Consider the following 109,855-nt stretch of genomic DNA (forward strand, 5'->3'; position numbering starts at 1 on the left):
TCCTCCCCCCCCCCCTTCATCGGGTCCCGTTCCCTTAAAACCCCCCCCCCATTTTCCCAAACCCCCCCCCCCCCCCCCCCCCCTTTTTTTTTCCCCCCCCCCCCGGGGGGGGGGCCCCCCCCCCCCACCGAGACCTGCCTTTGGCCAGCATCCTGGCGCGAAACATAATCGCGAAAACTGATGCATTCGACATCGGCTTTGACGCAGACCTCGCCGGCGAAGCGCTCAAGCGCGTTCCAGTAGGCGCCGTCATTCATCAGCGCGAAGTGGAAGCCAAGCTCAAGCGGAATGCGCTTGCCGGCATACTGCTTGTCGAAGGCGGCGCGAAAGGCAGCATAGGTCCGGTTGGCGAACTCGTCCGCCTGGCTTGGCCGCTCGAAGCCGCCGGAATGCCTGACATAGAGGTTGTAGTCCATGGCGATCACCGGCCGTGACTTCGGTCCTTCCGGAATCTGCGGCAGCGAAAAGTGCACGATGCCGTTGCTGGCCGTCGGTCGGGCAGGGCCTTGCGAGACGCCGCTGGCATCGAATTGATATCCGGCCGCCGGCAGCGCTTCATAGAGCGCCTTGCCGGTCGACAGATACGGCGCGCGAAAGCCGACCACCGCATGCCGCGCGAAATCGCGCCAGCCCTGTGGTTCGGGTGCAATGCCGTTGATCGCATAGGCGTTCTCGAGAATGTGCTCGAACGAACTGAACTCTTTCAGCCAGTCGGCCTTGCTCCAGTCCTTGCCGTCGAAATGGCCACAGCCATGGCTGGCGATGTCGTGGCCTTCATGCGCGGCAAGCCCGATCTGTTCGAGCCGCTCGGTGACTTCCTGCTTCGAGGCGGCAAAGCCGATGTTGGATTTGCCGGCGCCTTTGCCGGGTGCGGTGTATTCCTTGCGTGTCTCCGTCGACAGCAGGAAGACGCAGGAGAGAAAATAGGTGAAGTGCGCGCCGGTGCGCTCAGCCAGTGCCCGGCTGCGTTTCCACTGCGAAATGTCGCGGGCACTGTCGAATGAGATGATGACGACCTGTTTCGGCTTTGCCGGCGCCGGTGGATCGGCCAAAGCCCCACCGGCGGCGGCGAGTGCCGCAAGCGAAAACGCAACAACGCGGAACGGACGAAGCATAGGCAATCTGATCTTCACTCGGGGAATGTCTGCAAGCCGGCTATCGCCTAAATGTGGCGTGGGTGCGATTGGCCTTTTCGGCTGCCTGTCCGGGGCAAACATCCGTTTGCCCCGGACAATAGGCGATTTTCCGGTTGAACCCCTTCCATGCCGGCAAAATTTCGCTAAAACGCGGGCTGACAAAGGCCCGACGGGGCAGGAATGGTTTGATTTGATGTCCGACGACAGTTTTATCCGTGAAGTCAACGACGAGATCCGTCGCGAGCAGGCGCAGGCGCTGTGGGACCGTTTTGGCCCGGCCTTGATTGTCATTGCGGTCCTCGTGGTGCTCGGCACCGCCGCCTTCGTCGGCTACCGCTATTGGGACGAGACGCGCGCCAACCGCTCGGGCGATGCGTTCTCGCAGGCACTGAAGCTTGCCAATGACGGCAAGAACGATGAGGCGCTGACTGCGCTCGATCAGTTGGAGAAGGATGGCTACGGCGCCTATCCGCTGCTCGCCCGCATGCGCGGCGCGACCGTCAAAGCGAACAAGGGCGATGTCCCCGCCGCCGTCAAGGATTTCGACGAAGTCGCCGCGGATACGGCCATTCCCCAGGGAATTCGCGACATGGCGCGGCTGCGGGCAGCACTGCTGCTCGTCGACCATGGTTCCTTTGCCGACGTCTCCAGCCGTGTCGAGGCGCTGACATCCGACACCAACACGCTACGCCACACGGCGCGCGAGGCACTCGGCCTTTCCGCCTGGAAGGAAGGCAAGACGCAGGATGCGCTGAAACTGTTCGACCAGATCGCCGCCGATGACGGCGCGCCGCGCAACACCCGCGAGCGCGCAACATTGATGTCCGAGCTGATCCGCGGGTCGGGCAGTGCGTCGTGACCTTCAAAGTCGCCATCATCGGCAGACCTAACGTCGGGAAATCGACTCTTTTCAATCGGCTGGTGGGAAGGAAGCTGGCGCTCGTCGACGACACGCCGGGCGTCACCCGCGACCGTCGCGTCCATGCCGCCAAGCTTTACGACCTGCATTTCGACGTCATCGACACCGCCGGCTTCGAGGACGCGGGCGCCTCGACCTTGCCCGGCCGCATGCGTGCGCAGACCGAGATCGCCATCCGGGAGGCCGACCTGATCTTCTTCACCATCGACGCCAAGTCCGGCCTGTTGCCCGACGACAGGACCTTCGCCGAGATCGTGCGCAAGTCCGGCAAGCCGGTCGTGCTGGTCGCCAACAAGGCCGAGGCCAAGGGCGCCCAGGGCGGCATGCTGGAAGCCTGGGAACTCGGACTTGGCGAGCCGATCCCGGTTTCGGCCGAGCATGGCCAGGGCATGCCCGATTTGCGCGACGCCGTGATCGGCGCGCTCGGCGAAGCGCGCGCCTTCGGCGAAGAAGAAGATGGCGAAGACGAAGACGTCGCTGCCGGCGAGGTGCTGATCGGCGAGGATATCGCCGATCCGGATGCCGAGCATACCTATGACGACACCAAGCCGATGCGCATTGCCGTCGTCGGCCGTCCCAATGCCGGCAAGTCGACGCTGATCAACGCGCTGATCGGCGAAGAGCGGCTGCTCACCGGACCGGAAGCCGGCATTACCCGTGATTCGATCTCGGTCGACTGGGATTGGCATGGCCGCCGGCTGAAATTGTTCGACACAGCCGGCATGCGCCGCAAGGCCAGGATTCATGAAAAGCTGGAAGTGATGTCGGTGCAGGACGGCCTGCGCGCCATCCGGTTTGCCGAGATCGTCATCATCGTGCTCGACGCCACCATCTCCTTCGAGAAGCAGGATCTGCAGATCGCCGACCTGATCATCAGGGAAGGCCGGGCGCCGGTGATCGCCTTCAACAAATGGGATCTGATCGACCATCCCCAGGAACTTCTGGCCGAACTGCGAGAGAAGACGGAACGGCTTCTTCCCCAGGCGCGCGGCCTCCAGGCCGTACCTGTCTCCGGCGAGACCGGGCGCGGCCTCGACAAGCTGATGGATGCCGTCATCAAGACGCACAAGGTGTGGAACAGCCGCGTCTCGACCGGCAAGCTCAACCGCTGGCTGGAAGGCATCCTGGCACACCACCCGCCGCCTGCCGTGGCCGGACGCCGGCTGAAGGTCAAATACGTCACCCAGGCCAAGACCCGGCCGCCGGGTTTCGTTGTCCAGTGCTCGCGGCCCGATGCGATGCCGCAATCCTATGTCCGCTATCTCTCCAACAGCCTGCGCGAAGCCTTCGACATGCCCGGCGTGCCGATCCGCATCGCGCTGCGCACGTCGGACAATCCGTTCGCCGGCAGGTCGAACAAGCGCAAATAAGCGGTCGGGCTCGAATGAGCCCCTTTGCTCGCGCGAATTCTCCGCAACGTTGGCGGGACAGCACGCGACACTGGATACCTTTCCGGCTGTCTAAGCGACCTCCTTCAACCGCTCGTCCCGTGGCAGTGCCTGCAACGCCGCCTGCAACAATATGTCGGCTAGCCGCGCTGCCACCGGATCCAGTTCAGCATCCTTCTGGTGCAGCACCAACGCCATTTTGGGCAATGCCGGCAGCCCGGCGATCTCCGGCGTTATTGCGCTGACGCTGGCCGGCAGGCCGATGTCGGTGCGGATCGTCAGCCCCAGCCCCGCCGCCACGGCTGCCCAGATGCCGCCAAGGCTCGGGCTGGAAAAGGCCATCCGCCACGACAGCCCGGCGCGGTCGAGCGTTTCGGTTGCCACCGTGCGCAGAAGGCATGGCGCTTCGAGCGCCACCAGCGGCAGCGGCTCACCGTCGCGCAGGCTGGTCTCGATGCGCTTTGCCGGCCCGATCCAGCGCATCGGCACATCGGCGACATGCTGGCTGTAGGGCAGCGTTTCGCCGCAGTGCCAAGCGAGCGCGATGTCGAGGCTGCCTGACATGACCCTTTCGGCAAGGTCGTGGCTGCGTGCGATCCTGGCTTCGATCTTCACCTTGGGGTGCGCCCGGGCAAATCGGCCGAGCACGTCCGGCAGCACCGCCTCGCCGAAATCTTCCTGCAAGCCGAGCCGTACCCAGCCTTCCAGCTCGACATCATGGATGGCGGATGCCGCCTCGTCATTCAATTCGATCAGCCGGCGCGCATAGCCGAGCATGGTCTCGCCGGCCTCGGTCAAAGCGAGGCCGCGTCCTGATTTGCGGAAGATCGGCGTCGCCGCCTGTTCTTCCAGTTTCTTCAATTGCGCGCTGACCGCCGACGTCGACCGGCCAAGCCGGTCAGCGGCCTTGGCAAAGCTGCCCAGCTCCATACCGGTGACGAAACTGCGCAGGACGTCGAGGTCGAAAGTTACGCGTCGCATGTCTGAAGTCCCGATTTTCAGGATTGTTAGTTCAAAACTTCCTGATTTTCAGGATGAAATTATGGCGGTAGGGACAGATCGTCAAGGCCGGACCACTGGCCAGCACGGGAAATGAAATCATGTCCGCCATCGTCAATTGCACCGATCGGCAGTCGCCGAAGCTCCTGGAAGGTACCGGTTCCGCCGGGAGGGTTTTCAAGCCGGGCCATCGCTGGAAGGTTCTGGGCATCGGCGTTGCCGCCAATGCCGCCTTCTCGGCTACGTTCTCCGGCATCCCGGCGACGGCGGTCGTTCTTCGCCAGGGCTATCATTTGGGCAATGCCGAGCTCGGCCTGGCGCTCGGCCTTCTCGGGCTGGGGGTCGCGCTCAGCGAGCTGCCCTGGGGCCTGCTTACCGATCGCTGGGGCGATCGCCGCGTGCTCCTGATCGGGCTCGGCGCGACGGCGGTGTGGCTCCTGGCCATGGCGATGCTGGTTGTGCCGACAAAGGCCGGTATTCCCGGCGTCACGCTGCTCTCCGCGAGCCTGCTCATCACCGGACTGCTCGGCGGCAGCGTCAACGGTTCGAGCGGCCGCGCCATCATGGGCTGGTTTCGGGAAAACGAGCGCGGCTTTGCCATGAGCATCAGGCAGACGGCGGTGCCGCTTGGCGGTGGCCTTGGCGCGCTCGTGCTGCCCTCGCTTGCGCTGGCTTTCGGCTTTGGCGCGGTGTTCGGGGTGCTGGCGGGCGCATCCGCTCTGTCTGCCCTGTTCGCCTGGCGCTGGCTGCACGAGCCGCCGACGGCGGGCGAGGGCCATCTCGCTTCGGCTGCGGTCGGACCGGCGCCGCTGCGCAATCGCGATGTCTGGCGTATCGCGACCGCCATCGGCCTGCTCTGCTTTCCGCAGGTGGCCGTGCTCACCTTCGCCTCCGTGTTCCTGCACGATTTCGTTGGGTTGGGAACGGCGGCAATCAGCGCGAGCCTCGCCGCCGTTCAGATCGGCGCCATGGTCATGCGCATCTGGAGCGGCCGCTTCACCGACCGTCACGGCAACCGCCGCCAATTTCTTCGCTTGTGCAGCGCGTTCAGCGCCCTTGCCTTCGCCATGCTTTGGCTGCTGGTCCTGTTCGGCCCAACCGTTACGGGCGGCCAGCTCATCTGGTTGGCTGTCCTTCCAGTCGTGCTTATTGTCGCAGGCATCTCGGTCTCCGCCTGGCACGGCGTCGCCTACACCGAGCTTGCCACCCTTGCCGGGGCCAGCCATGTCGGGACCGCGCTCAGCCTTGCCAACACCTTTGTTTTCGTAGGCTTCTTCCTGGTGCCGGTGGCCATTCCGGGGCTCTTGCACCTTTGGTCTTGGTCCGGCGTCTGGCTGGCGGCCGCCATCTGCGCGCTGATCGCCCGGCCGATCTTCCTGCGTCCGGCCTGAGTTCGGCCGCAAAACCGCCCGACTTCGGAACCACGACCTGAAGCCGGCTGAGAACAGTCCGATCGAAGCCGTTAACGTCCCATCAAGGTTAATGCATCATTTTGCTCTCCAGTGGGGTCTGTCGCGTTCCTGGAGAGTGTTCCGTGCATCGACGTGTGTTGAAGCGGCTGGTTGCCGCCGCCGGTGAGAGAAGACGTGGCTTTCTGCCCCCGTTCGTCATCGGTCTCGGCATCTGGATCGGCTTTCCGACCATCGTCGCCTATCAGGACATGACGAGCCTTGTCTCCGGCCTCGAAGCGAACACCCGCTGGAATTCCTATGTCGAGAAATCCGTCGCCGGCTCGACCCATGCTGCCGAGATGCCATTTGTCGATTCTGATGTCACCGGCTCCATCTCCGGATCGGGTGTCCACCTGGCCGGTGTCGGCAACGTGTCGTTTCGCGGAAAGGGCGGCAAGGTCAGCGGCACGCCCGATGAGGACCGCGTCGTGCGCGCCGAGAAGAAAGGGCGCATCGTCCAGATGTCTCCCGTCGCACCGCCGAAGAACTTCAACGCCGGCTCGATCTTCGAGCGCACCTCCTCCTTGCTGCGGCCCAGCATGGACAGCGGCCTGAAAATGGCTTTCGCCAAGCCGCAGATCAAAGGCAAGGAAATCCAGATCGCCGCGGCATTCCATGCGCGCGAGGAGAAGAAGCCGGATCCCGGCGTGCCGGCCATGCTGGCAGCGCTGGTCAACAACGACCATCCGGACGTGCTGGCCACCGCCTACGCGCAGTCCGAGCCTGACTATGCCAAGGCATCGCCCTTCGAAGCCCTGCTTCAGGACGAGCAGCCCAATGAGGGCCGCTTCATTCCGCCGATGGCCAAGGGCGATCATTCGTGGATCCAGAACCCGCTGCCCGCCAGTGTCTTCTCCCAGAAGGAGCAGGCATGCCTTGCCAACGGCATCTATTTCGAGGCGAGGAGCGAATCCGTGCGCGGCCAGGCCGCCGTCGCCCAGGTCATCCTCAACCGCGTCCGCAACCCGACCTATCCGAATTCGATCTGCGGCGTCGTTTACCAGAACGACAGCTGGTTCAACCGCTGCCAGTTCTCCTTCGCCTGCGACGGCAGGAAGAAGCGCATCGATAGCCCAGCCGCCTACAAGACCGCCCAGGAGATCGCCATGGCCGTCACTGCCGGCAAGATCTTCATCCCGGAGGTCGGATCGTCGACCCACTACTATGCGCAATATGTCCATCCCGGCTGGGCGCGCACGATGCAGAAGATGACCAAGATCGGCTTGCATATCTTCTATCGGACCTATGGCGGCGGCTGGAGCTGACTGCGGAGCAGCCGCTGATCTTTGACGTGGCGCGCAGCCTATCGAAGAGCCATTGCGCGGGGGATTCGCGCCATGCATCCTTGTCATCATGGCGGGCACGATGTCGCACCTTTGTAATCCATTGATTTTATTGCCTAAAATACATGGCAATGAACTTCCGCCCGTGGCTTGACGGGCGCAAACCCTCTAACTATGTTGCCGGCGACTTTAGAAGCGGACGGACGGTGATGGTCTGACCGGGCAGGGGGGTTGCGATGGCCGACAAGAATGGGCCAGACGGAACCGGAGAAACCGGCCGCGGCAATCAGCATGAACCCGATATCCGCGACGACGATCTTGAGCGGCGCCGCCGTGACCTGGAAGCTTCGCTTGCGACAAGGCGGCCGGGCCGGCTCGAGGGGAAAGACGACGCGAAAGCGGGCAGTGTGGCCGGTTACGGTCAGGCGCTCAAACTCTCCAGCGAGTTTATCGCCGGGGTGGTGGTGGGTGCCGGCATCGGCTGGATCATCGACCGTCTGGCGGGGACATCGCCATGGGGTCTGATCGTGTTTCTGCTGCTTGGTTTTGGCGCCGGAGTGCTCAATGTGATGCGTTCCGCCGGCGTTGTGGCAGAATTTGGACAGGGCGATAAATCGCGCCGTGACCAAGACGACAAGAAATGACCGCGCACCATGTGCGGTAATGGTAACGAGGCCGTACGCGGCATTGACGGGGTTTGAACGTGGCAGCTGACAAGGTCGATCCGATCCACCAGTTCCATATCAACAAGCTGATTCCGATCGACGTCGGCGGCTATGACCTGTCTTTCACCAATTCGTCGCTGTTCATGGTCGCGACCGTGCTTGTCGCGGCTGGATTTCTGTTTCTCACGACGTCGAGCCGCAGCCTGGTTCCCGGGCGGCTTCAGTCGGTCTCCGAGATGGCCTACGAGTTCGTCGGCAACATGTTGCGCGATGCCGCCGGCACGCAAGGCATGAAGTTCTTCCCTCTCGTGTTCTCGCTGTTCATGTTCGTGCTCGTCGCCAATCTGCTTGGCCTGTTCCCGTATTTCTTCACCGTCACCAGCCACATCATCGTCACCTTCGGCCTTGCCGTGCTGGTGATCGCAACCGTGGTCGTCTACGGCTTCATGAAGCATGGTTTTGGCTTCCTGAAACTGTTCGTGCCGCATGGCGTGCCGGTCTTCCTGCTGCCACTGGTGGTGCTGATCGAGGTGATCTCCTTCGTGTCGCGCCCGGTCAGCCTCTCGGTTCGTCTGTTCGCCAACATGCTCGCCGGCCACATCACGCTGAAAGTGTTTTCCGGCTTCGTGGTCAGCCTGAGCGCGCTCGGCGCGGTCGGCGTCGCCGGCTCGATCCTGCCTCTGGCGATGGCGGTGGCGCTGACGGCACTGGAACTGCTGGTCGCCTTCCTGCAGGCCTACGTCTTTGCCGTGTTGACCTGCATGTATCTCAACGACGCCCTGCACCCCGGGCACTAGGTCCAAAAGTTTCCGGCCCAAGAATTTCCAACATTGGCGCCGGATGGAATCGCAACGGAATTTTAGATCCAAAGGAGTTGAACAAATGGACGCAGAAGCAGCAAAGTACATCGGCGCCGGCATCGCTTGCCTGGGCATGGGTGGTGCGGGCATTGGCCTCGGCAACATCTTCGGCAGCTACCTCGCGGGCGCACTGCGCAACCCGTCGGCTGCCGATGGCCAGTTCGGCCGCCTGATCTTCGGTTTCGCCGTGACCGAAGCTCTGGGCATCTTCTCGCTTCTCATCGCGCTTCTGGCCCTGTTCGGCTGAGCACTCGGGAAGATTGGACAGGCCGGCCGCGCGAGCGGCGGGCCTGAATTTCGGGGATAGTCCATGTTCGTGACATCTGCCTTTGCGCAAGAGTCCGCGCCATCAGCCGATACCAGCCACGCTGCTACGGAAGGCGACACGCATTCCAGCACCGGTGTGCCTGCTGAAGCGCATGGCACGTTTCCGCCATTCGATCCGGCGACGTTCCCGTCGCAGCTTCTGTGGCTGGCGATCACCTTCGGGCTGTTCTATCTCTTCCTGAAGCGGGTTGTGATGCCGCGCGTCGGCGGCATCATCGATGTCCGCAACGATCGCATCACGCAGGATCTCGATCAGGCGGCCAAGTTGAAGGGCGAGGCCGACGCTGCCGTTGCTGCCTACGAGCAGGAACTGGCGGAAGCCAAGACCAAGGCCAACGCGATCGGCCAGCAGGCCAACGACGCGGCTAAGGCCGAGGCCGACACCGCTCGCAAGAAGGTCGAGGCCGCGCTCGACGCCAAGCTGGGCGAAGCCGAGGCCCGCATCTCTTCCATCAAGGCCAATGCCATGAAGGAAGTCGGCAGCATCGCCGAGGACACCGCTTCGGCGATTGTCGAAGCCCTGGTTGGCGGCAAGGCCAGCAAGGCAGAGATCGCGGCCGCGGTCAAATCCGTGGCCCGGTGAGGAGCGCATCATGGACGCCACATCTCTCGCGACGCTCTGGGCCACGGTTGCCCTGGTCATCTTCCTGGGCATTGCCGTCTACATCAAGGTGCCTCGCCTGATCGCCAAGGCGCTCGACGCCCGCGCCGAAAGGATCAGCAACGAACTCGACGAAGCGCGCCGGCTGCGCGAGGAAGCCCAGCAACTGCTTGGCCAGTATCAGCGCAAGCGCAAGGAAGCCGAGCAGGAGGCCGCCGACATCGTCGCCGCCGCCAAGCGCGAAGCCGACTTGCTTGCCGCCGAAGCGCACAAGAAGACCGAGGACTATGTTGTCAGGCGCACCGCGCTTGCCGAGCAGAAGATCGGCCAGGCCGAGCGTGACGCCATCAGCGAAGTCCGCGCCAGCGCCGTCGACATCGCCGTAGAGGCAGCGCGCGCGCTGCTTGCCGGCAAGATCGACGCCAAGGCCGGTGCCGATCTGTTCAAGGCATCGCTTGCGGACGTGAAGTCGAAGCTGAATTAGAGGGTCCCTCTAGCCAATCATCGAAAGCCGCCCGGGCAACCTGGCGGCTTTTTTGTTGTGGGCGGGGATAATCTCCCCCCTCGAGGGGGAGATGTCGCCAAAGGCGACAGAGGGGGTCGGCTCGACCGGGCGCGACGTCATTTTGCGGCAAAGATAAGGTCGGCGCTTCACGCGCGGCGACCCCCTCTGGCCTGCCGGCCATCTCCCCCTCGAGGGGGGAGATCAGCTATCCATTCCGACGAAGCTCTCTTCCTCAACCACTTCAGCGCCACCCAGTCTGAACGGCGAAAACGATACGCGATGCAGCCGCGCCACCGGGCCATGCGCCTCGATTGCCGTGCGATGGCGAAGCGTGGCGTAGCCCATATGGACTTCGAAGCCGTAGCGGTCGTGATGGTTGCCGCAGCCGCACATCATGCGATCGCGCATCACCTTGGCGACGATCGAGGCGGCGGCGATCGACTGCGAACGCTGGTCGCCCTTGATCAGCGCGCGCCCTTCACAAGGCAGGCCAGGCGGCACGTCGCGTCCATCGGCAAGGGCGAGCTTCGGTCTGACCGACAGCCCTACCAGGGCGCGGCGCATGGCTTCCAGGCTTGCCTTGAGGATGTTGCTGCCGTCGATACCCTCGGCACTGATGGAGGCCATTGAGACCGCCTGCGCAGAGCCGAGAATTCGCAGGAACAAGGCTTCACGCTGCAGATGGCTGAGGCGTTTGGAATCGTCGAGGCCGTCGGGAATGTTGGCGGGATCGAGCACCACGGCCGCGGCGACTACCGGCCCGGCCAGGGGGCCACGGCCGGCCTCGTCCATCCCGGCAACCGGCCACAGCCCCTCCGCCATCGCCTTCGTCTCGAAGGAGAAGTCGGGCTTCTCGATGATCTCAAAGAGAGGCGGAGAATCAGAACGCGCGCGAGCCATGTTGCGGCGAGGTTCGCATCGGCTCCGATTCTCCGCAAGTCCCTCCGGGTCGGGTGGGGCGCCGGACCGGGAGGGCACCGTCTGCAGGCCGGGGCAGGCCGGACGGGATTCTGGTGCCGCGACGGATCAAACCACCGCGATGAATTGTCTCTCAAAGCAGCGTCAGCTGCACCTGGTCTTTCCCGGCGGCAACGAACTGGTCGGTCCGCAGCGTGCGCCGTTCGGCATTGAGGCCGAGCCGCTTGGCTGTGATCTCGAAGCGCCGGCCGATCTGCCAGGCATAGGGACCGGCGCCCTTCATGCGTTTGCCCCATTCCGAATCGTAGTCCTTGCCGTCACGCATCGACCGGACCAGCGACATCACATGGCGGTAGCGGTCGGGATAATGACGCAGCAGCCAATCCTTGAAGATCGGGCTGACCTCCAATGGCAGGCGCAGGATCACGTAGCCGGCTTCGCGCGCGCCGGCCGCACGTGCCGAATCGAGGATGCGTTCCATTTCCGGGTCGGTCAGGCCCGGAATGATCGGCGCCACCATGACCGAGGCCGGAATGCCGGCATCCGAAAGCTGCCGGATCGCTTCCAGCCGCTTGGTCGGTGTCGACGCGCGCGGCTCCATGGTGCGCGCCAGCATACGGTCGAGCGTCGTCACCGACAGCGCCACCTTGGCGAGCCCGCGTTCGGCCATGCGCGACAGGATATCGATGTCGCGCGTCACCAGAGCGGACTTTGTCACGATGCCGACCGGATGGCCGCGCGCTTCCAGCACTTCGAGGATTTCGCGCATGATCCGGTATTGCTTCTCGATCGGCTGGTAGGGGTCGGTGTTGGTGCCGATGGCGATGGTGCGCGGCTGATAGCTGTCTTTCGAAAGCTCCTTGTCGAGCGAGCGCGCCGCATCAGGCTTGGCGAACAACTTCGATTCGAAATCCAGACCCGGCGACAGGCCCATGAAAGCGTGCGTCGGGCGGGCAAAGCAATAGACGCAGCCATGCTCACAGCCGCGATAGGGGTTGATGGAACGATCGAAGGAAATGTCGGGCGATTCGTTGCGGGTGATGATTGTGCGCGGCTTCTCGACCTGCACTTCGGTCTTGAAGGGTGGCAGTTCCTCCAGCGAATTCCAGCCATCGTCGAACACGTGCCGGCTGACCGGCTCGAACCGGCCGGACGGATTGATGCCCGCTGACCTGCCGCGGTTGCGGTCCGGGCGGACACGCAGGCCGCTCTGCTCGACCATCGCGTTGGCCATCTCGGCTCTTCCTGCTCCGAAAGCCGCAATGTCGGCGCGCACGATCTGTTCCATCTTCGCCCGCTCCCAGGGACTGTCCATGTTGTGTCGAATCGCTCTGCTCATGAAATTATTCCTATTTCGTTGAATAGAACAAAGCAAGAACTTTCTATGGTGCGATGCAAAAACTGGCGCTGTCCGGCGCTTTCCGCTATTCGGCTAAGGATGCTCAGTGTTCTCATCGAAACCCGCAATGACGAGGAGGGCCTAGCCCGCACGCTCGCCTCGCTGATTGGCGGCGCGGTCGAAGGCGTGGTGCGTGAAGTCATCGTTTGCGACACAGGCTCTACCGATCAGACGCATCATGTGGCCGAGCATGCCGGCTGTCAGTACGTGACGGGCGGTGTCGCTGCCGGCATCCGCCAGGCCAAGGGGGATTGGTTGCTGCTCCTGGAGCCGGGCGCGCGGCTGGTGGAGGGCTGGATCGATGAAGTTGTCGCCCACACGGCCAGGCAGACCATGGCGGCACGGTTTTCGCGCACGCGAGCCAGTCGCACGCCATTCCTGGCCCGGGTCTTTTCGGGAAACCGCGCCTTGGCCGACGGCTTGCTGATCAGCAAGCGTCAGGCGGCTGCCGCGGCAAAGAGCGCCGGCAGTGCCGAGGCCATCGCCCGTGGCCTCGCGACGAAGCGGCTCGACGCGGAGATCTGGATGGCGCCGGCCAAGCAGGAGCGCCGCTCGTCGACGTGATTTTTGCAGTTGCTCAGGTCATTGTGCATTGCACAAAATCTGACGCGGGGTTAGCTTCCGTTCGAGCGGGAATTGGGTTTGGACATGCCGAGAGGCGAGCACCGATGCGGCATCGGTGGTGCTCTCATAGCCGAGGACCCAATGAAGCTTTCAACCCCCGACACATCCGGCGCGGCCAGTCTCGAGGCCATTGCGCGCAACGGCAGCCTGCTGCGGCGCATCGCCGTACGTATTCCAACCTATCTGACGGACCTGCGGGAGAACCCTGCCTGGCTGCCGATGTTCGTGTTGGCGCGCACAATGCCCGGACGCCGCATGCATTGGCTGGGCGCAAAACGCGCCCGCCCGGTCGCCAATGCCGGGGATACGATGTTTGCCGGTGTCGAACGGGGAGCGGTCGTCGATGCGTTGCGCTCCGACGGGCTGTTCTCAGGCCTGGTCCTGCCGCCCGATATCCATGAAGAGGTCGCCGACTTCGCCGGGCGCACGCCTTGCTTCGGCAATTTCGACCGCCGTCTCGAATTCATGCCGGGGGAACATGCCGAGGCCGAGAAACGCCTTGGCCGCTCGCTGCTCAGCGGGCATTTTTTCGAGCGCATCCTCGACTGCCCGGCGGCGCTTGCCATCCAGCGCGATCCGCTGCTTCTGGATATTGCCGCGCACTATCTCGGCGGCCAGGCGAAACTGATCACGACACGCGTCTGGTGGAGCTTTCCCACGGGTGCCGCTTCCGATGCCGACAAGAACCTCGCCTCGCTCGGCAAGTATCATTTCGACCTCGATGATTGGCGCATGCTGAAATTCTTCTTCTACCTCAAGCCGGTCGACGCCGACACCGGTCCGCATGTCTATGTCAGGGGCAGCCACAAGCGCCGCAGCCTCAAGCACCAGCTTACCCTTCTGGTCGGTCATCCCGCGCAACAGGTTCTGGATGTCTATGGCCAGCAGAGCCCGGTGACGCTGACCGGCGAGGCCGGTCACGGCTTCGTCGAGGACCCCTTTGGCTTTCATATGGGCACCGTGCCGGCACGCACGCCGCGACTGATGATGGAAGTCGGCTTCGGCGTATCGCCGCCGTCGCGCCGACGGTTTCATGGCGAGCCGGTTATCCGCTGAGAGCTGCCTATCCGAAGCTCATCTCGACAGGTGTCCAGTGTGTGCGGCGTCTGGCTTGGCGCTGCGCCCTGTTTTCCGTATCGAAGTCAACGCGGACCGGCTCCTGGTTGAACCGCTCGCGGTCGTCCAGGGCGTTGATGATGACGATCGCCCTTGCATCGTCATCTCTGGCGATTGCATCGTCATCTCTGGCGATTGCGGCGACGTAGACACCGCACCGCCGGCAGATCAGATAGTCGGCCGTCCTCAGCCCGAACTGATATCTCCGCAATTGCGTCTCGTCCTTGACCGAGATGACCAGTCTGCCATTCGGATCGGCAACGGCGCGCGAACCATGTCTGACACAGAACGAGCATTGGCAAGCGCGAACTTCGGTTTGCGGTGGCTCGAGCTCGGTTGAAAATTCAAGGCGTATATTGCCGCAATGGCACCCACCGGTGTGCACGGTCATCGTAGCTGCCTTGTCGTGAACGGCGATGATCGCCTTCAGACAAGGTACTTTTCCGAGGTCCGGTTTGGAATGGGGTTTCAAAGGCGCCGGTGCTGTTTTGCCTGGCGAACGCGGCGTGGAACCGGCGCTTTGCCTCGGCTTTTACGGAGCCGATTTGCCGCGCCGCAAATGCTCGTCCAGGCGCGGCATGATCTCGACGAAGTTGCATGGCATGTGCCGGTAGTCGAGCTGCGCTTTCAGGATGCCGTCCCACGCGTCCTTGCAGGCGCCTGGCGAACCCGGCAGCACGAAGACGAAGGTGGCGTTGACGAGGCCGCCGGTCGCCCGGCTCTGGATCGTCGAGGTGCCGATCTTGTCGTAGGAAATCCGGTGGAACACTTCCGAAAAGCCATCCATGCGCTTTTCGAAGATCGGCTCCAGCGCGTCCGGCGTCACGTCACGGCCTGTGAAGCCGGTGCCGCCGGTGGTGATGACGACATCGATATTCTTGTCCTGTGACCACGCCAGAACCGTGTCGCGGATTTTCTCGCGGTCGTCGGTGACGATATCGCGGGCCGCCAGCAGATGGCCGGCCTCGGCGATGCGGTCGGCCAACGTCTGGCCGGATTTGTCGTCGGCGAGGCTGCGCGTGTCCGAAACGGTCAGCACCGCGATGCGCACGGGAATGAAGGAGCGGCTCTCGTCAATTCTGGCCATCTGCGCCCTCCGATGCGATGGTGCGCGTCGCCGCGACGAACCAGTCGGGCTGGCGGCCGCGGATCTCGGCAGCGGCACGCTTGGCGACATTGCCGGTCTCGAACAGGCCGAAGCAGGTGGCGCCGGACCCGGACATCCGTGAAAAACCCGATCCGGCCTTGTTCAGCCAGGAAAGCGCCCTGCCGATGGCGGGCTGCATCGCCAGCGCCGCGGGCTCGAGATCGTTGCGAGTAATCTCCAGCCAGTTGCGCAGGCTGTGAAAATCGATGCCGCGCGGCAGCGGCGGCAAGGCCTCATTGTCGCGCCGGGAAAGCGCTGCAAAGACATCCGCCGTCGACACCGGGGTGCCTGGATTGACCAGCACCAGGCCAAGCGCCGAAAAATCCGGCACCATCGACAGTTCATCCCCGATGCCGCGCGCTACCAGCGGCTTTGCCGCCAGGCACATCGGCACATCGGCGCCAAGCGAAAGGCCGATCCGCGCCAGCTCTGCGCCGTCGATGTCCAGCGCCCATGTCTCCACCAGCCCGCGCAGCACGGTCGCCGCGTCGCTCGAACCGCCGCCGACGCCGGAGGCAACCGGCAGGTTCTTCTCCAGCCGGATAGCGACCGGCGGTGTTCTCTCGTGCCCGGCTGTCTGCCGCAGGGCATCGCGCGCCTTGAGCACCAGATTGCTGGCGTCGAGAGGAACGGCCGGAGCGTAACGGCCGGACACGGTAAATTCATCGCTGTCGGCGGGCGCGATTTCGACCCTGTCGCCAAAACGCGTGAACACCGCTAGGCTTTCGATCAGATGATAGCCGTCAGGGCGCCTGCCGGTGACATGCAGCGCAAGATTGATTTTGGCGTGTGCATGCCAGCTACGCGACCCGATGTCGGTGTCCACAATCGTCTGCGGGATGATGCTCAGTCCTTGGCCAGCCGGTATTCGCCGGTCTTCGGATCCTTGATCAAAGTGCCGATAGCGCCGTTGGCCGTCTGCTTTTCTGTGCGCCGCACCTTGGCGGTCACGCGCTCGGCTTCCCTAATGAAGGTGCGGTAGCCGAAATAAGCGGCAACGCCAACGACGGCGAAGAAAATGATCTGCGGCATGCCAAAACTCCTCCCACGCTGGGCCGGCGAAGGCGGCCGGTCGGGTCGGTTGATGCATGCCGACCCGCTTTTGGGAACACGACATGCATGAAACTCAAGCTCTCATGCTAGACGGTTTTGCCGGGTTTTCAAAGCCCGAAGCGAGACCACAATGCGCGCTCTTCCGCCGCATCGATCACGCCGCTGGCGGCAGCCGCGGCAATATCGGGCGCTGAAAAGCCCTTGCTTGAGCCGAACAGACCGAAGCGGCTAAGGAAACCGCGCGGCGTCGTGATCAGCCTGAGCTGCGTTTTCGCCCCGAAACGGGTCTTGAGCACCGTTCGCATGTCGCCGAGCGCATCGACCAGACCGAGTTCGAGGCCCTTGATGCCTGTCCAGAACAGGCCGGTGAACAGGTCCGGGTCGTCCTTCAGTTTCGTGCCGCGCCGCTCCTTGACGAGGTCGATGAAGGTTGCGTGCACCTCGAGCTGCAGCGCCTTCAGCCGCTCGACATCTTCCTTCTTCTCGGGCTTGAACGGATCGAGCACCGCCTTGTTCTGGCCGGCAGTGTGGACACGTCGTTCGATTCCGATCTTCTTCATCAGTTCCGGGAAGCCAAACGAAGCTGAGACGACGCCGATCGACCCGACGATGGAGGACGGATCGGCGAAGATCTCGTCACCGGCGACCGCGATCATGTAGCCGCCCGACGCCGCGACATCCTCGACGAAGACCAGTACCTTTTTGTTCTTTTCCGTGGCCAGGTCACGGATGCGCTTGAAGATCAGCCGAGACTGCACCGGCGAGCCGCCCGGCGAATTGATCGAGATGGCGACCGCCGGCGCGTCGTAGGAGAACGCCTTCTCGATGAGGCCGGCGGTGGAAGCCAGCGACAGGCTCGGCCGAAACTGGCCACCGCCTGCCATGATGGTGCCGTGCAGCCGGATGACCGGAATGGTGACGACGGTGGAGCGCCAGGATTTCGGCAGCAGGCGGTTGATAAGGCGTTTCACGAGGGCGCGGTCTCCGGTCGGTGGGTTGCAGGCATGTAGGGATTTCCCGGCCAACGGCAATGTCGCCGGGCAGAATAGCTCAATCTCCGAACAGCGAGGCGAGGCCGTTGGTGATCATTTCGCTGCGCTCGTCGGGGCCGTTGCCTGACTGCGTGTGGAGCATTAGGGGCGGGCGGATGGCAAGCTTTCCCCGTGCCCCGAGCGCTGCCCGCACGACGATGCGGATCGCCGCCGCATCGGGACGAGGGTGGACGGCGAGCATCTCGGCATCGCCGAAGCGGCCGGCGATCGCATCGAGAATGGCGCCGAGCTGTTCGGGCCGGGCGATTACGGCGAGCCCGCCGCGCGGCCTCACCACCGCCGCCGCACTTCTGATCCAGCTCCCGAACAGCCCGTCCTCCATGACATGGGCTTCCTTTCGCAGGCGATCCGATGTGGCGCGGTCCCGGGAAGCATTGAAAGGCGGGTTCATGATGACGAAGTCGAAGTCGTTGTCGGCGAGGCCGGCGGCCGCCCGCGCCCGGCCCGATACGGTGACATCGGCGACCAGCACGGAGGCGCGATCGCTGAGATGGGCATTGCCGGGATGGGCAAGCGTCGCCGCCGCGAAGGCCGCCATTTCCGGCGCGCGTTCGACAAGCACCGCCTCTGCCGCCGGGCAGCGTGACAGCACCGCCAGTCCGGTAGCTCCGGCTCCGGCGCCGAAATCGGCCAGGCGCCCGCTAAAGGTCGATGGCACGGATGCCGCCAGCATCATCGCATCCATGCCGGCGCGATGGCCGCCCTGCTTGGGCTGGACGAGCCAGAACCGGCCGCGATGGAAGGCGTCGACCGTATGGGCCGGCGTGTCCGGAACAAGGGCGGCGGGCGCGGCGGGCATTATTTTCCGCGGATCTCGTTGGCGATGCCGGCATCCCTGAGGATGCGCCGTGCCGCGTCGGCCTGGTCGGCGTCGACCATGACGCGTTTCTGCAAAAGACCGATCGATCCTTCGAGAATGCTCATATTCTGATCGGCGACAAAGCAGGCGATGCCGGCGTCGCGCATCAGCGATTCCACAAAGGAGATGATCACGGCATCGTTGGTGCGGACAAGTTCTATCATCGTATGAAACTCGCAGTTTGCGCTATTGATGTAAACGGGCAGGGGATTCCGAGGCAGAGCCCCGTTCCCTCTGTGGTCGTTGACATTCCGTCATCGACGCCGCGCCAATTCGCCACTTGCCGTGGCCATGTCCGCCGCCCTAGAGTCCATGCAGGGACTAAGGGTGCCGTCGCACGCTCTATACCAAGACGGGAGTGATTGTCGTGGGTGTCGTTCTCAACATTGAAAACGGGAAGCGGGAGCCCGCCTCCATCAAGGATCTGATCGATCTGACAGCGGCCGATATGGGGCGCGTCAATGAATTGATCCTGTCCAAGGCCGGCTCCGACGTCGAGATGATCCCGGAGGTCGCCAACCATCTGATCTCGTCCGGCGGCAAACGGCTGCGGCCGATGCTGACGCTGGCCGCCGCGCAGATGTTCGGCTATGCCGGCGAAGGCCACGTCAAGCTCGCCACCTCCGTCGAATTCATGCACACGGCGACGCTTCTCCACGACGATGTCGTCGACGAAAGCGGCATGCGGCGCGGCAAGAAGACCGCCCGCATGATCTGGGGCAACCAGGCAAGCGTGCTGGTCGGCGACTTCCTGCTCGGCCAGGCTTTCCGCATGATGGTCGATGTCGGCTCGCTCGAAGCGCTCGATATCCTGTCGAGTGCTGCCTCGATCATCGCCGAGGGCGAGGTCATGCAACTCGCCGCCGCCAAGAACCTCGAAACCACCGAGGACGAGCATTTCGCCGTCATCAAGGCCAAGACCGCCGCACTTTTTTCGGCTGCTGCCGAGGTCGGGCCCGTCATTGCCCAGGCGACGCGCAACGATCGTGCGGCGCTGCGCTCCTACGGCATGAATCTCGGCCTTGCCTTCCAGCTGATCGACGACGCGCTGGACTATGGCGGCACCAGCAAGGATCTCGGCAAGAATGTCGGCGACGATTTCCGCGAAGGCAAGGTGACCTTGCCGGTCATTCTCGCCTATCGGCGGGGCACGAAGGCCGAGCGCACTTTCTGGAAGCGTGCCATCGAGGACAATGTCACCGATGACGCCGGCCTGGAAAAGGCGATCGGCTTGATGACTCGCCATGGCGCCATCGCTGACACGATCGGACGAGCCCGCCATTTCGGCGAGATCGCCCGCGACGCGCTGGCGCCGCTGGAAGCGACGCCGCAGAAATCGGCGCTGATCGACGTCATCGATTTCTGCATCAGCCGGGTGAACTGAGCGGCGTCACCCGGTAGCCGGCTACTTACCCTTTCCCGGCAAAGCGAACGCGGCCAGCAGGCTGACAAAGATGCCCGCCGCCGCCAGCCAGAAGGCGATCTGTATGCCGTAGGCGATCGCGGCCTTCAGTGCATCGCCTGTCAGCCCGCCGACATGGCTGTTGGCGATCGCGATCAATGTTGCCATGCCGATCGCGTTGCCGATGTTGAGCGTCGTGCAGGCCATTCCCGAGGCAACGCCCTGTTCGTCGGGTGCCACGCCCGACGCGGCCGCGATCCACATGGCGGTCCAGACGATGCCCTGTCCGACACCGGAGATGATCAGGCCGGGAACGATGGCGGCATAGCTGCTGTCGGCTGATGCTCCAAGGACCATCAGCGCTGTGCCGGCTGCGCCGACTATCATGCCGCCGACCAGGGTCGAGCGTGTAGAAAAGCGCGTCGCCAAGCGTTCACCGAGCTGCGTGCCGGCGGCGATGGCGATCGACGGCACCAGGAACGCCAGGCCTGTTTGCAGGGCGGTGAAGCCATGTACGGTCTGCAACAGCACGGTCAGGAAATAGGGCAGGGCGCCGAAAGTCGCCATGTAAAGGAAGGTGATGGTCATGCCGGCGACGAGGCTGCGGTTTTGGAACAGTCGCAACGGCATCAGCGGGCCGGTGCTTCTTGCCTCGATCACCGTGAAGACGATCAGGAAGAGCGCCGCCAGCATGGCGCTGATAAGAATCGTTGGCGAACCCCAGCCATAGTCCGGGCCCTGGACCAGCGTGAAGACCAGCAACGTGGCGCCGGCGGTGACAGCCAATGCGCCGGGCAGGTCGAAATTGCGATGCTCGTGTCGCTTGGGATCGCGCGGGATGATGACAAACGCGGCGGCGATGGCGATACCGGCCAGTGCCACGTTGACATAGAACACGGCTGGCCAGCCGAAGGCGCTGGTGAGGAACCCTCCCGCCAGCGAGCCGAGCGTCAGGCCACTTGCCCCGGCACCGCCCCAGACCGCGAGCGCCCGGTTACGCTCCGGCCCCTCGGCGAACAGGCGGTTGATCAGCGACAATGTCGCCGGAAACAGGAACGCGGCGCCGATGCCTTGCACGGCACGCGCTGCGACAATGATTTCGGGCGACCAGGCGAGGCCGCCAAGCAGGGATGAAAGCGCATAGAGCCAAAGTGCGAAGATGAAGACGCGGCGCTGGCCGACGAGGTCGGCGGCTCGGCCGCCGAACAGCAGGAAGCCGCCGGTGAACACGGTGTAGGCGCTCACAACCCATTGTAGTGTCTGGCCGGAAAAGCCGAGGCTGGAGCCGATCTCCGGCAAGGCCACGAAAACGATGTTGAGGTCGAGCGCGATGATGAGCTGGGCAAAGGCGAGCAATGCCAGCGTGGCGCCGCGCTTCGCGCCAACCCCTTTCTGTGTTGCCGTGGCGCCGAGCGGCAGACCTTGATCGAGTGAACTCATGCCCGTCTCCTTTTGATTCTTTATCGATCAACAAAGAATTAGAATTTGCATTCCGGAGTCAAGCGGATTATTTGTCGATCGACAAAAAAATGGAGATGGCGATGGCGGGAAGACCGAGGGAGTTCGATCGCGACAAGGCACTGGAGAAGGCGCGAGACGCCTTCTGGACACGCGGATACGAAGGCACATCGATGGCCGATCTGGTTTCGGCCCTGGGCATCGCCTCGGCGCGCATCTACGCGGCCTTTGGCTCGAAGGAGGATCTGTTTCGGGAAGCGGTCGGGCTCTACGAGGCCAATGAGGGCGGTTTCGCCACTCGTGCCTTCGCTGGCGAGACGACCGCGCGGCGGGCCATCGAGCGGATGCTGCGCGAAGCCGTCGAAACCTATACGCAGCCAGGGCGGCCGCAGGGCTGCATGGTGGTGTCGGCCGCCACCAATTGCGCGATCGAGAATGATCGCGTGCAGGAGTGGCTGGCGGAGCACCGCCGGACACGCACCCTATCGATTGTGGAGCGGCTGAACGAGGCCGTTCGGGACGGGGAACTGAGGCCGGATACGGACGCCGGGGCGCTCGGCGACTACTATGCCACGCTCATGCATGGTCTTTCCGTACAGGCGCGTGACGGCGTGCCGAAGAAGCGCCTGCATGATCTCATCACCGTCGCCATGCAGGCGCTGGACGCAAGGCTGGCGGGCGTCCCCGAATTTCAGCATCATTTCGCCAAGCAGCCGTGAATCCCGATCCCGCCGTCTCGACAAGCTGCCCTGCCGCAAATTATCTATTAAACATGGCAAAGGGCACAGACGACACCATCGCGGTGCGCATCAGCAAGGTTCTGGCGGACCGCATCATCTCGGGCGCGATCGAGCCGGGGGCCAGGCTTCGGCAGGATCATATCGCCGAGGAATTCCAAACCAGCCATGTTCCCGTGCGCGAGGCCTTCCGGCGTCTGGAGGCGCAAGGGCTGGCCATCGGCGAGCCGCGCCGCGGCGTGCGTGTCGCGTCTTTCGATCTGGGCGAGGTCAAGGAGGTCGCCGAAATGCGCGCGGCCCTTGAAGTGCTGGCGCTGCGCCACGCCGCGCCGCACCTGACATCGGCCATTCTCGATCTCGCCGAGGAGGCGACCAAGGCCGGCGACAAGTCCCGCGATGTCAGGTCGTGGGAAGAGGCCAACCGCGCCTTCCACCGCTTGATCTTGGCGCCATGCGGCATGCCGCGCCTGCTCGCCACCATCGACGACCTGCACGCGGCAAGCGCCCGTTTCCTGTTCGCGGCATGGCGGTCGGAGTGGGAGACGCGCACCGATCAGGACCATCGCGCGATCCTCGCCGCCTTGCGGCAGGGAAACACCGAATCGGCGGCCGTCACACTGGGGCGGCACGTCCAATGGATTGGCCGCAAGCCGGTCAGGACGGCTTCCGGAACAACGCGCGAAGCCTTCGCCATCGTAGGTTAGACGGCCTCCGCCAAAGCGAGGGCTTGCAATCCCCAGGGAAGTGTGGATTCGATAATAGATCGGAAAGAGAAATTATCTATAATTTTCATCGATCGAAGGAATCCCAATGACAGACGTCGCGTTCTCCCCCGGCAAGCCGTCGTTCAGTCCGCTCCGGCTCCAGGATCGTTCTCTTGCCTGGCAGGTTGGAGCCGTCGTGCTTGGCACCCTGTTCCTGGCGCTGGCGTCCTATATCGAGGTGCCGATGGTGCCGGTCCCGGTAAACATGCAGACCTTTGCCGTGACCCTGATCGGCGCGCTCTATGGCTGGCGGCTTGGCGCGCTCACCATCGTCGCCTGGCTGGTCGAGGGTGCGGTCGGCTTTCCGGTTCTGTCCGGAGGGGCAGCGGGTGCCGCGCATTTCGTCGGGCCGACGGGTGGCTATCTCTTCGCCTTCCCGCTTGTCGGCGCCTTGGTCGGCTGGCTAGCAGAACGCGGCTGGAACGGCAAAAGGGTGATGCTTGCCTTTGTCGCCATGCTGCTTGGCAACCTTGCCTGCCTTGTGCTGGGCACAGCATGGCTTGCCGTCATGATTGGAGCCGAACAGGCCGTTACCTTCGGTTTCCTGCCGTTCATCGTCGGCGGCTTGCTCAAGTCAGCGCTGGGTGCCGCGACCCTCATGGCCCTTCCCGGCGGCAAGGCCAAGCCGGCCAATCCGTGACGATCAAGCTGCGCGCCCATCATCTCCTTTGCCTGCTCACCTATGTGGGCAAGGGATACAGCCCCGCCTTCACCGCCAATTATGATCGCGTCGCGGAGCGCCTGAGCCGGGGCGAGGACATCCTCCTCGTTTCCGGCCCCGACGATGTCTGCGCTCCCTTGCTCGACGAGCCGGAACCTCACTGCCTCAACGAGAGCGTCGTCGAGCGGGACCGGCTCGCCGGGCTGGATGTAGAGGAATTGCTGGCGCGGCCAATCCGGGTCGGCACCCACCTCGATCTCGACACGGGGACCTTGGCCCGGATGCGGCAGGCGTTTTCGGCTGGCCTTGTACGCAGGGCCTGCGGCGGCTGCGAATGGAACGAACTGTGCAGCACGATAGCGGCCGGTGGATACAGCGACACGCTGGTGCAGCGGTCCGCCGCGCCAGCCGAGGGTTGATATTGGCCCCGAGCCTTAGCGGTCGAAGCCGAGCTCAAGGGTCGAATCTGCGATATCTTCGGCGCCGCGCAGGGCCAACACCGAAATTCAAGACCGGAAAACTGGTGCCTGTCGCCATGATTTGTTAATCGGGTGCCCGGATTGTGAATTCGAGGCGGATTGAAGCGCGACCCCAAAAAGGCCATGCTTTGCCTGGAAAGATCGAGTCTACGCCGATCCCGCTGATGCGGAGATGGCGCCTGGCTGAAAGGGATATGATGCGGCAAGGACGTGCGCGCTGGCTGACAAGGCTGGCAATTGTGACCGGCATGGCGATCTCGGCTTTGCCGGCCTATGCCAAGCAAACCACCGAACCGGTCAAGATCACGTCGTTTTCGGGCGCTTATCTGGCGGCCCGGGTCGCCGAGGGCGACAACGACCTCGACAGCGCCATCGCCTACTACAAGCAAGCATTGGCCTTCGACCCGAGCGACACCGGCCTGCAGCAGAGCCTGATGCTGTCGCTGATCGCGCAAGGGCGCTTCGACGAATCCCTGGTCTATGCCGACAAGCTGAAGGAAGTGCCTGACGTCGAGCGTTTCTCGCGCTTGGCGCTCGCCGTCGATTCCTTCCACAAGAAGGATTTCACCAAGGCGCAGTACTGGCTCAAGCTGTCGCTGGAATCCGATCTCGACCGGTTGATCTCCGGCGTGATGTCCGGCTGGGCGCAGCAAGGCGCCGGAGAGCCTGCCGATGCGATGGCGTCCATCGACAAGCTGCAGGGGCCGGATTGGTTCGGCCTGTTCAAGTCGTTCCACCGCGCCCTGATCGCTGATGCATCCGGCATGCCCGAAAAGGCCGAGGCTATCTATGCCGCGACCATGCAGGATACCGCCGCCGGCGGTGCCGCTCCCGAAACCTGGATGCGCAACGCCCAGGCCTACGCCTCGTTCCTGGTCCGCAAGGGCGACAAGACCAAGGCGCTGTCGGTGCTCGATCAGGCCGAGGCGTTTTCGCCGGGCAAGCTGGAAATCGTCGCCTTGCGCGACCGAATTGCAAAAGGCGACAAGATTGCGCCGCTGGTTGCCGGCCCATCCGATGGCGCCTCCGAAATCCTGCTCGACCTCGCCACCGCGCTCAACCGTGGCGGCGGCGAGCCGTTCGTGCGCCTCTATCTGCAATATGCGCTTGCTTTGAAGCCTGACAGCGACGCTGCCCTTGTGCAACTCGCCGCCGTGTCCGAGCAATTGAAGGACGGCGAAGGTGCCATCGCGCTCTATCGCCGGATTCCCGCCGCTTCGCCGCTGAAGGAGCTTTCGGACCTGCAACTCGGCCTCAATCTTGCCGATCTGGACCGTCACGAAGAGGCGATCACCCATCTGAAAGCCTTGGTCGACGCCCATCCCAATGACATGCGCGCCTATCTGGCGCTCGGCGGCGTCTATTCCTCGAAGGACGATTTCCGTTCGGCCGCCACTCTCTACGATAAGGCCGTCGAGGTGCTGAAGGCGCCGACCGCGGCCAACTGGAACATCTTCTACCAGCGCGGCATCGCTTATGAGCGTCTGAAGGAATGGCCCAAGGCCGAGCCGAACTTCCGCAAGGCGCTGGAACTGTTCCCCGACCAGCCGCAGGTGCTGAACTATCTCGGCTATTCCTGGGTCGACATGAACATGAACCTCAAGGAAGGCCTGGCGATGATTCAAAAGGCCGTCGACCTCAGGCCGAGCGACGGTTACATCGTCGATTCGCTGGGTTGGGCCTATTTCCGCCTCGGCAGGTTCGACGACGCGGTGCGCGAAATGGAACGCGCCGTGTCGCTGAAGCCGGAAGATCCGGTTCTCAACGATCACCTCGGCGATGCCTACTGGCGCGTCGGCCGCAAGCTGGAAGCCACCTTCCAGTGGAACCAGGCTCGCGACCTGAAGCCGGATCCCGATGTGCTGGCCAAATTGCAGCAGAAGCTGATGAAGGGCCTGCCGCCGATCGAGTCCAACACGGCGCAGGAAACTCCGAAGGTCAAGCCAGAGCCGGTGCCCGCCCCGAAGGGGTGACGTCAGCCATTTGAATTCAAGGCGAACGGGGCTCTTTTCGGAGTCCCGTTTTCGTTTGAACCGTATTCGGCGGGCTGCCTCAGAAGAGCTTGCGATAGACGACGAAGCCGGAGTGTTCGGCGACCTTGTCGTAAAGCTTCATCGCCGTGTGATTGGTCTCATGCGTCAGCCAGTATACCCGGCCTGAGCCGGCCGCCTGCGCGCGCTCGTAGACGCCCTCGATCAGCGCCCGTCCGATGCCTTTGCCACGCGAGGCCTGCGTGGTGAAAAGGTCCTGCAGATAGCAATTCGGCGCGATCGCCGTGGTGCTGCGATGGAAGAGATAGTGCACGAGGCCGAGAAGCTGTCCCTCGCCTTCGGCCACCAGCGCGTGGACCGGCTCATAGGCATCGAAGAAACGAGACCATGTCATCTGGGTGATCTCACCCGGCAGGGCCGTTTCGCCCGAGCGGCCATAAAACGCATTGTAGCCGTCCCACAGCGGCAGCCATTGCTCGAAATCCTGTCGCGCGACAGGGCGGATGACGATCGGGCTGGGCATGGCTGAAACCTGTTGTCGTTGCTGCACAGGCGAACAGAGCGCAGGCCCCAGAGATGGGCAATGGGCCAGCCCCTGCAAAGCTTTCAACATTGTCCATAATGTCGGCGCGGCTGCATCGGCGTGCTTTGCTTGACGCTTTGCTGCCGGGTCTCTAGGACGTGCCGGCAAGCTAGCCTGTGCTGTCGAGGCCACCCGTGACAATTGAAATCCCCGCCCATATGCATCCCAGCCGCTCGTTCCAGGGGCTGATCCTGACCTTGCACAACTATTGGGCGGCCTATGGCTGCGTCATCCTGCAACCCTACGACATGGAAGTCGGCGCCGGTACCTTTCATCCGGCAACGACGCTGCGCGCGCTCGGCCCAAAACGCTGGAACGCTGCCTATGTCCAGCCTTCGCGTCGTCCCAAGGACGGGCGTTATGGCGAGAACCCGAACCGGTTGCAGCATTATTACCAGTACCAGGTGATCCTGAAGCCGAACCCGCCCAATTTACAGGAACTCTATCTCGGCTCGCTGGCGGCGATCGGCGTCGATCCGCTGCTGCACGACATCCGCTTCGTCGAGGACGATTGGGAAAGCCCGACGCTGGGCGCCTGGGGTCTCGGCTGGGAATGCTGGTGCGACGGCATGGAAGTCTCGCAGTTCACCTATTTCCAGCAGGTCTGCGGTATCGAATGCGCGCCGGTGGCCGGCGAACTGACCTACGGGCTGGAGCGACTGGCCATGTATGTGCAGGGCGTCGACAATGTCTACGACCTCAATTTCAACGGCCGCGAAGGCGCCGATAAGGTCACCTATGGCGATGTCTTCCTGCAGGCCGAGCAGGAATATTCGCGCCACAACTTCGAACACGCCAACACGGCGATGCTTCTGCGCCACTTCGAGGACGCCGAGGCCGAGTGCAAGGCGCTGCTCGATGCCGGCGCGCCGGCGTCCAACGACAATCTGCCGATGCACCGCATGGTTTTCCCGGCCTACGACCAGTGCATCAAGGCCAGCCATGTCTTCAACCTGCTCGACGCACGCGGCGTGATTTCGGTCACCGAGCGGCAGAGCTATATCCTGCGGGTGCGCAATCTGGCCAAGGCCTGCGGCGAAGCGTTTCTGAAGACGCAGGCGGGTGGCTTGGCGGCCTGAGCTTCAGGCCCGCTTCATCATCTCGAGGGAAACGTTGATCGGCGGTACGGCCTGACCGCTGGCATCGTCGATCGTGCGCAATGCCTGCCGCACACCCGGCATCGAGAAGGCGCCGTGAGCCTGCGCCGTGAAGCAGGCGCCGAGCGCGAGGATCTGCAGAAGTCTGGATGCCGTTTTCATGGTCGTTGAGCCAATAGTTTCCTGCCTGAGCGTGGGTCGCTTCAGCGCTGCGTTCGGTTCATGGAAATCTTTGATCCAAGGACGGGTGGCGCGGTCTTGTCCCGACAGGGCGGCCAAAATTTCTGGAAACGGGCGCAAATCGGCGATCCCCGCGCGGAAAGGGTGACAGCGGCCAGCCGAGTTGCTATGCCCCCGCCCGGACCATTTTGCCGCGTGAGCCCCATCCATGCCTGACCTGCTTCTAGAACTCCGCTCGGAAGAGATTCCTGCCCGCATGCAGCGCAAGGCGGCGGGTGATCTCAGGAAGATGCTGACCGACGGTCTGGTCGAGGCGGGGCTGACCTATGAAGCGGCGCGCGAGTACTGGACGCCACGCCGGCTGACGCTCGATATCAGGGGTCTCACCGCGCGCTCGAAAGATATAAGCGAAGAGATCAAGGGGCCTTCGACATCGGCGCCTGAACAGGCGGTCCAGGGGTTCCTGCGCAAGGCCGGACTTTCCTCGATCGCCGAGGCCCATGTCCATTCCGATCCGAAGAAGGGCGATTTTTATGTCGCCCACATTTCGAGGCCGGGCAGGGCGGCGGAAGAGATCATCGCCGAACTGGTGCCGGGGATCATCCGCAATTTCCCGTGGCCGAAATCGATGCGCTGGGGGCCGGCCTCGGCCAAGCCCGGCTCGCTGCGCTGGGTACGGCCCCTGCAATCGATCCTGTGCACGTTCGGCCCGGAGACCGAGGAGCCTGTCGTGGTCGATTTCGAGATCGACGGTATCCGCTCCGGCAACACCACCTATGGCCACCGTTTTCATGCGCTTGACGCCATCACGGTACGCCGCTTCGACGACTATGTTTCCAAGCTGGAAGCGGCCAAGGTCGTGCTCGATGCTGATCGGCGCAAGGAGATCATCCTTGCCGATGCCCGCAATCTCGCCTTCGCCAACGGGCTTGACCTGGTCGAGGACGACGGGCTGCTGGAGGAGGTGTCCGGGCTGGTCGAATGGCCTGTCGTGCTGATGGGCGAGTTCGAGGAGGCATTCCTGGCCATTCCAGCCGAAGTGATCCGACTGACCATTCGCGCCAACCAGAAGTGCTTTGTGACGCGGCCGCAGGGTGTCGACGACGCGCTTTCCAACCGCTTCATCCTCACCGCCAATATCGAAGCCAGGGATGGCGGCAAGGAGATCGCCCACGGCAACGGCAAGGTGGTGCGCGCCCGCCTGTCCGACGCGCTTTATTTCTGGACGACCGACCAGGGCGATTTGCCTGACCTGGCTGAGCTCGAGGCATCGGCGGAAAAATTCGGGCTTGATCTCAAGAAGCCGCTCGACCAGCGCATGGCCCGCCTCGACCATCTCGGCGTGACTTTCCACGCCAAGCTCGGCACGCAGGGCGAACGGGTGGAGCGGATCAAGCGATTGGCGGAAGAACTGGCGCCGATCGTGGCGCAGTCAATCTCCCCCCTTGAGGGGGAGATGGCCGGCAGGCCAGAGGGGGTCGCCGCGCGTGAAGCGCCGGCGTCCTCTGACCGCGATGGGGCGTCGCATCCGGTCGTGCCGACCCCCTCTGTCGCCTTCGGCGACATCTCCCCCTCGAGGGGGGAGATTATCGCGCTCGCAGGTCGTGCCGCCGTCTTGGCCAAGGCGGATCTCACCACCGAAGTCGTCGGCGAGTTTCCGGAACTGCAGGGCGCAATGGGCCGCAAATATGCGCTGCTTCAGGGCGAGCATGCATCGGTCGCCGCTGCAGCGGAGGAACACTACAAGCCGCAGGGCCCGTCCGATCGCGTACCGAGCGATCCGGTGTCGGTCGCTGTCGCGCTCGCCGACAAGCTGGATACACTGGTCGGCTTCTGGGCGATCGACGAAAAGCCGACAGGGTCGAAGGACCCTTATGCGTTGCGGCGGGCCGCGCTCGGGGTTGTTAGAATATTGGTCGAGAATAATATTCGACTGGCGCTGATATCCATTGTCGGGACGGCTTCCGACCTCCTCTCCTTCTTCCACGACCGCCTGAAGGTCTATCTCCGTGACCAGGGCGCACGGCATGATCTCATCGATGCGGTGTTGGCGGCAGGTTCGCGCCCCATCTCCCCCCTAGAGGGGGAGATGTCGGCGAAGCCGACAGAGGGGGGCGCTGTCCCGCCGACCTCTCAGCGCGAAGCGCCCCCCTCTGCCCTGCCGGGCATCTCCCCCTCAAGGGGGGAGATTGGCCAATCGCAGTCCGACGACCTGCTGCAGATCGTCCGCCGCGTCGAGGCGCTCGGCTCCTTCCTCGACACGGAGGACGGTAAGAATCTGCTCGCCGGCACCAAGCGTGCGGCCAACATTCTGGCCGCCGAGGAGAAGAAGAAAACGGCGGTGGCCGAAACCGTTGAGTCGGCACTTTTGCGCGAGGATGCCGAGAAATCGCTGTTTGCGGCGGTGAATCAGGCTGAGAAGCAAGCCGGCGAAGCGATTCAAAACGATGACTTTTCCGGCGCCCTGCTGGCGCTTAGCGTGTTGCGCGAGCCGGTTGATTCATTCTTTGAGCATGTTCTCGTAAACGATGAGGATCAGGCGGTGCGTGCCAACCGCCTGGCGCTGCTCGCCCGCATCCGCGCGGCCACCGGTCAGGTCGCGGATTTCTCCAGGATCGCAGGTTAAGGCGAAGAAAATATTCTCTGCTACCGGCCGCTCAAGCCGGCTTACAGTCATATGGCGATGATCTCTCCGTGGCAAAAGGAACATGTTCCCCAACCCCACGGAGGCTTCCATGAATTCCGATCACGAAATCGAAGTGACAGAAGAAACCCCGGTTCCCGCCGGGGCGCTTGAATCCGCTTCCGAAACCATCCTCGATCATGCCGCCGCCGCAGCGATCGAAGCCGCTGACCTGTCTGATGACGACGAAGACGGCGACGATGAAGAAGGCGACGAGTCCGCCGAAACTGCCACGCTCTCGGATGACGACGAAGATGAAGACGAAGAAGACGAGGACGAAGACGACGCCGAGGACAGCGTGAAGGCTGAAGGCGACGAGTCCGAAGAAGATGATGATAAGGAAGAAGCGGCCTGATTTTTTTCGGCCGCCGAGTCTATCGATGGCAAGGCGGCGCTGAGGCGCCGCCTTCTCCTATCAGCCGTCCCCCGAAGCCGACGGTCAGCCGCCCCGGCGACGGTCAGTTCTCGAGAATGCTGACGCGCACGCTGTTTTCGTAGACATCGACCTGGATCAGCGGTTCGCCATTGACGATGGCGCGCTTGGTCGAGGAACTCATCGCGCCGCCGCGTTCCAGCATGCGCTGCAGGTCGGCGCGCTGGCCGTTGGTCCTGAACCAGCCATCAGCCTCGTCGTCGCTGTCACGGCGGTGGAATTTGTGCCAGTTGGCGCGGTCCTGCCGCACCATCTGCGCGGCATTGTCCAGCGCATAGCCGTCACTCGCCTGATGGTCGCGATCGGAAATGCGCGCGACATAAGATCCCAGCATGTCGTCGGCATGAGCCGCGACGACGCCAAGCAACGACGCCAGCAGAAGGCCTGCCCCGGCTACGATTCCAGATTTTCTCATGATCACCCCCCTTTACCCCTAGCGATGAAATCCCGTCTGCCAGAAATACCTAGAACGGGGCTTGCCTGGCAATGGTGCGCCGGGCGCCAGACCACCGTCAAGTCACGCCATCGATGTCGGCTGTGTTTGAGCCGGGGCTATTTGGTGTAGCCGTTGGGAGGCATGCGCTGCCCTGCTGCCGGCGCCGAAGCGCTCGGCGGGGTGGGTTGGTTCTCGGCGTTCCCTGAGGGGGCTGCGGAAGCGGTGGCCGTTGCCGGCGCCGTGCCAGCGGCCGGCGCGGCACCGGCCGCTGGTGCAGCGGTTGGCGCCGGTGCAGGGAAATCGGGACCGGTAACGCCGCCACGAATGACCATCGGGCCTGGCTGGAAGCCGTGCCCGGTCGCGGGCTTGTCCGGGATCGCCGCCACTTTTTCATCGGTGACGTCGGGCGGCGTTTCCCCTATTGCCACCACCGATCGCGCATCGCTGGCTTTGACTGCATCGGCGGTTCTAGGCTGGTTGGGAGCGCCGATCCTGACGATCGATGGTGTGGAGGATGGCGCGCCTGGAAAAACCAGGGATGACGCCTGGGCTTCGCCGGCCGCAACAGCAAGAATGATACCCAGCAGGATACGCGCAGACACTGATGTCGCTCCCCTTTGCCCAGAAGCTGTTCGATAGCAGGCCGGAATTGATGCCGGCTTTCGCGGAAACATAGCATTTTAGGGATTGATAAATTGCCAATGCTCCTGCTCGCCAACAATAGGTTACCCAACAGCGGCTTGCCCAACGGCCGCCATCGTACTACGCACCCCGCATCTGTGAGGTGACGAGAGTGGCTGAAATACTTGGCTCGGGCGAGGCGCTGGAGCGGGCGCTGGCGCTGCTCATGGAAGGCGATGTCGTCGCCATCCCGACGGAAACCGTCTACGGGCTGGCCGGCGACGCCACCAACGGCATCGGCGTCGCGCGCATTTTCGAGGCCAAGGGGCGGCCGCGCTTCAACCCGCTGATCGCCCATGTCGCGGATATGGCGATGGCAGAGCGCCTCGCGTTGTTCGATCCGCTGTCCAGGAAACTGGCGCTGGCATTCTGGCCAGGTCCGCTGACGCTGGTGCTGCCGCAACGGCCCGGCAACGGCATCCATCCGCTGGTCACCGCCGGGCTTGATACGATTGCCTTGCGCATGCCGAGGGGTTTTGCAGGCGACCTGATCGCCAGGCTCGGCCGCCCGCTTGCAGCGCCCAGCGCCAATTCATCCGGCAGGATCAGCGCAACGACCGCGCAAGCGGTGGCCGCCGATCTCGGTGCGCGGATAAAGCTGGTGGTCGATGGCGGCGCGACCCCGGTCGGGCTGGAATCGACCATCGTCAAGGCCGAAGGAAACAGATTGCGGCTGCTGAGGCCCGGCGGCATCGCCGCCGAGGAGATCGAGGCGGCTATCGGCATGGAGCTGTTGCGCGGCGGCACCGTCGGTATCGAGGCGCCGGGCATGCTTGCCTCGCACTATGCGCCAGGTGCTGCGATGCGGCTCAATGCCGGCACGGTCGGCGAGGGCGAGGCTTTGCTAGGCTTCGGCAGCCAGAGGGCGCAAGGCTGGCGCCGCGCCGAAGCCTTCCTCAATTTATCCGAAACCGGTGACCTGCGCGAAGCGGCGAGCAATCTGTTCGCCTATATGCAGGAGCTCGACCGCAGCGGCGCGCGGACCATCGCCGTCGAACCTATTCCCTTCGACGGGCTCGGCGAAGCCATCAACGATCGGCTGTCGCGTGCCGCCGCCCCTCGTGACATCACGCTGCCCACACCATAGTTTTCCCCCATGACCGAAATCATAGAGACACTCGATTCCGCTCTCATCGATCGCTTCGCGGCGATCGTTGGCGACAAATATGCGTTCCGCGACGAGCGCGATATCGCGCCTTACCTCATTGAGCGGCGCGGGCTCTGGCACGGCGCGACATCGCTGGTGCTGCGCCCGGGCAGTGTCGACGAAGTCAGCCGGATCATGCGGCTGGCGACGGAGACGGGAACGCCGATCGTGCCGCAAAGCGGTAACACCGGGCTGGTCGGCGCGCAGGTGCCGGACAGGTCCGGGCGCGAAATCGTCCTGTCGCTGTCGCGGCTGAACCGCATCCGCGAGATCGACGTCCTGTCCAACACCGTGACGGTCGAGGCCGGCGTCATCCTGCAGACGCTGCAGGAGGCAGCCGACGCCGCCGACCGGCTGTTCCCACTGTCGCTGGCCGCGCAGGGCTCCTGCCAGATCGGCGGCAATCTTTCCTCCAATGCCGGCGGCACCGGCGTGCTTGCCTATGGCAATGCGCGCGAACTCTGTCTCGGTGTCGAGGTGGTGCTGCCGACCGGCGAGGTGTTCGACGACCTGCGCAAGCTGAAGAAGGACAACACCGGCTACGATCTGAAAAACCTGTTCGTCGGTGCCGAAGGCACGCTCGGCGTCATCACCGCCGCCGTGCTCAAGCTGTTCCCGAAGCCGAAGGGGCGCGAAGTCGCCTTCGCCGGCCTGTCGTCGCCCGAGGCCGCACTTTCGCTGTTCAGCCTGGCCATGGACCGTGCCGGGGCAGCACTCACCGCTTTCGAACTGATCGGCAGGCGGCCATATGATTTCACGCTGGCGCATGCCCAGGGCGTGGTGCGGCCGCTGATCGAGGACTGGCCGTGGTATGTGCTGATGCAGATTTCATCAGGCCGTTCGTCGGAGGATTCGCGAGCGTTGATCGAGGATGTGCTCTCGGCCGGCCTTGAACAGGAATTCGTCGGCGACGCCGTCATTGCGGCGAGCCTCGGGCAGGGGGATGCCTTCTGGAATTTCCGCGAGCTGCTGCCCGAGGCGCAGAAGCCGGAAGGCGCCTCGATCAAGCACGACATTTCGGTGCCTATTGCATCGATCCCGCGCTTCATCGAAGAAGCCGCCGGCGCCGTGGCGTCGGTAAGTGCAGGCGCCCGCGTGGTCTGCTTCGGTCATATGGGCGACGGCAATCTCCACTACAACATTTCGCGGCCAGTCGACGGCGATGATGAGGCGTTCCTCGCTCTCTATCACCCCATGAACAAGGCGGTGCACGGTGTGGTGCGCAGCCTGCACGGTTCGATCTCGGCCGAGCACGGCATCGGCCAGTTGAAACGCGACGAACTGATCGCCACCGCGCCGCCGATGGCGATCGATCTGATGCGAAGGGTGAAGGCCGCTTTCGACCCGGCCGGCATCATGAATCCGGGTAAGGTTATCTGATCCTTTCGACATCTTGCGGCTGGTGGGATTCCGATAACCATCCCTGAGATCAGCAAAATTTAACCGACTTTCTTAAGCGGGGCGGTAAGGAGCCCGCGCTACTGTCTCCATACAAACGAGGCTGGAAAAACCGGCCCGGAGAGAACCGGACACCGGCTCTCAGGAGACAGACAGGAAGGCCACTCTATGAACACCGGACTGAAGCCAGTCTGGGCGGGACGCAACATGCGTCTCGACCCATTTCGCCTGCCGCAAGTGGTGAGCTACGCGACTCGCGACGACTACGGCGATGTAACCTTCACCATCGACCAGCGCGGCGCCGTGATCCGCCGCCTGCTCGAGATGAGCGGCCTGCCCGCAATCATCGTTCTGCCCTCCAATGCGTTCCGCGGCGTTGCCGCCCGCGCCATGGAGGATCCGGACGGCAATGTCACGGTGACCCTGGAACTCCTGCACAACGACCCGATGCTGTCGGTGCCGCTGCTGGTGGCCGACGATCTCGACGATGTCGCAGCCGACTGGCGCGCCTGGGCCGACGCTTACCGTCTGCCGATGCTGCTGATCGAATCGGACGGCGTTGCCCGCACCCTGGAAGAATCGCTCGGCGCCGCCATCAAGACGCTGCCGCCGCAGGACCGGCGCAAGGGGCGGATTTCGAACACGCGCCGCCCGCGTTTCCTCGCTCGCCGCAGGGCCGGCGCCCTCGGTCTCAGGCTGGTCATCGACGGCCAGGAGATTATTTCGAGGGATTAGCCTTCTTCTCCCCGTCACTATACGGGGAGAAGTGCCCGGCAGGGCGATGAGGGGCAGCGCCGACCTAAGTGTTCGGCCACCTTAAGACTCAATTCATGTTCGCCCGGTTCGCCGCTGAACCTCTCGCCTCGCCTTTAAGGTCGGCGCTGCCCCTCATCCGGCTGCCGCCACCTTCTCCCCGTATAGTGACGGGGAGAAGGAAGACTAAACCAGCGGCTTCAGCGCCACCCACACAGCGCCGCCGATCAGACCAAGGAAGATCAGCCAGCCGACCTGGTTGTTCGACCTGAACAGCCGCAGGCATTGGTCCGGATTGTCGATGTCCAACACGGCGATCTGCCGGGCCATATGGGCGCCTGCGGCGATCAGTCCGGCCAGCGCCACCACCGGCGCCTGCGCCGACGCGAAGGCGATCGCAAAGCAGATCAGCGCGCCGCCATAAAGCCCGGCCAGCCACGATTTGGTGTTATCGCCAAACAGGCGTGCCGTCGAGCGCACGCCGACAATGGCGTCATCTTCCTTGTCCTGATGTGCGTAGATCGTGTCGTAGCCGATCACCCACAGGATCGAGCCGATATAAAGCATGATGGCAGGCCCATCGAGATCGCCGAACTCGACCGCCCATCCCATCAGCGCGCCCCAGGAAAAGGCAAGGCCAAGCACCAGTTGCGGCCAGTTGGTTATCCGCTTCATGAATGGATAGATGGCGATGACCGCCAGTGAGCAGATGCCGAGCAGGACGGCGAAGCTGTTGAACTGGATGAGCACGACGAGGCCGACCAGGGCCTGCAGGACGAGAAACAGCCATGCCCGCCGGCGCGTCGCCTTGCCCGACGGCAACGGTCGCGAGCGCGTGCGCTCCACCTGGCTGTCGATGTCCTCGTCGACGAGGTCGTTGTAGGTGCAGCCGGCGCCGCGCATGGCGATGGCCCCGACCAGGAAAAGCACGAGATACACTGGTGCCGGCAGCAGTGAGAGCAGCGGGTCGCCCGGACGCGGATAGGCGCTTGCCGCCAAGGCTGCCGACCACCAGCACGGCCACAGCAGCAACTGCCAGCCGATCGGCCTGTCCCATCGAGCAAGCTGCGCATAGGGCCATATCGAGCGCGGCAGCACGCGGTAGACCCAATGGCCGTTCGGCGCATCGGCGACACGGCCCTGGGCCGCTTTCGACTGGATATTTTCCATGTCCATGGAGTGGCAGCAGCGGCAGAAACCGTCAAGCGGCAAGCGGAGACGCGGCGCCTGTCAGCCTTTCACGAGGCAAAGATGTCGCGGGTGGCGAACCAGTCCTTGGCCACCTCGACGAAGGCCAGCGCTGCATTCGACACACGCTGATGCGTGTCATAGGTCAGCAGGATCCGCTGCATGGGCAGCGGATCGGACAGCGGCTTGCAGATAAGCGGCAGGCCGTCATAGCTGCGGTCGCCGTGCGGGCGGGTATAGCTGACCGCGACGCCGAAGCCGTTGGCGACCATGCTACGCTGCAGTTCGAACGAGCTTGTCGTCGTATCGGCCACCGGCGAGAGGCCGCGGCTGCGGAACAGGTCGAGCATGTGCTGCCAACTGTGCGGCTGATCCGTCGTGATCAGCGGATAGGCGGCCAGATCGGCAAGGCTGACCGTTGGGCGGTCCGCCAGGGCATGGCCTGCCGGCAACAGCGCGTGTGGACGAAGTTCGCGCAGCAGGATGCGGGCGAAATGCGTCGGCAGGCTGAGATCATAAGTCAGGCCGAGATCGATGGCCGCATCCCCCAGCCGTCGTCCTAGCGTCTCGAACGTCTCGTCGCGAACGACGATTTTGACGGCCGGATAGCGTTCGGAGAAGGCGCGGATCAAAGCCGGCGCGAAGAAAGGCGCCAAATCCTCGAAGCATCCCAGCACCAACTCACCGCTGACAGCCGATTTGCTTGAACCCAGGCCGACGAGTTCTTCCGTTTCGGTGAGAACCTGCCTTGCCTTGGCCACGACGGCGCGGCCGAACGATGTCGGCGACACGCCGCTTCCGCGCTGGCGGACGAACAGCTTCTGGCCGAAATTCTTTTCGACCGCGTCAATGGCCACCGAGATCGACGGCTGCGAAACGTTCAGCATCTTTGCCGCGCCGGTGACGCTGCCGTGACGCGCCACGGCAACCAGGTAGCGCAGCTGCGTGAGGGTCACGCTCATAGAGGCGCTCTATATGTCAGATCGAAAGTTATTATTTTACCGAATGAAGAGGTGTTGCGATAGTGGCTTCATTCCAGAGGAGAACGCCATGGCTTCCCAGACTGCCACCATCGACGCCACCATGATCGGCGCGTCCACGATTGCCGACTATCAGCGTGACGGCGCTGTCTGCATTCGCGGCGCCTTCAAGGGCTGGGTCGACACGATTGCCGCCGGCATCGAACGCAACATGCAGAACCGCAGCGTCACCGCATCCGACATCGCCAACGGCCGCGGCAGTTTCTTCGATGACTACTGCAACTGGGAGCGCATCCCCGAATTCGTCAGCCTGGTGCGGGGTTCGCCAGCCGCCGAACTGGCGGCGGCGGTGATGCAGTCGCGGACCGCGCAGTTCTTCCACGATCACGTGCTGGTCAAGGAACCCGGCACGCAGAAGCCGACGCCCTGGCATCAGGACATCCCCTACTATTTCGTCGATGGCCAACAGACGGTGAGCTTCTGGATCCCCATCGACCCGGTGAAGGAAGCGACGCTGCGCCTGATCGCCGGTTCGCACAAATGGGACAAGATGATCCTGCCGGTGCGCTGGCTCGACGACAGCAATTTCTATGCCGGCGAGGGCGACTATCTGCCGGTGCCAGATCCCGACAAGGATCCGTCGATGAAGGTGCTCGAATGGGAAATGGAGCCGGGCGACGCCATCCTGTTCGACTTCAGGACCGCGCATGGCGCGCGCGGCAACCTGACCGCGGCGCGGCGCCGGGCGCTGTCGCTGCGCTGGGTGGGTGACGATGCGCGCTATGTCGAGCGGCCGGGCCGCACCTCGCCGCCATATCATGGCCACGGCATGCAGCCGGGCGAGAGGCTGCGCGAGGACTGGTTTCCGGTGGTCTACCAGGGCTGAAGCGAGGCCAGAAAATCGACGCCGATGTGCGCCGCCGATTTTCGGCTGGGGTAACGTTCCCGTGCGCAATTCCCATCAATGCGCCCGGATGCCTTGACCCGTCGCCCAGAGAGCAATAGCGGGTGCTCTAACGGATAGTCGGCATCAAGAGGTGGCCATGAACGTTCTTCTTCTCGGCTCCGGCGGCCGCGAACATGCGCTCGCCTGGAAGATCGCCGCATCACCGCTGCTGACAAAGCTCTATGCGGCTCCCGGCAATCCGGGCATCGGCAGCGAGGCTGAGCTGGTGAAGCTGGATTTAGCCGACCATGCCGCCGTGGCCGCGTTCTGCCGGGAGAAAAAAATCGACCTCGTCGTGGTCGGCCCGGAGGGGCCGCTGGTCGTCGGCATTGCCGACGATCTGCGCGCGCAAGGCATTCGCGTCTTCGGACCCTCCAAGGCTGCCGCACAGCTGGAAGGATCGAAAGGTTTCACCAAGGATCTCTGCGCCCGCTACAACATCCCGACCGCCGCCTATGGCCGTTTCAGTGACCTGGCCTCGGCCAAGGCCTATGTCGAAAAGACCGGAGCACCGATCGTCATCAAGGCCGACGGGCTCGCTGCCGGCAAGGGCGTCACCGTCGCCATGACGCCCAGTGAAGCACAGGCAGCACTCGATGCCTGCTTCGACGGTTCCTTCGGCGCCGCCGGCGCGGAAGTTGTGGTCGAGGAGTTCATGACCGGCGAGGAGGCGAGTTTCTTCTGCCTTTGCGACGGCACTACCGCACTGCCCTTCGGTACCGCGCAGGACCACAAGCGCGTCGGCGACGGCGACACCGGTCCCAACACCGGTGGCATGGGCGCCTATTCGCCGGCACCGGTGATGACGCCGGAACTGGTCGAGTGCACCATGCGCGAGATCATCGAGCCGACCATGCGCGGCATGGCCGAACTGGGGGCGCCGTTCTCCGGCGTGCTGTTTGCCGGGCTGATGATCACCGACAAGGGACCGAAGCTGATCGAATACAACACCCGTTTCGGCGATCCGGAATGCCAGGTGCTGATGATGCGGCTGAAGGATGATCTGCTGGTCCTGCTCAATGCGGCGACCGACGGCCAGCTTGCGCATACTTCGGTGCGCTGGCGCGACGAGGCCGCGCTCACCGTAGTAATGGCGGCGAGAGGCTATCCCGGCACGCCGGAAAAAGGCTCGGTCATCCGCGGCGTCGAAGACGCGGCGAGCGACGGCGTCCAGATCTTCCACGCCGGTACCGCCATCAATGGCGGCGCGCTGGTTGCCAATGGCGGCCGCGTCCTCAACGTGACGGCATCAGGCGCCACGGTCGGCGAGGCACAGAAACGAGCCTATGCCGCGCTTGACCGCATCGATTGGCCGGACGGGTTCTGCCGCCGCGATATCGGCTGGCAGGCCGTAGCGCGCGAACAGGGAACCTGAAGTTCCGCATTGGCTCACCGCTGGCCGCGATCGAGTTCGGTGGAAGCGGTGCTGAGTGGATCGGACACGGCAAAGGCAGCGTCGAGTTGTGCGGGTGAACGCCGTTCGGTCCGCTTCCAGGCGACATATTGGACAATGCCGAAGCTTGGCCGTCGCGGCACCGTCTTCACGACTGGCATGCGGAAGCCGTCGCGGAAACGGGACCAGCGTGTGCCCAACGCTGTAACCATGTCCTCGAGAGTCGGCGGCGCGGCCACAGACGCATAGGTGATGGTGACATTGCCGGCGAGGCCGGCCTCGCGTGAAACCGGTAGCGGTATCGAGGCGAGATAGTCCGGCGGCACGTCGATAAGCCCACCGAACGGCCATTGCGCGCGCAGCGTGGCGGCGTCTGTCGGCGCGACATTCACGTCTATGTCGTTAGGCGTGCCGGCAACCCTGTAAGGGCAGCGGAAACGGCCGCAATTGGCTTGCGCCGAAAACTGCCACAGTGCGTAGCCTTGCCAGTTGCCCATCGGAAAATGCACGTCGATGTCCTTGGTGTAGCGCGCATACCAGAGCGGCAGCCGCGACAGGAGCCGGTATCGGTAGCTGTTGTCGGCAATGTAGCGGGCGGTCTTGCCGTTGGTGTACAGCACCGGGAAACGGCCGATGCGCCGATGCACCTGGCGTACGAACTCCTCGGCATCGTCGAGCGACATCCATTGCGAGGGGTCATTGCCCTCGATGTCGAGAGCCATGAGATCGTCCGGGGCAGGCTCGGCGAAATCGAGGAAATTGTTCGCCTGCTCGACCGGATTGCCGGGACGGGCAAGGTGATAGGCGCCCCATTTCAGGCCGAGTGCCTTGGCCACCACCCGGCGCGTCTGGAACAGTTCGCGCGTCACCGCATGACGTTTCCACAGCGCCTTGCAAAGCTTTACCTCAATGTCGTTGCCCAGGCAGAAATAGGCCGGCGGCATGCCGTCGGAGGCCTTGTTGATGAAGCCGACGACCCGCTTGTCGGTGGCGAGCCGGGCCCAGTCGATGGTATTATATTCGTAGGCATCGACGACCAGAGCGCGGTCGGCGTTCTTCCACGGCTCGGAAAAATCCGAGGCCGTTGCCGCCGTCGAAAGCGCCATCGTCGCCGCAAGAGCGAGGATCGCCAGCGCATGCCGGCCAAAAGTATGCAGCGGTTTTGGGGCAACGACATGCGCAGGAAACAGAGGCTTGAAGGGTGTCGGTACGACACTCTTCAAGCGGCGAAGGAGGTGCGCCGTCCTTTTCAAAACAGGGAATCCCCGTTGATCAAAAACAAATCCTGAACGGCTATGGTTAAGGAAGTGCTTTCGGGGGCTGGCTCCCAGAAGAGCTGGCGACGCATCAGCCGCTAGAATTCAAACGGGTCAGGCGCCGGCTCTTGCCGCAGCGTGCCTTCGGCGGCGCGTTTGCGGTGGTGGGCGAGCGAGCATTGCGGCGAGCACAAAATGCCGCGATCCGACCAGTAGGCGGCACCATGGTCCAGTCTGCCCCCATGGTAGCAGAACCCCTCCGCTCGATAGGGCAGGCCGCATTCGATGCAGCGGTAGGCGTCGGGTCTGGCAAGCATGGGCGGTTCCGGTTGGCTGGTTCTGATTGCATCGCCGGTCGACTTGATCCGGCATGGGTTGAACTTAATACGCGCCGCCGCGATTGCAAAATCCGCGTGACAAAATTTGACGTTTACGTAAAAAGAAGATGGGAGACCGCTGATACGGCGGGTGGTTTTGCAGCGGCACCGGTTCTAGGGTTGGGCAGGCCGATGCAATCAGGAGGAGTGGGCGGCATGTATAGGGCACCGGTCGAGGATATCGCCTTCACGCTCAAGCACGTGGCCGGCATGAAGTCGGCGCTCGATGCCGGCACCTTCGGCGATCTCGGCGAGGACCTGGTCGATGCCGTTCTGGGTGAGGCCGGCCGTTTCGCCACCGAAGAGGTCGCACCGCTCTACACGATCGGCGATCGGCAGGGTGCGGTGCTGAAAGGCGGCGCCGTCACCACGCCGCCCGGCTGGAAGGAACTCTATCGCCGCTGGATCGATGGCGGCTGGAATGCGCTCTCGGGGCCTGAGGAATATGGCGGCCAGGCGCTGCCGACCATGCTCGGCGTGGCCGCGCTCGAAATGTGGAACTCCGCCGCCATGGCCTTCGGCATCGGCCCGACGCTGACCATGGGCGCGGTCGAGGCGCTCGACAAACACGCCTCCGAAGACCTCAAGGCCAAATATCTCGAAAAGCTCGTCTCCGGCGAGTGGATGGGCACGATGAACCTGACCGAGCCGCAAGCCGGCTCGGATCTCGCCGCCTTGCGCGCCCGCGCCGAGCCGGCGGGTGACGGCAGCTATCGCATCTTCGGCCAAAAAATCTTCATCACCTATGGCGAGCACGATTTCACCGACAACATCATCCATCTCGTGCTGGCAAGGCTGCCCGATGCGCCGGCCGGCACGCGCGGCATATCGTTGTTCCTGGTGCCGAAATTCCTGGTTGGCGACGATGGCGCGCTCGGTGCCCGCAACGACGTCTTCTGTTCCGGACTTGAGCATAAACTCGGAATCCATGCCTCGCCGACCTGCACCATGATCTATGGCGACGGCTTCGAAGGGGCCGAACCCGGCGCCGTCGGCTGGCTGATCGGCGAGGAGAACAAGGGGCTCGCCTGCATGTTCACCATGATGAACAATGCGCGGCTTTGTGTCGGCATGCAGGGGGTGGCGGTCGCGGAAGCCGCAACGCAGAAGGCGATCGCCTATGCCAATGAGCGCCGGCAGGGCAAGGCCGCGAGCTACACTGGCACGGGTATGGCGCCTATCGTCCATCACCCCGATGTCCAGCGTAACCTGTTGACCATGAAGGCGCTGACCCAGACCGCACGCGCCATCAGCTATTCCTGTGGCCACGCCATCGACATGGCCCGTGTCTCCGCCGGTGACGAGGCGGCACACTGGCGCGACCGCGCCAATCTGCTGACGCCGCTGGCCAAGGCGTTCTCGACCGATATCGGCGTCGAGGTTGCCTCGCTCGGCCTCCAGGTTCACGGCGGCATGGGCTTCATCGAGGAGACGGGAGCGGCCGCCTTCTATCGCGATGCCCGCATCGCCCCGATTTACGAGGGCACCAACGGCATCCAGGCGATCGATCTGGTGATGCGCAAGCTGCCGCTCGGCGGCGGCGATCATGTGCATGGTTACATCGCCGAACTGGCTGATATGGCCGCAGCGGTGCGGACCTCGAACATGCAGGGTTTCGGCCGCACCGCCGACGCTCTCGACGCGGCACTTGGCGATCTCAGCGAAGCGACCCGCTTCCTGCAAAAACTGACGGCCGATGGCCGATCGGAAGAGGCGCTGGCAGGCGCCACGCCCTATCTCAGGCTGATCTCGCTTGCCGCCGGCGGCGCCTATCTGGCGCGCGGTGCTCTTGCCGATCACAACCGCATAGCGCTTTGCCGTTTCTTTGCCGAAAACCTGCTCGGCGAGGTCAGCGCCTTGAGGGCGCGCGTCATTGATGGCGCCGAAAGCCTCGCCGCTGCCGGCAAGACGCTCGTCTCTGCCTGACGTTTCACAAGGAAAACACCGTGACAGACCATATCCTCGTCGAGCGCCAGGGCGCCATCCAGATCATCCGCATAAATCGGCCGGACAAGAAGAACGCGCTGACGCGCGCCATGTATGCGAAAATGTCAAAAGCCCTGGCCGAGGGCGACGCCGACCCGGCCATCCGCGTCCATGTCTTTCTCGGCGTGCCCGGCGCCTTCTCCTCCGGCAACGACCTTGCCGACTTCATGGTCGTCGCCACCGGCGGTGACGGCGGCACCGAAGTCTGGGATTTCCTGATGGCGCTGGCTAAGGTCGAAAAGCCCATGGTTTCAGGCGTCGACGGCATCGCGGTCGGCATCGGCACGACGCTTAACCTGCATTGCGACCTGACTTTCGCCACGCCACGCACCGTGTTCAGGACGCCTTTCGTCGACCTGGGCCTTGTGCCTGAAGCGGGATCGAGCCTGCTGGCACCGCGCATTCTGGGCCAGCAAGCCGCTTTCGCGCTGCTCGGTCTTGGCGAGGGTTTTTCGGCCGAGCGCGCCAAGGCCGCCGGCCTGATCTACGAGGTGGTCGAGGAAGCAGCGCTGGAGGCTTCGGTATTGGCGGCAGCCGGCCAGATCGCCGCCAAGCCACCACAGGCGCTGAAGATCGCGCGCAACCTGATGCGTGGTTCGCGCGACGATCTCGTCGCCCGCATCGGCGAGGAAAGCGAGCATTTTCGCGAGCGGCTGAAGTCCGATGAGGCGCGCGCCGCACTCGCCGCGTTCATGACGAGAAAGAAATCGTAAGTGGAAGCAGCCGATCTCCCCCACGAGGGGGGAGATTGGCGCTTCAGGGATAAAGCCTGGTCTTGTCCCAGCCGTCCTTCGCACTGCGCGTAAAAACGAGCCGGTCGTGCAGCCGGAACGGCCTGTCGTGCCAGAACTCGATGGTGCTGGGCACGATGCGGAAGCCGGACCAGTGCTTTGGCCGCGGGATCTCGCCGATCGGATAGCGTGCCGTGTATTCCGCCACCGCTTTCTCCAGCGCAAAGCGGCTTTCCAGCGACCGCGATTGTTTCGAGGCCCAGGCGCCGATGCGGCTGCCGCGCGGCCGTGTCGCATAGTAGGCGTCGGCTTCGGCGTCGCTGACGATCTCCACCGGTCCGCGAATGCGCACCTGGCGGCGCAGCGACTTCCAATGGAAACACATCGCCGCCTTCATGCTGCCAAGAATCTCCTGGCCCTTGGCGCTCTCGAAATTCGTGTAGAAGACAAACCCGCTTTCATCGAACCCCTTGAGCAACACCATACGCACATCCGGCATGCCGTCGGCATCGACGGTCGCCAGAGCCACGCCGTTGGGGTCGTTCGGCTCGCTTTTCGTGGCGTCGTCCAGCCATGCGGCAAAGAGGCGAAACGGCTCGGCAGCCTCGGTAAAGTCACCGCTTGTTAACTCAGTGTCACTCATAGTTTTTCTCAAATTGTCACGAAGCCAAGATTCTTACAAAACCAAGATTCTTTACGAAGCAAGGGGGAGGCTGCCGATTGTCGCGTATCGCGCAAGCTTTTGACAGCAGGCAATGGAGCGTTATCGCTTCGGCCAGCGCGAAAGCCGCGATCGTGGCGGTCGCCTTGCCGCTTGCCGCGTGTGGCGCCGGCGGCTTCAGCCTGGAAAAAGCCGAAGTCGACCGCTCGATCCTGACCAGCAGCACGTCTGCTTCGGCCGCGCCGGCCAATTTGGATCGCGACTCCGACCAGACGACGATCGGCAATGCGGTTTCCTCGGCCGACATCGAGCAGCTCGGCGGGCAGGCCGTGCCGTGGGCCAATGCCGGCACCGGTTCGCGCGGTTCCATCACCGACCTGGCGGAATTGAAGGACAACGGCCAGACCTGCCGCCGCTTCAAGGCCTCACGCGAAAGCTTTGACGGCGTTGCCATGTTCGAAGGCGAACTGTGCCTGGCCAGCGCCGGCGGCTGGCGCATGCAGGACTTCAAGGCACTCTGATTTTCCGCGTCTGATATGCTGCTCCAGCACTGGAATTTCTTCCTATGCGAGCGCATATAGGTGGCAACCAGAGACTCAACTCTTCTCCAGGGCAGTAAGCATGCGCGACCCCTATGAGGTGCTGGGCGTTGCCAGGAACGCATCGTCCAAGGACATAAAGTCGGCGTATCGGAAACTCGCCAAGAAACATCATCCGGACCAGAATCCGAATGATCCCAAGGCGAAGGACCGTTTTGCCGCGGCCAACCAGGCCTACGAGATCGTCGGCGACGAAAAGAATCGCGCCGCTTTCGATCGCGGCGAGATCGACGCCGACGGCAAGCCGCGATTCCAGGGCTTTGAGGGCGCTGCCGGTGGCGGCGATCCCTTCGGCGGCTTCCGCCGGCAGCAGGGTCCGGGCGGTTCGCGGTTCGAATTCCGCTCCGGCAGACCGGGTGGCGATCCGTTCGACGGCAACAGCGACATCTTCAGCCAGATTTTTGGCGACACTTTTTCGGGCGCGCGCGGTCCCGGCACGGGCGATCGCCGCCAGCAGGCGACAGCAGCCGATCTGAACGTGACGCTCGACATCACCATCGAGGAAGCGGCGACCGCCGAAAAGGTGACGGCGATGTTCCCCGACGGCCGCAAGGTGGCGGTCAAGCTGCCGGCCTATGTCGAGGACGGCCAGACCATCCGCCTCAAGGGCCAAGGCGAGCAGGGGCCGGGCCAGCCAGGCGACGCGCTGGTCAAGATCCATCTGCGCCGACATCCACGCTACCGCATCGAGGGCCGCGACCTGCACGCCGATCTGCCGGTGGTGCTGGCGGATGCGGTGCTCGGCGCCAAGGTGCCGGTCGAGACGCCGACCGGCAGGCTTGCGGTCAACATTCCTGCCTGGTCGAGCTCCGACAAGGTCCTGCGGCTGAAGGGCAGAGGCCTGCCGGAAAAGGCCGGCGGCCACGGCGATCTCTACGCTCATGTGCGTATCATGCTGCCGGAAGGCGGCGACAGCGCGCTCGAAGAGCTGTTGCGCGGCCAAAAAGGCTGATCGGCGGCTTTTGTCCCCCGAACTGTCCGGTTTGGACGCTTGAAGGGGCTCTGTGCCTGTGCGATAGGGCAACCCACAAAGCTGAAATCTTGCGGAGAGCGCTCACATGGCGGGTGGACAGGGCCTAATGGCCGGCAAGCGCGGCCTCATTCTTGGCGTCGCCAACAATAGGTCGATCGCCTATGGCATCGCCAAGTCGTGCGTCGACCATGGCGCCGAGATCGCGCTGACCTATCAGGGCGAGGCGTTCAAGAAGCGCGTCGAGCCGCTGGCGGCGGAACTGGGCGCCTTTGTCGCCGGCCATTGCGACGTCACCGATCCGGCGAGCCTGGACGAGGTTTTCGCCAATGTCGCCAGGCACTGGGGCAAGCTTGATTTCCTCGTCCACGCCATCGCCTTCTCCGACAAGGATGAACTGACCGGCCGCTATGTCGAGACGACGCGCGACAATTTCCTGCGCACCATGGACATTTCGGTCTATTCCTTCACCACCATAGCCAAGCGCGCCGAGGCGCTGATGACCGATGGCGGCTCGTTGCTGACGCTGACCTACTACGGCGCCGAAAAAGTGATGCCGCACTACAACGTCATGGGTGTCGCCAAGGCGGCGCTCGAGGCCAGCGTGCGCTACCTGGCGGTCGACCTCGGCGCCAAGAAGATCCGCGTCAACGCCATCTCGGCCGGCCCGATCAAGACGTTGGCCGCCTCCGGCATCGGCGATTTCCGCTACATCCTGAAGTGGAACGAGTACAATTCGCCGCTGAAGCAGACGGTCACGCAGGAGGAAGTCGGCGATTCCGGCGTCTATTTCCTGTCCGACCTGTCGCGCGGCGTCACCGGTGAAGTGCATCACGTCGATTCGGGCTACCACGTCGTCGGCATGAAGGCGGTCGACGCGCCTGATATTTCGACGGTCAAGGACTAACGCCCGGCCAACCGTCGTCCGTCCCGATCCCGCACCGGAAGACCTGATGTACCCGCTGGTTTATATCGCGCGCCACGGCCAGACCGCGTGGAACGCCGAAATGCGACTTCAGGGGCAGGCCGATACCGATCTCAACGCTCTTGGCCGCGAACAGGCGACCGGCAACGGGCTTCGGCTAGCCGCGTTGGTCCCAAATCCCTGGGAATTCGATTTCCTCGCCAGTCCGATGAAACGGACGCGCGAAACGATGCAGCGTATTCGCGCCGCGATGAAGCTCGATCCGGATGCCTATCGAACCGATCCGCGCCTCGTCGAAGTCAATTTCGGCGATTGGCAGGGATTTACCTTTCCCGAGCTCGAGACAGGATATCCCGGAGCGAGCATGACGCGTGCTCTGGACAAGTGGAACTTTCAGCCGCCCGGCGAAGGTGCGGAGAGCTATCAGATGCTGCTCGAACGGGTGAGGCCATGCTTCGACGCGATCGAACGCCAGACGATATGCGTGACCCATGGCGGCGTCATGCGCACCTTGTTTCGCTTCGTTCTGGGGCTGGCCGAGGACGAGGCCGCGAACCTGGAAATACCGCAGGATCGCCTGCTCAAGCTCGAAGGCAAGAGTCTGGAGTGGCTTTAATGCATGTCGCCCAAAAGTGACCCCGGTTTTGGGAGAACGACATGCATAAAACAAAGACCTAAAGCGGGTCGCCTGAATCCGTTCAGACGCGACACGCTTTAGGCCATTGGCAGGCGGCTCGGCGAAAGCTGAACCGCAAACACAGCATTCAATTGAGGTTGGAAGCTCTAGTTGGCAGAGCTGTCCGGCAGTTCCATGTCGGTGACGATGTTTTCGCCATTGGTCACATCGTAGGCGATGACGATGTCCATGCCCGGCTTCAGCGCGTCGAGATCGGTCTCGGCGTTCAGCTTGTAGGACTTGCCGTCATCCAGCGTCAGCGTCGCCGTATCCTTGTCGATCTTCTTGATCAGGCCTTCGGTCTGGCCGGCGAAAGCGGCGGTGGAAAGCAGCAGCGTGGCGGCAATGGCGCCAATCAGGGTACGCATGATCGTTCCTCTTTATCATTGCGCCGGCATGGCGGCGGGCGTTCAACGGCGGATGGAGCAGAGCAGAAACCAACCGAATGTGTCAAAACTAAATCCGCCAGATCACAGTTTGACCCCTGTGAAAAACGCCAATAGAACGCAATCTTCAGCCGGCTCCGATGCCGGGCAGGGTCATTTCATGTCTCACAACACGTTCGGCCACCTTTTCCGCGTCACCACCTGGGGCGAAAGCCATGGCCCGTCGCTCGGTTGCGTGGTCGACGGCTGTCCGCCCGGCATCCGCTTCACTCGAGCAGACATCCAGGCCGAACTCGACAAGCGCCGGCCGGGGCAATCACGTTTCGTGACGCAGCGTCGCGAACCAGACGAGGTCAAGATCCTGTCCGGCTTCATCTTCGACGAGGACGGCGAGACGATGATCACCACCGGCACGCCGGTGTCGATGCTGATCGAGAATGTCGACCAGCGTTCAAAGGATTATGGAGAGATCGCCCGCCAATACCGGCCGGGCCATGCCGACTACACCTATGACGTCAAATACGGCGTGCGCGATTATCGCGGCGGCGGCCGCTCCTCGGCCCGCGAGACGGCAGCCAGGGTGGCGGCCGGTGCCTTGGCGCGCAAGGTGGTTCCGGGCGTGGTGGTGCGCGGCGCGCTGGTGTCGATGGGCGAAAAATCCATCGATCGCGCCAACTGGAACTGGAATTTCATCGGCGATGCGGAAAATCCGTTCTTCACCCCAGATCCGGCCTCCGTTCCGGTCTTCACTAGATATCTCGACGGCATCCGCAAGGCGGGCTCCTCGGTCGGGGCGGTGATCGAAATCGTCGCCGACGGCGTTCCGCCAGGCCTCGGCGCGCCGATCTATGCCAAGCTCGATCAGGACATCGCCTCCGGCCTGATGTCGATCAACGCCGTCAAGGGCGTCGAGATCGGCAACGGCTTCGAGGCCGCCCGCATCACCGGCGAACAGAATGCCGACGAGATGCGCATCGGCAATGACGGCAAGCCGGTGTTCTTGTCCAACAATGCCGGCGGCATCCTTGGCGGCATCTCGACCGGCCAGGCGATCGTCGCCCGTTTCGCCGTCAAGCCGACCTCGTCGATCCTGACGCCGCGAAAGTCGATCGACAAGGACGGCAGGGACGTCGAGATCATGACCAAGGGCCGCCACGATCCATGCGTTGGCATCCGCGCCGTGCCGATCGGCGAAGCAATGGTTGCCTGTGCTATCGCCGATCATTATCTGCGGCATCGGGGACAGACGGGAAGGGAATAGGGGAATAGGGGAATATGTTGCGCTCTTAGCCCGGCCGGCCAAATCTTTTTGCTTCTCCCTACTCCCGTACTGCCCTACTCCCTTATTCCCCCGCGAGCGAAGCGAGTACCCATGCCTTACGACCAGAAGAAAATCGTCGAAGCCCTGCGTGCTTTCGAACGCGGCGAGATCGTCGTCGTCATGGATGATGACGGGCGCGAGAACGAGGGCGACCTGATCGTTGCCGCCGTCCACTGCACGCCTGAAAAGATGGCGTTCATCGTGCGCCACACCTCCGGCATCGTCTGCACGCCGATGCCGCGCGAGGAAGCCAAGCGGCTGAACCTTGCGCCCATGGTCGCCGACAACGATTCCGCCCATACCACCGCTTTCACCGTCAGCGTCGATTTCAAGCATGGCACCACGACGGGCATCTCGGCCGAAGATCGCACTTTGACCGTTCGCAATCTTGCCAACGGCAATGTTGGCGGCTCGGATTTCGTCCGCCCCGGCCACATCTTCCCGCTGATCGCACGCGAAGGCGGCGTGCTGATGCGCTCCGGCCATACCGAAGCAGCGGTCGATCTGTGCAAGCTCGCCGGCCTGCCGCCGGTCGGCGTCATTTCCGAGCTGGTCAATGATGACGGCACCGTCAAGCGCGGCCCGCAGGTGCAGGCTTTCGCCGAGGAGCATGGGCTGAAGCAGGTTTCGGTCGCCGACCTCATCGCCTACCGGCAACGTAAGGAAACTCTGGTCGAACGCGTCGCTTGCTCGGAAATCGACACGCTCGGCGGCAAGGCACAGGTCTTCACCTACACGCTGCCGTGGGACTCCATGCACCACGTCGCCATCGTCTTCGGCGACATTCGTGACGGCGAGGAGGTCCCGGTGCGTCTGCATTCCGAGGATGTGGTGACCGATGTCTTCGGCACCAGTCACCGGCTCGACGCCATTATGAAGGCAATGGGCGAGCGCAGGCGCGGCGTCATCGTCTATCTCAGAGAAGGTTCCGTCGGCGTTGCGCATCAGGAGCGCAAACGACCGGCAAGCGGCGACCGCGAGGATCACGAAGAGGCCCGCCGCCGCGAAAACGAGTGGCGCGAGATCGGGCTCGGCGCGCAGATCCTCAAGGATCTCGGCATCTCCTCGATCAACCTGATCGCCTCGCGCGAACGCCACTATGTCGGCCTCGAAGGTTTTGGCATCCACATCGCCAAGACCGAGATCCTCTGAGCCTCCCGCCGATCCGGTTGCCGGAGAAGACGGATGAATGCGCCCCTGCCTTCCAGCCAGCGCAGCGAGCGGCTTTTGCTGCGCCGCCCGGCAGAGGCTGATCTGGATTTCCTAGCCGATCTCTTTTCGCGCGGGGAGCTTGTTGCGCATCGACCCGACCCTGTTCCGGATACAGCCCAGCAGAGCGCCGCGCGGCTGACGCGCGACATCGGTCATTGGGACAAGCACGGCTTTGGCCGCTGGGCGGTCGAGGCGGATGGAAAGTTGATCGGCTTCGGCGGCGTCACGGTATCGGCGGATTTCGACGGTCTGAACCTGTCCTATCATCTTCATCCGGCGGCCTGGGGACATGGCTATGCCACGGAATTGGTGATGGAAGCACTGCGCACCGCGTTCGGCCCCTTGCGTGCCGATCGGGTTGTCGGCCTCGTCCGCCCCGCCAATCCGGCCTCGCGACGGGTGCTGGAGAAATGTGGCTTCGCCTTCGAAAAAGAGGTGATGCTGCGCGGGGCGCCAACGATACTTTTGGCATTGGCGCACCCAGGAAAAGCCAATATTTCAGGCCCGGCCGCCTAGAGCGGCGCGCCCGGTCCTAAAGCCCGGACGCGCCGGAACTATTCCGCGGCAATCGCGGCTGCTTCGCATCCGTCCATCTCGCACTCAGTCGTGGCAAGGCTGCGTTGGCCGAGCAGCACCGTGGCCAGTGCGATCGTGCCTGAAGCCACCGACACCCAGAACCCGCTCTGGGCGCCGAACGCATCCACCATCGCGCCGGCCGCGAACGAGCCCAGCGCCATGCCGATGCCGATGCCGGTCATGACCCAGGTGATGCCTTCGGTCAGCATCGCTTCCGGCACATGCCGCTCGATCAGGCCGAACGCGGTGATGAAGGTCGGCGAGATCGCCACACCGCTGATGAACACGGTCAGCGCCAGCAGTGGCACGGTGTCGGCGGTGAGCGGCAACAGCGTGCCGAGCGCGACGAGGGCGACTGCGATGGCCAGCTGGCGTTGCAGCGGCGCCTTCAGGCTGAGCGCGCCGACGATGATGCCGAGTACGAACGATCCCAGCGCATAAACGCCGATGACGAGGCTGGCGGCGCCCGGTTGGCCAAGCTCCTTGGTGATCGCCACGGTGGTCACTTCCGTCGTCGCGAAGGTTGCGCCGATGAAGATCAGGGCGAGGGTGATGATCTGAACCGGCCGCAGGCGGATCGCCGAGCCGCTTGAGTTATGGTCGACCGGCCGCACCCGGGGCTCGGTCGAGCGTTGCAGGATGAAGGTCGCTGATCCGAATGCGAGAAATAATGTGCTCACCAGAACGCCGGCTTCCGGGAATAGGGCGGCACTCAGGCCGACCGATAGCGATGCCCCGGCGATATAGACCAGTTCATCGGCCACGGACTCGAAGGCGAATGCGGTGTTCATCTGCGGCCGCCCCCGGAAAATCTCCGTCCAGCGCGCGCGCACCATCGCAGGTATGCTTGGCATGGCGGCGGCCAGCAGTGCCGATACGAACAGCGTCCAAACCGGCCAGTCCTGGTTGGCCGCCGCTATCAGGACCGCGAAAGCCAGCACCGCGATGATGGTGGTGGGCACCACGATTCGTGTCTGGCCCAGGCGGTCCACCAGTCTCGATATCTGCGGCGCGACGAAGGCGTTGGCCAGCGCGTATGTCGCCGAGACGGCTCCGGCCAGCCAGTATTCGCCACGCGTCTGCGACAGCATCGCCACGATGCCGATGGGCGCCATGGCGATCGGCAGGCGCGCCATGAAGCCGGCGGCCGCAAAGCCCTTGGCTCCGGGGGCACGAAAGATTTCCGCGTAGGGATTTTGCATCGGTTGGTTCCTCGACAAAGGACGATTGGACAATTACATACGGAGCGTATGATCATTAAATAGACCATACGTCGCGTATGTCAATTGGCATACGTTGCGTATGTGAATAGGGCCAGAAGCCATGCACAGACCCCGCAAGGAGATGATCGCCGAGACGCGCGCCAAGCTGATCGCGGCGGCCCGTCATGCCTTCGGCACAACAGGCTATGCGGAAGCCTCGATGGATGATTTCACCGCTTCGGCCGGGCTGACGCGCGGCGCGCTCTATCATCATTTCGGCGACAAGAAGGGGCTGCTGCAGGCGGTCATAGCCCAGATTGACGGCGAGATGGCGGCGCGCATCAATGAGGTCGCGTCGAGAGCGCCGACCCGCTGGCAACATTTCGTCGACGAGTGCTCGACCTATATCGAGATGGCGCTGGAGCCGGAAATCCAGCGCATCATGTTCCGGGATGGCCCGGCCGTGCTGGGGGATCCAGCGCAATGGCCGAATTGCAGTGCGTGCATCGCTTCAATGACCGACCATCTGACCGCGCTGCAGGAGGAGGGGGTCGTTGTCTCCAGCCTCGACCCCGAGACGGCCTCGCGATTGATCAACGGAGCGAGCAGCCAGGCAGCGCAACGGATCGCCAATTCGAGCGACCCCGAAGCGACGTCGAAGAAGGTGGTGACGGCGTTCAAGCAACTGCTCGAAGGCCTGCTCAAGAAGCCGGACCCGCAGTCGAATTGAAGTTCCCACCGGAGCTTTCGTGCCGGCAGCTGTTCCCGATAGGAATTTTTTCTTGACTCGGTGACCTCAGCTAAGGTACATATTCGTCCATGGTGCTGATTTGCGCCAGTGACCCGCCGCACAGGCGGGTTTTTCGTTTGATGCTCCGTCAGCCTACGCGCCGGCGAAGGCTCCGAAGAAACCCGTTAGCCCCAATTCGTTGCCCTTTGGCGTCAGGGCCGGCAATTGACAATCGCCGGGTTGAGTCCATCCTCTTCCACCATCTCTGAGGCGGAGATTCGGGGCACATGTGGGATTTTGAGATCGGCCGGTCGGTGTCCATCATGATGCGGACCTGGCCGTTCATCGTCTTTCGCATGATCGTCTATTTCGGCATCACGCTGGCCTACATTATGGCGACGGGCACCGGCGCCTCGGTCGGCTATGGCGTCGGCCATATCTCCACTGATCCCGACGGGCCCATGTCCTTTGCCCTGTGGGGCGGCGTGGTCGGGTTTGGCCTCGTCTCGATCGCTGTGTATTGGATCCGCGAATACATCCTCTATGTCGTCAAGGCCGGCCACATCGCCGTCATGGTTCATCTGATCGACGGCCGCGACATTCCCGGCGGTCAGGACCAGATCGCCTATGCCAGGGATATTGTGACCCAGCGTTTCGCCGAGGCCAACATCCTTTTCGTCGTCGACCAACTCGTCAAGGGCGCCATCCGCGCCATCACCGGCCTGCTCGGCGGCATCGCCGCCTTCCTGCCGATACCGGGCCTGAGCGGCCTGGTCTCCTTCATCAACACGGTGATCCGCCTGTCGCTGACCTATGTCGACGAGATCATCCTCGGCTACAACATCCGCATCAATTCAGCCTCGCCCTTCGAGACAGCGCGCCAGGGCGTCGTGCTCTATGCCCAGAACGGCAAGGTCATGGTCAAGAACGCCGTCTGGCTGGCGGTCATCATGTGGGGCGTGTCGTTCATCATCTTTCTGATGATGCTGGCGCCTGCCGGCGCCATTCTCTTCCTGATGCCTGGCCAGCTCGCCGGCTGGGCTTTTGTGCTCGCCATCGTCTTCGCCTGGGCATTCAAGGCGGCGTTCATTGAACCCTTCGCCATCGCCTGCTTGATGCAGGTCTATTTCAAGACCATTGCGGGCCAGGTGCCGGATCCGGCCTGGGACGCCCGGCTGGCCGAGGCGTCGTCGAAGTTCAGGGAGCTCAAGGACAAGGCGCTCGCCTCCTTCGGCGGTTCGCGCTGGGGTACGGCCGGCGCCACACCCTGATCGGCTGGGCGGATGGTGTCTGGTGAGGCAGGAACGGTGTTGAGGCGCGCCACGGTGGATTTGAGCTGTGTCTCGCCTTGCCCGGAAAAAGTCTCGCTCATGATCAGCTCCGGCAGCGGCAGCCGCCGTCCCCAGCCATGCGTTTCAAGGTCCGGTTTGGGAGCGAACTCGGAAACACGGCCGACGCAGAGATAGGCGATCGGCGTTACGTGATCCGGAATGGCCAACAGCCGCTTCAGCGCCTCAGCCTCGATGATGCTCACCCAGCCGACACCGACGCCCTCGGCACGCGCGGCCAGCCAGAAATTCTGCACCGCGCAGACGGTGCTGTAGAGATCCATCTCCGGATTGTGCCAGCGTCCCAGCGGCGAACCCTTCGAGCGCTGCCTATCGCAGGTGATGCAGATGTTGAGTGCGCTCTCGCAGATGCCTTCCAGCTTGAGCTTGCGATACAGCGCCTGTTTTTCCGCCTCGATCGCCGGCAGTTCTTGTTCGCGCGCGGCCAGGAACAGGTCACGCACCTCCGCCCGTCGCTCGCTGTCACGAATGACAATGAAATTCCATGGCTGCATGAAGCCGACCGATGGCGCGTGATGGGCAGCAAGCAGCAGCCGCGCCAGCACGTCGTCATCGATCGCGGTGGGCAGGAAATGGCTGCGCACGTCGCGCCGCGTAAACATGGCGCGATAGACCGCATCGCGCGCATCCTGGTCAAATCCGTCGTCAATGGCAGCGGTCATATGTTCCGGCATCGCTTGTCCCCTTGCGATTGCAGATTCAAAACTGTCAGAGCGTACTTTGTGCGTCCAAATGGACACACGTCGCTCTGATGTCGTCCGCCTGACCATTCGGATGACGATGCCTGCCAGGCCGGTCTTCTGGCTTGGGATCAACCCGCGTCCGGTGCCTTCCCGTCATCGACAGTGGCATTTACCGGCGCGGTCCCCCTCACAGCGTTGGGCACGCCACGGAATTCAACCGTGTTCCCGATTCTCCCGCTTGCGGCGGGCACCAGGCAGTACCAGGGACCTTACGCCGAAGCGCCGGCGAGGCCAATGCCTGCGGCGACGCGAATGGACGCAGTCGATTTTCCCCAGCGATCAAGCAGCAATGCATGGCCATAGCGGCGCCGGGGCACTAGATAGGGAGCATGACCACCCGTCTCTACACCCATCCGATCTTCCTCGAGCATCTCACGCCGCCCGGACATCCCGAGCGGCCCGACCGCTTGCGTGCCATCGAGAGCGTGCTCGATGAGGAAGCCTTTGCCGGGCTCGATCGTATCCAGGCGTCGGAAGGCGACGAGGCCACCATCCTCTACGCGCATCCCGCCGATTTCGTCGCCCGCGTGCGCGCCGCCATTCCCGACGAGGGGATTGCCCGCATCGATGCCGACACCACTGCCAGTCCGAAGAGCTGGCAAGCGGCGATCACCGCGATCGGCGCCGCCAACGCCGCCGTCGATGACGTCTTTTCGGGCCGCGCCGACAACGTCTTCGTCGCCGCCCGGCCGCCCGGCCATCATGCCGAAAAGACCACCGCCATGGGCTTCTGCCTGTTCAACACGGCGGCGATCGCGGCGCGCTATGCGCAGAAGAAACACGGTGTCGAGCGCGTTGCCATCGTCGACTGGGACGTGCATCACGGCAATGGCACGCAGGACATTTTCTGGGACGATCCGTCGGTGCTCTATTGCTCGACACACCAGATGCCGCTTTATCCCGGCACCGGAGCGAAGAACGAAACGGGCGCCGGCAACATCGTCAACGCGCCGCTGGCGCCGCAGACTGGCAGCGAGGTGTTTCGCGATGCCTTCCTGTCGCGCGTCCTGCCCGCGCTCGACAATTTCGCGCCCGACCTGATTATCATTTCGGCGGGGTTCGACGCGCACCACCGCGATCCGCTGGCCGAGATCAATCTGACCGAGGATGATTTCGATTGGGCGACCGGCCAGCTGATGCAGCGCGCGGCACGCCACAGCGGCAACCGGCTCGTCAGCCTGCTCGAGGGCGGCTACGATCTGCAGGGATTGGCATTTTCGGTCGCCGCCCATGTCGGGCGACTGATGAAAGGATGAATGATGGCCGATGAGATCAACGAAGACGTCAAGGCGATGAGCTTCGAGCAGGCACTCGATGCGCTGGAGAAGATCGTCGATGATCTGGAGCGTGGCGACGTGCCGCTCGACCAGTCGATCAAGATCTATGAACGTGGCGAGGCGCTGAAGGCGCATTGCGACCGGCTGCTGAAGGCCGCCGAGGACAAGGTCGAGAAGATCAGGCTGTCGCGCGACGGCAAGCCGGTCGGAACGGAGCCGCTCGACGCGGATTGAGGCCCGGTCCGAACATAGGCTCGCCTCACCGGTTTTTGGACATGATCATGATCGAGGATATAACTCGTCCCGATTGAAACAGCTCAAGGACAAGAGGAGATACGGAAGCGATGTGCAGAAACATCAAGACCCTGTTCAATTTTGATCCGCCGGCAACCAATGACGAGGTGCGCGACGCGGCCCTTCAGTTCGTCCGCAAGCTGAGCGGAACGACGCGACCCTCGAAGCAGAACCAGCACGCCTTCGACCATGCCGTCGAAGCCATCGCGGCCTCGGCGCGCGAACTGCTCGATTCCCTGGAAACCCATCAGCATCCGCGTAATCGCGAAGAGGTGGCGGCCAAGCTGCGGGCAAAGGCGGCGATCCGCTTTGCCTGACGCGGCCAGGCGGCCTTCGACCACCGACAAGGAGAGTCCATGAGCTTCTTCCCCGGGAAAGACCCTGAGGTGGGCGATGCCTTAGCCAGCGACCAGATCGAATTGATGGTCATCCCGAACGCCAAGGACATCGGCGGTTTTCAGGTGCGCCGTGCTCTGCCGACGGCAAAAAGGCGGCTGGTCGGGCCGTTCATCTTCTTCGACCGCATGGGTCCCGCGATCCTGCGCGCCGGCCAGGCGCTGGACGTCCGTCCGCATCCGCATATCGGCCTGTCGACGGTCACCTATCTGTTCGACGGCAAGATCCGGCACCGCGATTCACTCGGCACCGAAATGGTCATTCAGCCCGGCGACGTGAATTTGATGACCGCCGGCCGCGGCATCGTCCATTCGGAGCGTACGCCGGAGGAACTGCGTGGCGCGCCGATGTCGGTATCCGGCCTGCAGACATGGCTGGCGCTGCCGGACGACAAGGAAGAGGTGGCACCGGTTTTCGAGAACACAGGAGCGCTCAGGCTTCCCGAGATCGATGCCGAAGGCGTCAACGGGCGCCTCATCATCGGCGATTTCCAGGGGTTGCGGTCGCCGGTCAGGGCCGACTCGGAGACGCTCTACGCCGACCTGCGCCTGGCGCCCGGCGCCAGCGTGAAAATCCCTGCCGATGCGGAAGAGCGCGCCATTTACACGCTGGAAGGCGAGGTCTCGATATCAGGTGACGTCTTTCCGGCGGAACGGCTGCTGGTGTTCCGTCCCGGTGACGAGATCGTCGTATCGTCGCAGACCGGTGCACATTTCATGCTGTTTGGCGGCGCCTCGCTCGGTTCGAAGCGTTACATCTGGTGGAATTTCGTCTCATCGTCGAAGGAACGCATCGAACAGGCCAAGCAAGAATGGAAGACGGGCCGCTTCGACATCGTTCCAGGAGACGAGGAAGAATTCATCCCGCTGCCGGAAAGCTGATGCCTGTCACCCAAAGTGGCAGAACGAAATGCATAGACAAAGACTAGGGCCTGATCCGGGTCACTGACACGCATTTACTTTCGCCGGCCGGCGACCTATTTCGCCCATCAACCGAAAGCCTCAGCACCGTGAACGCAACGCCGCATACGCCACTTCTCGACAAGGTCCGCATCCCGGCCGACCTGCGCACGCTTGCGGAAAGTGAACTGCCGCAATTGGCGTCCGAGCTTCGCGCCGAGCTGGTCGACGCCGTGTCCCGCACGGGTGGTCATCTGGGCGCCGGGCTTGGCGTGGTCGAGCTGACAGTGGCGCTGCACTATGTCTTCAACACCCCCGATGACAGGCTGATCTGGGATGTCGGCCACCAGGCCTATCCGCACAAGATCCTGACCGGCCGCCGCGACCGTATCCGCACGCTGCGCCAGGAAGGCGGTCTGTCCGGCTTCACCCGCCGCGCCGAGAGCGAGTACGATCCCTTCGGCGCCGCCCACTCCTCGACATCGATATCGGCCGGCCTCGGCATGGCCGCCGCCCGCGATCTCTCCGGCGGCCGCAACAACGTCATTGCCGTCATCGGTGACGGCGCCATGTCTGCCGGCATGGCCTATGAGGCGATGAACAATGCCGGTGCGCTCGATGCACGGCTGATCGTCATTCTCAACGACAACGACATGTCGATCGCGCCGCCGACCGGCGCGATGAGCGCCTATCTGGCGCGGCTGGCCTCCGGCAAGGCCTATATCGGCCTGCGCGATTTCGGCAAGAAACTGACTTCCTATCTCGGCAAGCGCGCGGATCGTGCGATCACAAGGGCGGTCGAGCATGCACGCGGCTACGTCACCGGCGGCACGCTGTTCGAGGAACTCGGCTTCTATCACATCGGCCCGATAGACGGCCACAATCTGGAGCACCTGATCCCGGTCCTGAAAAATGTCCGCGACAATGGCGAAGGCCCGGTGCTCATCCATGTCGTCACCCAGAAGGGCAAGGGCTATGCGCCGGCCGAAGCCGCCGCCGACAAATATCACGGCGTCAACAAGTTCGACGTCATCACCGGCGCGCAGGCCAAGGCGCCAGCCAACGCACCGGCCTACACCAAGGTGTTCGCCGAAAGCCTGGTCCAGGAGGGCCGCGAGGACGACCGCATCGTCGCCGTCACGGCCGCTATGCCGAGCGGCACCGGTCTCGACCTGTTCGGCGAAGCGTTCCCGTCGCGCACCTTCGATGTCGGCATCGCCGAACAGCACGCGGTGACCTTCGCCGCCGGCCTTGCCACCGAAGGCTACAAGCCGTTCACGGCCATCTATTCCACCTTCCTGCAGCGCGCCTACGACCAGGTCGTCCACGACGTCGCTATTCAGAAACTGCCGGTGCGGTTTCCCATCGACCGCGCCGGTTTCGTCGGCGCCGATGGCGCGACCCATTGCGGCGCCTTCGACACCACCTTCCTGGCGACACTGCCGGGTTTCGTCGTCATGGCGGCCGCCGACGAGGCGGAGCTGCGCCACATGGTGCGCACCGCGGCGAGCTATGATGAGGGCCCGATCGCCTTCCGCTATCCGCGCGGCAACGGTATCGGCGTCGACATGCCGGAGCGCGGCTCGGTTCTCGAAATCGGCAAGGGCCGCATCGTCAAGGAGGGTACCAAGGTTGCATTGCTGTCTTTCGGCACGCGGCTGCAGGATTGCCTGATCGCCGCGGAGGAGCTAGGTGCTGCCGGGCTGTCCACCACGGTCGCCGACGCCCGTTTCGCCAAGCCGCTCGACCAGGATCTGATCCGGCGGCTGGCCCGCTCGCATGAGGTGCTGGTGACGGTGGAGGAGGGCGCCGTCGGCGGCTTCGCCAGCCACGTGCTGCAGTTCCTTGCCCATGAGGGCCTGCTGGAAAGCGGCCTGAAGGTGCGTCCGCTGGTGCTGCCCGACGCGTTCAGCGACCACGCCAAGCCGGAAAAGATGTATGCCGATGCCGGGCTCGATGCCGCCGGCATCGTGCGCACCGTGTTCGTGGCACTCGGGCACACAGTCCACGCCCAGCGCGCCTGAATCCCAGCGCGCCTGAATCAAAGTCTCAAAGACTTGAATCAGTTTGCCGGCAAGCGATCTTAAGGCATTGTTTACGCTGCCGTTTGGCGCTTTGCTTACCGTGTCTCTTGGCCGTTTTTCAATGGCGCCCTGCTAGATCGTGACCAGGCAGGGAGACAACAACAATGAAAACGCTTCTGTGCGGCGCAGCACTTTGCGCCGTTATCATCGCGCCGGCCACAGCCGAAACGCGCTATGACCGCAGCCTCGAAAAGGCGGCGATGGGCATCATCGCCGGCAAGATGGGCGACATCCGCGGCGGCTTTTCCTTCAAGCAGGTGCCGCAATTGGTGGTTCTGCCGGCCCCTGTTCCCGCGCCTGCGGGTGCCATCGAGCCTGCACGCGAGCAAGCTTCGGGCGGCCGTGAGGATGGCTTGTCTCCAGCCGTCGAGCGCCCGGTTTCGCGAACCGTATTCTGAGCTGAAGGCCAACAAGCCTTGATCGGGATTGCCCGATCGTTTCATCGCGCTTGCCGCTGTGCAGGCGATCTAAAAAGCGTCGGCGATGCTACTCCGCCGCAACCAGCTCCGCTTGCTGCGCCGATTTCTCGGGGCGCCAGGATTGCGCCGCGTGGCGGGCGCGGTCTGCCAGGGCGGCTAGGCGTCCGCGCAGGTTTCGTCCACCCACCACCGACGACAAGATCACCGAATGCGTCGCAAAGCGGCGCTTGAAATCCTCGCCGCCGCAGAGAAAATCGATCGTGGTCAAGCCCCGGTCAAACGACCACTGGATGTAATCCATCATCAAGACCATCCCCGGCGAGGCCCGTTCGAAGGCCGGATCATAGGTGGTGACGAAAGCCATCATCGTTCCATGCTGCTCGAAATTGATCGAGATGGCGATGATCTCGTCTTCGCGTTCGAGCACGAAGATGCGCAGCAATCCAAGCTTGGCCAGAACGGATATGAGTGCCGCCAGCGCGGGGGAGCCTTCGTCGAAGAGGTCCGAAACGCGGCCGTGTTTTGCAAGCCACAACCGCTTCAGCGCCGCGACGCGCTCCAGCACCGGCTCGCGGGCTTCCTGTGCATCCATCAGGCGGAAACGCAGCGCGCCGCCTTCCTCCATGAATTTGTAGCCACGGCGATAGTTTTGCCGAGTTTTCTTCGACTGGCTTTCAAACCATTGTGCGCCGCGTTGCCCGGCGCCGGAAACTCGATAGCTGACCTCGCTGCGGTGGCTTGGCTGCAAGATATTGCTCTGGCCTGGGGCGGCGGGACCAAGCAGGGTCCGGAATCGGGCATCAGGCAACAGACGATTGAGGTAGGCAAGATCGAAGCCGCCATCGTCGAGGATATGTTGCCAGAGTTGCGGCAGGATCTGTGGCTCGGCATCGGGAGCAACCAGGACATCGCCATAGTCGCAGTGATCTTTCGCCGCCCATTCCAGCATACGGATGCCCGAGCGCCAGAAGGTCGCGAGCGCAATGACGGCCTCGAGACGCTCGCCGCTCCAGACCAGGCCGATCCTGAGACCGCGACGGTCCTGATGCGGTGTGGTGTGCCACCAGGCCGAGATCCAGTCGGGATGCTGGAAAACGAGGCCGCCGGCGCGTTGCCAGAGCGCTGCCCAGGCGGGCGCGATTTCTGCCAGTCGCGCTGGCGAGGTCGCAATTTCGATCCGGTGCGTTCGCGGCATCCGGAACACGGCGGGTCCGTTCATGGCTTCCCCCTTTGCGGCGATTGCTGTGGCTCGGGCTTGTCGGTGCGGAAATGTCTGGCGATCTGCCGCCACATCCGCTTCAGCGGCAGGACATAGAGGCCTGCGAGCGACTGGTAGTCGCGCACGTTGCGTTCGATCAAACCGAACTTGAAGTCCTCGTCGGGTCTCGGAACGCACAGGGTTCCGAAGAGCCGATCCCAGAACGAGAAGAGCAGCCCGAAGTTCTTGTCGTAGTGGCGCGGGTCGGTGCTGTGGTGCAGCTGATGCCAGTGCGGGCACAGGATCAGATTGTTCAACGGTCCAAACGAGATCTTGAAATGCGTGTGCCTGACGAAATCCATCATCAGGATGTTGCGTATGATGTAGACGTTGACGCCGAAGACCGTCAGCTCGACGAGGTTCAGCGACACCAGCGACCAGATGCCGAAGCAGATGCCGGGAATGACGCCGTCCCAGGCCCGGTTCATCAATTCGTCGAGCGGGTGGACGCGATCCTTGGTGATGCCGACCATCACCTCGGCCGAATGGTGGACCTTGTGCAGTTCCCACAGCACCGGGTAGCGGTGCTGGGCGACGTGATAGAGATAGTACGAAATGTCGTAGGCAAGCAGCATGGTGATGGTGAAGATCGTCACCGTCACCGGCCCTGCCGGTCCTTCGATCAGGGGCGGCTGGATCGCCAGCAGCGTGGAGAGCAACCAGTTCGTCGCATAGCCGACGGCGCTGACGAAGACGATGCCGGCGGGCAGCATGAGGAATGGCATCAGCGCCTTCCGCGTCACCCAGAACAAAAGGTCGGCTTTCGCCGAAGGGTGCGTGATGACCTCATGCGGGACTGCGAACTCGAAAAACTCTTTCCAGCTCTTTTTCTCGACCGTGCGCCAGTAGGCGACCAGGGCGCTGACCAAAGCAGTCAGCAACAGAAGTCCGGTCGCCAGCAGGCCGGCGCCGGAAATCCGGTCAAGAACCTTGTAGACGATATCGCTGGCCATTTCCAAGGTTGCCGCCTCTTCATCCGGCTTTTCCGGTCGTCGCGGTCATAACATTGAAGTCCTCAAGCAAATGCGATGAAAATTGGTTAAGAAATCATGAGGCTTTCTAGATTTTAGGCACTTATCGGCAGGCGACGAGACCTCATGCTTCGGCGGTCATCCGTCTCAACCGGCGCAACGATAGATATTCATAGGGTGGTCGGCGTGACGGAACGCCTCACCATCGCCGCGGTCCAATGTGCTGGGCGTGATGATGGGAACGTGAGACGAGATGCTTCCGGCCGGTGCTCTTGCCATCGTCATCGGCTTTCGCCATGAAGGCCGATGAATTCCCCTCTGCCAGCCAGCGCACGCCAGCGGCTCGACGACCTGCTCGTCCAGCGCGGGCTGTTTGCCAGCCGCTCACGTGCCCGCGACGCGGTCGAGCGTGGCACGGTGACCGTCGACGGCGTCATTGCGCGCAAGCCCGGCCAGAGCGTTTTGCCGCAATGCCTTGTTGCCATCGATGATCCGGCGCAAGGCTATGTGTCGCGCGCGGCACTCAAGCTGATCGGTGGGCTCGATCATTTCGGCCTCGACCCTGCCGGCTCTGAAGCGCTCGACATCGGCGCCTCGACCGGCGGCTTCACCCAGGTGTTGCTCGAGCGCGGCGTGGCCCATGTCACCGCGGTCGATGTCGGTCATGGCCAGATGCATCCTGATATCGGCGGCGACCCGCGTGTGACGGTGATCGAAGGACTGAACGCCCGCGATCTCGCCGTTGCCGATCTCAGCGGGCGTATTCCGGATTTCATCGTGTCCGACGTCAGCTTCATCTCGCTGAAACTGGCGCTGCCGCCGGCGCTTGATCTGGCGAAGGCTGGCGCCAAGGCCATGTTTCTGGTCAAGCCGCAATTCGAGGCGGGCCGTGATGCGATCGGCAAGGGTGGTCTGTTGAAAGATCCCTACGACGCCTCCCGTGTCGCCGGCCTGCTGCAGGATTGGCTGGACTCCGTTCCCGGCTGGCGCTCGCTCGGGCTGCATTTGTCGCCGATCGAGGGCGGCGACGGCAATCGCGAATTCCTGCTCGGTGGGATCAAGGACCGATGAGCGCGCGCTTCAGCATCAGGAAACTTGGCGCTCAGGGCGACGGTGTCGCCGAGACCGAGACAGGCGATCTGTTCATTCCCTTCACACTGCCCGGTGAAACGGTCACCGCCGCGCGCGAAAGGGATCGCGCCATGCTGATGGCGGTGCTGGAAGCATCGCCGCTGCGCATCGATCCCGCCTGCCGCCATTTCACCGAATGCGGTGGTTGCGCGCTCCAGCATTTCGAAGCCGGAGCCTATCGCAAGTGGAAACGCGAAAAAGTGGCGCACATCCTGAAGGGCAAAGGCATCGATTGCGAGATCGGCGAACTGGTCGCCTGCGCGCCGCAGACGCGCCGCCGTGTCGTGCTGGCCGCCCGGCGCACCGATACAGGCATGCTGCTCGGCTTCCATCGCCATCTGTCGCCGGAGATCATCGCCATATCGGAATGCCCGATCTCGCTTCCTGAGATCGTCGCTTCGCTCGATCGCTTGAAGGCGCTCGCCGAATTGGTCTGCGCAACCACCAAATCGTTCCGGGTGGCGGTCACCGTGACCGGTTCGGGGCTCGATGTCGCGGTTCACGAATCCGGCAAGCTGGGGGAGCATCAGCGCCGCATCGCTGCCAATTTCGTCATGGCGCAGGGCTTTGCCAGGCTGTCCATCGATGACGAGATCATCATCGAGCCGAAAAAGCCTGTTGTCATGTTCGGCAGCGTCGCTGTCGCCTTGCCCCCGGGCGCGTTCCTGCAGGCAACCGAGGCCGCCGAACAGGCGATGGCCGATATCGTCGGCGGACATCTGAAGCGTGCCAAGAAGGTGGCGGATCTTTTCGCCGGCTGCGGCAGCTTTGCTCTGCGTCTGGCCGCGAAGTCGGAAGTCCATGCGGTGGAGGGCGATGCGGCAGCCCTCTCGGCCCTCGACCGTGGATCGCGTTTCGCCACTGGCTTGAAGCGGGTGACGGGCGAACGCCGCGACCTGTTCCGGCGGCCGCTGACATTCAAGGAATTGAATGCCTTCGATGGTGTGGTGTTCGACCCGCCGCGCGCCGGCGCCGAGGACCAGTCGAAGCAGATCGCCCGTTCGGATGTGCCGTACGTCGCCGCGGTGTCCTGCAATCCGGTGACGCTCGCGCGAGATTTGCGCATCCTCATCGACGGCGGCTACATCCTGAAAAGCGTGACGCCGATCGACCAATTCCTGTGGTCGCCGCATGTTGAGGCCGTGGCGTTGCTGGAGAAGCCGAAGCGGAGGCGGTAGGTCGCTTGTGCTTGAGTTGCGCGTGAATTGGGCCTATTTTGATACCGTACGCATCAAACTATGCTAGGTTATCGTCATGAACTCCGCAGCCCTCGAAATTCCGGCGTCACGCTTTGGCGAGGAACGGTCGCCTTACCTTTCGGCAAGGCGTGTCGCGGAACAGCTTGGTGTCAACCTGACCGAATTGGCCGGCCTGATCGGGGTCGCGCGCAACACACTTGCCGCCAAGGCCGGCGCGCGCAAGGTCGACGCCGCCCTCAGCCCGATCGTCCGCATCCTGTCGATGGCCGGTGAAATGGCCGGCGGCGAGCAACGTGCGGCGATCTGGTTTAAGCACCAGCCGATCCCCGGCTGGGCGGGAAAGACCGCCTACGACCTGGTTCGCGAGGGCAAGACGGACAAGGTGCTGGCCTACCTGGAGGCCGTCCGCTCCGGCGTGTATGCCTGAGATCAGCCTGACCTTGTGGCGGGCCTTCGTACCGCGTTGGGCGCATCTGCCGCTTTCGGGCGAGGGCGCTGCCCACTTCGGCGGTCGCTGGAATCCAATTGGCGCTTCAACGATCTATGCGGCGCGCGAATTGTCCTCCGCCTGGGCGGAGTATAATCAAGGCTTTGTCCAGCATCCGGCGTTAATTGCCCAACTAGAGCTCTCGGGCGCGCGCTTGGCCGATCTGACCGATGCCGCAATGCTGAGCGAATTGGCCATGACGGCGGGCATTCACCAATGCGAATGGCGAGACATGCTGGATCAGGGCCTTGTGCCCGAGACCCACAAGCTGCGGGATCGCCTGCTTGCCGATGGGGTGAACGGCGTGATCTATCCGTCCTTCATGTCGCCCGGCGGCACCTGCGTTGCGCTCTGGCGCTGGAACGAGGATGGCGCGCCGCGCCTGGATGTCGTCGACCCCGACCGTCGTCTGCCGAAATCGCCGGCATCCTGGCTTTAGGGCAACTCAGATGGGAGTAAGCTCGTCGACTGTTCTTATCAAACCCTGGTGCCGCCCACCGTCATCTGATTCATGCGCAGATGCGGCTGGCCGACGCCGACGGGCACGCCCTGTCCGGCCTTGCCGCACATGCCGATGCCGGTGTCGAGTTTCATGTCGTTGCCGATCATCGAGACGCGGTGCATGGCGTCCGGACCGTTGCCGATCAGCATCGCGCCTTTGATCGGCTGCGTCACCTTGCCGTTCTCGATCATGTAGGCCTCGGTGCAGCCGAACACGAATTTGCCCGAGGTGATATCGACCTGACCGCCGCCGAAGGAGACGGCATAGATGCCGTTCTTGACCGAGGCGATGATTTCGTCCGGCCCCATGTCGCCAGATGTCATATAGGTGTTGGTCATGCGCGGCATCGGCTGGTGGGCATAGCCTTCGCGGCGGCCGTTGCCGGTCGCCTTCATGCCCATCAGCCGGGCATTCTGGCGATCCTGCATGTAGCCGACCAGCTTGCCATCCTCGATCAGCACATTGCGGGCCGAAGGTGTGCCTTCATCGTCGACGGTCAGCGAGCCGCGCCGTTCGGGCATGGTGCCGTCGTCGACGACGGTGACCCCCTTGGCGGCGACCTGCTGGCCAAGCAGGCCGGCGAAGGCCGAGGTCTTCTTGCGGTTGAAATCGCCTTCCAACCCATGGCCGACGGCCTCGTGCAACATGACGCCCGGCCAGCCGCTGGACAAGACGATGTCGAAAGTGCCGGCCGGGGCCGGTATGGCCTCGAGATTGACCAGAGCTTGCCTGAGCGCCTCCTTGGCGGCGTGCTTCCAGCTGTCCTCGACCAGGAATTCGCCAAACGCCTTGCGGCCACCCATGCCGTAGGAGCCGCTCTCCTGGCGGTCGCCATCGCCGACCACAACGGAGACGTTGATGCGGACCAGCGGGCGGATGTCGCGCACCATTTGGCCATCGGCGCGCACGATCTCGACATGCTGCCAGGATGCGGCGAGCGATGCCGAAACCTGACGCACGCGCGGATCCTCGGCGCGCAGCCAGGCGTCGATTTCCTGCAAGAGCTTTGCCTTGGCCTCGAAGGAAGGCGAGGGGATCGGGTTCTCTTCGCCATAGAGATGGCGGTTGGTGCGGGCAGGTGCCGCGGCAAGCGTGCCGGAATAACCGCCCTTGACGGTTGAAACGGCATCGGCCGCGCGCAGCAGCGAGGCCTCGGACAGGTCACTGGAATGGGCATAGCCGCTGGCTTCACCGGCAACCGCACGCAAACCAAACCCCTGGTCGGTGTTGAAGTTGGCGGTCTTCAGGCGGCCATTGTCGAACATCAGCGCTTCGCTCTCGCTGTATTCGAGGAACAGCTCGCCGTCATCGGCGCCGTTGATGGTATCGGCGACGATTCGCTTGATGCGATCGTCTGAAATGTCGAATTGGCCGATCAGGCTGTTCATGGCGCATCCGTTCACAGGAGGAATGGGTCTTTGCCACGATGTAGGCGCGAAGGCGCGCCGAGACAATCGCTCTGCCGCATTGTAACGACAAAAGCGGTTTGCCAGCAGCCCGTCGAAGTCACTTCTGGTTGAAGCCGGTGATGTCGCCGGGCTTTCAGGGGAGGGCGGCGAAGCCGTCGGCAAAGCCCTTGAGGTCGACCGGGATGCCGATGCCTTCTTCCGGGGTCTGGAAAACGATGAAGGTGGCCGACGTGCCGGTCTTCAGCGTGTCGAGAAGCGGCTTTTCGAGGATAACCTCGGCATAGCAGCCGTCCTGAAAGCAGCGCACGAAATAGGCGCGGCCGATGTCCTTGCCGTCGACATTGAGGCCGAGCCCGTTGGGCAAAAGCACGCCGAGCGGCGCCAGCACGCGCAGGATCTCCGCCTTGTTGTCGGCGGTGCGCAGCACCACGACCGACAGTCCCATCTCCGGACGGTCCTCGGCGACGACGTTCTGCATCATCACGCATTGTTCCGAGGTGGCACCGGCCGGCGTGTCGCAGATGATCGACCATGCGCCATGTGTCGAGCGCACGGTGCCGCTCGGCTGCGCGGCGTTCGCCGTGCCGGACACGATCGCGGACAAGCCGATGCCAGACAGGGCGGCGAAAAAGATGACCTTCGCCCAGTTTCTCGAAAACCGAGAGTTTCTCGAAAGCCAGTAATTCATGACGGCTCCATTGCGAATCACGGCACTTTAAGCCGCGCCAAAGCCAAGTAAAGGACGAGACCGCACCAGGTCTGCCCCGAAAAAGCCAATTGGGCGCTTTTCCCTGCCAATTTCGCCCGAATTGCGACGTTCGGCACCTGCGGCCCGCGGGAATGCTGCTGCGGGCTCACTGTAGGCGATTCGGTGCTGCCGCGGCTGCCTCCAAAGGCATATCCGGGCTTGCGCGCAAAAATGCCGCACGGTTTCGTCCGCTCCTTTCTTGCGGAGGGAAAAAGAGTATGGTTTGAACCAGCTTGAAACTGTCGGGATTCCCGTCCCGGCATTGTTCGTTATTCTCGTGGGTACCGCAGCGAGGAACTGGGAGACGATGAGGGCGATGAGAAATTTCCTGGCAAACGCCAAGGTTCCAGCAAGTGCCAAGTTTCTAAGTGCTTGTGCCGCTATCACGTTTTTCGCCGGCGCGTCCGCCCGTGCCGACCAGCCCAAGAACTGGGAGACAACCTTCCAGGCGCCGGCGACCGACATGATGCGGCAGATCGAATGGTTCGGAAACTACACGATGTGGTTCATCGTCCCGATCACCATTCTGGTGCTGCTTCTGCTCGCCTACTGCATCGTCAGATTCCGCGCGAGCGCCAACCCGGTTCCGTCCAAGACCAGCCACAACACGTGGATCGAGTTGATCTGGACGATCGGGCCAGTCGTCATCCTGCTGCTCATCGCCATTCCCTCGTTCCAGCTGCTGACCGCGCAATACACACCGCCGGAAGAAGCAAAGCTGACCGTCAAGGCGACCGGCAACCAGTGGAACTGGGACTACGAGTACCAGACCGACAACACGCTCTCTTTCAACTCCGCGATCCTCCAGGACGCCGAACGCGCCGCAGCCGGCAAGGAGGACCGCAAGGTCTATCCGCGCCTGCTCGCGGTCGACAACGAGCTGGTGGTGCCGGTCAACACCATGACCCGGGTGCTTGTCACCGCGACCGACGTGATCCACTCCTTTGCCATGCCGTCGTTCGGCATCAAGATCGACGCCGTTCCGGGCCGCACCAACGAGACCTGGTTCAAGGCGGAGAAGGAAGGTATTTTTTACGGCCAGTGCTCGCAGCTCTGCGGCAAGGACCATGCCTTCATGCCGATCGCCATCCGCGTCGTCTCCGATGCGCAGTTCAAGACCTGGCTGGCGGCAGCCAAGACCGATCTGCCCGGCGCCAACAAGACGCTGATGGCCGAGGTCGACGGCCAGAACAAGGTAGCGGCCGCCGGCAACTGATGCCGCGGGTTAGCAAGATTTAGGGAACGGAGCGGAACATGGCAGACGCTGCAGCTCACGACGGGCACGACCACAAGCCTTATCACGGCTGGGTCCGCTGGGTTTATTCGACCAACCACAAGGACATCGGCACGCTCTACCTGATCTTCGCGATCATGGCTGGCATCATCGGCGGTGCCTTGTCTGTCGCCATCCGCATGGAGTTGCAGGAGCCTGGCATCCAGATCTTCAGCGGTCTGGCGCAGATGGTCTATGGCATGAACGGTGACGCCGCGATCGACGGCGGCAAGAGCATGTACAATGCCTTCGCCACCGCGCACGCCCTGATCATGATCTTCTTCATGGTCATGCCGGCGCTGATTGGCGGTTTCGCCAACTGGATGGTTCCGATCATGATCGGCGCGCCCGACATGGCGTTCCCGCGCATGAACAACATCTCCTTCTGGCTGCTGCCGCCGGCCTTCATCCTGCTGCTCACCTCGATGTTCGTGCCGAGCGCGCCGGGCGCCTTTGGCGTCGGTGGCGGCTGGACGCTCTATCCGCCGCTTTCGACCTCGGGCCAGCCCGGGCCGGCCATGGATCTGGCGATCCTGTCGATCCACATTGCCGGTGCGTCGTCGATCCTCGGCGCCATCAACTTCATCACCACCATCTTCAACATGCGCGCGCCTGGTATGACGCTGCACAAGATGCCGCTGTTTGCCTGGTCGGTGCTGATCACCGCCTTCCTGCTCCTGCTGTCGTTGCCGGTCCTGGCCGGCGGCATCACCATGCTGCTCACCGACCGCAATTTCGGTACCACCTTCTTTGCGCCCGACGGCGGCGGCGACCCGATCCTGTTCCAGCACCTGTTCTGGTTCTTCGGTCACCCTGAAGTGTACATCCTGATCCTGCCGGGCTTCGGCATCATCAGTCACGTCATCTCGACCTTCTCGAGGAAGCCGGTGTTCGGCTATCTCGGTATGGCCTATGCCATGGTGGCGATCGGCGCCGTCGGCTTCATCGTGTGGGCGCACCACATGTACACGACCGGCCTGTCGCTCGACACGCAGCGCTATTTCGTCTTCGCCACCATGGTCATCGCGGTGCCGACAGGCGTGAAGATCTTCTCCTGGATCGCGACGATGTGGGGCGGGTCGATTTCGTTCAAGACGCCGATGCTGTGGGCGCTGGGCTTCATCTTCCTGTTCACCATCGGCGGCGTCACCGGCGTCCAGCTGGCCAATGCCGGCCTCGACCGCTCGTTGCATGACACCTATTTCGTCATTGCCCACTTCCACTACGTGCTGTCACTGGGCGCGGTGTTCGCCATCTTCGCCGGCTGGTACTACTGGTTCCCGAAGATGACCGGCTACATGTATTCGCCCGTCATCGCCAACACCCATTTCTGGGTCACCTTCGTCGGCGTGAACCTGATCTTCTTCCCGCAGCACTTCCTCGGTCTCGCCGGCATGCCGCGCCGCACCATCGACTACCCCGATGCGTTCGCCGGCTGGAATTATGTGTCGTCCATCGGCTCGTATATCTCGGCCATCGGCGTCCTGATCTTCCTCTATGGTGTGTTCGAGGCCTTCCAGAAGAAGCGGATCGCCGGCGCCAACCCATGGGGCGAGGGCGCAACGACGCTCGAATGGCAGCTGCCTTCGCCGCCGCCCTTCCACCAGTGGGAACAGCTGCCGAAAATCAAGTAAGGCGGCTGCCCGCTCGAATACGAAACCGCCGGTCCGCCGGCGGTTTTGGCCAACGGATGATGGACTTAAGTACGCATGGCCCTTGTCGACGACCCATTGATTGACGAAGCGGGCTTTCGCATGTCGGAAGCGACGGCGGGCGATTTCTTCGCGCTGCTGAAGCCGCGCGTCATGTCGCTGGTGGTGTTCACCGCCTTTGTCGGCCTTGTCGCCGCACCCGTGACCATCAACCCTCTGCTGGCGGTGATCGCCATCCTGGCTATTGCAATAGGTGCTGGTGCCTCCGGCGCGCTCAACATGTGGTACGATGCCGACATCGATGCCGTGATGACCAGGACCGCCAACCGCCCGGTCCCGGCCGGTCGCATCCAGCCGCACGAAGCCCTGACCTTCGGGCTGGTGCTGTCGGTGCTGTCTGTGATGACGCTCGGCGTGCTGGTCAACTGGCTGGCGGCGACGCTGCTCGCCTTCACCATCTTTTTCTACGCCGTCGTCTACACGATGTGGCTAAAGCGCTGGACGCCGCAGAACATCGTCATCGGTGGGGCCGCCGGTGCCATTCCGCCTGTGATCGGCTGGGCCGCGGTGACCGGGACAGTCAGCCTCGAAAGCATTGTCCTGTTCCTGATCATCTTCCTGTGGACGCCGCCGCATTTCTGGGCGCTGGCGCTGTTCAAGTCCGAGGACTATGCCAAGGCTGGCATTCCGATGATGCCCAACGTCGCCGGCCACGCTTCGACCCGCCGCCAGATCTTCGCCTATGCGCTGGTGCTGGCCCCGGTCGGCGTGCTGCCGTGGCTGCTTGGCTACACCACGCCGTTCTATGGCGTGGCCGCCCTGCTTCTGGGAGTCGGTTTTGTCTGGTACGCGTGGAAAGTGCTTGGCATGGCCGACGATGACCGCGTCATGAAACCGGCCAAGGCCCTGTTCGCCTATTCGCTGCTTTATCTCTTCGCCATCTTCGCTGCCTATCTGGCCGACAGCGTTGTCGAACGCGCGCTTGCCATGGGTGGAGCATGACCATGATCGAGGAAAAGTTCGAGACCATCACGTTGACCGAGCGTCAGAAGAAGGCGCAGCGCAGCCGTTCTATCGCCATCGGTGTGGCGCTGGCGCTGCTGGTGGTCATTTTCTACATCGCGACGATCGTGAAGTTCGGCCACAATCTGGGCACGATGTGATGAGCGTCGAGACCTCCAAAAAAGCGGCTGGCAAGAACGGCAACGTCATCGTCGCGGCTGTCTGCCTCGCCTTCTTCACAGGCATGATCGGCATGGCCTATGCCGCGGTGCCGCTCTACAAGATGTTTTGCCAGGCGACCGGCTATGGCGGCACGACGCAACGTGCCGAGAAGCAGTATGCCGGCCGCGTGCTCGACCGCGAGATCACTGTCCGCTTCGATGCCAACATCGCTGGCGTGCCGTGGGAGTTCCAGCCGGTCCAGCGCTCGATGACGATGAAGATCGGCGAGACCGTGCAGGCGCACTATCAGGCGACCAACAAGTTCGATCGTCCCGTGACCGGCCGCGCCACCTTCAACGTGCAGCCTGAACTGGCAGGTCCCTATTTCAACAAGGTCGAGTGCTTCTGCTTCACCGACACGACGCTGAAGCCCGGCGAGACACTGGACATGCCGGTCCTGTTCTACGTGGACCCCGACATCGTCAATGTGCCGGAACTGAAGGACGTGAAGACGATCACGCTGTCCTATACGATGTTCCCGGTCGAGAAGGCCAAGCCGGTCGCCTCCTCGGAGCCGGCCAAGGGCAATAGCAAGACAATTTCGAATACCGAAGCAAATCTCGGGGGTTGATATGGCAGACGCGCACGCAAAACCACAGCATGACTATCATCTCGTCGACCCGAGCCCGTGGCCTTTCCTGGGATCGGTAGGCGCACTTGTCGCCGCCTTTGGCGGCGTCTGCCTGATGGAATACCTGAAGGGCGGCTCGTTCCCGATCTTCGGCTTCAACATCGCCAATCCATGGCTGTTCTTCATCGGTCTCGTGATCATCCTCTACACCATGTTCGCCTGGTGGTCGGATACGATCAAGGAAGCGCATGAGGGCCATCACACGCGTGTCGTGTCGCTGCATCTGCGCTACGGCATGATCATGTTCATCGCCTCGGAGGTGATGTTCTTCGTTGCCTGGTTCTGGGCCTATTTCGATGCCAGCCTGTTTCCGAGCGAAGTCCAGCAATATGCCCGCACCGCGTTTACCGGCGGTGTCTGGCCGCCGAAGGGCATGGAAGTTCTAGATCCCTTCCATTTGCCGCTCTACAACACCGTCATCCTGCTGCTGTCCGGCACCACGGTGACCTGGGCGCACCATTCGCTCATCCATGGCGATCGCAAAGGCTTGATCAACGGCCTGGTGCTGACTGTTGGCCTCGGCATGCTGTTCACCATGGTGCAGGCCTACGAGTACATGCATGCTCCGTTCGCCTTCAAGGATTCCATCTATGGCGCCACCTTCTTCATGGCGACCGGCTTCCACGGTTTCCACGTCATCATCGGCACCATCTTCCTGTTGGTCTGCCTGATCCGGGCGATGAAGGGTGATTTCACCCCCAAGCAACATTTCGGCTTCGAGGCGGCCGCCTGGTACTGGCACTTCGTCGACGTGGTCTGGCTGTTCCTGTTCGCCTCGATCTACGTCTGGGGATCGGTCGGCGCGGTGATCGAGGGCCACTGATCCTGGCCTGAGGAATTTCCGTTTGGGGAGGGGCGGCCGCGGCAACGTGGCCGCCTTCTTCTTTTTGGCGCAATGATCGCTGATCGATAGCCAATGCGGCTGACAATTTTCCGGGCCATTTGCGCATTGATGATCGCGGCACTCCCGGCCTTTGCCGGCGAGAAGGTGGATCTGGTGCGTGTCCACAAAGCCGAACGCCGGCTGGAACTCATTGGCGACGGCAAGATCCTGCGCAGCTACGGCATCGCACTCGGCGGCGATCCTGTCGGGCATAAGCACCAGGAGGGCGATCAACGCACGCCCGAGGGGAACTATGTCCTCGACTGGCGCAACCCGAACAGCATCGCGCACAGATCGATCCATATTTCGTACCCCAACACCGACGATCTGGCGGCCGCCAGGGCGCGCAATGTCGACGCGGGCGGCATGATCATGATCCACGGCCAGCCAAACGGTTATGGCTGGTGGGGCTGGCTGCTTCAATTGGTCGACTGGACCGACGGCTGCATTGCGGTTACGGACTCCGATATGGACGAAATCTGGGCGATGGTGGCCGATGGCACACCGATCGAGATCGAGCGGTAGGCAATGAGTGGCAAGATGAACTGGTTGCCGGTCGATCTGAAATCGAGCGGTAAGCAATGAGCGACGACTCTTCCAAGGGTGAAGATAGGGCGATCTGGCCGCCAATCGATCCGATCTCGGCCGGCCTGCATGGCCGTTGCCCGCGCTGCGGCGAGGGGCGGCTATTTTCCGGCTTCCTCACCGTCGGCAAGCGATGCGTCAATTGCGGCCTCGATTATTCCTACGCTGATGCCGGCGACGGGCCGGCGGTGTTCGTGATCCTGATCATCGGCTTTATCATCGTCGGCCTGGCGCTCTGGGTAGAAGTCACGCTCAGCCCGCCGCTCTGGCTGCATCTGCTGGTCTGGATTCCGCTGGCTGTTGTGCTGTGCTTGACGGCGCTGCGGCTGATCAAGGGCGTGCTGCTGACGCTGCAATACCGCAACCAAGCGGCCGAGGGCCGGCTGGATCGCGGCGAATGAGCGAGGCTTCCCTTAGAACTGACGGTCGTTCGCGGCCGCGATCGGCATTGCTGCTCGGCCTTGGCCTTGTGCTGTTCCTGATCCTGCTGGTGCTCGGCACCTGGCAGATGCAGCGCCTGTATTGGAAGGAAGGCCTTCTGCAGACCATCGACCAGCGCACCCATTCGGCGCCCTTGCCGTTGGTTGCGGTCGAGAAAGAGTTCGCCGCCACCGGGGATGTCGATTATACGCCTGTCACCGTCACCGGCACGTTCCTGCATCAAGGCGAACGCCACTTCTACGCGACCTGGGAAGGTGATGCCGGCTTCAATGTCTACACGCCGCTGGCGCTCGACGACGGCCGCTTCCTCCTGATCAATCGCGGCTTCGTGCCTTACGATCTGAAGGATGCCGCCAAGCGCGCCAAGGGACAGGTGGCTGGCAGAGTGACGGTCACCGGGCTGGCCCGCAACCCGCTGCCGGGCAAGCCGTCGATGATGCTTCCCGACAACGACGTGGCGAAGAACATCTTCTACTGGAAGGACCGCGACGTGATGGCTGCAAGCGCCGGTCTGCCTGCGGGCGCCGCGCTGGTGCCGATCTTCATCGACGCAGACAAGACGCCAAACCCAGGCGGCTTGCCGGTTGGCGGCGTCACCATCATCGATCTCCCGAACAGCCATCTCCAATATGCGATGACTTGGTACGGGCTTGCCGCGGCGCTCGCAGCCGTGCTCATCCTGCGGCTTCGCCGTCCCGCGAAAGACGAATGAACGCGGCTGATGCCCCCTTTCAACCGATGCCCTTGACAGGGCAGGGGTGCGCACTTCATTTCGGCTTTGATCAACCGGCCCGGATTTAATGCTTCAGACAACCACCAAACCACCTCTGACGATCCGGCTCTGCCAGCCGCGCGGTTTCTGCGCCGGTGTCGACCGTGCCATTCAGATCGTCGTACTGGCGCTGAAGAAATATGGCGCGCCGGTCTATGTCCGCCATGAGATCGTGCACAACCGCTACGTCGTCGAGGGGCTGCAAAGCCTTGGCGCCGTCTTCATTGAGGAACTCTCCGAGATACCGGCCGAACATCGGCAGTCGCCCGTCGTGTTCTCGGCGCATGGCGTGCCGAAATCGGTGCCGGCGGATGCGAAGGCGCGCAATCTCTTCTATCTCGATGCCACCTGCCCGCTGGTGTCGAAGGTCCACAAGCAGGCGATGCGCCATCAGCGGCTCGGCCGCCATGTGCTGTTGATTGGTCACGCCGGTCATCCCGAAGTGATCGGCACCATGGGCCAACTGCCGGACGGAGCGGTGACGCTGATCGAAACCGAAACCGATGCCGCAAAGCTCTCGCCCGCCGATCCGCAGGCGCTCGGCTTCGTTACCCAGACCACATTGTCTGTCGAGGACACCGCCGGCATCATCCGCGCCTTGCAGGATCGCTTTCCGGCGCTGCAGGCACCAGCGGCGGAATCGATCTGCTATGCCACCACCAACCGCCAGGAAGCCGTCAAGGACACCGCGCCGGGCGCCGATCTCTATCTGATCGTCGGCGCGCCGAATTCCTCCAATTCGCGACGACTTGTCGAAGTCGCGGAGCGTGCAGGCGCCACCATGTCGCTTCTCGTGCAGCGCGCCGCCGAGATTCCGTGGAATGACATCGGCAACATCTCGACGCTTGGCCTGTCGGCCGGCGCGTCGGCGCCCGAAATCATCGTCGACGAGATCATCGACGCGTTCCGGCAACGCTTCGATGTCACGATCGATCTTGCCATCACGGCCACGGAAACCGAGGATTTTCCAGTCATGCGGGTCCTGCGCGATGTCGAACTGACGCGGGCCGACATGGCCTTCGTCAATGGAGCCGCGTAAGGCACATGGCGGTCTACACCGACGTTGCGGAAGGCGAACTCGGCGCATTCCTGAAGCACTATCCGGTCGGCGATCTCCTGTCCTACAAGGGCATCGCCGAAGGCACCGAGAACTCGAACTTTCTGCTGCACACCTCCAGCGGCTCCTACATCCTGACGCTCTATGAGAAGCGCGTCGAGAAGGCGGATTTGCCGTTTTTTCTGGGGCTGATGGGCCATCTCGCCAACAAGGGCGTGTCCTGCCCGCTGCCGGTGACCGCGCATGACGGCAGCGTCATCGGCACGCTCGCCGGCCGGCCGGCGGTCATCATCACCTTCCTGGAAGGGCTTTCGTTGCGGCGGCCCACAGCAACGCATTGTGCCGAGGTCGGCAAGGCATTGGCGCAGTTGCATCTGGCCGGTGCCGATTTTTCGATGACGCGTCCGAATGCCCTGGCCATCGACGGCTGGCGCAAGCTCTGGGATGCAGCGCGCGATCGCGCCGACGAGGTCGAGCCGGGCCTGGCGGCCGAGGTCGATGCCGACTTTGCCGATTTCGAGCGCAACTGGCCGAAGGACCTTCCCAAAGGCATCATCCACGCCGATCTTTTCCCGGACAACGTTTTCTTCCTCGGCGAAAAACTGTCCGGCCTGATCGATTTCTATTTCGCCTGCGACGACCTCTACGCCTATGATGTCGCCACCTGTCTCAACGCTTGGTGCTTCGAGAAGGATTTTTCCTTCAACCTCACCAAGGGCAAGGCGCTGCTCGCCGGCTACCAGAGCGTCCGGCCCCTGAGCGACCAGGAACAAGCTGCGCTGCCGGTGCTGGCGCGCGGTTCGGCGTTGCGCTTCATGCTGACCCGGCTGTACGACTGGCTGACCGTCCCCGATGGCGGGCTGGTGATGAAGCGCGATCCGACCGAATACATCAGAAGGATGCGGTTCCACCGGGCGATCAAATCTCCTTCGGAATATGGATTGGCCTGATATGGGGTATCATGAGCAAACTGGTTGAGATCTTCACCGACGGCGCCTGTTCGGGCAATCCCGGCCCTGGCGGCTGGGGCGCGATCCTGCGCTTCAACGGCACCACCAAGGAGCTTTCCGGCGGCGAGGCCGAGACGACCAACAACCGCATGGAACTGTTGGCCGCCATTTCGGCGCTGAACGCGCTGAAGGAGCCGTGCACGGTCGACCTTCACACCGACAGCAAGTACGTCATGGACGGTATTTCCAAGTGGATCCACGGCTGGAAGAAGAACGGCTGGAAGACCGCCGACAAGAAGCCGGTGAAGAACGGTGAACTCTGGCAGGCGCTCGACGAGGCCAACAAGCGCCACAAGGTCACCTGGAACTGGGTCAAGGGCCATGACGGTCATGTCGAGAACGAGCGCGCCGACGAGCTTGCGCGCGAAGGCATGGCGCCGTTCAAGAAAGGTCCGTTCAAGCCTGCAGCAGCGGCAAAGCCTGCTGCGCCGGCCAAACAACCGGCAATCGCGAAAGTGCGGCGCTCTACCCAGAGCTATTGAATTTCCGGAGCGGCGCGGCTCTCAGGTACGAAGAAGCGGATCAGCCGGCGGGGGTGGCAACTACTACGATATCGGCGCGCACCGCGTTATCTACTGCTGGCTGCCGATCGACTGGCCAGCGCAGTTGTAGACCCTTATCGGATCAGCAGCGCCGTGCCCCAAAGCCCAAGTGCGAACACGGTGTGCGACACCAGATTCAGCGCCCGGATCAGCATCGGGTTGGGCCGCTTCGAGGCCGCCCAGCCGGCGCCCATGCCGGGTGCCAGCAGGAACCAGCCGGCGCCGACGGTGACGATGCCGAGGATGAAGGCCGGCAGGAATGTCGGCGCGGCAAGCCAGCCCGCTCCGGCCAGCACCACCAGGATGATGCCGTAGACGATGCCGACAAAATAGTGAAAGGCCCAACCCAGCGCCTTTTCATGCACGTACGGTGCGGCACCGCCGATATCGTCGTGGAAGACCTTGTCACGGAGATGCCAGACCCAGCGACCGACCGGCCCCCAGTTCGGCCGTGGCTGGCCGAACGCCTTGTGCAGGAAGATGGCCCAGAGATCCATCAGGACGGTGGCGCCGATGCCGATCGCGATAGCGCGCCAGAACATGTCAAACATCGCTAGAATCCCCCCAAACGCAAGCCCTGGGCTACAAGCGCGATCGTCGTTCCACACCCGACGCCGCGCTGAACTTCAGAGCTGTCCCAGAATATGAGCCGCGCCGGACTCGTCGACACCAGGCTTGGTCTCGACATTGAGCGCGGTGACCTTGCCGTCGTCGACGATCATCGAAAACCGCTTCGAACGCAGCCCCATGCCGCTGGCGGAAAGGTCATTGTCGAGGCCTACCGCCTTGGCGAAATCGCCACTGCCGTCGGCGAGGAACATGATCTTGCCCTCACCGCCGGTGAAGTGCGCCCAGGCGCCCATGACATGGACGTCGTTGACCGAAACGACGGCGATGGTGTCGACGCCGCGCGCCAGGATGGCATCGTGGTTCTCGAGATAACCCGGCAAATGGTTGTTGCTGCAGGTCGGTGTGAAGGCGCCGGGAACCCCAAACAGCACGACCTTCTTGCCCGGGAAGATCTCGGCCCCGGTGATCGGCTTGGCGCCATCGGCGGTCATCGTCTTGAAGGTCACGTCAGGCAGCTTGTCGCCAACGGAAATGGTCATGGATTCCTCGCTTGGGAAAATGGGGAAGGACGTGTCTTTGCCTAGCGAACCCGACGGCTTCCTGCAACCGTTGGGGTGGGCTGGATCAAGGGAAAGGCAGAACCCCTTCGACCGCGCCCGCCGAACTCGTCAGCGTATAGTGAAGCCCGCCATCGGTCGGCGTCGTCGAGGGGCGATCGAGGATCGGCACGGTGAAGATCAGCTTGCCGTCCTTTTCGCTGCGGGCAGGGGTGCCGAACATGTAGTCCCGCTCGCCGGCGACGAAGAAATCCGCCGCCTCCGGATCGCCGGGAAAGCTCGCCTCGACAATCAGCGTCTCGTGGTCGCCCGGCAGCACAGCGATGCCGAAATCGGACCTCGCGGGCGCTGGTAGCGCCGCGAAACTCGCCTTCACCAGCGCTGCGTCCTCGGCATTGTCCGGATCGGAGGCCGGGTCGACGGTCAGCCGCGTCTGCACCGGGATGCAGATCGTTTCGCAGATGCCGAGAAAGATGTCGGCATCGATCAACGCCGGCTGGTTCGGCGCCGCCAGCGTGAATGTCACCGGCAGAGAAACCGGATAGTTGTAGCCTGCCCATTTGCCATAGCCGTCGTCATGGCGCTGCGGCGCCGGAAACGATAGCGCTGCGTCGGCGATGTTGGTGCTGGCTGAAATGTCGAGTTGCGGTGGCACGCCCGCGTCGCCCGGATCGCGCCAATATGTCTTCCAGCCGGGCTTGAGCGCTATGTCGAGAACGCCCTGGATGCGGCCGGTGTCGTCGGCTTTGCCTGAGGTCACCAGCCGGACCTTGCCGCCTTCGCTGTTGTACCACGCCGATGAGGAGGCGGCGGCGGGAAGAGCGGTTGCCGATCCGATGGCGGCGCCGAGCAGCAGGATTTTCAAGCTTCGCATGTCGGTGATTTGATCGTCCGTTCGTGGCCGCGCAATGATTTCATGGCCTTGCCGGTATCATATTTGCGTGACTTCGAGGGAGAAGAATGTTCGAGCCGCCGCCACAGGCTTTGGTCGAATCCAGCACGGCGCATCTTTTCGGCGCTTTGGAAACGCGTTACGCTCCCTTCATGGACTTGTTGCGCCACAAGAAGACGGTCGCCAGTCGCGGCTTTCTCGACGATCAGTTCCTGATTGCCATGCCCGGCATGAAGGACGACCGTTTCACGCGCTCGGTCATCTATGTCTGCGCACATTCCGATGAAGGCGCCATGGGCCTGATCATCAACCAGACGCAGCAGATGCTGTTTCCGGACTTGCTCGTGCAACTGGGCATCATGAACGAGCAGGAGGCGATCCGATTGCCGGCTCAGGCCCGCGATTTCGTCGTGCGCAATGGCGGCCCCGTGGACCGCAGCCGGGGCTTCGTCCTGCATTCGGGAGACTATCGGGTGGAATCGTCGCTGACCGTTTCCGATGACATCTGCCTGACGGCGACCGTCGACATATTGCGCGCCATATCGTCCGGCCGCGGGCCTCGTCATGCGCTGATGGCGCTCGGCTATTCCGGCTGGGGCGCCGGCCAGTTGGAGACCGAGATCGCCGAAAATGGCTGGCTGACCTGTCCGGCCAATGCCGAGCTTCTGTTCGACACCGATATCGAGCGCAAATACGACCGGATCCTCGCCTCGATCGGTATCGACCTTGCGCATCTCAGCTTGGCGGCCGGACACGCCTGATCCGCTTACGCTTGCGTCAGCGGATACTGCTCTTTCAGCGTCTTCAGCACTTGGTCGCCCGGCATCGGGGCGCCGAACATGAAGCTCTGCACATATTCGCAGCCCATCTGACGCAATTCCAGCGCATCGCTCTCGTCCGAAATGCCTTCGGCGACGACGGACAGACCGAGCTCGTGCGCCATGTTGACCATTGATTTCAGCAGCACCGCGCGCTTGGGCGTGTTGTCGTCGACGAAGCTCTTGTCGATCTTGATGGTGTCGAAGGGGAAACGCGTCAGGTAGGCCAGTGAGGAGTAGCCGGTGCCGAAATCGTCCAGCGACAGGCCGATGCCGAGCTGCTTCAGCTTGGTCAGCACATGGGCGGTCTGCTCGGGATTGTCCATGACGAGCGATTCGGTGAGCTCCAGCCGGAAGCAGCGCGGCTTCAGATTGGCCCGCGCGATGACCGAGCGGACGTCGCTGACCAAGTCGCGGCGGATCAACTGGCGGCTGGATAAATTGACCGAGACCGACAGCGGCGCGTCGCCGATCTGTTTTTGCCAGCTGGCGAGATCTTCCGCCGCCTGCTGCATGGCAAACAGGCCGAGCTGCACGATAAGACCGCAGCTTTCGGCTACCGGGATGAAATCCGCCGGCGGGATCATGCCGCGGCGCGGGTGGTCCCAGCGCAGCAGCGCCTCGAAGCCGGCGACACTGCCGTCCTCGAGCCGCACGATCGGCTGGTAGGCAAGCGTGAATTCGCGCCGCTCGATGGCGCGGCGCAGGTCGGATTCGAACTGCAGCCTGTCGGTGCCGACAGTGCGGAAAGCCGGACGGAACGGCTCGATCCTGTCGCCGCCGAAGCGCTTGGCCTGGTGCATGGCAAGCTCGGCATCCTTGACCATGTCCTCGGCCGACATCTGCGGCGAATTCCAGGTGATCAGCCCAATCGACGCGGTCAGCACGATCTCGCGCTTGGCGAAGGTGATCGGGTTGTTGATGGCATGCTTTATGGCATCAGCGACCGCAGCGATGCGGGCCGGGTCTTGTTCGGACAGCAGCATCAAAGCGAACTGGTCGCCGGCAAAGCGCGACAGCGAATCCTTCGGCTTGAGCAGCCGGTGCAGGCGGCGCGCGATGGTCAAGAGGATGGTGTCGCCGGCCGAGATGCCGAGCCCGTCATTGACCTGCTTGAAACGGTCGATGTCGATGACGAAGACGGTCGGCCGCACCTTCTCTTCGGTGCGCGCGATCGAGATGATCGCTTCCAGCCGGTTCATCAAAAGTTCACGGTTCGGCAGGCCGGTCAGATTGTCGTGCACGGCGTCGTGCAGCAGCCTTTCCTCGGACTTTTTCTGCTCGGTCACGTCGACCATGGTGCCGACGCAGCGGATGACTTCGCCGTCCGAGCCGATGACCGGGCGTGCGCGCAGTGAAAACCAGTGATAGTGGCCGTCGGCGCCGCGCAGGCGGAAATTCTGCGACACCCGGCCGCGCCGGTGTTCGAGCACCACGTCGAGCGTCGTGCGGAACGTGTCGCGGTCGTCGGCATGCAGCACCGGCAGCCAGTTGCGGGCCGCGCCGCCAAGGCTGTTCGGTGCCAGGCCGAGCTGGATGCTGACATCGGGCTTGGTGACGACGCGGTCGCGCAGCACATCCCAGTCCCAGACCGTGTCGCCCGATCCGGCCACCGCCAGCGCCTGCCGCTCGAGGTCGGAGAACAGGCCCTGGTGCAGGGCGCCGCCGGCAAAGGCGTGCTGCATCACTGTGAAGCCGATCAGAAGGATGATCAGGATCAGCCCGCCGCCCAGGGCCGGCTGGGCAATGTCGTTGTCGAGCATGCCGGTGATCGCCATCCACGATCCGCATAGCCACAACAGCACCATGACCCAACTGGGCACCAGCATGATGGCACGGTCGTAGCCGCGTATGCCGAGGAAGATGATCAGGCCAAGCCCGGTCAGTGCGGTTGCGGCGAAGGACAGCCTGGCGATGCCGGCGGCAACCGCCGGATCGACGATCGCGACCCCGGCGATCAGCACCAGCCCGAGAATCCAGACCAGTGCGCCGTAGCTGAAATGGCCGTGCCATCGGTTGAGGTTGAGATAGGCGAACAGGAACACCACGAAGGTTCCAGCCAGCGCCACCTCCGTTCCCGCCCGCCACATCTGCTCATTGCCGGGCGAGATCTCGATGACCTTGTTGAGGAAGCCGAAATCGACACAGATATAGGCCAGTACCGCCCAGGCAAGCGCGGCGGTCGCGGGGAACATCGAGGTTCCCTTGACCACGAAAAGAATGGTGAGGAACAGCGCCAGCAAGCCTGCGATACCGATGACGATGCCGCGAAACAGCGTGTAGGAATTGACCGAGTCCTTGTAGGATTCCGGATCCCAGAGGTAGACCTGCGGCAGCTTCGGCGAGGCCAGTTCGGCGATGAAGGTGATCACCGTGCCGGGGTTCAGCGTCACCCGGAAAACGTCGGCATCGGGGCTGGTCTGGCGGTCGAGCGCGAAGCCCTCGCTGGGCGTGATGGCGGCGATGCGGGTCGAGCCGAGATCCGGCCAGAAGATGCCGGAATTCACCAAGCGGAAATGCGGTGCGACGATCAGCCGGTCGAGCTGCTGGTCGGTGGTGTTGGCGAGCGCGAAAACAGCCCAGTCGCCGGTCGAACGGGCATCATTGGCCTCGACCTCGATGCGCCGCACGATGCCGTCCGGACCCGGCGCGGTCGACACCTGGAAATTCTCGCCCTGGTTCCGGTAGATCTCGACGGCGCCGGAAAGGTCGAGCGCGACGTCGTCGCGGGCGATCTTGATCGGCTCCACGGCGAAGGCCGACGATGCCGCCCACAGCGTCAGGAGTGTCGCGAGGACAAAGGCGAACAGCGACCCGTTTCGCAGGAAATTCGTCAAAAATCAGTCCTTCGTTCCAACGCCCGGCGGATCGTCCGCGATCCGGGCGTAGAGGTAGTGGTCCTGCCAGATGCCGTTGATCCTGAGATAGGATCGCAGCAGTCCTTCGCGCCGAAATCCGGCTTTTTCAAGCACGCGGATCGACCTGATGTTGTCGGGAATACAGGCCGCTTCGATCCGGTGCAACCTCAGCGTATCGAAGGCGAAGCGGGCCACCACCTTGACCGCGTCGGTCATCAGGCCGCGGCCGCCGAAGCGCTCGCCGATCCAGTAGCCGACATGGCCGCTTTGCGAGACGCCATGGCGTATGTTGCCGAGCGTGATGCCGCCAGCAAGCTTGCCGCTGCTCCTCTCGAAGATGAAGAAGGCGATTGCGGTTCCTTGCGCATAATCTTCGCGGTAGCGGCTGATGCGCAGCCGCCATGCGTTGCGGTCGAGTTCATCGGGAGTCCAGCGTGGCTCCCAGGGTTCGAGGAAGGCGCGGCTTTCGCCGCGCACCGCCGCCCACTCGCGGTAGTCGTTGGTGAACGGCACGCGCAGCGTGACGCGGTCGCCTTTCAGCGCCGGCAGGTCGCGGCGAAAGAAAGGGAGCGCGAACACGACGCTTCGAGGGGCTTAGACGGCGAGCTTACGGGCCGTGGTCTGCGTGCCTGCGAGCGATTCGAGGATCGCCTCGTATGGCGCCAGTGTGCCCACAGGCCCGACAGCGGTAAGCGTCGGCTTGGTCGAGAACAAACGCGACGATAGATCGGTCAGCCGCTCGACCGTCAGCGCCGACAGCCGTTCCATCAGTTCCTCCTTGGCGATCGGCCGGCCGAACAGAAGCAACTGCCGTGCGATCTGCGAAGCGCGGCTGGCCGGGCTTTCGGCTGACATGATCAGTCCGGCGCGATATTGGGCGCGCGCCCGGTCGAGTTCTTCCTGCAGGATTTTCTCGCCGGCCTTCTGCAGTTCGTCGATGATGACAGGCACCAGTTCGGCGATGTCGCTTTGGCCGGTTGCGGCATGGACGCCGAAGACGCCGGTGTCGGAAAAGCCCCAATGGAAGGCATAGACCGAATAACACAGGCCGCGCTTCTCGCGGACCTCCTGGAACAGGCGCGACGACATGCCGCCGCCGAGGATCATCGAGAGCACCTGCGAGGCATAGAAGTCGCGCACATGATAGGCCCGGCCTTCGAACCCCAGCACGATCTGCGCGTCCATCAGGTCGCGGTCCTCACGGAAGTCGCCGCCGACATATTGCGCATATTGCGGGATGGTGCTGTCGGCCTTGCTGCGGAAGCCGCCGAGTTGCTTTTCGACCTCGCGCACGAAATTGTCATGCTTGATGTCGCCGGCGGCGACAATCACCATGCGCTCGGCGCCATATTGCCGCTCGATGAAGTCGTGGAGTTGCTTGGAGGTGAAGGATTTGACCGTTTCGGGCGTGCCGAGAATGGAGCGTCCAATCGTCTGATGGCGATAGGCGGTTTCCGTGAAACGGTCGAAGACGATATCGTCGGGGGTGTCGTGCGCGGCGCCGATCTCCTGCAGGATCACATGCTGTTCGCGCTCGAGTTCCTGCGGGTCGAATTCGGACTCCTGCAGGATGTCGGCAAGAATGTCGACGGCCAGCGGCACGTCGTCGGAGAGCACCCTGGCATAGTAGGAAGTGGTTTCGACGCTGGTGGCGGCGTTGATCTCGCCGCCGACGTCCTCGATCTCCGAGGCGATTTCGAAGGCGCTCCGCCTTTTCGTGCCCTTGAACGCCATGTGTTCGAGCAGATGGGCCATGCCATGCTCGTCCTCACGTTCATTGCGGGCACCCGACTTGACCCAGGCACCAAGGGCAACCGATTCGATGCTTTGAAGGGTTTCGGTGGCGACTGTCAGGCCGTTCGACAGACGGCTTACCTCAACACCCATATGGCTAGTACTCCTTAACGCGCCGCCCGCGCGCGGCGGCCGACATAATCTTCCACCATTTTCAGGTCGGAGGGAAGTACCGTGTATTTTTCCTCCGATGTCATCAACCCACCTAGCCACGCGGGCAGTGCGGGCGACACGCCGCTGGCGGCTTCGACGGCGGCCGGGAATTTTGCCGGGTGCGCGGTACCCAGCACCACCATCGGCACGGCGCCTGACGCCTTGCCCGCAGCGACATGCACAGCTGCCGCGGTGTGCGGATCGAGCAGATAGTTGCTGGCCGCGAGCGTCGAGCGGATGGTGGCGGCGACCTCGTCCATATCAGCCCGGCCGGCGTCGAATTCCGACCGCATCCCGGCGATTTGCTGGGGTTCGATGGTGAAAGCGCCGGACTGCTTCAGACCGTCCATGTAGCGCCGCACGGTCGCCGCGTCACGGCCGGAGGCCTCGAACAGCAGGCGTTCGAAATTGGACGACACCTGGATATCCATCGACGGCGACGTGGTCGCAAAGACGCCCTTGGTGCGGTATTCGCCGGTCGAAAAGGTGCGCGCCAGGATGTCGTTGTCGTTGGTGGCGATGACCAGCCGCTCGATCGGCAAGCCCATCTTCTTGGCGGCGTAGCCGGCGAAGATATCGCCGAAATTGCCGGTCGGCACGGTGAAGGAGACCGGCCTGTCCGGCGCGCCGAGCGACAGCGCCGAGGAGAAATAATAGACGATCTGGGCCATGATCCGGGCCCAGTTGATCGAATTGACGCCCGAAAGCGCCACACGGTCGCGGAAGCCGTGATCGTTGAACATGTCCTTGAGCAGTCCCTGGCAATCGTCGAAATTGCCTTCGATCGCCAGCGCATGGACGTTTGCAGCCGTCGACGTCGTCATTTGCCGCTGCTGCACCGGCGAGACGCGGCCATGCGGGAAAAGGATGAAGATGTCGGTCCGGCTGCGACCGGCAAAGGCATCGATGGCCGCCCCGCCGGTATCGCCCGAGGTGGCGCCGACGATGGTGGCGTGCTGGTCGCGTTCGGCAAGCACATGGTCCATCAGCCGGGCCAGAAGCTGCATTGCCACGTCCTTGAAGGCGAGCGTCGGCCCGTGGAAGAGTTCCAGGATGAAGGTGTTGGGGCCGGTCTGCACCAGCGGGCAGACGGCCTCGTGGCGGAAGGTGGCATAGGCTTCGCGCACCAGCCGCTCGAAAACGGAGGCCGGGATTTCGTCGCCAAGGAACGGCGACAGCACGCGGATGGCAAGGTCGGGATAGGCAAGGCCGCGCATGGCGCGGATCTCGGCGGCGGAAAACTGTGGCCACTCGCGCGGCACGTAGAGCCCGCCGTCGCGCGCCAGCCCGGCCAGCACGGCGTCGGAAAATCCGAGAACGGGGGCTTCCCCGCGGGTACTCACATAGTGCATGTCACAATTCCGTTACTGCTTGGCTTTTCCATCCACCGCAAGGTGGTTAATTTCTGCGCTGGCTCAGTCGCATTTTTGCCGTGCGGTTGATATACGTCACCAGCTTTGCGAGAGGGAAGTGCAGTTTCATGGCGTTTCGTACATTCAGTGGTCGCTTTTTGGCGGGTCTTGCGCTCACCGGCTTTATGCTTGCCGCCGCCGGCTGCCAATCGGGCGACAATGGCATCCTGAACCTCGGCATAGGCAAGAAGGAGGACCCGACGGCGCCACCGCCGCCCCAGGATCCCAAGATACTGGCCAGCCAGTTGCAGGCCTATTGCCCTCGGGTGACGGTGCGCGACGGCACGGCTTTTTTCAATACCTATTCCAGGGAAGCTCAGAAGCCCAAGCCCAGGATCAAGAAGACCGGCGACGCCGCGCAGGATGCCGCGGCCCAGGCCGACGCCGACGCCGCTGCTGCAACTCCGCCCGACGAATCGGCCAACATCATCTACCAGGCATCGGTCAGCGACGTGACACGCGACTGCAGCCGTGCCAACGGCCAGTTGACGATGAAGATCGCGGTCGCCGGCAAGATTGTCCCCGGACCGAAGTTTTCTCCAGGCACCATCACCATGCCGATCCGAACGGCTGTGATGCATGGCACCGAGGTCCTCTACTCGCAGCTCCACCAGTATCAGGTCCAGGTCACCGATCCTTCGGTTGCCACGCAGTTCGTCTTCACCGATTCCAATGTCGTCGTGCCCGAGCCGACGGCGCAGGATTATCAGGCCTTTGCCGGCTATGACGAAACCGCGCATCAGGCAACGGCCGACAAGCCGAAGAAGACCCGCCGCAAGAGGGCTGCCGCGACGAACTAGGTCTCGGCAGTTGCATGAGGCGTGCGTCGCGGCGCACGCTTCTCAGGCGTCCGACCATTCCGACAGCGCCGCGATCACGCTTTTCAGCTCCGCCCAGCGGCGGATCACCGTCTCGGCGCCGGCCTCGGTGAGCGCGTCGGCATGGCCGGGATAGCTGTGGGCGGCTCCGGTGAAGCCGATCACCCGCATGCCCGCCGCCCTTGCGCCGTGGACGCCGTGCACGGAATCCTCGATGACGAAAGTGTTCCCCGGGTTGGCGTTGAGTTTCTCCGCCGCGAACAGGAACACGTCCGGCGCCGGTTTCGTTTTCCCGGTCGGTGTTTCCATCGCCGAAAAAATCCGGTCGGCGAAAAACGGCAAAAGATGCACCTTCTCCAGCATGAATTCGATCCGCTCGGAGCGTGAATTCGAGCAGACGCAGCGCGGCACGGTTACCGCGGCAACGGCCTCGCGCGCGCCATCGATGGCGCGGACGTCGCTGCGCAGTTTGCGGTCGACCAATTGTTCCTCCCTGTCGATCAGAGAGGCCTGGAAGGGGATGCGGGACTTTTCCTCGACCCGCAGCATGATGTCCTTGAAGGTCAGGCCGGCATAGCTCTCCGAAATCTCCTCAGCCGATATCTCGTATCCTGCCAAGGTCAAAAGCTCGGCGTCGACACGGGCGGCGATGATCTCGGAATCGACGAGCACGCCGTCGCAATCGAAGATGACAAGGTCTGGCTGGGGCATGGTGATCCGGACAATGGGAGGGCGAAGTGGCCTCGGAAGGCTCAGGCGGCGCGGCATACACCAACAGGGCCGCCTTCGCAAATTCGCCCCACCCGTCCCTTGGCCTTCACGGAATATTTACGCTGATCGGTAACCATAACCAGGAGTAAACAGTAACGCGTGCCCTGGGTGTCAGAATGTCTGCCGTGCGTCTTCTCGACGAGCTATCCCACGCTCCCCAGCAATCCGAATGGCTGGACACGATCCTCAAGGGCGACTGCGTCGCCGCGCTCGACCGGCTGCCCGAAAAATCGATCGACGTCATCTTCGCCGATCCGCCCTACAATCTGCAGCTCGACGGCGACCTGCACCGCCCCGACCAGTCGAAGGTCGACGCCGTCGACGACGAATGGGACCAGTTCGAGAGTTTCGAGGCCTATGACGCTTTCACGCGGGCCTGGCTGCTGGCGGCGCGCCGGGTGCTGAAACCCAACGGCACCATCTGGGTCATCGGCTCCTATCACAACATCTTCCGTGTCGGCGCCAAGATGCAGGATCTCGGCTTCTGGATCCTCAACGACGTGGTCTGGCGCAAGACCAACCCGATGCCGAATTTCCGCGGCCGCCGCTTCCAGAACGCGCATGAGACGATGATCTGGGCCACCCGCGACCAGAAGGGCAAGGGCTATACCTTCAACTACGAAGCCATGAAGGCGTCCAACGACGATATCCAGATGCGCTCCGACTGGCTGTTTCCGATCTGCACCGGCGGCGAGCGGCTGAAGAACGACAATGGCGACAAGCTGCATCCGACGCAAAAGCCGGAAGCGCTGCTTGCCCGCATCATGATGGCCTCGACCAAACCGGGCGACATCGTGCTCGATCCCTTTTTCGGCTCCGGCACCACGGGCGCGGTGGCCAAGCGTCTCGGCCGCCATTTCGTCGGCATCGAACGCGAGCAGGCCTATATCGACGCCGCCAACGAGCGCATCGACGCGGTGCGGCCACTGGATGGCGCCGATCTCACCGTGCTGACCGGCAAGCGCGCCGAGCCGCGCGTTGCTTTCGTCAGCCTGATCGACACCGGCCTGATGATGCCGGGTGCGACGCTCTACGACGCCAAGAAGCGCTGGGCCGCCAAGGTGCGCGCCGACGGTACTGTGGCGATCGGCGACAGCGCCGGTTCGATCCACAAGATCGGCGCCGAAGTGCAGGGGCTGGATGCCTGCAACGGCTGGACCTTCTGGCACTATGAGCGCAGCGGTGGCCTGACCCCGATCGACGAGCTGCGCCGCATCGCGCGGCTCGGCATGGAGCGGGCAGGGGCCTGAACCCCTGCCAATTGCTTCGAATGCCGTTGATTCAAAGGCTCAACGGATCGCGCGAAGTGATTCAAATCAGGCCTTAATTCCGAGACGTTCGAGGTCTGCTTGAAGCGCCTTTGCATCGGTGAACAGCACCGATTGCCAGCCTGCCGCCTTGGCGCCATCGACATTCTTCTGGCTGTCATCGATGAACAGCGTGGCCGCCGGTTCGAGGCCGAATGCGGCGACGTGGTGATCGTAGATGCCGCGATCCGGCTTGATCATGCCGATTTCGCCCGAGATGGTGACGCCGCGTGGACGATTGAGGAAATCGAAGCGCTCGCGGGCCTCGGCCAGCGTGTCGCTGGCGAAGTTGGTCAGCATGGTCACGTCGTGGCCGCTCTCGATCAGGCCGAGCATGATGGCGACACTGTCGTCATAGGCATGTGGAACCATCTCGTGCCAGTGGCGGCGGAACCCGCGGATGTTTTCCGCGTGATCGGGATGGTCCGCGATCAACAGCGCCTCAGCCTCTTCCCAGGTCCGGCCACGATCCTGCTCGATGTTCCAATCATGCGTGCAGACATTGTCGAAAAACCACTTTCTCTCTTCGGCATCCGGAATGAGGCGGCTGAACGGAATGTTGGGATCGTAGTGGATCAGCACTCTGCCGATGTCGAAAACGATGTGGCGTATTTCAGTCATGGGGCCTCTTTGCACTGTGTGGCGACGGCTTTTTCGTCGCGCCGGGTATCGCAGCCTCGATTGCCTTTTTCATGACAGTCGGCAGCGCCTCGCCGGAAATCTCGTGAGCGAGCGACCAGAAATGCCCGTCTGGCGCATCACCTTTGATGTGAGCGTGAAAGACTTCGAGTTCGAGAGCGAAATGCGTGAAGACATGCGCAATGCGGCCCGCATGCCGCCAGTCGGCAGGAAAGGGCGCGGCCGCTTCCGTGGTTGCCCCATCGATCCGCGCGGTCCAACCCGTCGTCGGCACCTCGGTCATGCCGCCGAGCAAACCCTTCTCCGCCCGTTTGCGCAGAAGGATGGCGCCGTCGGCCCGCACGGCGACAAAGGCCGCGCCGTGCCGCTGCGGCTTGTCGGCCTTGGGCAGGCGCACCGGGAAGTGCTCGGGATCGCCTGAAACGACCGCGCTGCAGTCTTCGCGCAGCGGGCACAGCATGCAGCGCGGCCGGCGTGGCGTGCAGATGGTGGCGCCGAGATCCATCATCGCCTGGGCGAAGTCGCCAGGCCTTGTCCCGGGCACCATGCGCTCGACATGGGCACGGATTTCGGGCTTGGCTTCGCTCAGCGGGGTTGCGATCGAAAACAGCCGGGAGATGACGCGTTCGACATTGCCGTCGACAACGGCGGCGGGACGGTCGAAGGCAATCGCCGTGATGGCCGCCGACGTATAGGCGCCGATGCCTGGCAGTTCTCTCAAAGCCGTTTCCGTGTCGGGAAACCGGCCGCCACGCGCGGCCACAAGATCGGCACACGCCTTGAGATTGCGGGCGCGGGAGTAGTAGCCGAGCCCGGCCCAGGCCTTCATCACATCCTCCGCCGGCGCCGCGGCCAGCGCCCCGACATCGGGCCATTTCTCGACGAAAATCCGGAAATAGGCCTTCACCGCTTCGACGGTGGTCTGCTGCAGCATGACCTCGGAGAGCCAGATACGGTAGGGATCAGGCCGCACGCCGCGCGCATGCTCACGAGGCGTGATGCGCCACGGCAATTCACGGTGATGCACATCGTACCAGCCTAGCAGGCGGGACGCGATATGCCCGGATGCAGCTCTGCTGCTGTCCTCGGATGTGGCTTTGCCACTATCCCAGGATACGGTCTTGCGGGTCTGGTCTGCTGGTGCCATTGATCTGTATCGGCCTGGCCGCTATCTGCTGGGGTCGTGGCTGGAGGACGTACATGGCAGGCAGAACGCCCTACGGCAATCCCGTCCCGGTCAGCGATCTCGCGACCAGGATCCTCGATCCGGTGCTGCGCAAGCGGGCTGGCATTTCGATCGGCCTCGTCCAGTCATGGGACGAGATCGCCGGCCCGCGGCTGGCCAGCCATTCGCGCCCCGAAAAAATCCAATGGCCGCGCCGTATGCATGAGGACGATCCGTTCGAGCCGGCCGTGCTGGTCATTGCCTGCGAAGGCATGGCGGCACTTCATCTGCAGCACGAGACGGGCGAGATCATCAACCGGGTCAACGCCTTCCTCGGCTTCACCGCCATCAATCGCATCAGGATCCTGCAGAAGCCGGTGACAACCGACAAAGGAAGGCGCAAACCGGCCCTGAGGCCGCTGACGGCGGCTGAGAAGACGAAATTGTCGGGAACTGTCGGCCTCGTTGACAATGATGAACTGCGCGCCTCGCTGGAGAAACTTGGCGCGACCATTATCGGGGAGAGAAAATCATAGGCGTCTTGAAGAAAGTCATGGATTCGTAGTCAATATCTCGCATTCGTGATCGCCCTTGTCAGGTTTCGCGATTGGATTGGGGATCGAGATGCCTTAATTCGCGCCAACTCTCGCCTTTTCGTGTCTTTGCATTGCAAAATCCAACCCTTGTCAGGTGATTCGTATGAACCGTCCCCCGTTTGGCCAAAGCTTGTCTCGCAGAAACGTCCTGTCTTCGCTGGCCGCCATTCCGGCGGTGGCCCTGCTCGCCGCCTGCAGCGACTCTGGCGAGGAGGCGAAGGCCGCGGATGTGAAGCCTGCGGCCCCGGCCGCCCCCGCGACGCCGGCCACGCCGGCCGCCGCCACCGCGCCGGAAGCCCAGGGCACCGTGGACATGGCGGAATTGATGAAGCCGGGTGCGCTGCCCGACAAACAGCTTGGCAAGGACGACGCCAAGGTCACCATCGTCGAATACGCCTCGATGACCTGCCCGCACTGCGCGCATTTCGCCGAGACCACCTTTCCGGACCTGAAGACCAAGTACATCGACACCGGAAAGGCGCGCTACATCCTGCGCGAATTCCCGTTCGATCCGAGTGCCGAAGCCGGTTTTATGCTGGCGCGCTGCGCCAAGGACAACTACTACCCTATGGTCGACGTCCTGTTCAGGCAGCAGGCGAACTGGGCTGGCGTTCAGAACACCAAGGATGCACTGCTGCAAATCTCGAAGCTCGCCGGTTTTACACAGGAGTCCTTCGAGGCCTGCTTGACGGACCAGAAACTTCTGGACGATGTGAGATCGGTCCAGAAGCGTGGCGCCAATGAATTCAAGGTCGACTCGACACCGACCTTCTTCATCAACGGTAAGACCTACAAGGGGGCGATGTCGATTGAGGAAATGTCGGCCATCATCGACCCTCTGCTCTGACGTCCAGTCAGCCCTGAGGCGGCGGCGCTTCGGCGTGCGCGGCTTCCTGTCGTGCCGCGAATTCTCATCGCAAAACCACGGTAATCCGCTTAGTGGGCGGCGCGAATGAAGTTTTCGCGCCTTCGCCTCCTCGGTTTCAAGTCCTTCGTCGAGCCCGGCGAGTTCGTCATCGAACGCGGACTGACCGGCATTGTCGGGCCGAACGGCTGCGGCAAGTCGAACCTTGTCGAGGCGCTGCGCTGGGTGATGGGCGAAAGCTCCTACAAGAACATGCGCGCGTCCGGCATGGACGACGTCATCTTTTCCGGCTCGGGCACGCGCCCGGCACGCAACACCGCCGAAGTCACACTTTTCCTCGACAACAGTGACCGCTCGGCGCCCGCTGCCTTCAACGATGCCGACGAATTGCAGGTGTCGCGCCGCATCGAGCGTGAGGCCGGCTCGCTTTACCGTATCAACGGCAAGGAGGCCCGCGCCAAGGACGTGCAGCTTCTGTTCGCCGACCAGTCGACCGGCGCGCGTTCGCCGTCGATGGTCGGTCAGGGCCGCATCGGCGAACTGATCCAGGCCAAGCCGCAGGCACGCCGCGCGCTGCTCGAAGAGGCAGCAGGCATTTCCGGCCTGCACACCCGCCGCCACGAGGCAGAACTGCGGCTGAAGGCGGCCGAGCAGAACCTCGAACGACTGGACGACGTCGTCGGCGAGCTGGAAAGCCAGATCGAAAGCCTGAAGCGCCAGGCGCGCCAGGCCTCCCGCTTCAAGAACCTGTCGGCCGATATTCGCAAGGCCGAAGCGACGCTCTTGCATCTGCGCTGGACGCTGGCCAAGACCCAGGAAGGCGAGGCGCGTTCGGCGCTGGCGGTTGCGACAGCCCTTGTCGGCGACCGCGCCGCGGCCCAGATGGCCGCTGCCAGGGAGCAAGGTATCGGCGCTCACCGGTTGCCGGATTTGCGCGACGCGGAAGCCGCCGCCGCCGCTGCCTTCCAGCGCCTGTCGATCGCCAAGTCGCAGATCGAGGAGGAAGCCGGCCGCATCCGCGCCCGTCAGAGCGAACTCGAGCGCCGGCTGCAGCAGCTCGACGGCGATATCGCACGTGAAGAGCGCATGGTCCGCGACAATGCGGACATTCTCGAGCGCCTTCGCACCGAAGAGGCAGCACTCAATTCGGAAAATGCCGGCGCCGCCGAACGCGAAGCCACCACCCGTGCGGCGTTCGAACAGGCGGCGTCGACGCTTTCGCAAAGCGAAGCCAAGCTCGCCGCGCTGACCGCCGAACGGGCCGAGGCTGCCGCCTCGCGCAACCAGATCGAACGGACGCTGCGCGACACCGCCGAACGCCGCGACCGCTTCGCGCGCCAGCTTGCCGATGTCGACCGGGAATTGTCGGAGATACTCTCCAAGGTCGCTGGCCTGCCCGATCCGGCCGAGAAGCGGGTGTTGGTCGAACAGGCCATGGCGCTGCTGGAGGAGGCCGAGGCTGCGGTGTCGGAGACCGAGCAGTCGGTCATCGATGCCCGCGCCACGGAAAGTTCTGCCCGGCCACCGCTTCAGGATGCCAGGGCCGAGCTGGCGCGGATCGAAACCGAAGCGCGCACGCTGGCCAAAATCCTGAATGCAGCCAGCGGCGATCTCTTCCCAGCCGTGCTGGAGCAGATCAGCGTCGATCGCGGTTTCGAAACGGCGCTGGGTGCGGCCCTTGGCGAAGATCTCGACGTGCCGCTCGACCGCAGCGCGCCGGTGCATTGGGGCGAAAGCGCGATCCAGCCTGGCGACGCGGCTTTGCCGGAAGGCGTTAAAAGCTTGGCCAGCGTGGTCCACGCGCCGGCACAGCTCGCCCGCCGCCTGGCGCAGATCGGTATCGTCGATGCCGCCGGCGACGGCCGCCGGTTGCAGTCGCTGCTTGCTCCCGGCCAGCGGCTGGTCAGCCATGAAGGCGCGCTCTGGCGCTGGGATGGCTTTACCGCAAGCGCCGATGCGCCGACCGCCGCAGCACAACGGCTGGCGCAGAAGAACCGGCTGGCTGAGCTCGATGCCGAGGCGATACAAGCGACGCTCGTCCTGCGCCAGGCCGAGGATGCGCTGGGAGAGGCTGAACAGGCGCTCCGCCTGGCAAGCGAGGCCGAGCGCAACACGCGCCAGGCCGGTCGTGACGCTCAGCATCGGCTGGACGCTGCCCGCAATGCGCTGGCCGAGGCCGAAAGGGCCGGTGGCGAATTGCAGAGCCGGCGCGCCGCACTCGATGAGGCACGCGCCCGCATCGTCGACAGCCATGAGGAGATTTCGGCCGCCTTCGCCGAGGCGGAAATGCTGCTGCAGGACGCGCCCGATCTTGGCGATCTGCAATTACAGCTCGAACAGTCCTCGGCCAATGTCGCCCGCGACCGCGCCGCGCTTGCCGATGCGCGCGCGGTGCATGAGGGGCTGCGGCGCGAAGCCGAGGCGCGCGCGCGCCGGCTCGATGCCATTGGCGCCGAGCGCAGCAATTGGCTGGAGCGGGCCGAAAACGCCTCGACGCAGATCGCATCGCTCGGCGAACGCAGAGCCGAGGCCGAGGCCGAACGCGAGCGGTTGGCCGATGCTCCCGATGAAATCGACGCCAAGCGGCGTGCCTTGCTGTCGCAGCTCACCGAGGCCGAGAGCTTGCGCAAGGCGGCGGCCGACCGTCTGCAGGAAGCGGAGAACCGGCAATCCGAAATGGACAAGGCCGCCACCGGCGCCATCCAGTTCCTGGCCGAGGCGCGCGAGACCCGCGTTCGCGCCGAGGAGCGGCTGACCGCGGCCGACGAGCGCCGGCTGGAGGTCGAGGCGCGCATACAGGAAACGCTGAACACGCCGCCGCATCTGGTCATCCGCCACACCGGTCTGGAGGCCGACAGCCCGATGCCTGAGATGGCCGAGATCGAGCGTCAACTCGACAGGCTGAAGATCGAGCGCGAACGGCTCGGCGCCGTCAATCTGCGCGCCGAGGAGGAGCAGAAGGAGCTATCCGATCGGCTGGAGGCGATCGTCTCCGAGCGCGAGGACATCATCGAGGCGATCCGCAAGCTCAGGCAGGCGATCCAGAGCCTCAACCGCGAAGGCCGCGAGCGGTTGCTGGCCGCCTTCGAGGTCGTCAACGGCCATTTCCAGCGGCTGTTCTCGCATCTGTTCGGCGGCGGCACGGCGGAATTGCAGCTGATCGAATCTGACGATCCGCTCGAGGCTGGCCTCGAAATTCTTGCCCGCCCGCCCGGCAAGAAGCCGCAGACCATGACGCTGCTGTCCGGCGGCGAGCAGGCGTTGACGGCGATGTCGCTGATCTTCGCGGTGTTCCTGACCAATCCGGCGCCGATCTGCGTGCTCGACGAAGTCGACGCGCCGCTCGACGACCACAATGTCGAACGCTTCTGCAATCTCATGGACGAGATGGCGGCCACCACCGAGACGCGTTTCGTCATCATCACCCACAATCCCATCACCATGGCGCGCATGAACCGGCTGTTCGGCGTGACCATGGCCGAGCAGGGCGTCAGCCAACTGGTGTCGGTGGACCTGCAGGCGGCCGAGGCGATGCGCGAGGCAAGCTGACCCAGGTCGCGCTGCCTGCGAAGGGGCCGCTCCGGAGCAATTCAGGAAAAGTGTGCAAGCGGTTTTCGCCCGGCAAAAAATGTCAGGGCCGCGGACTGTGCCTGTGCGAATGATGCTTGGCCGAGGACCAGACGAAATAGAGCGATCCCAGTTTTAGCACAGGCACCCTGCGATCCCGCTCGCGATCACGCAGTTCGCGGTAGGTCTTCACCTTCAGTGTGCCCCCCGGCAATCTGATTCGCAAAGCCATGATGCATAGAGCTTACGTGCTTTCTCCAGTCGATGGAATGTTCATTTCAAGCTCATCGTCAGTATTCGAGCTCTTGGAGGGTCGATCGGGAATTGTACTGGGCCACCAGATGACGAAATATTTGCCAAACTGCCAGACCGGGACTTCGCCCTTGTGCTCCCGTCGCCGCAACTCATGACGTTGCTTGACCTTCAACACGCCACCCGGAAGCCTGATCTTGATCGTCATCGTCCCTCAATACTGATGGCGCGCTTCCTGGGTGCCGCGCCCGAAAAACCGCCCACTCTCGGATCGGACCGTTGCAATCCGATTTCGCCGAGTCAATGGAGCCGGGGGCGAACTCCTCTGGCTATCGGCCCCGTGCACAAAGGGCTTGAGAACAGGCTCAACCTCTGCGCCGCAAGATCCAGTTCACACAGATCACGGCCACGAGGCCACAAGCGATGCCGACGCAATCGGCAACCCAGTCGGACACGTCCAGATCACGTCGTATCAGCGCCGTGCCCTGGAGGACCTCGATCGCCGCTCCAACAACTGCAAGGAAGACGATCAGCCTGACCTTGCGATCAGGCCAGCCGAGCCCTCCAAGGAAAGTCATGACGGCAAAGGCGCTGGCGTGATTCAGCTTGTCGTAATGGAAACCGATATCGATCCCGTACTCCTCGAGTCCGGGTATAGGCACCAGTGCAAGGACAAGAACAGCGACAAGCGTGCTGAAAAAAGCAATCCGTTCGGCGGCTGGATGAAGTCTCATTCTGCTCCAATCTGTGCCTGCCCGCCGCGAAGGTCGAAACCGGCTCGGTATTGGCGGTTCAGGCTGAAACTCAGATCGACGGCGTTGTCTTTCAAAGCCGCAATTTTTGCTTGAGCCTTTTCAGCCAGGTCTGTTCCGCCTCATCCTGGTCTTGATGCGCCGGGACATAGCGCGGCGTTGCCGCCGTTCAACGGATCCCCGTCTGCGTCTCGTTCAAAGAGTGGAGTGCTGAAAAGGGCTCCGCATGGGCTTTCACCATTTCGCTCATTAGAATATCCGCGCCAGTCATCAGGGGGATCAAGGTTTCCGCAAATGTGTATGTTTTGATGCCATAAAGCCACTTCAGGTAGAGAAGGGCAGCTGACGTGCCGGAGACGCACCCAACAATGTTCATCCGGGATACGACAAGCTCTATCGGGTATATGTGCGGAAGGTTCGCCTCCATGATCCTGGTGCTGGCGTCGGCTGTCACATTGCCGATGGTATCCAGCAATTCGGGGAAGAAGGGCGTGCTTATTCTGGGATGTTCCTTCCAGACGACGTCGTATCCTCTCTCAACGATCTGCTCCGCAATGCGTCTATAGATCGCCGCCTCTTGCGCGTACGACATTATGCCGTTTCGCGACAATGCCTGGCCGAGCAGCAGGAGCCGTGGGTTGGCTGACGCACGGCAATGTTCATTGCCGCCGGAAAGCGCATCCCTGCAGGCTTCATCTATTACGTCGCGCATCAGCGAAGCGCCGACCTGGAATCTTGGTACGTTCTCCAGAGCATCGTGAATGGGGATTTCGTGGAGCAAAGAATAAAACTTTGTCACCCGTCTCAGATGGTGTCTTTCTATCTTGTCGGCCGCTTTCCTCAGTCGGAACGCCGGTGAAATTGTAGAGAGTCCTGCAATCAAGGCTCCGGTGATGCGCCGTCTAAACCTGGTGCCTGGCGGCCATGACATGGTTGAAATTTCGAATGGAAGGTATGACGTCAAGCCATCCTCATACAAAACGATCTTGGCTTCTGGGTATGAGTCCAGCAGTATTTTTTCCGATGGCCGGTTAACGAAGCAGGCCCAGATTTCAACCGCGGAACTCGCGTCGATGCCAATTGTGTCTCGGATCAGACGATGGATCCGGAAAATTTGCAGTTGCCCATATTTACGCTCGGACGTCAGAAGGTCGTATGCCCATATGATCCGTTTCCAGGTCCATACTGTAGACGCAAGTTCAGCAAGACCGGTCTTGAAATGCTCGGAAACGCCGGCCGTTTCATAGAGCAGAAGGTAATCCTCATGCTCCTCACCCGCCGGGAAGCTTCCATCCATTGTTGACTGGCGAAGAGAGGCAACCAGGCTGAGCAATTGCCAGCTGCCAAAGACGCAGCATATTCGAACTGGCAATTTAAGGTCTCCAGATAGGATGGAAATAACGCCGCATGTTCCGCGATCTCAACCGCAAAATTGCTTCATGTCCGAAGACCGTGTGTGGCTCGGGGCGTTTCGCCAGCTTCATAATACTGCCCGTCGTCGACCGGAAAATATCTTGCAGATATTGGCGTCCAACGCCCGAGACAGGCTGGAGTTCCGCGCAATAAGCAGGCGAATTCAGTTCAATTGAGCGGCAGAGACCTGAGATCCCTAAACATCAGGCGGCGGCAGACCGCTCATGCGGCTCGATCTTGCCGCTTCGGTTCCTGTCGGCACCAAGAGCGCGAATTCTCCCGGTTTTCGGGAAGGTCGTTGCCCGGGAAAGCGGGTTTCACTTCCATCTTTCAAAAGTAAGCTCCAGCCATGAACCGGAGCTTGATGATGACAGAGGCGGAAACCAGAATGTTTAACACGCTTGATGTGCCAGCCGGTCCGGTGCGCTGGCCCGGGATTCCGGCCGACCTGCCAAGGTATGGCGCGTGTGGCCGCACCTGCGCATCATGCCCGATGCGAAGCCCGCACTGCTCCTCGAACGCCCTTGATGCCGAAGCTTCGGCGCAACTTTCCCGGTGAGCAGGCGATGGGCGGCGCCGGAAAATGCGCCGCCCATCGGAAGGGTTGCCCGCGATCAGGCCGCGAGCCAGGCCCGGGTGAAGTCCTGCTCATAGGCCTGATGCATCTGGTAACCCATCAAGGCAGGTTTCATATGGCAGAACAGCTTTCGCCAGTAGGGCTGAACGATGATGCCGGAATCCTGCAGCATGACCTGCAGTTCCTTCATCACCGCACGGCGCTGCTCCGGATCGGCGATGGCGTTGGCCTTGTGGACCTTGGCATCGAAGTCGGGATCGGCGAACCCTGTCTCGTTCCATGCCGAACCGGTCTGGTAGGCAAGCGCATAGGTCTGGATGCCGAGGGGTCGGGCGTTCCAATTGGTGGTCGCGAAGGGATACTTCGTCCAGTCGTTCCAGAATGCCGATTCCGGGATGACAGTGCGTTTCACCTTGAAGCCCGCGTCGCGCATCTGCTGGGCGACGGCATCGGAGCTTTCCTTGCGGTAATCGGCTTCGACCGAGATCAGATCAAATTCGAAATCGAGCTGGCCGGCTTCCTCGAGCAATGCCCTGGCCCGGACCGGATCACGTTTGATCGGCGGCAAGTCGGCGTGTTCGGGATGCATCGGTCCGACATGATCGTTCTGCGCGACGATACCCATGCCGTCGGCGCCCAGTTGCAGCACCGCTTCGTTGTCGACCGCAAGCTGTATGGCGTTGCGCACGCGCTTGTCGTCATGGGGTTTGGCGTTGACGTTGCAGCGCGAGACCAGGGTGGCGGCAGTGACGATCTCGCTTTTCTTCAGGCCCAGCCTGTCGAGCATGGCGACGTCATAGGACTGCGTCTGCCCATTCAGGTCGATCTCACCGGATTCGAATGCGGAGACGGTGGCGGCCGAGTCGGTGCCGTAGTCGGTCCAGTCGATGCCGTCGAGGAACACCTCGCCGCCCCACCACGACCCGTCCGGCCGCTTGCGCACCGAGGCAGCAACGCCGACATCGAGTCTTTTAAGTTCGAACGGGCCCGTGCAAACGGGGTTGGCCGACAGTGGCGCCGCCTTCGGATTGAATGTGTGGTGGACGATCAATGCCGGATAGTCGGTCATCGCTGGGATGATGGTGATGTCGGGCTGAGACAGTTTCAGGACCACGGTGTGGCCGTCGCGAACCTCGATGGCACCAGTGCGCGCCACCTTGGTGTCGGGATCGATCAGCGCGGTCATGCGCCCGGCCATCGAGTTGCCGGCGGCATCCTTCTCGCACCAGCGCGTGATGTTGAAGGCAACATCCGTGGCGATGAAATCGTCGCCGTTCGACCATTTCACCCCCGGGCGCACCTTGAGCACATATTCCGTCGCGTCCGCATTGATCTCCCAGCTCTGCAGCAGCACCGGCTCGAAGGTGAAATCCGGCTTCCAGCGCACCAGCGGTTCGAGAAACTGCATGGCGATGTTGCCCATCTGCGAAACCTTGAACTTGCGCGGGTCTTCCAGCTCCATCACCTGCATGGCAACACGCACCACGCCGCCCTTCCTGGGTTGGACGGCTTCCTCGGCTCGCGCCGGGACCGGCTGACCGATGAGCCCGTAGGCAATCGCCGTGCTGGCGCCGAAGGCGCTGGCCAGCGCCAGGAACTCGCGGCGGCCAAGCGCGCCGCTCTTCGCGCCTTTCGCAAATGTGCCGATCGCGGGATGAAGAGGTCTGGATGTCATATCGGTTCTCCCATTGTTGATTTTACGCCCAAATTCGGTGGAATGCCCTTGCCGCGTCGTTGCTGGGCGCTGTTTTCTACAGGACGCAGCCGATGGCGGCGGGGCCGCGACGGCGAGGGGAAGGCAAGATGAATCTTCTGACGGCGATGCGGGTGTTCGATCGGGTTTGCCTGCTGGGCAGCCTGTCGGCGGCGGCGCGCGATCTCAACATGTCGACGACGGCCGTCAGCCGTACCATCAAGGAACTGGAAGACGACCTTGGCGTCCGGCTCATCAATCGCACCACAAGGCGTCTCAGCCTCACCGAGGCGGGCCGCGACTATGCTCCGCGTGCGCGCAGCCTGCTCGACGACATATCCGAACTGCAGGATTCGACGCGCGGCCTGCACAAGGAGACGCGCGGCCTGATCCGGGTTTCCTGCTCCAATGTTCTGGGCCACACGCGCATAACCAAGCTGGTGCCGAAATTCCTCGAAGAAAACCCGCTCACCACGATCGAGTTCGACCTCACCGCGCGTTATGTCGTCGGCATTGTCGAGGAAGGCTATGATGTGGCCATCCGCTTCGGCGGTCAGGCGGATTCCGCCCTGATTGCGCGCCGGCTTGGTGAAGTCCGCAACTATGTCTGCGCCACGCCCGATTATTGGGATGCAAACGGCCGTCCGGTCCACCCGGATGAGCTGGCAAGCCATTCCTGCGTGCTGAGCAATTTCGCCAAGCGCCTTGGCACGTGGCCATTCATCGGACCCGACGGCCCTTTCGATGCGGCTATCGGCGGGCGCATCTCGACCAACAGCGTCGAGGCCGCCTACCAGATGACTACCGCCGGTTTCGGCATCGGCAACCTGCCCAGCCTGCTGGTCGACGCTGCGATCAGGGGCGGCCGGCTGGAAGTGCAACTGGATGAGTTTCGCCCCGGCTCCAGCCCGATCTACGCGCTCTATCCGCACCGCACCTATATTGCGGCCAAGGTGCGCGCGTTCGTCGATTTCCTGATCCGCGAACTGTCGGCCGACTTCACCGCCTGAAATGCTGCCCGATTGTCCATGGCCAACGCCGCCAGGGGCCTGGCGCGAACGCCAGGCCCCCTCTGCCCCCGTCGCCCGACGCGGCAGCGTCATTTCCACCAGGCGGTGGTGTCGTACATCGGTCCAGGCTCCTCGAAGAGCTTTTCGTATTTGCACAGTGCCGGCGTCTTGCCGAGCGGCACCGAGACACCGTCCCTGAACGCCCATTCGCCACGTTGCGTCGTATCGGCCCGCACATAGCTGGACAGCGCAAAGGCCCGGTCGTGCCGCGATTTGTTGGGCGAGGAGCCGTGCACGGTAAGCAGCCCCCATAAAGCAAGGTCGCCCGGCTCCAGCACCAGCGGAACGATGGTCGCCGGGTCGATGCCGACTTTGCGCAACTCTTCTTCGGCGGTCAGGCCCTTCATCAGCTCGCCGGTTCCCTCGTCCGACAGGCCGAGATAGCCGAGCTTGTGGCTGCCGGGCACGACCTGAAGGCAGCCATTGTCCAGCGTCGCCCGATCGACCGCGAGGCCTGTTGTCACGGTGGCGTCGGCGACATTGTCGAAGGCCGCCTGGTTACGGAAGCGCAGATCCTGGTGGAAGCGATAACCCGTGACATTGGCGCCGGGCGGCTTCCAGTGCAGCTGTTGGGCGATCTGCCTTATGTCACGGCCGATCAGGCTCTCGAGCAGCTTCAGATAGTCGGGATTGCGGCGGAATTCTTCGAAATAGGAATTGATCCAGGAAAACCAGTAAGCCTGCAGCACATAGCGTTGGCCAAAGTCCGATTCAGGCAGGATCTGGAAATTCAGGTTGCCGTGCCGGAAGGTGGCGTGATGCTTGAGGCCTTCGGCATAGACCGCATCGGTTTCCTTCTTCAGCCGGATCATCTCGTCGCCGTCGACGAATTGTCGAACGACCGCGTATCCTTCCTCGCGGTACTGCTCCACCGCCTCGCGTGCCTGCCTGTCCGTCAGCATGTCCGTGACAACCCCTGTCTGTGATCCGTGTCGATCGTAACGAAGGGGTTGCCGGCGATAAGCCATCGATTTTGGCATCGACTTTCCCGATTATCGGGAAATTGAGCGGGGCGTCAAAGGTGCATTGGTCGCAATCGGCTGGTCAGATATGTGCTGCGCCGGCAGGCCCTAAAAATAGGTCCGCGGCGCGACAAGGTTCTTCTGCTGGCGAACATAAAAACAATAGAAGCCGAACGCTGCGGCAAACCACATGAAGGCCTCGCCCATGGCCAGCCGGTTGTTGGAATTGGTGAGGATGGTTAGGGCGAAGAAGACCAGTGTGGAGATGTAGCAGGACCATGCGGCCGGAGCGACGAGCTTGGCTCGCATGGCCAGCAGAACCTGCCTGGCCGACCAGGTGTAGAGAAAGGCAAAGAACGCCAGTCCGACCACCCCATAACGCACGGCAATCTCCAGATAACCATTGTGGAAGACATTGAAGATCATGGGATGATAGGTTCTGTTCTGCCATTCGGTCAGCCAGCTGGAACTGGCTCCGAAGATCGGGTGGCGCTTCCAGATATTGATCGCATCCGCCCACAGCATCAGCCTCTCCTTGGCTGCAAGCGGAACCGCGTCGCTCGCGATGGCGCGGTCGAAGGCGGGGAGGACCCCATGCCTGAACACATCCGGAACCAAGGTTTTGACGAATGCCATGGTATCGTCGGCGGTGGACGAGAAGATGTTGTGTGCCGCGACAATGCCGGCCGCCACGATCACCAGCACGCCACCCGAAACCAACAGTTCGCGGCGATGGCCTCTCGCCAGGGTCATGACCGCCAACAAGAGCAGAGCGAGCGCAAGCGCAAGCCACACTCCCTTTGAGCGCATCTCGATGATATTGACGAGGGCAAGCAGCAGGACGGCTGTCGACAGGGCCCAATGCAGGTTCTTGGTTGCTTTTCCGAGGTCCGTTCTCTGCGCCGAGTAGGCCATGAATTGCAGCGTGCAGAGGAAGATGAAACCGGCCGCCACCGACGCGTGGATGGGATTGTTGAAAAGCCACGGGGCAGGTTGGACGCCTTGAAACATGTCCGAATAGAAGGTGTCCGCCGCTAGGAAGACGAGACTGAGGATCATGAACCAGAGCACGAGCCGTGCGGGCTGCCTGACAAACAGCAGAAACGCGAAGCCGGTCGTCGCGTAGAACAGCGGAAACATGTAAATGCCTTCGGCGCCACCCAACTGGTGGGTGCCGAAATAGACGATCGCCAGTCGGATGAAGACGTAGAGCGACCAGCCCAGACACAGAAAGCCGACCCAACCGATCAGCGGTTTGCTGTAGGTCCACAAATCCACTCTGAACCAGCGGATGACCGCGACCAGGGCCAGCGCCAGGCCCGCATAGCGGTAGGTGTCGGCCTCGCGCCACACCGCGGAGACCAAAGCGAGAATGGCGAGTGCCGCAAGCAACAGAAGCAAGGTGTGGCGCGGCGCGTTGTCCTTGGCATCATCCAGGGCATTTCGCGGCAGAGGGGGCGGCAGCAGGACGTGATGCAGGCGGCGCAGTTCGTCGCTGGCCCGTAACACCCCGGCACGTAGCCGGCTCGGCCCGCCCAGCCTTGCGGATTTGTAGCTTCCCGAGGGACCGGCTATGCCCGAGATCCCACTGCTGGCGGCGAAGCCAAGCACGTTTTGGCGGACCGAATAGACTTTCAGGCCAGTATCCCAAAAGCGCTCGAGCGCGACGTCCCATGGCATTTTCATTACGGCGAGCGCCGACAACAGACCCTGCGCGCCCTCTCGCGTCACCAGATAGGCGGCGGCCGAGCCTTGCGGGCCATGCAGCGCACGACCGATCTCATCGCCTTCCGCCGTCTCGACCGCGCGCATGAAGAAGCTCATGCGATGGTTGGTCAGCTTGATGACATCGAAATCCGGCACCGCCGCGATGATGGCCTCGATGCGCCGCATGGTGCTTTCGCTGAAGAGGACGTCGTCCTCGACAATCAGGCCATGGGCGCTGCCACCGGCCAGGAACGTTTCCAGCGCCCGGATATGGCTGCGGTAACAGGCATATTCGCCCGAAAGGATGTCGCGCCCGCTCAGCTTGCGCGCGGCTGGAAGATCGATCTCCGTCCAGTCTTTTTCAGCAAGCGCCCGACCGTCGACGGCGGCAATGCGCTGCAAGGTCAGTCCCGCCGCTTCGGCGCTGGCGAGCAATTCGCTCCAGCGCTGGGTCTCGCGATCGAGGTTGATGGCGAAGATAGGGAGGTTCATTGAAGTTCCATGTTGAGCCGCCACCCACCTGGTCGACCTATGTATGGAAAGAAGGAGATGTTCAAGGCGACACTTTACAGATCATGTGCAAGACCCGAATTTGCCGCGATGCCTCTTGCTCATCTGCGCTTACGACACCGTCGAATCATGAGCTGATCGGCTTCATGGAAGATCGCAAAGGTACTCTCGGGTCCCATGTGCCCAAAAGGGAATAGAACGGCATGGCCGGGCAGCTTCTTTAGACCTCGGATAGGTTTTGTCGGTATTTATCGGAAAAAAGGAGCCGAAGTCATGACTGACATCTGGCACTCACTCCTCGCCAACCTTGCCCTGGTCTCCATCCTCGTGGTCGCCTGGGACCTTGTGGCGGATTTCACCGGGCGTCTCTCGCGGCGGATGCAGTCGCTGCTTCTCGGCGTGGTCATGTGCGTGGGCGCGATCATTTCCATGGCGACGGCCCTGTCCGTCTCCGGCTTCGTCGTCGATCTGCGCGCCGCCTTCATTGCTGCTGCCGCGTTCTTTGGCGGATGGCCGGCAATGCTCATCGCCACGTTCGGCTCCATTGTTTATCGCATCCATCTCGGCGGACAGGGTGCGGGTGCTGGTGTCATGGGTATCCTCATCACCGCAATCGTCGGCATTGCGTGGCACCACATCGTCGCGGCCCGATCGCGCACCATGTACGACATATTCGGTCTTGGCGTAACGGTCGCTCTCGCCGGGCTGATCACGCTCCTGGTCATCCCGGCGCAAGCCGTCACCGGCCTTGTGCAGCAGAGCACGTTCCCGTCCCTCGTGTTCCGCTTTCTCAGCACAATCATCATCGGCGTCCTGCTCGACCGGCAGCAGCGCAGGCGGGAGCTCTTGATGTCCAACATGACCTACCGGGCCATGGTTCGCGAACTGCCGGATTGCCTGAACATAAAAGATGTCGACGGCCGCTTCATCGCCGCCAACCCCGCCACCGCCGAAATGGTTCGCGCCGCTTCGGTCGACGATCTGATCGGCAAGACGGATTTCGATTTCTACCCCAGGGAGGTGGCCGAACGCTTCCGGCAGGATGAGATGGGCGCGCTGGAGGCCGGGCAGACGTTGCGGATCGACCAGCCCGCGCTTTTCCCGGATGGCCGGCAAGGTTGGCTCTACACGCTCAAGGCCCCTTTCCGCGACGAGGCCGGGAAGATCGTCGGCGTCATCACCTACAATCGCGACATCACCGAGCAGAAGCGCACCGCGCAGCTCAAGAATGATTTCATTTCCACGGTCAGCCACGAATTGCGCACCCCGCTGACCTCCATCCGCGGCTCGCTTGGGCTGATTGCGGCCGGTGTGGCCGGCGAACTGCCGCCCAAGGCCGCCAATCTCGTCAACATCGCGCACACCAATAGCGAAAGGCTGGTTCTTCTCATCAACGACATTCTGGATATGGAGAAGATCGAATCGGGCGTGATCACCTTCAAGATCAAGCAGATGCCTGTCCGTCAGGTCCTGGAGCAGGCCATTGCCGCCAGCTCCAACTACATGGCTGACAGCCGGATCAGGATCGTTCTGATCGACGATGCGCCGCGCGCCGAGGCCAACATCGATCCGGATCGCCTGCATCAGGTGATGGCGAACCTCCTGTCGAATGCGATCAAGTTCTCGCATGCCGACGGTACTGTCACAGTGAAATTCCAGCGTCATGACCACGACATGCTGCGGATTTCCGTGATGGACCAGGGCGCTGGCATCCCGGAGGCTTTCCGCAGCCGTATATTCGGAAAGTTCGAGCAGGCCGACGCCTCCAGCACCCGTAAGATAGGCGGCACCGGCCTAGGCTTGAGCATCGTCAAGGCCATTACCGAAAAACTGGGCGGAGCCGTTTCCTTCGAAACCGAGGAAGGCAAGGGAACCTCGTTCCACGTGGACCTTGCAGAAGTACGCAGGCACCACCCAAGGCCGTATCCGCCACCGCACCTGACGCGGAAGCCCGATGGGCGCCTACGGGTTCTGATCTGTGAAGACGAGACCGACGTCGCCGCAGTGATTGCGGCACTCTTGGATGCGGAAGGCTTTTCCAGCGACGTCGCACCCGATATCGCCACCGCAAAGGCGCTTCTGCGGTCCCGCGAATACGTGGCCTTGACCCTCGACATCAAGCTGGCGGGGGAATCCGGCATCAAACTCTTCCACGACATTAGGGCATCGCCGGTGAATTCCGACATTTCGGTCATCGTCATCTCCGCCGTTGCCGATGAGGCCAGGCGCTCGCTCAACGGCAGCGCCGTCGGTATCGTCGACTGGCTGGAGAAGCCGGTGGATTCAAAGCGGCTTCACGCCGCCCTTGCCAAGATCCTTGCTGGCAGGACCGAGCAGAGGCCGAAGATTCTCCATGTCGAGGACGATGAGGGCGTGCTTGCGGTGATGTCGGAGGGGCTGGGTTCGGGTGTCTCGATTACTTCGGCGAAGACGCTCAAGGACGCCCGGGAGGCGATCGCGCAGCATCTCTTCGACCTGGTTATCCTGGATATTGCACTCCCCGATGGCTCGGGGTTGGACCTGCTGGTCGATCTGCCGCTCGAGACCGGGGTCATCGTGTTTTCGGCGGCGGAGCTCGACCAGAAACTCGGTGATCGGGTTCAGGCCATCATGACCAAGACCAGGGCGTCGGAAATCGATGTGGCAAAGCTGGTCAGGAGCATGTTGGTTTCGCCCCGCACTCAACCTGCCGCGCACGCCGAGGAGTGACGCTCATGCCCGCAAGGATTCTCTATGTGGATGACGAGGACGATATCCGCGAAATCGCCCAGATGTCGCTGGAGCTCGAGCCGGAATTCGAGGTGCGGTCCTGCCCGTCCGGCATGCAGGCGCTGGTCGATGCCGCCGAATGGCGGCCCGATCTCATTCTGCTCGACGTAATGATGCCGGACATGGATGGGCCGGAGACGCTGAGGCGCTTGGCCCAGTCTGGGCCGACGGCTTCGATACCCGTGGTGTTCATCACCGCGCGCACCCAGACGCATGAAGTCGAACGCTATCTGGCGATGGGGGCGGTAGGGGTGATCGCCAAGCCGTTCGACCCGCTTGCGCTTGCCGGTGAAGTCAAAAGATTGCTTCTATCGCGCGCCTGAGCCGACGTTTGGCGTGGGCACCGAGCGCAGTCTGGCTGCAGACTGTGCGACGCCGTTCACGGCTCCTATACCATGTCGCCTTATTCATCTACTGATTGTGCCGAGGTGCAGGCGTAGCGAATCAGGTTGTCTATAATCGCGCGGCATCGGCGGAGCTCGGCGAGAGATTGAGAAGAATGTGTCTGTCTGCATGAACCGCGTTGGCGGATGTCGGTTCATGGATCAATCACTCCGGGGGGCAAGCGGCAAAACGAGGCGCGAACCGGAGCAAGGCTGATGAACGGAGCGAAGGCAAGAGTTCTGATTTGCGATGACGATCCCCTCTTGCTCGAACTGATGGAATTCAGGCTCAGGGCAAAGGGATACGAGGTCATCAAGGCCATAGACGGGGCGGAAGCGCTCTTGAAGGCGGAGCATGAGGCGCCGGACATCATCGTGCTCGATGCGATGATGCCCAAGGCCGACGGCCTGGAGGTTCTTGCCCGGATCAAGAGCGACCCGGCTTTGTC

Annotated in this window: 110 protein-coding genes, 2 pseudogenes and 1 riboswitch (1 of these 113 running past the window's edge); of the genes and pseudogenes, 68 read left to right on the plus strand and 44 right to left on the minus strand. The window is 63.0% G+C overall.

Annotated features, from left to right (window positions below; all coding sequences use genetic code 11):
• Nucleotides 1–119: 119 nt before the first annotated feature.
• Nucleotides 120–1,115: pseudogene (locus tag AC0L3E_RS11020) on the minus strand (polysaccharide deacetylase family protein); the annotation flags it as partial.
• Between the two features lie 214 nt (nt 1,116–1,329).
• Here AC0L3E_RS11020 and AC0L3E_RS11025 point away from each other — a divergent pair.
• Complete coding sequence (locus AC0L3E_RS11025; RefSeq protein WP_127811033.1) at nt 1,330–1,995, plus strand: tetratricopeptide repeat protein; 666 nt, start codon at nt 1,330–1,332, stop codon at nt 1,993–1,995.
• Nucleotides 1,992–3,425, plus strand: coding sequence for a ribosome biogenesis GTPase Der (gene der / locus AC0L3E_RS11030; RefSeq protein ID WP_128307816.1), 1,434 nt, complete (start codon nt 1,992–1,994; stop codon nt 3,423–3,425). The genes AC0L3E_RS11025 and der overlap by 4 nt, the downstream gene beginning before the upstream one ends.
• Nucleotides 3,426–3,515: 90 nt before the next feature.
• Here der and AC0L3E_RS11035 read toward each other — a convergent pair whose 3' ends face one another.
• Nucleotides 3,516–4,424: a LysR substrate-binding domain-containing protein gene (locus AC0L3E_RS11035; RefSeq protein WP_473604784.1), complete on the minus strand. Its 909-nt coding sequence runs from the start codon at nt 4,422–4,424 to the stop codon at nt 3,516–3,518.
• Between the two features lie 119 nt (nt 4,425–4,543).
• On the opposite strand from AC0L3E_RS11035, the gene AC0L3E_RS11040 reads away from it, so the two are divergent.
• The 7 genes from AC0L3E_RS11040 (at nt 4,544) to AC0L3E_RS11070 (ending at nt 10,113) form a co-directional block, all read left to right on the plus strand.
• Nucleotides 4,544–5,833, plus strand: a complete 1,290-nt coding sequence (locus tag AC0L3E_RS11040; RefSeq protein ID WP_473604785.1) for an MFS transporter — start codon at nt 4,544–4,546, stop codon at nt 5,831–5,833.
• A 143-nt stretch (nt 5,834–5,976) separates the two neighbouring features.
• Nucleotides 5,977–7,158: a cell wall hydrolase gene (locus tag AC0L3E_RS11045; RefSeq protein WP_128307819.1), complete on the plus strand. Its 1,182-nt coding sequence runs from the start codon at nt 5,977–5,979 to the stop codon at nt 7,156–7,158.
• 254 nt (nt 7,159–7,412) lie between these two features.
• Nucleotides 7,413–7,820 (plus strand): AtpZ/AtpI family protein, encoded by a 408-nt coding sequence (locus AC0L3E_RS11050; protein ID WP_127256993.1) that lies wholly within the window; start codon nt 7,413–7,415, stop codon nt 7,818–7,820.
• 59 nt (nt 7,821–7,879) lie between these two features.
• On the plus strand, nt 7,880–8,638 hold the full coding sequence (locus AC0L3E_RS11055) for a F0F1 ATP synthase subunit A (RefSeq protein WP_128307820.1): 759 nt from the start codon (nt 7,880–7,882) through the stop codon (nt 8,636–8,638).
• 85 nt (nt 8,639–8,723) lie between these two features.
• A complete protein-coding gene (locus AC0L3E_RS11060) occupies nt 8,724–8,948 on the plus strand; it encodes a F0F1 ATP synthase subunit C (protein ID WP_006206606.1) in 225 nt (74 codons plus the stop codon).
• 63 nt (nt 8,949–9,011) lie between these two features.
• On the plus strand, nt 9,012–9,611 hold the full coding sequence (locus AC0L3E_RS11065; protein WP_127272329.1) for a F0F1 ATP synthase subunit B: 600 nt from the start codon (nt 9,012–9,014) through the stop codon (nt 9,609–9,611).
• Nucleotides 9,612–9,621: 10 nt separating this feature from the next.
• Entirely contained in the window at nt 9,622–10,113 is a 492-nt protein-coding gene (locus AC0L3E_RS11070; RefSeq protein WP_127270951.1) for a F0F1 ATP synthase subunit B, read from the plus strand.
• A 222-nt stretch (nt 10,114–10,335) separates the two neighbouring features.
• Here the strand turns inward: AC0L3E_RS11070 and AC0L3E_RS11075 are convergent, their stop codons facing one another.
• Both AC0L3E_RS11075 and AC0L3E_RS11080 read right to left on the minus strand, forming a co-directional pair.
• Nucleotides 10,336–11,034, minus strand: a complete 699-nt coding sequence (locus tag AC0L3E_RS11075; protein ID WP_127270953.1) for a ribonuclease HII — start codon at nt 11,032–11,034, stop codon at nt 10,336–10,338.
• A gap of 151 nt (nt 11,035–11,185) precedes the next feature.
• Nucleotides 11,186–12,340 carry a PA0069 family radical SAM protein gene (locus AC0L3E_RS11080; protein WP_473604910.1) on the minus strand — a complete coding sequence of 385 codons (1,155 nt, stop codon included), beginning with the start codon at nt 12,338–12,340 and terminating at the stop codon, nt 11,186–11,188.
• A 150-nt stretch (nt 12,341–12,490) separates the two neighbouring features.
• Between AC0L3E_RS11080 and AC0L3E_RS11085 the strand changes: the two genes are divergently transcribed.
• Together AC0L3E_RS11085 and AC0L3E_RS11090 are read left to right on the plus strand one after the other, a co-directional pair.
• Nucleotides 12,491–13,015, plus strand: a complete 525-nt coding sequence (locus AC0L3E_RS11085) for a glycosyltransferase (protein ID WP_256745803.1) — start codon at nt 12,491–12,493, stop codon at nt 13,013–13,015.
• A 141-nt stretch (nt 13,016–13,156) separates the two neighbouring features.
• Nucleotides 13,157–14,131 carry a hypothetical protein gene (locus tag AC0L3E_RS11090; protein ID WP_473604786.1) on the plus strand — a complete coding sequence of 325 codons (975 nt, stop codon included), beginning with the start codon at nt 13,157–13,159 and terminating at the stop codon, nt 14,129–14,131.
• Nucleotides 14,132–14,138: 7 nt separating this feature from the next.
• Here the strand turns inward: AC0L3E_RS11090 and AC0L3E_RS11095 are convergent, their stop codons facing one another.
• From AC0L3E_RS11095 to AC0L3E_RS11125, 7 genes are all read right to left on the minus strand, one after another.
• On the minus strand, nt 14,139–14,582 hold the full coding sequence (locus AC0L3E_RS11095) for a GFA family protein (protein ID WP_127395892.1): 444 nt from the start codon (nt 14,580–14,582) through the stop codon (nt 14,139–14,141).
• A 141-nt stretch (nt 14,583–14,723) separates the two neighbouring features.
• Nucleotides 14,724–15,278, minus strand: coding sequence for a molybdenum cofactor biosynthesis protein B (gene moaB / locus AC0L3E_RS11100; RefSeq protein ID WP_127328432.1), 555 nt, complete (start codon nt 15,276–15,278; stop codon nt 14,724–14,726).
• Nucleotides 15,265–16,164, minus strand: a complete 900-nt coding sequence (locus tag AC0L3E_RS11105; protein WP_292456650.1) for a 4-(cytidine 5'-diphospho)-2-C-methyl-D-erythritol kinase — start codon at nt 16,162–16,164, stop codon at nt 15,265–15,267. Before AC0L3E_RS11105 ends, moaB begins: the two co-directional genes overlap by 14 nt.
• A gap of 20 nt (nt 16,165–16,184) precedes the next feature.
• Entirely contained in the window at nt 16,185–16,370 is a 186-nt protein-coding gene (locus tag AC0L3E_RS11110) for a hypothetical protein (protein WP_127811025.1), read from the minus strand.
• A 128-nt stretch (nt 16,371–16,498) separates the two neighbouring features.
• Complete coding sequence (locus tag AC0L3E_RS11115) at nt 16,499–17,362, minus strand: S49 family peptidase (protein WP_023808666.1); 864 nt, start codon at nt 17,360–17,362, stop codon at nt 16,499–16,501.
• A gap of 79 nt (nt 17,363–17,441) precedes the next feature.
• Nucleotides 17,442–18,242 carry a tRNA1(Val) (adenine(37)-N6)-methyltransferase gene (locus AC0L3E_RS11120; RefSeq protein WP_473604788.1) on the minus strand — a complete coding sequence of 267 codons (801 nt, stop codon included), beginning with the start codon at nt 18,240–18,242 and terminating at the stop codon, nt 17,442–17,444.
• Nucleotides 18,242–18,466: a putative signal transducing protein gene (locus AC0L3E_RS11125; protein WP_063167652.1), complete on the minus strand. Its 225-nt coding sequence runs from the start codon at nt 18,464–18,466 to the stop codon at nt 18,242–18,244. Before AC0L3E_RS11125 ends, AC0L3E_RS11120 begins: the two co-directional genes overlap by 1 nt.
• A 203-nt stretch (nt 18,467–18,669) precedes the next feature.
• Between AC0L3E_RS11125 and AC0L3E_RS11130 the strand changes: the two genes are divergently transcribed.
• Nucleotides 18,670–19,686 carry a polyprenyl synthetase family protein gene (locus AC0L3E_RS11130; protein ID WP_127272280.1) on the plus strand — a complete coding sequence of 339 codons (1,017 nt, stop codon included), beginning with the start codon at nt 18,670–18,672 and terminating at the stop codon, nt 19,684–19,686.
• A gap of 21 nt (nt 19,687–19,707) precedes the next feature.
• Here the strand turns inward: AC0L3E_RS11130 and AC0L3E_RS11135 are convergent, their stop codons facing one another.
• Entirely contained in the window at nt 19,708–21,144 is a 1,437-nt protein-coding gene (locus AC0L3E_RS11135) for an MFS transporter (protein WP_473604789.1), read from the minus strand.
• A gap of 101 nt (nt 21,145–21,245) precedes the next feature.
• On the opposite strand from AC0L3E_RS11135, the gene AC0L3E_RS11140 reads away from it, so the two are divergent.
• The 5 genes from AC0L3E_RS11140 to AC0L3E_RS11160 all read left to right on the plus strand — a co-directional run bounded on the left by AC0L3E_RS11140 (nt 21,246) and on the right by AC0L3E_RS11160 (nt 25,776).
• Nucleotides 21,246–21,881: a TetR/AcrR family transcriptional regulator gene (locus tag AC0L3E_RS11140; RefSeq protein WP_128309538.1), complete on the plus strand. Its 636-nt coding sequence runs from the start codon at nt 21,246–21,248 to the stop codon at nt 21,879–21,881.
• A gap of 53 nt (nt 21,882–21,934) precedes the next feature.
• Entirely contained in the window at nt 21,935–22,603 is a 669-nt protein-coding gene (locus AC0L3E_RS11145; RefSeq protein WP_027164176.1) for a GntR family transcriptional regulator, read from the plus strand.
• A gap of 106 nt (nt 22,604–22,709) precedes the next feature.
• Entirely contained in the window at nt 22,710–23,303 is a 594-nt protein-coding gene (locus AC0L3E_RS11150; RefSeq protein ID WP_127328424.1) for a biotin transporter BioY, read from the plus strand.
• A complete protein-coding gene (locus AC0L3E_RS11155; protein ID WP_473604791.1) occupies nt 23,300–23,743 on the plus strand; it encodes a DUF1284 domain-containing protein in 444 nt (147 codons plus the stop codon). Before AC0L3E_RS11150 ends, AC0L3E_RS11155 begins: the two co-directional genes overlap by 4 nt.
• Nucleotides 23,744–24,000: 257 nt before the next feature.
• The gene (locus AC0L3E_RS11160) at nt 24,001–25,776 is read left to right on the plus strand and encodes a tetratricopeptide repeat protein (protein WP_473604911.1); all 1,776 of its coding nucleotides are present in this window, start codon (nt 24,001–24,003) and stop codon (nt 25,774–25,776) included.
• A gap of 79 nt (nt 25,777–25,855) precedes the next feature.
• Here AC0L3E_RS11160 and AC0L3E_RS11165 read toward each other — a convergent pair whose 3' ends face one another.
• Nucleotides 25,856–26,317, minus strand: a complete 462-nt coding sequence (locus tag AC0L3E_RS11165) for a GNAT family N-acetyltransferase (protein ID WP_023808656.1) — start codon at nt 26,315–26,317, stop codon at nt 25,856–25,858.
• A 218-nt stretch (nt 26,318–26,535) separates the two neighbouring features.
• On the opposite strand from AC0L3E_RS11165, the gene AC0L3E_RS11170 reads away from it, so the two are divergent.
• The gene (locus AC0L3E_RS11170) at nt 26,536–27,456 is read left to right on the plus strand and encodes a glycine--tRNA ligase subunit alpha (RefSeq protein ID WP_174800366.1); all 921 of its coding nucleotides are present in this window, start codon (nt 26,536–26,538) and stop codon (nt 27,454–27,456) included.
• Nucleotides 27,457–27,459: 3 nt separating this feature from the next.
• Here AC0L3E_RS11170 and AC0L3E_RS11175 read toward each other — a convergent pair whose 3' ends face one another.
• A complete protein-coding gene (locus AC0L3E_RS11175) occupies nt 27,460–27,774 on the minus strand; it encodes a hypothetical protein (protein ID WP_473604792.1) in 315 nt (104 codons plus the stop codon).
• Nucleotides 27,775–27,862: 88 nt separating this feature from the next.
• Here AC0L3E_RS11175 and glyS point away from each other — a divergent pair, with 88 nt between their 5' ends.
• Both glyS and AC0L3E_RS11185 read left to right on the plus strand, forming a co-directional pair.
• The gene (gene glyS, locus AC0L3E_RS11180; protein WP_473604793.1) at nt 27,863–30,280 is read left to right on the plus strand and encodes a glycine--tRNA ligase subunit beta; all 2,418 of its coding nucleotides are present in this window, start codon (nt 27,863–27,865) and stop codon (nt 30,278–30,280) included.
• 109 nt (nt 30,281–30,389) lie between these two features.
• Complete coding sequence (locus AC0L3E_RS11185) at nt 30,390–30,692, plus strand: ATPase (protein WP_128309671.1); 303 nt, start codon at nt 30,390–30,392, stop codon at nt 30,690–30,692.
• Nucleotides 30,693–30,795: 103 nt separating this feature from the next.
• On the opposite strand, the gene AC0L3E_RS11190 is transcribed toward AC0L3E_RS11185, so the two are convergent.
• On the minus strand, nt 30,796–31,185 hold the full coding sequence (locus tag AC0L3E_RS11190; protein WP_128309670.1) for a hypothetical protein: 390 nt from the start codon (nt 31,183–31,185) through the stop codon (nt 30,796–30,798).
• A gap of 137 nt (nt 31,186–31,322) precedes the next feature.
• A complete protein-coding gene (locus AC0L3E_RS11195) occupies nt 31,323–31,808 on the minus strand; it encodes a hypothetical protein (protein WP_128309669.1) in 486 nt (161 codons plus the stop codon).
• Nucleotides 31,809–31,999: 191 nt separating this feature from the next.
• On the opposite strand from AC0L3E_RS11195, the gene AC0L3E_RS11200 reads away from it, so the two are divergent.
• The 3 genes from AC0L3E_RS11200 (at nt 32,000) to AC0L3E_RS11210 (ending at nt 35,167) form a co-directional block, all read left to right on the plus strand.
• The gene (locus tag AC0L3E_RS11200; protein WP_473604794.1) at nt 32,000–32,974 is read left to right on the plus strand and encodes an L-threonylcarbamoyladenylate synthase; all 975 of its coding nucleotides are present in this window, start codon (nt 32,000–32,002) and stop codon (nt 32,972–32,974) included.
• A 9-nt stretch (nt 32,975–32,983) separates the two neighbouring features.
• A complete protein-coding gene (locus AC0L3E_RS11205) occupies nt 32,984–34,414 on the plus strand; it encodes an FAD-binding oxidoreductase (protein ID WP_473604795.1) in 1,431 nt (476 codons plus the stop codon).
• Nucleotides 34,415–34,600: 186 nt separating this feature from the next.
• Nucleotides 34,601–35,167 carry a DUF6101 family protein gene (locus AC0L3E_RS11210; protein WP_127328402.1) on the plus strand — a complete coding sequence of 189 codons (567 nt, stop codon included), beginning with the start codon at nt 34,601–34,603 and terminating at the stop codon, nt 35,165–35,167.
• Nucleotides 35,168–35,371: 204 nt separating this feature from the next.
• Here AC0L3E_RS11210 and ubiA read toward each other — a convergent pair whose 3' ends face one another.
• Together ubiA and AC0L3E_RS11220 are read right to left on the minus strand one after the other, a co-directional pair.
• On the minus strand, nt 35,372–36,355 hold the full coding sequence (ubiA, locus tag AC0L3E_RS11215; RefSeq protein ID WP_023808647.1) for a 4-hydroxybenzoate octaprenyltransferase: 984 nt from the start codon (nt 36,353–36,355) through the stop codon (nt 35,372–35,374).
• Nucleotides 36,356–36,423: 68 nt separating this feature from the next.
• Nucleotides 36,424–37,335, minus strand: a complete 912-nt coding sequence (locus AC0L3E_RS11220; RefSeq protein WP_292335856.1) for a LysR family transcriptional regulator — start codon at nt 37,333–37,335, stop codon at nt 36,424–36,426.
• An 88-nt stretch (nt 37,336–37,423) separates the two neighbouring features.
• Between AC0L3E_RS11220 and AC0L3E_RS11225 the strand changes: the two genes are divergently transcribed.
• Both AC0L3E_RS11225 and purD read left to right on the plus strand, forming a co-directional pair.
• A complete protein-coding gene (locus AC0L3E_RS11225) occupies nt 37,424–38,239 on the plus strand; it encodes a phytanoyl-CoA dioxygenase family protein (protein WP_473604796.1) in 816 nt (271 codons plus the stop codon).
• Between the two features lie 157 nt (nt 38,240–38,396).
• The gene (purD, locus tag AC0L3E_RS11230; protein ID WP_292679025.1) at nt 38,397–39,674 is read left to right on the plus strand and encodes a phosphoribosylamine--glycine ligase; all 1,278 of its coding nucleotides are present in this window, start codon (nt 38,397–38,399) and stop codon (nt 39,672–39,674) included.
• A 14-nt stretch (nt 39,675–39,688) separates the two neighbouring features.
• On the opposite strand, the gene AC0L3E_RS11235 is transcribed toward purD, so the two are convergent.
• Both AC0L3E_RS11235 and AC0L3E_RS11240 read right to left on the minus strand, forming a co-directional pair.
• Nucleotides 39,689–40,798, minus strand: a complete 1,110-nt coding sequence (locus tag AC0L3E_RS11235) for a glycoside hydrolase family 25 protein (protein ID WP_473604912.1) — start codon at nt 40,796–40,798, stop codon at nt 39,689–39,691.
• Nucleotides 40,799–41,046: 248 nt separating this feature from the next.
• Nucleotides 41,047–41,265: a hypothetical protein gene (locus AC0L3E_RS11240; protein ID WP_013532811.1), complete on the minus strand. Its 219-nt coding sequence runs from the start codon at nt 41,263–41,265 to the stop codon at nt 41,047–41,049.
• Nucleotides 41,266–41,481: 216 nt separating this feature from the next.
• Between AC0L3E_RS11240 and AC0L3E_RS11245 the strand changes: the two genes are divergently transcribed.
• Entirely contained in the window at nt 41,482–43,251 is a 1,770-nt protein-coding gene (locus AC0L3E_RS11245) for an acyl-CoA dehydrogenase (RefSeq protein ID WP_473604797.1), read from the plus strand.
• A 20-nt stretch (nt 43,252–43,271) separates the two neighbouring features.
• Entirely contained in the window at nt 43,272–44,024 is a 753-nt protein-coding gene (locus tag AC0L3E_RS11250; protein ID WP_473604798.1) for a crotonase/enoyl-CoA hydratase family protein, read from the plus strand.
• 43 nt (nt 44,025–44,067) lie between these two features.
• Here the strand turns inward: AC0L3E_RS11250 and pdxH are convergent, their stop codons facing one another.
• Entirely contained in the window at nt 44,068–44,685 is a 618-nt protein-coding gene (gene pdxH / locus AC0L3E_RS11255; protein WP_473604799.1) for a pyridoxamine 5'-phosphate oxidase, read from the minus strand.
• Nucleotides 44,686–44,762: 77 nt separating this feature from the next.
• On the opposite strand from pdxH, the gene AC0L3E_RS11260 reads away from it, so the two are divergent.
• The 4 genes from AC0L3E_RS11260 (at nt 44,763) to AC0L3E_RS11275 (ending at nt 47,813) form a co-directional block, all read left to right on the plus strand.
• On the plus strand, nt 44,763–45,224 hold the full coding sequence (locus AC0L3E_RS11260) for an RT0821/Lpp0805 family surface protein (protein WP_027035968.1): 462 nt from the start codon (nt 44,763–44,765) through the stop codon (nt 45,222–45,224).
• Nucleotides 45,225–45,324: 100 nt separating this feature from the next.
• A complete protein-coding gene (locus AC0L3E_RS11265; protein WP_473604800.1) occupies nt 45,325–46,254 on the plus strand; it encodes a DnaJ C-terminal domain-containing protein in 930 nt (309 codons plus the stop codon).
• 106 nt (nt 46,255–46,360) lie between these two features.
• Nucleotides 46,361–47,179 (plus strand): enoyl-ACP reductase FabI, encoded by an 819-nt coding sequence (fabI, locus tag AC0L3E_RS11270; RefSeq protein ID WP_127268175.1) that lies wholly within the window; start codon nt 46,361–46,363, stop codon nt 47,177–47,179.
• Between the two features lie 46 nt (nt 47,180–47,225).
• Nucleotides 47,226–47,813: a histidine phosphatase family protein gene (locus AC0L3E_RS11275; RefSeq protein WP_127268176.1), complete on the plus strand. Its 588-nt coding sequence runs from the start codon at nt 47,226–47,228 to the stop codon at nt 47,811–47,813.
• A gap of 167 nt (nt 47,814–47,980) precedes the next feature.
• On the opposite strand, the gene AC0L3E_RS11280 is transcribed toward AC0L3E_RS11275, so the two are convergent.
• Entirely contained in the window at nt 47,981–48,241 is a 261-nt protein-coding gene (locus AC0L3E_RS11280) for a DUF1344 domain-containing protein (protein ID WP_027035965.1), read from the minus strand.
• 178 nt (nt 48,242–48,419) lie between these two features.
• Between AC0L3E_RS11280 and aroC the strand changes: the two genes are divergently transcribed.
• The 3 genes from aroC to AC0L3E_RS11295 all read left to right on the plus strand — a co-directional run bounded on the left by aroC (nt 48,420) and on the right by AC0L3E_RS11295 (nt 51,308).
• Nucleotides 48,420–49,520, plus strand: coding sequence for a chorismate synthase (gene aroC / locus AC0L3E_RS11285; protein WP_473604801.1), 1,101 nt, complete (start codon nt 48,420–48,422; stop codon nt 49,518–49,520).
• A gap of 111 nt (nt 49,521–49,631) precedes the next feature.
• Nucleotides 49,632–50,732 carry a 3,4-dihydroxy-2-butanone-4-phosphate synthase gene (gene ribB, locus AC0L3E_RS11290; RefSeq protein WP_127268178.1) on the plus strand — a complete coding sequence of 367 codons (1,101 nt, stop codon included), beginning with the start codon at nt 49,632–49,634 and terminating at the stop codon, nt 50,730–50,732.
• A 33-nt stretch (nt 50,733–50,765) separates the two neighbouring features.
• The gene (locus AC0L3E_RS11295) at nt 50,766–51,308 is read left to right on the plus strand and encodes a GNAT family N-acetyltransferase (RefSeq protein ID WP_127322377.1); all 543 of its coding nucleotides are present in this window, start codon (nt 50,766–50,768) and stop codon (nt 51,306–51,308) included.
• Between the two features lie 38 nt (nt 51,309–51,346).
• On the opposite strand, the gene AC0L3E_RS11300 is transcribed toward AC0L3E_RS11295, so the two are convergent.
• The gene (locus AC0L3E_RS11300) at nt 51,347–52,570 is read right to left on the minus strand and encodes an MFS transporter (RefSeq protein ID WP_473604802.1); all 1,224 of its coding nucleotides are present in this window, start codon (nt 52,568–52,570) and stop codon (nt 51,347–51,349) included.
• 121 nt (nt 52,571–52,691) lie between these two features.
• Between AC0L3E_RS11300 and AC0L3E_RS11305 the strand changes: the two genes are divergently transcribed.
• Complete coding sequence (locus AC0L3E_RS11305) at nt 52,692–53,300, plus strand: TetR/AcrR family transcriptional regulator (RefSeq protein WP_127268181.1); 609 nt, start codon at nt 52,692–52,694, stop codon at nt 53,298–53,300.
• A 287-nt stretch (nt 53,301–53,587) separates the two neighbouring features.
• A complete protein-coding gene (locus tag AC0L3E_RS11310; RefSeq protein ID WP_292692658.1) occupies nt 53,588–54,571 on the plus strand; it encodes a hypothetical protein in 984 nt (327 codons plus the stop codon).
• A 122-nt stretch (nt 54,572–54,693) separates the two neighbouring features.
• Here AC0L3E_RS11310 and bluB read toward each other — a convergent pair.
• Nucleotides 54,694–55,419 (minus strand): annotated as a pseudogene (gene bluB, locus AC0L3E_RS11315) (5,6-dimethylbenzimidazole synthase); the annotation flags it as partial.
• Between the two features lie 3 nt (nt 55,420–55,422).
• A riboswitch (cobalamin riboswitch) is annotated at nt 55,423–55,602 on the minus strand.
• Between the two features lie 119 nt (nt 55,603–55,721).
• On the opposite strand from bluB, the gene AC0L3E_RS11320 reads away from it, so the two are divergent.
• The 6 genes from AC0L3E_RS11320 to AC0L3E_RS11345 all read left to right on the plus strand — a co-directional run bounded on the left by AC0L3E_RS11320 (nt 55,722) and on the right by AC0L3E_RS11345 (nt 60,740).
• Nucleotides 55,722–56,648 carry a histone deacetylase family protein gene (locus AC0L3E_RS11320; protein WP_473604803.1) on the plus strand — a complete coding sequence of 309 codons (927 nt, stop codon included), beginning with the start codon at nt 55,722–55,724 and terminating at the stop codon, nt 56,646–56,648.
• A 3-nt stretch (nt 56,649–56,651) separates the two neighbouring features.
• Nucleotides 56,652–56,903 carry an exodeoxyribonuclease VII small subunit gene (locus tag AC0L3E_RS11325; protein WP_127321236.1) on the plus strand — a complete coding sequence of 84 codons (252 nt, stop codon included), beginning with the start codon at nt 56,652–56,654 and terminating at the stop codon, nt 56,901–56,903.
• 110 nt (nt 56,904–57,013) lie between these two features.
• Nucleotides 57,014–57,280 (plus strand): DUF2277 domain-containing protein, encoded by a 267-nt coding sequence (locus AC0L3E_RS11330; protein WP_027035955.1) that lies wholly within the window; start codon nt 57,014–57,016, stop codon nt 57,278–57,280.
• Nucleotides 57,281–57,319: 39 nt separating this feature from the next.
• Nucleotides 57,320–58,240, plus strand: coding sequence for a pirin family protein (locus tag AC0L3E_RS11335; protein ID WP_127327087.1), 921 nt, complete (start codon nt 57,320–57,322; stop codon nt 58,238–58,240).
• A gap of 128 nt (nt 58,241–58,368) precedes the next feature.
• Complete coding sequence (dxs, locus tag AC0L3E_RS11340; RefSeq protein ID WP_127327088.1) at nt 58,369–60,282, plus strand: 1-deoxy-D-xylulose-5-phosphate synthase; 1,914 nt, start codon at nt 58,369–58,371, stop codon at nt 60,280–60,282.
• A gap of 164 nt (nt 60,283–60,446) precedes the next feature.
• Nucleotides 60,447–60,740: a hypothetical protein gene (locus tag AC0L3E_RS11345; RefSeq protein WP_127268717.1), complete on the plus strand. Its 294-nt coding sequence runs from the start codon at nt 60,447–60,449 to the stop codon at nt 60,738–60,740.
• Nucleotides 60,741–60,828: 88 nt separating this feature from the next.
• Here AC0L3E_RS11345 and AC0L3E_RS11350 read toward each other — a convergent pair whose 3' ends face one another.
• Nucleotides 60,829–61,710, minus strand: coding sequence for a GNAT family N-acetyltransferase (locus tag AC0L3E_RS11350; protein WP_245469490.1), 882 nt, complete (start codon nt 61,708–61,710; stop codon nt 60,829–60,831).
• 266 nt (nt 61,711–61,976) lie between these two features.
• Nucleotides 61,977–62,972, minus strand: a complete 996-nt coding sequence (locus tag AC0L3E_RS11355; protein ID WP_164898540.1) for a sterol desaturase family protein — start codon at nt 62,970–62,972, stop codon at nt 61,977–61,979.
• A gap of 324 nt (nt 62,973–63,296) precedes the next feature.
• Here AC0L3E_RS11355 and AC0L3E_RS11360 point away from each other — a divergent pair, with 324 nt between their 5' ends.
• The 4 genes from AC0L3E_RS11360 to AC0L3E_RS11375 all read left to right on the plus strand — a co-directional run bounded on the left by AC0L3E_RS11360 (nt 63,297) and on the right by AC0L3E_RS11375 (nt 66,246).
• Nucleotides 63,297–64,061 (plus strand): TlyA family RNA methyltransferase, encoded by a 765-nt coding sequence (locus tag AC0L3E_RS11360; protein WP_128288849.1) that lies wholly within the window; start codon nt 63,297–63,299, stop codon nt 64,059–64,061.
• On the plus strand, nt 64,058–65,299 hold the full coding sequence (locus AC0L3E_RS11365) for a class I SAM-dependent RNA methyltransferase (RefSeq protein WP_128307737.1): 1,242 nt from the start codon (nt 64,058–64,060) through the stop codon (nt 65,297–65,299). Before AC0L3E_RS11360 ends, AC0L3E_RS11365 begins: the two co-directional genes overlap by 4 nt.
• Before the next feature lie 76 nt (nt 65,300–65,375).
• Nucleotides 65,376–65,747 (plus strand): antitoxin Xre/MbcA/ParS toxin-binding domain-containing protein, encoded by a 372-nt coding sequence (locus AC0L3E_RS11370; RefSeq protein WP_127399211.1) that lies wholly within the window; start codon nt 65,376–65,378, stop codon nt 65,745–65,747.
• Complete coding sequence (locus tag AC0L3E_RS11375) at nt 65,740–66,246, plus strand: RES family NAD+ phosphorylase (RefSeq protein WP_128307736.1); 507 nt, start codon at nt 65,740–65,742, stop codon at nt 66,244–66,246. Before AC0L3E_RS11370 ends, AC0L3E_RS11375 begins: the two co-directional genes overlap by 8 nt.
• A gap of 38 nt (nt 66,247–66,284) precedes the next feature.
• Here AC0L3E_RS11375 and tldD read toward each other — a convergent pair whose 3' ends face one another.
• Nucleotides 66,285–67,697 (minus strand): metalloprotease TldD, encoded by a 1,413-nt coding sequence (tldD, locus tag AC0L3E_RS11380; RefSeq protein ID WP_128307735.1) that lies wholly within the window; start codon nt 67,695–67,697, stop codon nt 66,285–66,287.
• Nucleotides 67,698–67,851: 154 nt separating this feature from the next.
• On the minus strand, nt 67,852–68,406 hold the full coding sequence (locus tag AC0L3E_RS11385; RefSeq protein ID WP_013532781.1) for an invasion associated locus B family protein: 555 nt from the start codon (nt 68,404–68,406) through the stop codon (nt 67,852–67,854).
• 376 nt (nt 68,407–68,782) lie between these two features.
• On the opposite strand from AC0L3E_RS11385, the gene coxB reads away from it, so the two are divergent.
• The 12 genes from coxB to rnhA all read left to right on the plus strand — a co-directional run bounded on the left by coxB (nt 68,783) and on the right by rnhA (nt 78,476).
• Nucleotides 68,783–69,682: a cytochrome c oxidase subunit II gene (gene coxB, locus AC0L3E_RS11390; protein ID WP_473604805.1), complete on the plus strand. Its 900-nt coding sequence runs from the start codon at nt 68,783–68,785 to the stop codon at nt 69,680–69,682.
• Nucleotides 69,683–69,720: 38 nt separating this feature from the next.
• Nucleotides 69,721–71,373 carry a cytochrome c oxidase subunit I gene (gene ctaD / locus AC0L3E_RS11395; RefSeq protein WP_023808611.1) on the plus strand — a complete coding sequence of 551 codons (1,653 nt, stop codon included), beginning with the start codon at nt 69,721–69,723 and terminating at the stop codon, nt 71,371–71,373.
• Between the two features lie 75 nt (nt 71,374–71,448).
• Nucleotides 71,449–72,393 (plus strand): heme o synthase, encoded by a 945-nt coding sequence (locus tag AC0L3E_RS11400; RefSeq protein ID WP_127320379.1) that lies wholly within the window; start codon nt 71,449–71,451, stop codon nt 72,391–72,393.
• Nucleotides 72,394–72,395: 2 nt separating this feature from the next.
• On the plus strand, nt 72,396–72,554 hold the full coding sequence (locus AC0L3E_RS11405) for a hypothetical protein (RefSeq protein ID WP_128307733.1): 159 nt from the start codon (nt 72,396–72,398) through the stop codon (nt 72,552–72,554).
• Nucleotides 72,554–73,186 carry a cytochrome c oxidase assembly protein gene (locus AC0L3E_RS11410; protein WP_127395869.1) on the plus strand — a complete coding sequence of 211 codons (633 nt, stop codon included), beginning with the start codon at nt 72,554–72,556 and terminating at the stop codon, nt 73,184–73,186. The genes AC0L3E_RS11405 and AC0L3E_RS11410 overlap by 1 nt, the downstream gene beginning before the upstream one ends.
• A 1-nt stretch (nt 73,187) precedes the next feature.
• A complete protein-coding gene (locus tag AC0L3E_RS11415) occupies nt 73,188–74,069 on the plus strand; it encodes a cytochrome c oxidase subunit 3 (protein WP_127270321.1) in 882 nt (293 codons plus the stop codon).
• Nucleotides 74,070–74,162: 93 nt separating this feature from the next.
• Nucleotides 74,163–74,654 carry a L,D-transpeptidase family protein gene (locus AC0L3E_RS11420; RefSeq protein ID WP_127320373.1) on the plus strand — a complete coding sequence of 164 codons (492 nt, stop codon included), beginning with the start codon at nt 74,163–74,165 and terminating at the stop codon, nt 74,652–74,654.
• A gap of 56 nt (nt 74,655–74,710) precedes the next feature.
• Nucleotides 74,711–75,115, plus strand: coding sequence for a DUF983 domain-containing protein (locus AC0L3E_RS11425; RefSeq protein ID WP_128307731.1), 405 nt, complete (start codon nt 74,711–74,713; stop codon nt 75,113–75,115).
• On the plus strand, nt 75,112–75,867 hold the full coding sequence (locus tag AC0L3E_RS11430) for an SURF1 family protein (RefSeq protein WP_164898538.1): 756 nt from the start codon (nt 75,112–75,114) through the stop codon (nt 75,865–75,867). Before AC0L3E_RS11425 ends, AC0L3E_RS11430 begins: the two co-directional genes overlap by 4 nt.
• A gap of 88 nt (nt 75,868–75,955) precedes the next feature.
• Nucleotides 75,956–76,966 carry a 4-hydroxy-3-methylbut-2-enyl diphosphate reductase gene (gene ispH / locus AC0L3E_RS11435; RefSeq protein ID WP_128308332.1) on the plus strand — a complete coding sequence of 337 codons (1,011 nt, stop codon included), beginning with the start codon at nt 75,956–75,958 and terminating at the stop codon, nt 76,964–76,966.
• Between the two features lie 5 nt (nt 76,967–76,971).
• The gene (locus tag AC0L3E_RS11440; RefSeq protein WP_127270022.1) at nt 76,972–77,934 is read left to right on the plus strand and encodes a homoserine kinase; all 963 of its coding nucleotides are present in this window, start codon (nt 76,972–76,974) and stop codon (nt 77,932–77,934) included.
• A gap of 11 nt (nt 77,935–77,945) precedes the next feature.
• Nucleotides 77,946–78,476, plus strand: a complete 531-nt coding sequence (rnhA, locus tag AC0L3E_RS11445) for a ribonuclease HI (protein WP_127270020.1) — start codon at nt 77,946–77,948, stop codon at nt 78,474–78,476.
• Between the two features lie 134 nt (nt 78,477–78,610).
• Here the strand turns inward: rnhA and AC0L3E_RS11450 are convergent, their stop codons facing one another.
• The 3 genes from AC0L3E_RS11450 to AC0L3E_RS11460 form a co-directional block, all read right to left on the minus strand.
• Nucleotides 78,611–79,087 carry a DUF2938 domain-containing protein gene (locus AC0L3E_RS11450; RefSeq protein ID WP_127270018.1) on the minus strand — a complete coding sequence of 159 codons (477 nt, stop codon included), beginning with the start codon at nt 79,085–79,087 and terminating at the stop codon, nt 78,611–78,613.
• 75 nt (nt 79,088–79,162) lie between these two features.
• Nucleotides 79,163–79,645: a peroxiredoxin gene (locus AC0L3E_RS11455; protein ID WP_127327099.1), complete on the minus strand. Its 483-nt coding sequence runs from the start codon at nt 79,643–79,645 to the stop codon at nt 79,163–79,165.
• An 85-nt stretch (nt 79,646–79,730) separates the two neighbouring features.
• A complete protein-coding gene (locus AC0L3E_RS11460; protein WP_127270313.1) occupies nt 79,731–80,537 on the minus strand; it encodes a protein-disulfide reductase DsbD domain-containing protein in 807 nt (268 codons plus the stop codon).
• Between the two features lie 170 nt (nt 80,538–80,707).
• On the opposite strand from AC0L3E_RS11460, the gene AC0L3E_RS11465 reads away from it, so the two are divergent.
• Nucleotides 80,708–81,316 (plus strand): YqgE/AlgH family protein, encoded by a 609-nt coding sequence (locus AC0L3E_RS11465; protein ID WP_023808594.1) that lies wholly within the window; start codon nt 80,708–80,710, stop codon nt 81,314–81,316.
• A 5-nt stretch (nt 81,317–81,321) separates the two neighbouring features.
• Here the strand turns inward: AC0L3E_RS11465 and AC0L3E_RS11470 are convergent, their stop codons facing one another.
• Genes AC0L3E_RS11470 through thrC form a run of 4 tightly spaced genes read right to left on the minus strand, consistent with a single transcriptional unit; the run spans nt 81,322 to nt 87,530 of the window.
• On the minus strand, nt 81,322–84,210 hold the full coding sequence (locus AC0L3E_RS11470) for an EAL domain-containing protein (RefSeq protein WP_127270311.1): 2,889 nt from the start codon (nt 84,208–84,210) through the stop codon (nt 81,322–81,324).
• A 3-nt stretch (nt 84,211–84,213) separates the two neighbouring features.
• A complete protein-coding gene (locus AC0L3E_RS11475; protein ID WP_127412055.1) occupies nt 84,214–84,810 on the minus strand; it encodes a GNAT family N-acetyltransferase in 597 nt (198 codons plus the stop codon).
• A gap of 15 nt (nt 84,811–84,825) precedes the next feature.
• Nucleotides 84,826–86,118 carry a M16 family metallopeptidase gene (locus AC0L3E_RS11480; RefSeq protein WP_127290840.1) on the minus strand — a complete coding sequence of 431 codons (1,293 nt, stop codon included), beginning with the start codon at nt 86,116–86,118 and terminating at the stop codon, nt 84,826–84,828.
• Between the two features lie 14 nt (nt 86,119–86,132).
• A complete protein-coding gene (gene thrC, locus AC0L3E_RS11485) occupies nt 86,133–87,530 on the minus strand; it encodes a threonine synthase (RefSeq protein WP_256745779.1) in 1,398 nt (465 codons plus the stop codon).
• Between the two features lie 128 nt (nt 87,531–87,658).
• Here thrC and AC0L3E_RS11490 point away from each other — a divergent pair, with 128 nt between their 5' ends.
• Entirely contained in the window at nt 87,659–88,390 is a 732-nt protein-coding gene (locus tag AC0L3E_RS11490; protein ID WP_256745778.1) for a hypothetical protein, read from the plus strand.
• Between the two features lie 42 nt (nt 88,391–88,432).
• Here the strand turns inward: AC0L3E_RS11490 and AC0L3E_RS11495 are convergent, their stop codons facing one another.
• A complete protein-coding gene (locus tag AC0L3E_RS11495; RefSeq protein WP_128308335.1) occupies nt 88,433–89,119 on the minus strand; it encodes an HAD family hydrolase in 687 nt (228 codons plus the stop codon).
• Nucleotides 89,120–89,295: 176 nt separating this feature from the next.
• On the opposite strand from AC0L3E_RS11495, the gene AC0L3E_RS11500 reads away from it, so the two are divergent.
• A complete protein-coding gene (locus tag AC0L3E_RS11500; protein WP_127268824.1) occupies nt 89,296–90,429 on the plus strand; it encodes a site-specific DNA-methyltransferase in 1,134 nt (377 codons plus the stop codon).
• Nucleotides 90,430–90,495: 66 nt separating this feature from the next.
• Here AC0L3E_RS11500 and AC0L3E_RS11505 read toward each other — a convergent pair whose 3' ends face one another.
• Nucleotides 90,496–91,107 carry an HAD family hydrolase gene (locus AC0L3E_RS11505; protein WP_127319723.1) on the minus strand — a complete coding sequence of 204 codons (612 nt, stop codon included), beginning with the start codon at nt 91,105–91,107 and terminating at the stop codon, nt 90,496–90,498.
• Nucleotides 91,100–92,272, minus strand: coding sequence for an A/G-specific adenine glycosylase (mutY, locus tag AC0L3E_RS11510; protein WP_473604806.1), 1,173 nt, complete (start codon nt 92,270–92,272; stop codon nt 91,100–91,102). The genes AC0L3E_RS11505 and mutY overlap by 8 nt, the downstream gene beginning before the upstream one ends.
• 53 nt (nt 92,273–92,325) lie before the next feature.
• Between mutY and AC0L3E_RS11515 the strand changes: the two genes are divergently transcribed.
• The 3 genes from AC0L3E_RS11515 to smc all read left to right on the plus strand — a co-directional run bounded on the left by AC0L3E_RS11515 (nt 92,326) and on the right by smc (nt 97,300).
• Nucleotides 92,326–92,826, plus strand: coding sequence for a DUF721 domain-containing protein (locus tag AC0L3E_RS11515; protein ID WP_127268827.1), 501 nt, complete (start codon nt 92,326–92,328; stop codon nt 92,824–92,826).
• Nucleotides 92,827–92,989: 163 nt separating this feature from the next.
• Nucleotides 92,990–93,733: a DsbA family protein gene (locus AC0L3E_RS11520; RefSeq protein ID WP_127268828.1), complete on the plus strand. Its 744-nt coding sequence runs from the start codon at nt 92,990–92,992 to the stop codon at nt 93,731–93,733.
• A gap of 105 nt (nt 93,734–93,838) precedes the next feature.
• Nucleotides 93,839–97,300: a chromosome segregation protein SMC gene (smc, locus tag AC0L3E_RS11525; RefSeq protein ID WP_473604807.1), complete on the plus strand. Its 3,462-nt coding sequence runs from the start codon at nt 93,839–93,841 to the stop codon at nt 97,298–97,300.
• Between the two features lie 262 nt (nt 97,301–97,562).
• On the opposite strand, the gene AC0L3E_RS11530 is transcribed toward smc, so the two are convergent.
• The 4 genes from AC0L3E_RS11530 to AC0L3E_RS11545 all read right to left on the minus strand — a co-directional run bounded on the left by AC0L3E_RS11530 (nt 97,563) and on the right by AC0L3E_RS11545 (nt 101,987).
• Nucleotides 97,563–97,778 (minus strand): hypothetical protein, encoded by a 216-nt coding sequence (locus AC0L3E_RS11530; protein ID WP_127268451.1) that lies wholly within the window; start codon nt 97,776–97,778, stop codon nt 97,563–97,565.
• Nucleotides 97,779–97,935: 157 nt separating this feature from the next.
• Entirely contained in the window at nt 97,936–98,304 is a 369-nt protein-coding gene (locus AC0L3E_RS11535; RefSeq protein WP_127810991.1) for a VanZ family protein, read from the minus strand.
• 187 nt (nt 98,305–98,491) lie between these two features.
• On the minus strand, nt 98,492–99,694 hold the full coding sequence (locus tag AC0L3E_RS11540) for a polysialyltransferase family glycosyltransferase (RefSeq protein WP_245470021.1): 1,203 nt from the start codon (nt 99,692–99,694) through the stop codon (nt 98,492–98,494).
• A gap of 655 nt (nt 99,695–100,349) precedes the next feature.
• Nucleotides 100,350–101,987 carry an ABC transporter substrate-binding protein gene (locus tag AC0L3E_RS11545; protein WP_473604808.1) on the minus strand — a complete coding sequence of 546 codons (1,638 nt, stop codon included), beginning with the start codon at nt 101,985–101,987 and terminating at the stop codon, nt 100,350–100,352.
• Between the two features lie 128 nt (nt 101,988–102,115).
• Here AC0L3E_RS11545 and AC0L3E_RS11550 point away from each other — a divergent pair, with 128 nt between their 5' ends.
• Nucleotides 102,116–103,015, plus strand: a complete 900-nt coding sequence (locus AC0L3E_RS11550) for a LysR family transcriptional regulator (protein WP_473604809.1) — start codon at nt 102,116–102,118, stop codon at nt 103,013–103,015.
• Between the two features lie 89 nt (nt 103,016–103,104).
• Here AC0L3E_RS11550 and AC0L3E_RS11555 read toward each other — a convergent pair whose 3' ends face one another.
• Together AC0L3E_RS11555 and AC0L3E_RS11560 are read right to left on the minus strand one after the other, a co-directional pair.
• Nucleotides 103,105–103,977 carry a phytanoyl-CoA dioxygenase family protein gene (locus AC0L3E_RS11555; RefSeq protein WP_245463686.1) on the minus strand — a complete coding sequence of 291 codons (873 nt, stop codon included), beginning with the start codon at nt 103,975–103,977 and terminating at the stop codon, nt 103,105–103,107.
• A gap of 168 nt (nt 103,978–104,145) precedes the next feature.
• Nucleotides 104,146–106,236 (minus strand): O-antigen ligase family protein, encoded by a 2,091-nt coding sequence (locus AC0L3E_RS11560; RefSeq protein ID WP_473604810.1) that lies wholly within the window; start codon nt 106,234–106,236, stop codon nt 104,146–104,148.
• A 291-nt stretch (nt 106,237–106,527) separates the two neighbouring features.
• On the opposite strand from AC0L3E_RS11560, the gene AC0L3E_RS11565 reads away from it, so the two are divergent.
• The 3 genes from AC0L3E_RS11565 to AC0L3E_RS11575 all read left to right on the plus strand — a co-directional run.
• Entirely contained in the window at nt 106,528–108,963 is a 2,436-nt protein-coding gene (locus AC0L3E_RS11565; RefSeq protein ID WP_256745770.1) for a hybrid sensor histidine kinase/response regulator, read from the plus strand.
• A 5-nt stretch (nt 108,964–108,968) separates the two neighbouring features.
• Nucleotides 108,969–109,346, plus strand: coding sequence for a response regulator (locus AC0L3E_RS11570; protein ID WP_127270165.1), 378 nt, complete (start codon nt 108,969–108,971; stop codon nt 109,344–109,346).
• Nucleotides 109,347–109,622: 276 nt separating this feature from the next.
• A protein-coding gene (locus AC0L3E_RS11575) for a response regulator transcription factor (protein ID WP_127270163.1) crosses the window boundary here: on the plus strand, nt 109,623–109,855 show its 5' portion. It continues 160 nt past the right edge of the window; 233 of the gene's 393 nt are visible here — the first part of the coding sequence; its start codon is at nt 109,623–109,625; its stop codon lies beyond the right edge, outside the window.

The sequence above is a fragment of the Mesorhizobium sp. WSM4822 genome (genome assembly GCF_055811155.1).

What these genes read in the sequence shown, in the direction of transcription:
- AC0L3E_RS11025 (WP_127811033.1), top strand. Translation starts at nt 1,330, where the DNA reads ATGTCCGACGACAGTTTTATCCGTGAAGTCAACGACGAGATCCGTCGC.
- AC0L3E_RS11035 (WP_473604784.1), bottom strand. Translation starts at nt 4,424, where the DNA reads ATGCGACGCGTAACTTTCGACCTCGACGTCCTGCGCAGTTTCGTCACC.
- AC0L3E_RS11040 (WP_473604785.1), top strand. Translation starts at nt 4,544, where the DNA reads ATGTCCGCCATCGTCAATTGCACCGATCGGCAGTCGCCGAAGCTCCTG.
- AC0L3E_RS11050 (WP_127256993.1), top strand. Translation starts at nt 7,413, where the DNA reads ATGGCCGACAAGAATGGGCCAGACGGAACCGGAGAAACCGGCCGCGGC.
- AC0L3E_RS11060 (WP_006206606.1), top strand. Translation starts at nt 8,724, where the DNA reads ATGGACGCAGAAGCAGCAAAGTACATCGGCGCCGGCATCGCTTGCCTG.
- AC0L3E_RS11065 (WP_127272329.1), top strand. Translation starts at nt 9,012, where the DNA reads ATGTTCGTGACATCTGCCTTTGCGCAAGAGTCCGCGCCATCAGCCGAT.
- AC0L3E_RS11070 (WP_127270951.1), top strand. Translation starts at nt 9,622, where the DNA reads ATGGACGCCACATCTCTCGCGACGCTCTGGGCCACGGTTGCCCTGGTC.
- AC0L3E_RS11075 (WP_127270953.1), bottom strand. Translation starts at nt 11,034, where the DNA reads ATGGCTCGCGCGCGTTCTGATTCTCCGCCTCTCTTTGAGATCATCGAG.
- AC0L3E_RS11080 (WP_473604910.1), bottom strand. Translation starts at nt 12,340, where the DNA reads ATGGAACAGATCGTGCGCGCCGACATTGCGGCTTTCGGAGCAGGAAGA.
- AC0L3E_RS11085 (WP_256745803.1), top strand. Translation starts at nt 12,491, where the DNA reads ATGCTCAGTGTTCTCATCGAAACCCGCAATGACGAGGAGGGCCTAGCC.
- AC0L3E_RS11090 (WP_473604786.1), top strand. Translation starts at nt 13,157, where the DNA reads ATGAAGCTTTCAACCCCCGACACATCCGGCGCGGCCAGTCTCGAGGCC.
- AC0L3E_RS11095 (WP_127395892.1), bottom strand. Translation starts at nt 14,582, where the DNA reads ATGACCGTGCACACCGGTGGGTGCCATTGCGGCAATATACGCCTTGAA.
- moaB (WP_127328432.1), bottom strand. Translation starts at nt 15,278, where the DNA reads ATGGCCAGAATTGACGAGAGCCGCTCCTTCATTCCCGTGCGCATCGCG.
- AC0L3E_RS11110 (WP_127811025.1), bottom strand. Translation starts at nt 16,370, where the DNA reads ATGCCGCAGATCATTTTCTTCGCCGTCGTTGGCGTTGCCGCTTATTTC.
- AC0L3E_RS11120 (WP_473604788.1), bottom strand. Translation starts at nt 18,242, where the DNA reads ATGCCCGCCGCGCCCGCCGCCCTTGTTCCGGACACGCCGGCCCATACG.
- AC0L3E_RS11125 (WP_063167652.1), bottom strand. Translation starts at nt 18,466, where the DNA reads ATGATAGAACTTGTCCGCACCAACGATGCCGTGATCATCTCCTTTGTG.
- AC0L3E_RS11135 (WP_473604789.1), bottom strand. Translation starts at nt 21,144, where the DNA reads ATGAGTTCACTCGATCAAGGTCTGCCGCTCGGCGCCACGGCAACACAG.
- AC0L3E_RS11140 (WP_128309538.1), top strand. Translation starts at nt 21,246, where the DNA reads ATGGCGGGAAGACCGAGGGAGTTCGATCGCGACAAGGCACTGGAGAAG.
- AC0L3E_RS11145 (WP_027164176.1), top strand. Translation starts at nt 21,935, where the DNA reads ATGGCAAAGGGCACAGACGACACCATCGCGGTGCGCATCAGCAAGGTT.
- AC0L3E_RS11150 (WP_127328424.1), top strand. Translation starts at nt 22,710, where the DNA reads ATGACAGACGTCGCGTTCTCCCCCGGCAAGCCGTCGTTCAGTCCGCTC.
- AC0L3E_RS11160 (WP_473604911.1), top strand. Translation starts at nt 24,001, where the DNA reads ATGCGGCAAGGACGTGCGCGCTGGCTGACAAGGCTGGCAATTGTGACC.
- AC0L3E_RS11165 (WP_023808656.1), bottom strand. Translation starts at nt 26,317, where the DNA reads ATGCCCAGCCCGATCGTCATCCGCCCTGTCGCGCGACAGGATTTCGAG.
- AC0L3E_RS11170 (WP_174800366.1), top strand. Translation starts at nt 26,536, where the DNA reads ATGCATCCCAGCCGCTCGTTCCAGGGGCTGATCCTGACCTTGCACAAC.
- glyS (WP_473604793.1), top strand. Translation starts at nt 27,863, where the DNA reads ATGCCTGACCTGCTTCTAGAACTCCGCTCGGAAGAGATTCCTGCCCGC.
- AC0L3E_RS11185 (WP_128309671.1), top strand. Translation starts at nt 30,390, where the DNA reads ATGAATTCCGATCACGAAATCGAAGTGACAGAAGAAACCCCGGTTCCC.
- AC0L3E_RS11190 (WP_128309670.1), bottom strand. Translation starts at nt 31,185, where the DNA reads ATGAGAAAATCTGGAATCGTAGCCGGGGCAGGCCTTCTGCTGGCGTCG.
- AC0L3E_RS11205 (WP_473604795.1), top strand. Translation starts at nt 32,984, where the DNA reads ATGACCGAAATCATAGAGACACTCGATTCCGCTCTCATCGATCGCTTC.
- AC0L3E_RS11210 (WP_127328402.1), top strand. Translation starts at nt 34,601, where the DNA reads ATGAACACCGGACTGAAGCCAGTCTGGGCGGGACGCAACATGCGTCTC.
- ubiA (WP_023808647.1), bottom strand. Translation starts at nt 36,355, where the DNA reads ATGGAAAATATCCAGTCGAAAGCGGCCCAGGGCCGTGTCGCCGATGCG.
- AC0L3E_RS11220 (WP_292335856.1), bottom strand. Translation starts at nt 37,335, where the DNA reads ATGAGCGTGACCCTCACGCAGCTGCGCTACCTGGTTGCCGTGGCGCGT.
- AC0L3E_RS11225 (WP_473604796.1), top strand. Translation starts at nt 37,424, where the DNA reads ATGGCTTCCCAGACTGCCACCATCGACGCCACCATGATCGGCGCGTCC.
- purD (WP_292679025.1), top strand. Translation starts at nt 38,397, where the DNA reads ATGAACGTTCTTCTTCTCGGCTCCGGCGGCCGCGAACATGCGCTCGCC.
- AC0L3E_RS11235 (WP_473604912.1), bottom strand. Translation starts at nt 40,798, where the DNA reads ATGGCGCTTTCGACGGCGGCAACGGCCTCGGATTTTTCCGAGCCGTGG.
- AC0L3E_RS11240 (WP_013532811.1), bottom strand. Translation starts at nt 41,265, where the DNA reads ATGCTTGCCAGACCCGACGCCTACCGCTGCATCGAATGCGGCCTGCCC.
- AC0L3E_RS11245 (WP_473604797.1), top strand. Translation starts at nt 41,482, where the DNA reads ATGTATAGGGCACCGGTCGAGGATATCGCCTTCACGCTCAAGCACGTG.
- pdxH (WP_473604799.1), bottom strand. Translation starts at nt 44,685, where the DNA reads ATGAGTGACACTGAGTTAACAAGCGGTGACTTTACCGAGGCTGCCGAG.
- AC0L3E_RS11265 (WP_473604800.1), top strand. Translation starts at nt 45,325, where the DNA reads ATGCGCGACCCCTATGAGGTGCTGGGCGTTGCCAGGAACGCATCGTCC.
- fabI (WP_127268175.1), top strand. Translation starts at nt 46,361, where the DNA reads ATGGCGGGTGGACAGGGCCTAATGGCCGGCAAGCGCGGCCTCATTCTT.
- AC0L3E_RS11275 (WP_127268176.1), top strand. Translation starts at nt 47,226, where the DNA reads ATGTACCCGCTGGTTTATATCGCGCGCCACGGCCAGACCGCGTGGAAC.
- AC0L3E_RS11280 (WP_027035965.1), bottom strand. Translation starts at nt 48,241, where the DNA reads ATGCGTACCCTGATTGGCGCCATTGCCGCCACGCTGCTGCTTTCCACC.
- aroC (WP_473604801.1), top strand. Translation starts at nt 48,420, where the DNA reads ATGTCTCACAACACGTTCGGCCACCTTTTCCGCGTCACCACCTGGGGC.
- ribB (WP_127268178.1), top strand. Translation starts at nt 49,632, where the DNA reads ATGCCTTACGACCAGAAGAAAATCGTCGAAGCCCTGCGTGCTTTCGAA.
- AC0L3E_RS11295 (WP_127322377.1), top strand. Translation starts at nt 50,766, where the DNA reads ATGAATGCGCCCCTGCCTTCCAGCCAGCGCAGCGAGCGGCTTTTGCTG.
- AC0L3E_RS11300 (WP_473604802.1), bottom strand. Translation starts at nt 52,570, where the DNA reads ATGCAAAATCCCTACGCGGAAATCTTTCGTGCCCCCGGAGCCAAGGGC.
- AC0L3E_RS11305 (WP_127268181.1), top strand. Translation starts at nt 52,692, where the DNA reads ATGCACAGACCCCGCAAGGAGATGATCGCCGAGACGCGCGCCAAGCTG.
- AC0L3E_RS11310 (WP_292692658.1), top strand. Translation starts at nt 53,588, where the DNA reads ATGTGGGATTTTGAGATCGGCCGGTCGGTGTCCATCATGATGCGGACC.
- AC0L3E_RS11320 (WP_473604803.1), top strand. Translation starts at nt 55,722, where the DNA reads ATGACCACCCGTCTCTACACCCATCCGATCTTCCTCGAGCATCTCACG.
- AC0L3E_RS11325 (WP_127321236.1), top strand. Translation starts at nt 56,652, where the DNA reads ATGGCCGATGAGATCAACGAAGACGTCAAGGCGATGAGCTTCGAGCAG.
- AC0L3E_RS11330 (WP_027035955.1), top strand. Translation starts at nt 57,014, where the DNA reads ATGTGCAGAAACATCAAGACCCTGTTCAATTTTGATCCGCCGGCAACC.
- AC0L3E_RS11335 (WP_127327087.1), top strand. Translation starts at nt 57,320, where the DNA reads ATGAGCTTCTTCCCCGGGAAAGACCCTGAGGTGGGCGATGCCTTAGCC.
- AC0L3E_RS11345 (WP_127268717.1), top strand. Translation starts at nt 60,447, where the DNA reads ATGAAAACGCTTCTGTGCGGCGCAGCACTTTGCGCCGTTATCATCGCG.
- AC0L3E_RS11350 (WP_245469490.1), bottom strand. Translation starts at nt 61,710, where the DNA reads ATGCTGGAATGGGCGGCGAAAGATCACTGCGACTATGGCGATGTCCTG.
- AC0L3E_RS11355 (WP_164898540.1), bottom strand. Translation starts at nt 62,972, where the DNA reads ATGGCCAGCGATATCGTCTACAAGGTTCTTGACCGGATTTCCGGCGCC.
- AC0L3E_RS11360 (WP_128288849.1), top strand. Translation starts at nt 63,297, where the DNA reads ATGAATTCCCCTCTGCCAGCCAGCGCACGCCAGCGGCTCGACGACCTG.
- AC0L3E_RS11365 (WP_128307737.1), top strand. Translation starts at nt 64,058, where the DNA reads ATGAGCGCGCGCTTCAGCATCAGGAAACTTGGCGCTCAGGGCGACGGT.
- AC0L3E_RS11370 (WP_127399211.1), top strand. Translation starts at nt 65,376, where the DNA reads ATGAACTCCGCAGCCCTCGAAATTCCGGCGTCACGCTTTGGCGAGGAA.
- AC0L3E_RS11375 (WP_128307736.1), top strand. Translation starts at nt 65,740, where the DNA reads ATGCCTGAGATCAGCCTGACCTTGTGGCGGGCCTTCGTACCGCGTTGG.
- tldD (WP_128307735.1), bottom strand. Translation starts at nt 67,697, where the DNA reads ATGAACAGCCTGATCGGCCAATTCGACATTTCAGACGATCGCATCAAG.
- AC0L3E_RS11385 (WP_013532781.1), bottom strand. Translation starts at nt 68,406, where the DNA reads ATGAATTACTGGCTTTCGAGAAACTCTCGGTTTTCGAGAAACTGGGCG.
- coxB (WP_473604805.1), top strand. Translation starts at nt 68,783, where the DNA reads ATGAGAAATTTCCTGGCAAACGCCAAGGTTCCAGCAAGTGCCAAGTTT.
- ctaD (WP_023808611.1), top strand. Translation starts at nt 69,721, where the DNA reads ATGGCAGACGCTGCAGCTCACGACGGGCACGACCACAAGCCTTATCAC.
- AC0L3E_RS11400 (WP_127320379.1), top strand. Translation starts at nt 71,449, where the DNA reads ATGGCCCTTGTCGACGACCCATTGATTGACGAAGCGGGCTTTCGCATG.
- AC0L3E_RS11405 (WP_128307733.1), top strand. Translation starts at nt 72,396, where the DNA reads ATGATCGAGGAAAAGTTCGAGACCATCACGTTGACCGAGCGTCAGAAG.
- AC0L3E_RS11410 (WP_127395869.1), top strand. Translation starts at nt 72,554, where the DNA reads ATGAGCGTCGAGACCTCCAAAAAAGCGGCTGGCAAGAACGGCAACGTC.
- AC0L3E_RS11415 (WP_127270321.1), top strand. Translation starts at nt 73,188, where the DNA reads ATGGCAGACGCGCACGCAAAACCACAGCATGACTATCATCTCGTCGAC.
- AC0L3E_RS11420 (WP_127320373.1), top strand. Translation starts at nt 74,163, where the DNA reads ATGCGGCTGACAATTTTCCGGGCCATTTGCGCATTGATGATCGCGGCA.
- AC0L3E_RS11425 (WP_128307731.1), top strand. Translation starts at nt 74,711, where the DNA reads ATGAGCGACGACTCTTCCAAGGGTGAAGATAGGGCGATCTGGCCGCCA.
- AC0L3E_RS11430 (WP_164898538.1), top strand. Translation starts at nt 75,112, where the DNA reads ATGAGCGAGGCTTCCCTTAGAACTGACGGTCGTTCGCGGCCGCGATCG.
- ispH (WP_128308332.1), top strand. Translation starts at nt 75,956, where the DNA reads ATGCTTCAGACAACCACCAAACCACCTCTGACGATCCGGCTCTGCCAG.
- AC0L3E_RS11440 (WP_127270022.1), top strand. Translation starts at nt 76,972, where the DNA reads ATGGCGGTCTACACCGACGTTGCGGAAGGCGAACTCGGCGCATTCCTG.
- rnhA (WP_127270020.1), top strand. Translation starts at nt 77,946, where the DNA reads ATGAGCAAACTGGTTGAGATCTTCACCGACGGCGCCTGTTCGGGCAAT.
- AC0L3E_RS11450 (WP_127270018.1), bottom strand. Translation starts at nt 79,087, where the DNA reads ATGTTTGACATGTTCTGGCGCGCTATCGCGATCGGCATCGGCGCCACC.
- AC0L3E_RS11455 (WP_127327099.1), bottom strand. Translation starts at nt 79,645, where the DNA reads ATGACCATTTCCGTTGGCGACAAGCTGCCTGACGTGACCTTCAAGACG.
- AC0L3E_RS11460 (WP_127270313.1), bottom strand. Translation starts at nt 80,537, where the DNA reads ATGCGAAGCTTGAAAATCCTGCTGCTCGGCGCCGCCATCGGATCGGCA.
- AC0L3E_RS11465 (WP_023808594.1), top strand. Translation starts at nt 80,708, where the DNA reads ATGGACTTGTTGCGCCACAAGAAGACGGTCGCCAGTCGCGGCTTTCTC.
- AC0L3E_RS11480 (WP_127290840.1), bottom strand. Translation starts at nt 86,118, where the DNA reads ATGGGTGTTGAGGTAAGCCGTCTGTCGAACGGCCTGACAGTCGCCACC.
- thrC (WP_256745779.1), bottom strand. Translation starts at nt 87,530, where the DNA reads ATGCACTATGTGAGTACCCGCGGGGAAGCCCCCGTTCTCGGATTTTCC.
- AC0L3E_RS11490 (WP_256745778.1), top strand. Translation starts at nt 87,659, where the DNA reads ATGGCGTTTCGTACATTCAGTGGTCGCTTTTTGGCGGGTCTTGCGCTC.
- AC0L3E_RS11495 (WP_128308335.1), bottom strand. Translation starts at nt 89,119, where the DNA reads ATGCCCCAGCCAGACCTTGTCATCTTCGATTGCGACGGCGTGCTCGTC.
- AC0L3E_RS11500 (WP_127268824.1), top strand. Translation starts at nt 89,296, where the DNA reads ATGTCTGCCGTGCGTCTTCTCGACGAGCTATCCCACGCTCCCCAGCAA.
- AC0L3E_RS11505 (WP_127319723.1), bottom strand. Translation starts at nt 91,107, where the DNA reads ATGACTGAAATACGCCACATCGTTTTCGACATCGGCAGAGTGCTGATC.
- mutY (WP_473604806.1), bottom strand. Translation starts at nt 92,272, where the DNA reads ATGGCACCAGCAGACCAGACCCGCAAGACCGTATCCTGGGATAGTGGC.
- AC0L3E_RS11515 (WP_127268827.1), top strand. Translation starts at nt 92,326, where the DNA reads ATGGCAGGCAGAACGCCCTACGGCAATCCCGTCCCGGTCAGCGATCTC.
- AC0L3E_RS11520 (WP_127268828.1), top strand. Translation starts at nt 92,990, where the DNA reads ATGAACCGTCCCCCGTTTGGCCAAAGCTTGTCTCGCAGAAACGTCCTG.
- smc (WP_473604807.1), top strand. Translation starts at nt 93,839, where the DNA reads ATGAAGTTTTCGCGCCTTCGCCTCCTCGGTTTCAAGTCCTTCGTCGAG.
- AC0L3E_RS11530 (WP_127268451.1), bottom strand. Translation starts at nt 97,778, where the DNA reads ATGACGATCAAGATCAGGCTTCCGGGTGGCGTGTTGAAGGTCAAGCAA.
- AC0L3E_RS11535 (WP_127810991.1), bottom strand. Translation starts at nt 98,304, where the DNA reads ATGAGACTTCATCCAGCCGCCGAACGGATTGCTTTTTTCAGCACGCTT.
- AC0L3E_RS11545 (WP_473604808.1), bottom strand. Translation starts at nt 101,987, where the DNA reads ATGACATCCAGACCTCTTCATCCCGCGATCGGCACATTTGCGAAAGGC.
- AC0L3E_RS11550 (WP_473604809.1), top strand. Translation starts at nt 102,116, where the DNA reads ATGAATCTTCTGACGGCGATGCGGGTGTTCGATCGGGTTTGCCTGCTG.
- AC0L3E_RS11555 (WP_245463686.1), bottom strand. Translation starts at nt 103,977, where the DNA reads ATGCTGACGGACAGGCAGGCACGCGAGGCGGTGGAGCAGTACCGCGAG.
- AC0L3E_RS11560 (WP_473604810.1), bottom strand. Translation starts at nt 106,236, where the DNA reads ATGAACCTCCCTATCTTCGCCATCAACCTCGATCGCGAGACCCAGCGC.
- AC0L3E_RS11565 (WP_256745770.1), top strand. Translation starts at nt 106,528, where the DNA reads ATGACTGACATCTGGCACTCACTCCTCGCCAACCTTGCCCTGGTCTCC.
- AC0L3E_RS11570 (WP_127270165.1), top strand. Translation starts at nt 108,969, where the DNA reads ATGCCCGCAAGGATTCTCTATGTGGATGACGAGGACGATATCCGCGAA.